This window comes from Streptomyces sp. NPDC001787 (assembly GCF_040297465.1).
Classification (GTDB): domain Bacteria; phylum Actinomycetota; class Actinomycetes; order Streptomycetales; family Streptomycetaceae; genus Streptomyces.
Genome location: NZ_JBEOZE010000009.1, coordinates 1 through 115343, shown reverse-complemented (window position 1 = coordinate 115343; position 115343 = coordinate 1). Strand labels below are relative to the sequence as shown.

The following is a 115343-nucleotide window of genomic DNA, read 5'->3' as shown; positions in this document are numbered from 1 at the left end:
ACCTCCGGGTCGTAGGAGCCGGTGGCGGTGGAGTACCAGCCGGTGCCCGAGGCGTCCCCGGGGTCGGTGGCGGCGGTGCCCGCGAGCCGTTCGGTGAGGAAGTCGTGGGGGAGCCGCACGGCCGCCGCGGCGGCGGCGGTCGCCGGGTCCCGCTCGCGCAGCCACTGCCACTTCGACGCGGTGAGGGCGGCCACCGGCGCCGAACCGGTCCGCGCGGCCCAGGCGGCGGGGCCGCCGAGCGCGGCGGTGAGGGCGGTGGCCTGCGGCGCGGAACGGGTGTCGTTCCACAGGAGCGCGGGGCGCAGCGGCCGGCCGGACCGGTCCAGCACGACGAGCCCGTGCTGCTGCCCGGCCACCGCGATGCCGGTGACGGCGGTGACGGGCACCCCGGACTCCTTCATTCCGGCGGCCACGGCCTCGCACAGTGCCCGCCACCAGACCTCGGGGTCGCTCTCCCGCGCCCCGCCGTCCCCGCTGACCAGGTGCGGGGAGCGGCCGACGGCGAGCGTCTCACCGGTCACGGCATCGATGACGGCCGCCTTGGTGGACTGCGTGGAGCTGTCCACGCCGATGACGACGGAACGCGACGGCATGGGCTACCTCATTCTCGCGGTACGGGTATTTGGTTGCGAGGGAAACAAATTACGTGAACGAGGCCCCGTCGAACAGGGGGCTCCCCGGTCTCGCGCGAAGTGAGGGGTTATGCCGGAAGGGGGATCCGTGCATGATTAGTCATGACAGTGAACAAATAAGGTCCGGCCGGTGCGGGCGTCGGCGGACCGACGGCATCCGAAGGCGGCCAGACCATGACGGAACGCTTCACCCCCACTCCGGCGGACAGGTTCAGCTTCGGTCTGTGGACGGTGGGATGGCAGGGCCGCGACCCCTTCGGCGACGCCACCCGGGCCCCGATCGACCCGGTCGACTCCGTGCGGCGGCTCGCCGAACTCGGCGCCCACGGGGTGACGTTCCATGACGACGACCTGATCCCGTTCGGCTCGACGGACACCGAGCGCGAAGGGATCGTCAAGCGGTTCCGGCAGGCGCTGGACGCGACCGGCCTCGTCGTACCCATGGCGACGACGAACCTCTTCACGCACCCCGTGTTCAAGGACGGCGCGTTCACCGCCAACGACCGCGACGTACGCCGGTACGCGCTGCGCAAGACGCTGCGCAACATCGACCTCGCAGTCGAACTCGGCGCCACCACCTATGTCGCGTGGGGCGGCCGGGAGGGCGCGGAGTCGGGCGCCGCCAAGGACGTCCCGGTCGCGCTGGACCGGATGAAGGAGGCGTTCGACCTGCTGGGCGACTACGTCACCGAGCAGGGATACGACCTGCGGTTCGCCATCGAACCCAAGCCGAACGAGCCGCGCGGCGACATCCTGCTGCCCACCATCGGCCACGCCCTCGCCTTCATCGAGCGCCTGGAGCGCCCCGAACTGGTCGGCGTCAACCCGGAGACCGGACATGAGCAGATGGCCGGGCTGAACTTCCCGCACGGCATCGCCCAGGCCATGTGGGCGGGCAAGCTCTTCCACATCGACCTCAACGGTCAGTCCGGCATCAAGTACGACCAGGACCTCCGCTTCGGCGCCGGCGATCTGCGCCAGGCGTTCTGGCTGGTCGACCTGCTGGAGCGGGGCGGCTACGAGGGCCCGCGCCACTTCGACTTCAAGCCGCCGAGGACCGAGGACCACGAAGGTGTCTGGGCCTCCGCCGCGGGCTGCATGCGCAACTACCTGATCCTCAAGGAGCGCGCGGCCGGCTTCCGGGCCGACCCCGCCGTACAGGAGGCGCTGCGCGCCGCCCGCCTCGACGAACTGGCCCTGCCCACCGCGGAGGACGGCGTCGCCGGACTGCTCGCCGACCGCTCCGCGTACGAGGACTTCGACGTCACCGCCGCCGCCGAACGCGGGATGGCCTTCGAGGCGCTGGACCAGCTGGCGATGGACCATCTGCTCGGCGTCTAGGGCCTCTTGCGGGGGTGCGCGTACGGGGCAGGGCTCCCGGTAGTCCGGCCGCGTACGCGCCGTCCCGTACGCGCCGCCCCGTACGCGCCGTCCCGTACGCGCCGTCCCGTACGCGCCGCCCCGCACACGCCGCCCCGTACGCCTGACCGGGCGCACCCGTACGCCGTACCGGGCGCACCCGGTACCCGCCCCGGCCCGCGCCCGTCGCCGGGCGGGTTCACCGGGCGTACGCCACCGGATCCGTCAGCACGTCCCGCACCACGAGCGCCGCCGCGCCCCGTGCCGCGTCACCGGCCACGGACGAGGCCCGCAGCCGTCCGCCGTCCCGGGACCAGAGCCCGGACACGACCCGACCGGTCAGCTCCTCGTCCGCGGGCGGCGACAGCCAGGGCATCAGGCCCCGGTATATCCCGCCGAGCACCACCGCGTCCGGGTCGAGCAGATTCACCGCACCGGACAGCACCCGGCCCAGCATCCGGCCCGCGCCGTCGACCGCCGCCACCGCACGCGCGTCACCGGCCCGCGCGCGTCGCTCCAGTTCCGCGACCCCGGCACCGCCGCCGGCCCCGTCGATCCCGGCCGCCCGCAACAGTGCCGACTGCCCCGCGTACTGCTCCAGGCAACCCCGCGCTCCGCATCTGCACTCCGGGCCCGAGGGGTCCACCACCACATGCCCGATCTCCCCGGCGAAGCCGTGCGCACCGCGCAGCAGCTCCCCGTCGATCACCAGCGCGCCGCCGACCCCGATCTCACCGGTCAGGTACAGAAAGCTGCGGACCTTGTCGAGCCCGCCGAACCACAGTTCGGCCAGCGCCGCCAGATTGGCCTCGTTCTCCGAACGCACCGCGAGCACCGCCCGGCCGGGCCGCAGCCCGGCGAGGGCGTCCGCGAACAGTTCCTCGGCCGGCACCCGGTTCCAGCCCAGATTGGGGGCCTGGCGCACCGAACCGCCGGAGACGAGCCCCGGCAGCCCGAGCGCCGCACCGACGGGGTGCAGATCCTGCTCGCGCGCCGACTCCAGGGTCCGGGCCGCGATCCGGGCGGCCCGCGCCAGGACCTCCCCGGGCGGGGCGCCCCGGTTGTCGAGGTGTTCGGTCTGCCGGACCCGGCCGGTGCCCGCCAGATCGACGACGCAGACCGAGACGTAGTCGATGTTGATCTCCACGCCGATCCCGGCGGGGCCGGTGCGCGCCACCTTCAGCGCCGTACCCGGGCGTCCGGCCTGGCCGCTGAAGGTCTTGCCCGACTCGGTGAGGAAGCCGATGTCGAGCAGCTGCTCGACCAGCGAGGACACCGCGGCGCGGGTCAGTCCGACCCGGGCGGCCACCCCTGCCCGGGTCGCCTCCCCGGCCTCGCCCACATTTCGGACGGCGCGCAGGACGAGGCTCAGATTGTTCCGTCGGACGGTGTCCTTGTCGGCCTTGGGGCCCAACGGTGCGGGGGTGCTCTTCATATCGTCGCCGAGCCTATGTGATGCCGGGCGGGGCGGGCAGCGCGCCGGGACGGGGATCGGCCCCCGCCCGGCGCGCCGCCCGCCCCGGCAGGACGGCGTACCGGCGCACCCGGCTCAGGGCTTCGCGCCCCGCGCCTCCAGCATGTCCGCCATGAGCCCGATCTCCGACTGCTGGCCGCGCACCATGCCGTCCGCCAGATTCCTGATCGCGTCCGTGCCCGCGGAACCGGCGGCGGCCCGCGCCATGTCGGCGCCCGCACGGTGGTGGACGGTCATCAGCCGGAGGAACAGCACCTCCGCGTCCCGGCCCCCGGCCGCCCGCAGCTCCTCCAGTTCCGCGTCGGTGGCCATGCCCGGCATCAGCGAGCCGTCGCCCTTGGGCGTGACCGTGTGCCCCATCCAGGCCATCGGCGGTCCGGCCGCGCTCTTGGGCAGGCCCCACAGCTCCAGCCAGCCCAGCATCATGCCGCGCTGGTTGGCCTGCGTATTGATGATGTCGTAGGCGAGACGCCGTACGTCCTCGTCATCCGTACGGTCCCGGACGATGAACGACATCTCGACGGCCTGCTGATGGTGGATCGACATGTCCCGGGCGAAGCCCGCGTCGACCGAACTCCCGGCGGGCGCCGACCCTGACGCCGGCCGCCGGTCCGACGGGGCGGCGGCGGACGGCCGTACGACCATCAGCGCCACCAGGCCCAGCGCCAGCAACAGCACCGCGGCTCCCGCCACGGCCATCCGGCGCGAGCCGCGCGGGTGCGGGGCACTCGTGTGCGGGGCGGCCGTCACTTGGCGAGCCCACCGGTGCACGCCGCGCCCGGCTCGGGAGTCTGCGGGCCCTGGACGTACTTGGTGAAGAACTGCGCGACGCGGGCGTCCGAGGCGCTCTTCACCGTGACCTGCTTGCCCCAGGCGCTGAGCATCAGCGGGGCGTCCTGGTCCTTGACGGGGCTCATCAGGGAGTACGGGGTGGAGGAGACCCGCTCGCCCAGCGCCTTGATGTCCGCGGGCTTCGCCTTCTCGTTGTACGTGACCCAGACGGCACCGTGCTCCAGGGAGTGGACGGCGTTCTCCTTCGGTATCGCCTCGGTGTAGACGTCGGCGTTGCAGTTCATCCACACCTGGTTGTGGTCGCCGCCGACGGGCGGGTTCATCGGGTAGCTGACCGGCTTGTCCACGTGGTTCTGGGTCAGCTTGTCCCAGCTGCGCTCACCCGTGACGGGGGAGGACTTGGCCTGCTCCTCGGCCTTGTCCTGCTCATCGGCCTGCGCCATGAGATAACCGCCCCCGGCGACGAGCGCGGCGACCACGGCCACGGAGGCGCTGATGGTGATGACGCGGTTGCGGCGCTCACGGGCCCGCTCCTTGCGGCGGGCCTCTTCGAGCTTGGCGCGGCGCGCGGCGGTGGCGCTGTTCTGGTTCTTGGGGGAAGACGTGTTCTTGGCGGAAGCCATGGAGGGTCCTCGGGTTCGAACGGGATGCATACGTGGCGATGCATGGAGGGAAGAGGGCGTACGGACGGCCGTCCCCGCCGGTTTCCGGCACCTCGTGCGCGGAATTCGGTACGGGAACGGACCCGGGCCCTCTAGATCCGTTGGACCTGGAGACGCAGGTGATCGACGGCGCGCACACCGTCGTTGGCGGGGCCGCGGATGGCCGCCGCGCCGGTGAGCGGGGCGACGGGGACCACGGTCACGGCGGAGGGGAGCGCGAGGGGGGCGGAGGGGCCCGGCAGGACCATGGCCTTCGAGTGGTCCGAGGTGCCGTGGCAGGACGTGCCCATGCCCCGGTCGCCCGGGGCGTCCGCGACCACGCGGGCCGCCGCCGCCTCGGGCGTCGGGGTCATCGCGTGGGCGGCGGCGTGGCCGTGCGCGCCGGCCGGCGGCACCGCGCCGGCCGAGGTGGTCAGCGAGCAGCAGAAGAACATCGCCAGGAGGACGAACACCCAGCCGAGCGAGGCGGGCGTACGCATGCTGCCCCGTCGCCGGTCGGTCCGCACGCTCAGCCTGTTCATCGCCGCCATCGTAATAGGTATATGAAGGTTCAAGGAGTGTGGGGGCACGGGCCCGCGGGATAGTGTGCCCCGGTGACCACGCAATCGAACATACCTGCGGGCTGGTTTTCGGACCCTCATGGCGCGCCTCAGCTGCTGCGTTACTGGGACGGCTCCCAGTGGACCGAACACACGCACCCGGCCGGCGGGCAGCAGACCGCAGCCCCCTCCCAGGAGCCGGTCCAGCAGTCCCAGCAGGGTCAGCCGGTCCAGCACGGTCAGCCGGTCCCGCAGGGTCAGGTGCCACAACAACAGCACCTGCCACAACAGGCTCACGCACCCCAGCCGGTTCAGCAGGCCCACACACCCCAGCCGGTCCAGCAGCCGCACACGCCCCAGCAGGCACATGTGCCGCCGCAGCAGGCCGCGCCCGGTGTCCCTTCGCTGTTCACGCAGCAGGTCCTGGTGGTCAACCAGAAGGCCAAGCTGATCGAGGTGACGAACGAGTACAGCGTCTTCGACCAGCACGGCAGCACGATCGGCTCGGTCGTGCAGGTCGGCCAGAGCACCCTGCGCAAGGTGCTCCGGTTCGTCTCCAGCATCGACCAGTACCTGACGCACCGGCTGGAGATCCGCGATGCCCACGGCACGCCGCAGCTGCTGCTGACCCGCCCCGCGAAGTTCATCAAGTCCCGGATCATCGTCCAGCGCCCCGATGGCGCAACGGTCGGCGAGATCGTCCAGCAGAACGCCATCGGCAAGATCAATTTCGCGATCATGGCCGACGGCCGGCAGGTCGGTGCCATCAAGGCCGAGAACTGGCGTGCCTGGAACTTCGCGATCGTCGACCACAACGACGCCGAGATCGCCCGGATCACCAAGACCTGGGAGGGGCTCGCGAAGACCATGTTCACCACGGCCGACAACTATGTGCTGCAGATCCACTACCAGCTGCCCGAGCCGCTGCTGAGCCTCGTCGTCGCGACGGCGCTGACCGTGGACACCGCCCTCAAGCAGGACGCCCGCGGATTCGGCTGACCGCCGGTGCCGCACGGGGATGTGCCCCCGGCGCCGGTGCGGGCGTCAGGGGCACATCGGGTCGCGTCACCGCGGGTCAGACCTCATCGTGCCGCTCCTGCGGCGGACCGAGGCGGCCGAACACCGCGGCCAGGACCACCGCTGCCAGCGCCCCGGCGGCGACCCCGCTGCCGAAGACCGTGCGGGCCCACACCGGCAGCCCCGCGTACATCTCGGGCGCGAAGACCGGCAGCAGGCCGACGCAGAGCGCCAGCGCCACCACGATCCCGTTGGTCCCGTGCGAGAGGTTCTCGCGGCTGAGCATGCCGAAGCCCATCGTCGCGATCACCGCGTAGATGATCAGGCCCGCCGCGCCGACCACCGGCTCGGGGATGGCGGCCAGCAGCCGGGTGAGCGGCGTGAGCAGGCCGCACACGATCAGCAGTACTCCGGCGCCCGCCGTGACGAACCGGCTGCGCACCCGGGTCAGCTGCACGATGCCGATGTTCTCGGCACTGGTCACCATCAGCGACGTACCGAAGACCCCGGCGCCCAGCGAGGTCACCGCGTCGGCGCGGGAGATGCGCGGCACATCGCGCGCCGCGTTCGGTGTGCGCCCCACGGCCTCGCTGTTCAGCACGGTCTGCCCCGTCGCCTCCGCCAGTGACGCGAGGGCGAAGACGAGCAGCGGGACCGCGGCCAGCAGGTCGAAGTGCGGAGTGCCGTACGGGAACGGGTCGGGGAGCGCGAACGTGCCGCCGTGCGCCACATGGAACGTCGTACCGCTCACCGCGGCGACGACCGTACCGCCGACCAGCCCGAACAGCACGGACATCTGGCGCCACACTCCCCGCATCAGCAGGAAGAACAGCGCGGTGATGCCCAGGGTGGCGAAGCCGAGGCCGGGCCCCGAGGCGATCATCGGCGAGGTGATCTTGATCATGTTGATCCCGATCAGGACCACGGTCGTCCCCATCACCAGGGGCGGGAAGTACCGCACGAGGCGCCCGTAGAACGGCAGCACGAGCAGCAGGAAGACCGAGGCGATCAGTACCGAGCCGGAGGCGGTGGCAGGCCCGTGCTCCTTGGCGACCTGGAGGAAGATCGCCACCGCCGCACCGCCCGGCAGCATCAGGAAGGGCAGCCGGGCGCCGATCCGCAGCGCCTTGACGCCCAGTGACTGGAGCAGCGCGCCCACGCCGCACAGCACCAGGGTCGCGCTGAGGAGTGACGCGGTCTGCGAGGCGGACAGCGACAGCGTGGTGGCGATCAGGATGACCGAGGAGACCGGGGCGGCGACCCCGGCGAGCAGATGCTGGAAGGCCAGCGGGGCCAGCTTCGGCAGGGGCAGCCGCTCGTCGACCGGGGCGACGGGGGAAGCGGCGGCGGGTGCCGGGGCGGCGGCGGTGCCGGTGTCGGGGACGGGAGAGGCCATGGTCCGGGCTCAGCCCTTCGGGACGTCGAGCCAGGGGAGCTCCCGGGCCGAGTAGCGGTAGGACCGGAACACGGCGTTGGGCTCGGAGGGGAACAGCTTGCGCACTTCTTCTTCCTGGTAGCCGCCGAAGAACGGCACGATGTACTCCCAGCACAGATAGCCGTCCGGGGTCACCTCGAAGAGGCGGCCCGCGGGGGAGTCCGTGACGAGCGTGTTGCCGTTCGGCAGGCGCTGGGCGCTGCCCATGAACGGGGCGAAGAACGACTCGCGCGCCGGGTCGTGGTACTCCCAGACAATGGTGCCACCGGCCCGCTCGATCTCGATGACCCGGCTGAACGGCACGTCCCACCGCGGCCGGAAGACGCCGTTGTCGAAGACCAGGAAGTTGCCGTTCTCCAGCTCCGTCGGGCAGTGCTGCTGCGATACGGTGCCGGGCTCGCTGCGCCAGATGATCTCACCGGTCTCCCGGCTGATGACCACGACGGCCGAGACCGAGCGGAAGCTGGCCAGGATGTTGCCGTCGCTGGTCGGCAGCACGCTGTTGATCAGCGGGTAGTGCTCGCGGGAGTAGTCCGGGTGCAGCGGGAACGCCTCGCGGTCCAGGTGCTCGGAGACCTTCCACTCCCACACCGTGCGGCCCTCGGCGTCCACCTCGACGATGGTGTCCGCCCACACCGTGCCCTCGGGCTCGGAGCCCGGCACCCCGCCCCGGACCGCGGCGGCGGCCTCACCGGTCAGCGGTTCCAGGGCGCTGTAGAGCAGCCGGCCGTCGCCGTAGTGGTACGCGTCATGGTGCTGGTAGCGGTCCCGGTGCTCGCGGACCACGGTGCCGTCCGGGGTGATCTCCTGCATGATCCCGCCGCGGTACTTGTGCCACATCGGGAAGAGCGCCGGCTCGTCGGGCAGGACCCCGTTGTAGGCGAGATTGCCGTTGGGCAGGATGCGGGCGTGCCGGCCGGGGCGGTGGGGGAGGTTCCACTGGTGGACCACCTCGCCGTGCAGGTCGATGAGGTAGACCTCGCCGCTGCCGGTCAGCGGGGCGAAGAGGGTGTAGCCACCGGCGCTCGCCTCCTCGTCCAGGGCTATGAGCCCGGTGCCTCGGCGCCGACGCTGGTTCTGGTCCACGAGGGGCATGGATCGATCCTCCCGGTTAACTTTTTTAGGTGGTGCTTAAAAGATTAACCGGCCCGGTAGGCTGCTCCTCGCCCCGCCGGCTGTGGTGTGCGGCACGCGGGACACGGAGCGAGGGACATGAGCGAGGCGGAGACCCCCCAGGTCGGCCCCGGAATCCGGCGGCGCCGCCGCGCCCTGGAGCTGACGCTCGCGGAGGTCGCCCGGCGGGCCGGGCTCTCGGTGCCCTTCCTCAGCCAGATCGAGAACGGCCGCTCCCGCCCGAGCATGGGGTCCCTGCAGCGGATCGCCGACGCGCTCGACACCACGGCGGTGCAGTTGCTGTCGACGGCCGAGGCGCCGCGCCCGGTCGACGTCGTGCGCGGCGCCTCCGCCTCGGTGCGGGAGGCGGGTGCCGAGGGCGAGGCGGAGGGCCGGATGCGGCCGCTCGTGCGGGGCCATCAGCGCCTGCACGCGCTTGAGTTCACCGGCGCCCACGACTGGGGCCGGGAGTTCCGGCACCGCAACGACGAGATCCTGTACGTCGCCGACGGCTCGGCGGAGGTCGAGGCCGACGGCAGCTTCTACCGGCTGGAGCGGGGCGACACGCTCTACTGCGCGGGTGGACTCGTCCACCGCTGGCGCCCCATCGCCCCGGGCACCCGGGTCCTGGTGGTCGGCATCGCCGACCATGTGCAGGCGACCGACGAACAGGGCGGCTGACGGGCGGGACCGCCGACGGGCCGGGCGGCCGAGGGGGTGGGCGACCGGTGGGCCGGGTGGATTGCCGGGCGCTAATCGTTTACAGGTGTAATACCTGTTAATCTATTTGAGTGAGCCATACAACTACACGAACCCGGCAACCCCTCGTCCGCGGACTCCCGCTGGCCGGCGCGCTCCGTCTCGCCCGCCCCTCGGACACCTGGTTCAAGCCCGCGCTGAGTGTGGTCGTCGCTTCCGCCGTACCGAATCTGCTGCTGTTCGCCCTCGGCCGGCTGGACCTCGTGATGTACACGATGGCCGGTTCACTGTGCGCGCTGTACGGCCACAGCCTGCCGTACGCCCGGCGGGCGCGGGCCGTCGCGGGGGTGGTGCTCGGCATGCTCGCAGGACTCGCCGTATCACTCCTGACCGCCTCGCTCACCGGCTCGACCGCCGTTCTCGTCGCGGTCGCCGCGCTGCTCGCCGCCGCCCAGAAGACCCTCTGCGACGCGACCAGGATCGGCCCGCCCGGCCATGTGATCTTCACGTTCGTCACCTCCGCCGCGCTGTTCGCCCCGCAGCACCTCGGGCAGATCCCCGGCCACCTCGCCCTGACGCTCGCCGCGGGGGCCGTGTCCTGGCTGGTCACCGTCGTCGGGCCCGCGCTGATCCGCCGGGAGGGCCCCGAGCGCCGGGCCACCGCCCGCGCGCTCGACGCCGCGGCCGCCTGCTCCGCCGACCCCGGGCCCCGTACCCGGCACGCCGCGGCCGCCGCCGTGCACACGGCCTGGCAGTGCCTGCTCGCCTCCGGCAGGCCGACCCCCGTACGCCGCGCCCTGGAACGTCTCGTGGTGCACGCCGAAGCCGCGCTCGCCGGATCCGCGCTCAGCGGCCACACCGCGGCCGCCGGCCCCGCGCAGCTGCGCGCCTGGGCCGCCGCCACCCGTGCCCGCGGCCCCGTTCCCACCCCGCCGCCCGCCCCCGGCACGGCGGACGAGCTCTTCGGCATCGACGCCGAACGCGCCGAGCGGCGCGCCGCGGGCGGCCGGCGGGACGCCCACCGCCCGCTGCTGCGCGGCCTCGCCCCCGGCTCCCCGCTGCTGCCCGTCGCGGCCCGCACCCTCATCGGCTGCGCGCTCGCCGGATATCTCTGCGCCGCACTCGGTGTCGGCCGCCCCTACTGGGCGATCGTCACCGCCGCCTCCCTCTACCAGGCCAATGTCACCCTGTCCTGGAACCGGACCCTCCAGCGCACCGTGGGCAACCTGCTCGGGGTCCTCGTCTTCGCCGCGGTCCTGCCCCTCACCCGGACCGGCCCCCTCGCCCTCATCGCCTGCGTCCTGTTCTTCAGCTTCGCCGCCGAGGCCCTGATCACCCGCAACTACTGGCTGGGCTCCGTCGCCGTGACCCCGATGGCGCTGCTGGTCCTGGAGTTCGGCGGCGCCGTGCATCCGGCCGGGGAACTCATCGGCGACCGGGTCCTGGACACCCTCGTCGGCGCGTTCGTGGGGTTCCTCGCCGCGGTGCTCGTCACCAACCGACGGGCCGCCGGACGCGTCGAGAAGGCACTGGCAGCCACGGGCAGTGCCCGCGCCCAGGCCCTGCGGATGCTCGCCGATCCCGCCGCGGCGCCCGCCTGCCTGGACCGCGCGCGCCGCCGGCTGACCGGTTCCCTCGTGGAACTCCGCGAGGCCGGGGACACCGCCGCCGGGGAATGGTGGCAGCGCGCCCTGCCCGAGCGGGAGCTCCTCGCGGCCGAGCAGGCCGGACACCGTACGCTCGCCGCGACAGCACAACGGCAGGGGCTGATCGCCCTCGCCCCGGAGAACGGAGCGGTGTGACCGACGACATCGTTGCCTCGGTGGTACGGCAGTGGCAGGCCGTCAACCCCGGGCTCGACACCGGACCGATGGAACTCATCGGCCGTATCAACCGCTGCGCCGCGCTCCTCCAGCAGGCGGAGGACGCCCCGTTGCGCACCGCCGGGCTGACGCGCGCCGAGTTCGACCTTCTCGGCGCGGTGCGCCGCACCGCCCGCGAGCTGACCCCCGGGGAGCTGGCCCGCGAGACCTTCTCCTCCGGTGCCGCGGTCACCAAACGCCTCCGGACCCTCCAGGAGCGCGGCCTGATCGACCGCCGCGGCGACGCACGCGACCGCAGGGTCGCCCATGTCCGGCTCACCGAGGAGGGCCTCGGCCTGGTGGACCGGCTGCTTCCCGAGCAGCTCGCGTACGAACGGGCCGTACTCTCCGGCCTCGACGACCGGGCACGCGAGCTGCTCAGTGCCCAGCTCAGTCAATTGCTGGTGCAGTTGGAGGGACGCATCGGCGGCGCCCGGCGCTGACGGGGCGGGGACCGGCCGTCACAGGACGCGACCGGAGGTCAGCAGCGCGGCCGACTGCCGCAGCTGCCCGGCCCGTTCGGCCAGGTCGGTGTCGCGGGAGCGGCCTGCGGGAGCCGACGCGGTCAGGGCGAGACGGTCGCGCCAGCCCGCGCCGGCGAGCGGCACCGCCACGGCGTTCAGGCCCGGGACCGACTCACCCAGGCTGAGCGCGTGCCCGGCGGCGCGGATCCGGTCCAACTCGGCCAGCAGCGCGGCGCGGGAGGTGATGGTGGAGGTGGTGACCCGCTCCAGTTCCTCGTACGGATACAGCGCGCACACCTGGTCCGGAGTCATCCGGGAGAGCAGCATCTTGCCCCCCGCGGTGGCGTGTGCCGGCCGGGTGCCCCCCTCCAGCATCACCCGTACCGGATGGGAGGACTCCCTGCCGTCCGTGACGACGATCCGGTCGCCGATCAGAGCGGTGCTCTGCACCGTCTCGCCGGTCCGCCGCGCCGCGTCCTCCAGCACGGCCCCGAGCCGCTCGCGGACAGCGGAACCGAAACCCGCCGGGCGGCCGAGCCGCACCAGTTCGGGGCCCGCCGAGTAGCCGCGGCCCGAGCTCTCCCGGATCACGAACCCCCGGCCCTCCAGGGTGCTCAGCACCCGGTGGGCGGTGGACCGGCCGATGCCCAGCAGCCCGGCGGCCTCGGTGACGGTGAGGGTGTCATGGGTGAGGAACAACTGCATCAGCCGGAGGCCGGTGTCCAGTGATTCGATGGTGTAGCCGCGTGCCGCCGTCATGCCGCGCCCGTCCTGGCCGGGTGCCGTCGCGGTGAGCGGGCGGGTCCGGACAACCGCGCGGCGTACGTGGGTTCACGGGTTCGTGCGGCGTACGTGGGTTCATGACTCCGCACGGCGTAGGTCGGTTCGTGACTGCGCACGGTGTGCGCGAGTCCGCGGCTCCGTGCGCCGGTGCCCTCGGGCGGCGGCGGGTTCACCCGTGCGCCCGCACGTACGCCCGTAGGGCCCGTCATCGGGGTGATTTTGCCGTCCACTCTTCCGGCGGGCATGAATCTGCTCCTTTCGATCCGGTTCGAGCACATGTGCCCCTGTCCCGTTCTGCGGTACGGGGTGGGCTGCTTGGGCCAGTGTCCTCACTACTGTGCCTCGGCCGTCCCGCTCTGCGGTACGCAAGGGCGCGAGGCCGGCCGTTTTCCCCGCATCGTCACTCACCGCGCACGCTCGGAGGCGCTGAGTGCAAAAACTGGTGAGTGTATTACTGCCGGAGTGCTCGCGCAGGGGGTTGGGTGAATATGCCGAAGCACTGTTCTGATCTGGCTAAGCTCACGCGCAGTGAAGTCGAGTTGATATGAATTCGAGCACTTGTTCATGAGTATCCGCACCCGTACGCATACATCCCGGAATCAACCGCCAGAGGGTTTAGATGGTCCGTGTTGAACCACCGCCGACCGACCGAGAAATTCCCGTTGTCCGCGTAGTCCTGCTGCCCGTGGTGCTGCTGGCCGGCGCCACCGCCGCCGGTTCGGCGCTGGTGACCGAGGTCGCTCGGATACCAGTCGCCGTGTGCGGCGCGATCACCACGCTCGTGGTCTGCGCGCTCGCCGTCGCGCTGAACCGCCGCCGGCGCGCGATGCGCGTCCAGCGCATCGAGTACGAAAAGCGCATCGCCTTCCTGGAACACCGCATCCTCTCGCACGACGCCGAGACGGTGCGGCTCACCAAGGAGGTCATGCCCGCCGCGATCCGACAGCTGCGCGTGGGCAATTCGCCCGAAGAGGTGATGCGCGACGTCTTCGACGCGGACCCCGCCAACCACCATCTGCCCAGGGCGCTGCGCGAGCAGGTCTTCCAGGTCCTCGACATCATCGACGCCGAAGAGGCGCGGCGTGACTCCGCGCAGCGCGCCTTCGTCGCCGTCGCCCGGCGCGTCCAGGCGATCGTGAACCGGCAGGCGAGCGAGCTGCGGGAGATGGAGGACCACTACGGGCGCAACCCCGAGGTCTTCGACGACCTGCTCCGCCTCGACCACGGCACCGCGCTGATCGGCCGTCTCGCCGACTCCATCTCGGTGCTCGGCGGGGCCCGGCCCAGCCGCCAGTGGCCCAAGCCCGTACCGCTGTTCAGCGTGCTGCGCGGCGCGATGTCCCGCATCCTGGAGTACCCGCGGATCGAGCTGCACTCGATCTCCAAGATCGCCATCGTCGGCACCGCGGTCGAGCCGCTCATCCATGCCTGTGCCGAGCTGCTCGACAACGCGACGCGCTACTCGCCGCCGCAGACCAAGGTGCACGTCACCGCGGTCGAGGTGCAGACCGGCATCGCCATCGAGATCGAGGACGGCGGCGTCAGCCTCAGCGAGGAGGCCCGCGCCAGGGCCGAGAACATGCTCGCCCAGGCCCAGGCCGGCATCAACATGAACGACCTCGGGGAGTCCCCGCGGCTCGGTATGGCGGTCGTCGGCCGGCTCTCCCGCATGTACCAACTCCAGGTATCACTACGTCAGTCGGCGTACGGCGGGGTCCGGGCCGTGCTCATCGTGCCGCGCGAAATGATCACCACCGGGCCCGCGCCCGGAATCGCGCACGGCATCGGCGCCACCTCACGGCCCAACAGTTCGCTGGACATGTCGCAGCTCCAGCACGTCGTGCCGCCCCCCGGCAAGCGCAAGCCCAAGCCGGCGTCCACCGGCCTGCCGCCCTCCGTGGTGGCCGGCCTCCCCGAAGGAGCCTCCGCCGGACCCTCACCGCACCCGGTCCTTCCGGCGTCAGCCATGGACGACGACGTTCCGATCGTGACCGAGTGGACCGAGGGCGGCCTTCCGCAGCGCCGCAGCCGGGGCCGCGCCCCCCTCGGATCGCACAACCTCCCCCAGCAGCCCCAGCCGCCCGCCGTCGACTCCGCCAACGGGGCGCACGACGGCCGACGGGGCAGGGCGGGCGGCGAGGAGGGCGGACCCGCCAAGGGCCAGGAGAAGCCCCCCGGCCTCTGGCTGGAGGCCTTCACCAAGGCGGTCAACGGCGTGCCGCAGGAACCGAAGAACGGCGAGGACTCTGACGATGCGTGGGACAAGGGAGACCTGAAGTGATCCAGCAGCGCGGGAACATGGACTGGATGCTCAAGGAACTGGCCGACGATGTGCCCAGCATCCATCAGATCGTGGTGCTGTCATCGGACGGGCTGCGCATCGCGATGCACGGCGGCGACCCCGATGTCGCCGACCGCCTCGCGGCGGCCTGCGCCGGACTGCAGAGCCTGGCCGCCGCCGTCGCCACCGAGATTCCCTACAGCGACGGTCTGATGAAGCTGGTCGTCATCGAAGTCACCGGCGGCTTCTTCTACTTGATGGCGGCCGGAACCGGTGCCTACCTCGCGGTGCTGGCGGGCGAGACCATCGACGCCGGGATGGTCGGCGCCCGCATGCGTGACCTGGTCGTCCGGATCGGTGCCCATCTGACCAGTCCGCCGCGCCACGACAGGCAGTCCGGATGAGTGCTCCCCGACGAGAACGCCGAAAGGCCGATCCGGCGCTCAGCGATCCGGAACGGCTCTATGTCATCACCGGCGAACTCGACGGCGGCGGGCGGGCTGCGCTCGACCTGGTCACCATGGTCGTCGCGCAGGCCGAGCCCACGCCGACGTGCCAGCCCGAGCAGGCCGCGATCCTGCGGCTCTGCCAGGCACCCTTGTCCGTCGCCGAGATCTCGGCCTACCTCGGCCTGCCGTTCAGCGTGGTCACGTCGCTCCTGACGGATCTGCTCGCGACCGAACTCATCGAATCGCGCGCACCCATCGTCCGCGCGACCCTCCCCGACAGGTCCCTCCTCGAAGCGGTGATGCATGGACTTCAGAAACTCTGACACGATCTCCGGGCCCCGCAGCGAGGACGTCCTGCCCACCACGGCCAACGCCGCGGTGAAGGTCGTGATCGTCGGCGGGTTCGGCGTCGGCAAGACGACCATGGTCGGCTCGGTGAGCGAGATCCGGCCGCTGACGACCGAAGAGACCATGACCGAGGCCGGCGTCGGTGTGGACAACAACACCGGTGTGGAGAGCAAGACCGCCACCACGGTCGCCATGGACTTCGGCCGGATCAGCCTCAGCGAGGAACTGATCCTCTATCTGTTCGGCACCCCCGGCCAGGAGCGCTTCTGGTTCCTGTGGAACGGACTCTTCGAAGGGGCCCTCGGCGCCGTCGTCCTCATCGACACCAGGCGGCTCCAGGTCAGTTTCGACGTGATCGGCCGTCTGGAGGAGCGGGGCGTCCCCTTCGTCGTCGCCGTGAACACCTTCCCCGACGCGCCGTACCACCCGGTCGAGGACCTGCGCAGAGCCCTCGACCTGCCGGACGAGATCCCGATGATCGACTGTGACGCCCGTACGCGGGTATCCAGCCGCGATGTGCTGATGACCCTGATGCGATATCTGCACAGCCTGTCCCTCCCCCTGGCCTGAGGACGGAGCCGGAGGGCCATCTCCCCCTGGCACCGGCGCGCGTACGTCCCCTGCGCGCGCCCCTGTCCGTACGGCACCACCTGGCGCGCCCCCCTCGGGCAGGTGCGTCACCGTTTCCGCGCGCCCTCGCCCGAGCCCTGGAATCCCGAGCCCTGGAGCAACTGTGACTACCCCCTTCCACCAAGAGCCCGGAGCTCCTTCCGGGCCGGTCCCGCCTCCCGAGTGCCCCGCTCGTGGGCTCGGGATCGGTCCCGGCGGGCTGCGCCGGCTCTACGGGCCCGAGGCGGAGAAGGACCCCGCGGGTCTGTACGACAGGCTGCGCGCCGAACACGGCGCGGTCGCCCCGGTCCTGCTGCACGGAGACGTACCCGCCTGGCTCGTCCTCGGGCACAGCGAGAACCTGCACATGACCCGGACGCCCTCCCAGTTCTCCCGGGACTCCCGGCGCTGGCGGGCCCTCCAGGACGGCAGTGTCGCCGCGGACCACCCGCTGGCCCCGATCTTCACCTGGCAGCCGGTCTGCGTGTTCGCCGACGGCGCCACCCATGAGCGTCAGCGCGGCGCGGTCACCGACAGCATGGAGCGCATCGACGCCCGCGGTGTGCGCCGCCACATCAACCGCTTCAGCAACCGCCTCGTCAACGACTTCTGCGAGAAGGGCACCGCGGACCTGGTCGGCCAGTTCGCCGAGCACCTGCCGATGATGGTGGTGTGCGCGATCTTCGGCATGCCCGAGGAGTACGACGACGCCCTGGTGCAGGCCGCCCGGGACATGATCCGCGGCACCGAGACCGCCGTCGCGAGCAACGCCCATGTCGTGATGGTGCTGACCCGGCTCGTCGAACAGCGCCGCGCGGAACCCGGCCCCGACCTGGCCAGCTGGCTGCTCGAACACCCCGCCTCGCTGACGGACATCGAGGTCATCGAGCATCTGCGGCTGATCCTCATCGCCGCCTACGAGTCCACCGCCAACCTGATGGCCAACGTGCTGCGCATGGTCCTGACCGATCCCCGTTTCCGCGCCCGGCTCAGCGGGGGTCACATGACGGTGCCGGAGGCCGTGGAACAGACCCTGTGGGACGAGCCGCCCTTCACCGCGGTCTTCGGGCGCTGGGCGGTCGGCGACACCGAACTCGGCGGTCAGCAGATCAAGGCGGGCGACGGCCTGCTCGTCGGTATCGCCGCGGCCAACACCGATCCGAAGGTACGCCCGGACCTCGCCGCCGGCATGGAGGGCAACCGCGCGCACCTCGCCTTCAGCGGCGGGCCCCACGAGTGCCCCGGCCAGGACATCGGCCGCGCCATCGCCGATGTCGGGGTGGACGCACTGCTGATGCGCCTGCCGGACCTGGAGCTCGGGGTCGACGAGAGCGAGCTGCGCTGGGTGGGCAACTTCATGTCGCGGCACCTGGTGGAGCTCCCGGCCACCTTCGCACCGAGCCCCCAGCAGGCGATCGACGCCGATCCGCTGTCGATGATGGCCCGGTCCAGGCCGGCCGTCGACTGGGAGGTCTCCTCCCCGTCCCGGCCCGTCCCCCTGCCCACGTCCACCGAGGTGGGGACGCAGCCCGCCCACGCGCCGGGCACGGTCCCGCACCAGGAACTGCCGGAAGAACTGCCGGAGGAACTGCCGGAGGCGTTGCCCGTGGAGCCGGCCGTGGTCCCGGAAGCCGGTCCGGCGGCCGGCCCGCCGCCGGCCGTTCCCCAGCCGGCCGTTCCCCAGCCCGCCGCCCCGGCCGAGGAGCCCGCCGCCGCCCCGGTGATTCCGCAGCAGCGCGGGCCGGCCGCCCCCGCCCGGCTGTGGCGGGCGGTGTCACGCTGGTGGAACGGCGGCTGACGCGCCGTTGACGAACGCCGCCGGCCGGCCCCGGACCCCGTGCGGTCCGGGGCCGCTCGACGGCACGGATGTGTGGGGGCGTGGGGGCGTACGCGCGGGCGTCGGCTCAGCGCCGGTCGCACCGCAGATCGTCGGGGTCGACGATACGGCTCATGGCGTCCATGCCCGCGTCGTTCGGGTGCAGATGGTCACCGCTGTCGAAGGCGGGCAGCATCCGGGAGGGCGCCGAGGGGTCCCGGGTCTCCGCGTCGAAGTCGGCGACCGCGTCGAAGGAGCCGCTGTCCCGGATGAACGTGTTCACCGCCTGCCGGACCCGCTCACCGTCCGCGTTCCAGTCGCGCCAGCCCTCGTACGGCATGACGGTCGCGCCGACGACGCACACCCCCGCCGCGTGCGAGCGTCCGATGATCTCCCGGTACCCGGCGATCAGCTGCTCGGCGGTGGGGGCGGGCACGGACTTGATGTCGTTGACCCCTTCCAGCAGGATCACCGTCTCCAGCCCGCGCTGTGACAGGACATCGCGGTCGAGTCTCTTCAGCGCACTCTGCCCGGCACCGTCGCTGAGCACCCTGTTGCCCGAGATGCCCTCGTTGGCGACGCCCTTGATCCGGGTGGTCCGGTCGGCGGCGAGCCGACCCGCCAGCAGGTCGGGCCAGCGCCGGTTGGTGTCCTGCGTCGAACTGGCCCCGTCCGTGATCGAGTCACCGAACGCGGCCACCGCCCCCGTGCCGCGGCGGGCTCCCACCACCACGGCGTCGAGATAGAACCACGACGTGATCCGCTGGGTGAACGGGGCGGCGGACTCCTGCGCGGCATGATCACCGGCGGGTGCCACGAAAGAGGTCTGGAGCGCCATCCGGTGACCGGAGGCGGTCGCTCCGGCGCTCTCCACGTAGACGCTGACCGCGAGATCCGACTGCGGCGGGACGGTACCGGGCAGCGCGTCGCTGTACACGGAACCTCCCGCCGGGACGGTGACGGACGGCGAACCCCCGAAGGAGAGCGCGCGGTTGGTGCCCGGCACCACCGCCCCTTCGGCCGCCCGCCGGCCGGCGTACGCGCTGCCGAAGGTCACCGGCTGATCGCCGAAGGCGTTGGAGAGACGGATCCGCAGGCCCTTGCCGCCGGTGCTCGTGCGGACGACGAGACGGTAGGTCCTCCCCTGGGTGGGAGTGACCTGACGGTCGGCGCTCGCGGCCCAGGTGACCACCTGCGAAGTGGCACCGGGGGCACCGGCGGCAACGCCGCTCCCGCCGTCCCCGGCGGTGCCGGCCGCTTCGGCGGTGCCGGCCGAGGACACCGCGGCCGCGGTCAGGACGGCGCCCAGGGCGACAGCCGCGCCGAGTGCGGTGAGCGGCACGCGCCGTCGCCATCGAGGTCCGCTCAGTGGTCCGGTGATGTTCATGGGTGCTGGTTCCTCCCCTTGCGATGCGGGGCCGTCCGCCCCGGGGGCCAATCTCTTCATGGGCATGTCAGGCGCGTACCGAAGGCATTGACCCTCCCGGTGGCAAGCGCTGTCTACGCGAGGGCGCCGAATGGCCCGCGCACGCCCATGATTCGGCCGAACACTGTCGCTGCGGCCCCACGACGCGCGGGAGTCACCACGGCAGCGGCCGGACACCGCGGTGCCGGGCCGCCACCCCCGTACCATCGAGCGGTGTGAAGCTGACAATTCTTGGCGGTGGCGGATTCCGGGTGCCCCTCGTGTACGGGGCCCTGCTCGGCGATCACGCCGAGGGCCGTGTGTCCCATGTGACCCTGTACGACACGGACGCCGACCGGCTCACGGCCGTCGCCCGCGTCCTGGAGGAACAGTCCGGCGGTGTCCCGGACGCCCCCGCCGTCCTCGCCACCACCGACCTCGACGAAGCGCTGCGCGCGGCCGACTTCATCTTCTCGGCGATCCGCGTCGGCGGACTCGAAGGGCGCGCGGCGGACGAACGGATCGCCCTGGACGAAGGCGTGCTCGGCCAGGAGACCGTAGGAGCGGGCGGCATCGCCTACGGGCTGCGCACCGTTCCCGTGGCGGACGGCCTCGCCCGGCGCATCGCCCGCCTCGCCCCGGACGCCTGGGTCATCAACTTCACCAACCCGGCGGGGCTGGTCACCGAGGCGATGTCCCGGCACCTGGGGGACCGGGTCATCGGAATCTGCGACTCCCCGGTCGGGCTGGGACGGCGGATCGCCCGGGTGCTCGGCGCCGATCCGGACCGGGCCTGGATCGACTACGCGGGACTCAACCACCTCGGCTGGGTCCGCGGACTGTACATCGACGGCCGCGACGAACTGCCCCGCCTGCTGGCCGATCCGGCCCTGCTCGGTTCCTTCGAGGAGGGCCGGCTCTTCGGGACCGAGCTGCTGCGGTCACTGGGTTCCGTCCCCAACGAGTATCTGCACTACTACTACTTCAACCGTGAGGCGGTGCACGCGTACCAGAAGGCCGAACAGACCCGGGGCGCCTTCCTGCGCGAGCAGCAGCTGGGCTTCTACGCCCGGATGAAGGAGCCGGGCGCCCCGGCCCTGGCCACCTGGGACCGCACGCGCGCGGAACGCGAAGCCACCTATATGTCGGAGAACCGGGAGGTGGCGGGGGCCGGCGAGCGCGAGGAGAGCGACCTGGAGTCCGGCGGGTACGAACAGGTCGCGCTCGCCCTGATGCGGGCCATCGCCCGCAACGAGCGGACCTCACTGATCCTCAACGTCCGCAACCGCACCACCTTGTCGGTCCTCGACGCGGACGCCGTCGTCGAGGTGCCCTGCCTCGTCGACGCGAACGGTGCCCATCCGGTCGCCGTCGCCCCTCTCCCGTACCACGCGACCGGCCTCGTCACCGCCGTCAAGGCCGTCGAACGGGCGGTGCTGGACGCCGCCGCGAGCGGTTCACGCGCCACGGCGGCGCAGGCCTTCGCCCTGCACCCGCTGGTCGACTCCGTCGCGGTGGCCCGCCGGCTGGTCGACGGATACACCCGCGCCCACCCGGGTCTCGCCTACCTCGACAAGCCATGACCGGTCTGCGCCGGGGCAGGGGCGTCAGGGGGTTTCGGCGGCCCGGAGTTCGCTGCTGACCAGGAGATGGAGCTGGGCCTCCAGCCAGGCGGCGGACCGGGCCGCCCCGTCCGAACGCGCGGTGTCGCCGGTGCCGGTGCCGGTGTTCAGGAAGGCACGGAGCAGCTCCGCGGACCGGGCCAGTCCGGTCCTGGCCAGCGCGCCTGCCGCCTCGTCGATCCGGGCGCGGGCCGGCCCGGACAGATGGCGCAGACCGCTGTGGGCCACCGCCGCCAGGGCGGCGAGTGCCTCCTCCAGCGCCGACGTCAGCGGATCGGACGCCTGCCGCTCCACGGCGGCCAGCGCCGTGGAGCCGTCGCCCGGAGCCAGGTCCGGCACGAGGACCCCGGCCGGGGTCTGTACCGCGATCGGGTCGATCCGGATGCCGCCGCCCGTACGGTGCACGGCGCCGCTGATCCTGGTGGCACCGCCCGACAGCGCGCCGGCCAGGGCGTCCAGCGCACCGGGACACTCCGGCCGGTAGCCGGAACACACCAGGGCCCGCGTGCCCGCGGCGTCCCGGACGACCGCTTCCAGCCGCTGCTCGGCCGGATCGTAGCCGGCGCTCTCCACGTCCGACAGTGCGATGACCCGCACGGTCTCCGCCTCGACGCGCGGCCGGAGCATCCGGGGCGGTCTGCCGTCCCAGGACGCGGTCAGGGCCGCCAGATCCCGTACGAGCAGGGGCTCCGCGAGATCCGCCCAGGAGGCACCGACCGGGGTGATGCTGGTCGCGCCCAGCCGGCCGCGGGAGACCGTCAGCGCGCGGCTCGCCGTGCGCCGCACGCTTTCGCTGATCAGGCTTCCGGTGGCCAGCGCGGCCAGCGTCGTCCCGAGGACCCGCCGGGTGGCGAGCCGGTGCCCGGTGGTCCGCTGCCCCTCGGCCGCGGCCCACTCCTTGCGGAGGACGAGCACGGTGGCGGCGCCCGGGTGCGCGAAGTACACCTCGGCGGCGGTGCCGTTCCCGGCGGTGCGTATCCGGCAGCCGAGAGAGGTGAGTCCGACCCGGCGCAGCGGGGTGTCACCCGCTTCCCGGGTGCCGAGAACGCCGGGGAGCGCCGCCGCCCGGCGTCGGGCGTGGATCTCGGTGAGCAGCTCGGCGACCCGTTCGGGGCGGTAGTGGGCGCCGCGGGCGGCGTACGTCGAGAGCTGCTCCGTCAGTTCGGCGACGGCACCGGCCGGCCAGTGCAGGGAGGCCGAGGACAGTGCCTCGCCCGCGCGGGCCAGCGCGCCCACGAGAACCGGGCTCGCGTGCGCGGTGCCCGACAGGAGCAGCTCGTCGGCGAGACCGGCCACCAGGTCCAGCTGCGGCCGGGCCGTGGTGCGGGCCGCGGCGCCGCCGCCCAGCCGGAGGTCGAGCTCCCCGGTCCGGTCCGCCTCGCGGAACGCCCAGACGGCGAGGGCCACCATCTCGCCCCTCAGCACGGTGGCCGCGTCCGTCAGCGCGTACGCGATCTCCCCGGGGACCGGGAAGCGCACGGTGCACGTGGGGAGTTCGACCCAGGGTTCGGGGCGGTCCGCCGTGGGACGGTGCACGCGGGCGGCGTAGCCGCGCTCGAAGGCGCGGCGGGCGGAACCGAGCGCACGCGCACCGAAGGCGGCCCTCAGAGTCCCGTCGTCCGCGGAACCGGGAGACCAGTGCGCCGTGGGGCCGGAGCCGGGTTCCGCGGACGGGCCCGTCCCCGCGCCACCTGTTCCCGAGTCAGTTCCCACGTCCGTTCCCGCGTCCGTTCCCGAGCGCGTCACCGAGTCCGGTTCCGTGGCGGTCGCTGTCCCCGGTGACGGGGCCGGAGGGCGGTCCTGCGGCGGAGTGGCCGCGCGCTGGTAGGCCAGCACCAGGATGATGAGGTGCCGGCACACACCCGGGGCCGCACAACTGCAGGCACCGTTGTCCAGGCCCGCGCCGGGCGGCAGCGCCGTTGCCGTCCCGTCCTCGAAGCGGGCGCGCACGGTGGCATCCGGATCGGTGGTGACGGCGGGGACCGCGCCCGCGTCCAGCTCCTTCGTGGCGCGCTTGACCAGACCTCGGTTGGCGAGGGCGGCGAGCGTGTCCGGGGTGAGGGCCAGCAGGTCCCGGCGGGCGGCGGAGTCCACCGTGGCCGCGCCTGGACCGGTGCCGGTGCCGGTGCCGGTGCCGGTGCTCGGGTTCGTGTCCGTGCTCGTGCCGGTCATCGGCCCAGCCTCTCGGCGACGAACTCGGCCAGCCGGGCCGGTGTCATGGCGCCGATGTGCGCCCCGGCCCCGGCCAGCCGCCCCGCCAGCTCACGGTCGTAGTCGGGGTTCGCTTCCTCGTCCAGCGCGGCGAGCCCCAGCACGGTGGTGCCCTGTTCGGTGAGGGCCCGCACCGAGCGAACCAGCCGGACGGGGTCGCCCCCCTCGTAGAAGTCGGTGATCAGGGCGACGATCGTCCGGCGCGGATTGTCCACCAGGCCGGCCCCGTACGCCACGGCACGCGCGATATCCGTACCCCCGCCGAGCTGTACCCGCATCAGCAGCTCCACCGGGTCGGTCACATCGGAGGTCAGGTCGACGACATTGCTGTCGAAGGCCACCAGATGGGTCTTGAGCCCGGGGAGCCCCCACAGACAGGCGGCCGTCACCGCGGAGTGGATCACCGAACCCGCCATCGAACCGGACTGGTCCACCAGCAGGATCAGCTGCCACTGGGTCAGATGCCGCTGGGTACGGGAGTGGAAGTGGGCACGGTCGATGAGGAGACGCCGTTCCTCGGGCCGGTAGTGGGCGAGGTTGGCCCGCACCGTCCGCCGGAAGTCGAAGTCCCTCGCCAGCGGCACCCGGCTGGGCCTGCGGGAGCGGGTGCCGTGGAAGGCGCGGCGGATCTCCGGTCGCAGCCGGGCGAGGAGCTGTGCGACGACCGCGGCCACGATGCGCCGGGCGAGCGTGAGGACCTGTGGGTTCATCAGGTGCTTCGTGCGCAGCACGGCGCGCAACAGGGTGGGGCTGGGCTCCACCCGCTCCAGCACGGCGGGATCCGTGACGATCTCCTGGATGCCGTAGCGCTCCACGGCATCGCGTTCCAGCCGCTCGATGGTGTCCTTCGGGAAGAGCCGGTGGATGTCCTCCAGCCAGTCGATCGCGGTCACGGCGGAGGGGCCGTCACCTCCGGTGCGCCGCGCGGAACCGGAACGCCGGACACCACGCCGTTCGAGATCGGGGTCCCGGCCGTAGAGCCAGTCGAGCGCGGCGTCCTGTGCGGCGGCGCCCCGGCCCAGCGGTCCGGTACGGGCCTCGGCCGGGGACCCCAGCACCAGCCGCCAGCGCTCAAGTCCCGCGTCGGGAACGGCATCCGAGGCCACGGGATCGGGTACGGCCAGGGGTTCGGGTGAGGTCATGGTGCGACTCCCAGTCCGTAACGGGTCAGCAGACGGGCCGCGTCCCTCTCCAGGGCGGCGGCCCGGACGAGCAACAACGGGTCGGCGGTGGTGCGCAGCAGTGAACGCGACGAGCCATGGAGTCCGCGCCGCTCCAGCAGCCGTGCCGCGATCCGCTCGCGCTCCAGGGGCGGGAAGTAGGCGAACGCCTGGCGCAGCGCGGGCAGCCCCGACAGGAAGTCCTGGTCGGGAAGAGCGCCGAGGAAGTCGTCCAGCACCGCGATCAGCGACGCGGGACCGTCGGCCGCCGAGCCCGTCACCTCCTCGCGGGCCACCGCGAACAGCCCGGCCAGCCAGTCACCTACCGCGTCCGCGCCGCCGGCCGTGACCGTGCGCACGGCTTCACCCGGATCCTCCGGGGTGCCGGAGCCCAGCGCGCGGTACAGGCCGAAGGCCGCGCCGCGCAGATCGAGCGGGGCGGCGCGGTCGCGGCCGACCCGCAGCGCCATCCCGGTGACGGTCTCCCGCTCCACCGACAGCGGTCCGGGCGCGTGCAGTACCGCGTCCCGCAGGGCGGCCACCGCGCGCAGCCGGGGACCGTCCACGCCCGCCGCTCCGCGGGCCCCTTCGAGCAGCCGGAGCAGCCGGACCGCGGCGCCGTCGATCACGGCCCCGAGCAGCGGACCGCGGGCGACGCCGTACACCCGGTCGTGACGCCACAGGCCCAGCGCCGTGGCGAGCACCTCGCCGAGCGGCCCCGGTGTCCTCAACCCGCCCACCCGGTCCGCCAGTTCGGACAGGAGCGGTTCGGACAGGGCGTCCGCGCCGCAGAGCACGGCGTCGAACAGGGCCCCGGCCAGGGCGTCGGCCTCCGCACCGATGCCGTGCGCGCGCTCGGTGAGGGCACGCACGGCGGCATCGGCGAGCGTCGCTCCGTACGCCCCGGCCTCCACCAGCGCGGCCTCCCGCCCGGCCGTCGGGGCCGGCTCCCAGCGCTCGGCGAAGACCGGGTCGACGCCGTGCTCGGGGCCCGCGGTCCGGGTGAGGCCGGGCACCGCGAGGAGCCGCAGCCGGTGCAGGACGCGGCTGCGCTCCAGGTCCTCGGGATCCATGAGGTCGAGGCTGTACACGGTCTCCGCAGGGCCGTCCAGGCGCAGCCGGGCGAGCTGCGCCGCCACATCGTGGACCAGGGGCGGCGCCGGGGTGGCCGGGTGCAGCCGCCCCGTGCGGTCGCCGCTGCACGCCGCGACCATCTCGACGACGGCGGGATGGGTGCCCGCCGCCAGTGCGGACCGCGACGTCCAGGGAAGCGGCCCGTCCAGATCGTCCGTGATCAGCGCGCCCGCCAGCCCGTCCAGGACGTCGATCCTCGCCGGACGGGGATGGCCGCGCAGTGCCGTGAGGCCCTGGGACAGGCTCCGGGCGGCGATCAGGTCCGCCGTGGACACCGCGTACCCGCGGGCCCGCAGCCGTTCGACGACGACGCGCAGGAGTCCGTCCGCCGCGGCCTCCGGTCCCGACTCCCACATCCGCTGGTAGTAACCGGGCGAGGGCATGCCCGACTGATAGCCGGAGAAGGAGTCCAACTGGCGGAAGGAGTACGGAACCAGGAAGCTCCCGGCAGACGCGCCGGCCGGTGGTACGGGGACCTCCGGCCACCCGTCGGCACCCGGGGCCCCTTCCCCGGCACCGGCCGCCGGCGCGTCCGCCCCATCGGCCGGTGCCCCGGGACCGCCCGCTCCCGGTCCGCCCGCTGGGGGACCGCCCGCTCCGGGAGCATCGCCCACGAGCGCGCGCAGCGCCGGCTGATGGAAGCCGCCGGTCACCACCAGCACCGGCCGGTCCCCGGACACGGCGAGAGCCGACCGCACCCACGCCGCCATGTACGCCTCGCGCACCCGGTCGCGGCCATCGGCCTCCGCATCGCCGCGCACCAGGGAGAAGTAGGCGTCGAGCCGCTCCGCGAGACCGTCCTCCGGCTCGACCTCGAACAGCCGGTCCCACAGGGCGTCCGTCGAGTCGACCGCGAAGTGCCGGCACAGCCGCTCCGTCGCCTCCGCGTACCGGGCCTCCGCGTCGGCGTACCGGTTGGTCCGGTCCGCGAACGCCGGGTGCCAGGCGGGCAGGTCGATGAAACGGACCTCCGCCCCGGCCGCCCGGCCGGCCCGCAGCGCGACCCACTCGGGGGAGTAGTCGCACAGCGGCGCCCACGAGGTGGCCGACCGGTCCGCGTCCCGGTAGTGGCTGAACACCGCGACCGGCAGCTCGTGCCCGAGCAGCAGTTCGTCCAGCCGGCCGTTCATCTCGGCCGGCCCCTCCACCAGCACATGGTTGGGCCGCAGTTGCGCGATGGTCCGCTCGACGAGCCGGGCGCAGGCGGGGGAGTGGTGGCGCACTCCCAGGAAGACGGCGGGCATCAGCCGGCCAGCAGATGACGTGCGTCGTACAGCGCCTGCCACTGCGGGCCGCGGTGACGGGGCACCTGCCCTTCGAGGTAGCGCCGCAGCCTGGCCAGGTCCTCCGGGCTGTCCTTCGCCGCCGTACCGGCCAGCGCGGCCACGACATCCGCGGCGCTGCCGGGCTCACCTCGCAGGAACCAGCCCCGCACTCCCACGGCGTGGGCGACGGACACCGCCTCGGCGGTGCTCATCACCGCCGAAGGCCGGTCCGGGCCCGCGCCGCTCTTCGTACCGGCACCCGCGCGCAGTTCGCGGAAGGTGCCGACCAGGACCTCCAGCACATCCCGGTCCGGCGGCGGCTCCACCCCCGAACGCCGAAGCAGCGTGGTCACCTCCGCCTCGACCAGCGCCAGTTCGGTGTCCAGGTCGGGGATCGGGAAGACCGTCTCGAAGTTGAACCGGCGCTTGAGGGCCGCGCTCATCTCGTTGACACCCCGGTCCCGGGTGTTGGCGGTGGCGATGACATTGAACCCCTGACGGGCGAAGACCATGCCGTCGTCGCCCGGGAGTTCGGGGATCGCCACGACCCGCTCGGACAGCAGCGAGAGCAGCGAGTCCTGGACCTCCAGCGGGCAGCGGGTGATCTCCTCGAACCGCACGATCCGGCCCTCCGCCATGCCGCGCAGCATCGGGGCGGGGACCAGGGACCGGGGCGAGGGGCCCTCGGCGACCAGCAGGGCGTAGTTCCAGCCGTACTTGATCTGGTCCTCGGTGGTGGCCGCGCCGCCCTGCACCGTCAGTGTCGAGACCCCGCTGACCGCCGCCGCGATGAGCTCGGACAGCAGGGACTTCGCCGTGCCCGGTTCGCCCACGAGCATCAGCCCGCGGCTGGTGGCGAGCGTCACCAGAGCCCGGTCGACGAGGGACGGATTGCCGACGAACTTACGGCTGACGCCCGTGCTCTCGTCGCCGATGACGAACCGCCGGGCCGCCCGCAGGCTCAGCTCCCAGCCGGGCGGGCGCGGATCGCTGTCCCCGGCCCGCAGCGCGGCCAGTTCGTCCGCGTACCGCACCTCGGCCGGTGGACGCTGCACCTGCTCCGGTCCGCTGCCCCCTGCGGCAGCGTCGCCCGGCATCGCGGACCGGCCGGTCATCGCCCGTGTCCCCGCGCTCATGCCACGACTCCCTCGGTGAGCTCCGCCAGATCGCCGAGCAGCTCGGAGACGACCACCGGATCGAGCGCGCCGAAACGCAGGTTGTAGGTGCGCCTGTTCCAGTGGTCCGAGGGTTCGGTGTCGAGCCAGACCGTTTCGAGCTTCTGGTCGGGGAACATGTCGACGACGCCGACGGCGATGCCCTCGTACAGGGCGATCACGAGGTAGCACTCGTCGCCGAGCCGCTTGGAGATCCAGCGCTCCACGCCCGCGTCCTGCGGGACTCCGCGCTGCCAGCCCCGCCGCTCCAGGCCGAGCACCTTGCCGATCGGCACCGTGAGGCCCTCGAACCGGGGCAGCCGGTAGCCTCCGGCCTCCTCCTCCGTCAGCGCGTACACCGCGCGGCCGAGCTGAGGGAACGGCTGAAGGATCTCGTAGTCCGTGAACACCTCGGACCAGACGGTCAGTTCGTCCCCGAGGTGAAGGGGGTGCGCCAGGCCCACCGTCGCCCCGTCGGGCAGGGCGAACCCGTCGTCCCCGGCATCGGCGAACGTACGGTCCTCCGCCACCCGGAAGGAAACCCGCGCTCCGTCGTGGTCGCTCAGCCACACCAGCCGGCGCACCAGGTGCCACAGCAGGGGATGGCCGACGAACAGCTCGCGGAACTCCTGTGCCGTCCAGGTGCGGCCCGCCACCATGGCCGCCTCCAGCCGCCGGACCTGATCGGCCGCGATGGTCCGCACATCCTTCTTCAGGGCCATGAACCGCTTGCGCTCCGCCGGGGCCGCTTCGGCGTCGTCCCGTGCGCCGGGGGCCGGCAGGTCCTTGCGCCGCTTGCCGTCGGCGTCCAGGACGTAGGGCCTCAGCTGCTCGTCGAAGCCGACCGTGAAGGTCCGCGAGCCGTAGTCGATGACGGTCGAACCGTCCGCGTCCAGCCCGAAGTCGGGCACCAGCCGGTCCGCGAGCTGTTCCCCGGTCAGTCCCAGGCCCGATGCCACCTCGGCGATCTTCTCCTGGGCGCGGAGCTTCAGTCCCTTGAACTTCACCCGCTGCGAGATCGCGTTCAGATGCAGCAGCGCGACATCGCTGCCGATGGAGGCGAGCACATCGAGGCCCTCGACGGCCCGGTGGTGCGCGCCCTCCCCGGGCCAGGCCCGGATGACCGGAGTCAGCCTGCGGACGGTCCCGTCGTCGCCCAGCAGCCCCAGCGCGTGCAGGGCCCAGGACTCCGAGGCCGGCAGATTGGCCTGCTGCCACTGCTGGAACAGGGCCCAGGCGAACTCCGCGAGCGAGTCGGGCTCCGCGGTCTCCCGGAGCGCGGCGACGCCCGCGTACACGTCCCCGGGCCTGGACAGGGCCAGCATCATCACGGCGTCGCGCACCGAACGCTCGGGCAGCGCGCCGCCGGAGCGGACCCGTATCTGCGGGAGCAGCACGGGCTCCGCCCACCCCGGTACCTCCGGCATCCTCGCGGGCAGGACCCGCTCCAGGGGATCGGCGGCGAGCAGCTCCTCGACCGCCTCCGCGGCCCGCTCGCCGTACGCGGCGGCGGCCTCACGGACCACCCCGTCGCCGTGGACCGAGGCGATCTGGAGCAGTGCGTGCTCGGCGGAGCGCCGGGCGGCACCGGCCTTGCCCACCGCGTCCGGGACGAGCAGCCCGGCGGCCCCGGCCCCGTGCCGCGCGAACCAGGTGCGGGCTGTCGCGGCCGTGGACTTGAGCCGCACGGCCCAGTCGGCCATGTGCCGTGCTACCCGCACATCGACGAACGGGAGCAGCAGCGGCGCCAGCTGTCCGGGCTGCCGGGGCACGGCCCGCAGCAGCAGCGGCAGGGCGGCGAGGCCGAAACGGGCGGCGATGGGTTTGAGCGTGTCCTCACCGTCCCACAGATCGGTCGGGTCCCAGGTGGCGAGGTGCGGCGCGACCAGGTCCTCCGGCCCGTGGACGTAGACCCAGGCGGGGTGAAGGCCGTCGGAGTCCAGGGAGTGACGCAGGTGCGTGATCTCCTTGTCCCAGTCGCGGATGTCCTCCTTGCGGGTGTACCAGCTGGAGCAGGCCGCCCATGCCTCCCGCTCGTCGCGCTCCCAGCGGGCCGAGGGCTCGCCGACCGCCTCCAGACCGGGCACGACGAGGGTCTTGACCTGCCTGCGGGGCCTGGACCAGGGCGGGGACGTCAGCACGTCGGGCAGCGCGTGCGCGGGCGCGTCGGCGATCCGGTCCACGGGGTTGAGCAGCGGTTCGACGATCTCCGCGAGCTCGGGGGACAGGGCCGGGAGCAGGGACGCCACCAGCTCGCGGTGGGCCCCGATGTGGCCGAGGAGCAGCTTCCCCGATGTCTTGGACGCCGCTCCGGCGGAGTCCCGCACATCGGCGCCGAGCAGCCTCAGCGCGCGCACCGGATAGCGTCGCATCGCGTCCAGGAGGGCCGCGCGGGAGTGCTTCTTGTCCGAGTTGCGCAGCAGGGGGAGGAAGGCCTCGTCCGTCGGGATCTCGGTCAGCGCCTGGGTGACGAGCTTCTCCCCGTCCGCGGAGCAGTACCCGGTCAGGGCCTCCGCGAGCAGGGGGGCGACGGCCGTGCCGATGCCTTCCGCGACGGTCGCGATCAGGGCGACGCTGTGGCCGAAGCCGGGCTTCTCGCTGAACACCTCGACCTGCTCGGCGGAGTCGAGCGAGGAGAACACCATGGCCAGGAAGGTCTGATCGCGCTCGCCGGTCACCTCGGCGTCCGTGCACAGCTCGGCGACCCAGTCGCACTCGCTCGGCGCCAGATACGCCGCGATGATCCTCCGCTGCGCGGTGGTGCGGCAGTCGGCGAGCGCCGTGACCGTCGCACGGTAGGTCTCCTCGTCGGCGGCGGCGATCAGGGCCCGGACGCGGTCGAGCGCGGGGCGGCGTTCGCTGGACCAGTAGGCGTGCCGGGCGCTGCCGAGCATCTGGAGGACGGGCCGGGTCCGCCGGCTCCCGTTCCGGTTCCAGCGGGCGTTGATCTCAAGGAGCTCCACCGCCGCGCACGCGGCGAACGGCAGTCCGTGGCGTCCGGCCCAGGTGTCCGCCCAGGCGGAGTGCGGCGCCGGGATCGTGACCATCGCGGCCAGCGCGGCCGCGCCGACGGGGGACGGATCACCGGCGAGGTGCGAACGCACCTTGGCGGCGAGGGCCGAATCGGTGCGTGGCGCGGTGAGGAACTCCTCGATCCACGCGGCATCCTCCGCCACCCGCGCCTCGACCGCCTCCAGCACCTGGCGGCGGGCCTTGCCGGGCGCCCGCGGCACACCGCCCCTGCGGGGGTGGAGCACCCGCCGCCAGTTGGCCGGGAGTCCGAAGGTGTCCTCGTCGGGGAGGGTGTCCGCGGAGGTGTCCCCGGAGCCGTCCCCGGTCTCCGGCACGTCGCCGGACACGGCCGCTTCGGAGGAACCGGTGGAGTGCGCGGAGCCGGCAGAACCGGAAGCCCCCGCGGCGCCGGAGGAACGGGAAGCGGCCCGGGAACCGGAGGAACCGGTGGAAACGGAAGCGGCCGGACCCGACGCGGAACCCGCGTCCGCCGCACCCACCTCGCGGTACCCCTTGCGTTCCTTCTCCGCGATCGTCTTCAGGATCTGCGCCCGGGCCGCTTCCGCCGACGCGTACTCCTTCGTCTGTGTCCGCCCGTCGCTCCCGCACCGTCCGTACCGCACGGTGACCGTGAGACCGTCCGACCCGGTCTCCCAGAACTTCGAAGCAGTGCCCTCGACATACTCCCAGCGCCGCACAGGAACGCCCCCTCCACACCCCGGCAGCCCGCTCCGCCGCGGGCTTCTCGATCAGTGCTGCCACAGTAGGGCCGACCACTGACAACGCAGCGTGACGGGTGGCCCGACCGCCTCCGGCGGGCCCCGCGGGGGTGCTGTGCCCGGGGCTCCGTCAGGGCGCGGAGACCACGCTCGGGCGTCCGGCGGCGGCCCAGGACGGGGTCACCCCGGTCACCTGGCACACCATCAGGAAAAGCGGAATGGGAGGGGTGTACGGCGTGAGGCTGTCGGGGGCATGGATCAGCCGGGTCCGCGCCGCCGGTACATATGCCCCGGTTTCGTAGGAGATCTGTTCCGGCCAGTCCAGATCGAGGTCCGAACCCGCCGGAACGATCCACCACCATCGCTCGGCGTCCGCGAACACACATCCCGTGCGCGGCAGATGCGACATCAGCCGGAATCCGTACCGCGCGGGCACCCCCACCGCGTCGCAGCCGAGGCTGGCCGACAGCGAGGGCGGCAGCGGCAGTCGCACCCGGCCCCCGTGGGCCTCGCGCTGGTCGTGGGAGCGCTGCGCCGCGCGCAGACGGGACATGGCGTTTCTCAGCATGGCTGCTCCGTGCCGTGCGGCAGTTCGGCCCACACGATGCGGCCGGAGGCGTCCCCCGCGTCGTGGGACCCCCAGGCGCTGCTCATCGCGTCGACGAGCAGCAGGCCGCGTCCGTGCTCGTCGTCGGCCGCCCGGCGCAGTCGCGGGCCGCCCGGCTGGTGACCCTGGTCCTGTACGGCTATGCGCAGCCGCCTGCCGAGGCATCTCAGCTCGCACACCACACGTGCGCTCGCGGTGTGCACGACCGCGTTGGTGACCAGCTCCGAGACGATGAGGATCGCGGCGTCGTAGGTGTCGCCGTCCAGCTTCCAGGCGTCGAGCCGGGCCCGGGTCAGCTTCCGCGCACCGGCCACCGACTCCGGTTGCGCAGGCAGCGCGAAGCAGTAACGGAGCGCTTCCGTCCCGGGGCTGAGGTCCATGAGCCGGGGGATGAGCGCACTGCCAGGTGCCACGACCGATTCCTCACAGTGGGGGCTGCGTCACGCTTTGTTCCCTTGTGAAAAAGGGCGGGCATGACTACGCGAACTGGTTCACTCACCAACTCTCCCCCTGACATGAACACTTGGCAAGGGGCACTCTGAAAATTTCAGAGTGGCTGTGTCCTTGGTGGCGCGCACATGGCACACTGCTGCCAAACAGCGCATGGGGAGGTCTGAAGTGAGCGAACCGCGGTCCGCCCCGACCGTGGGACAGGTCGTTCTGGGCAAGCGCCTGCAGGATCTGCGGGAGCGTGTCGGCCTGAACCGTGACCAGGCCGCGAAGGTGCTCCGGGTCGCCCCCGCGACGATACGCAGGATGGAGACCGCCGAGGTCGGGCTGAAGATCCCTTATGTCCAGATGCTGCTGAAGGCGTACGGGATCTCCGACGACGAGGCCGAGGCCTTCGTCGAGCTGGCCGAGGAGGCCAACAAGCCGGGCTGGTGGCAGCGCTTCCACGACGTGCTGCCCGACTGGTTCAGCATGTACGTCAGCCTGGAGGGCGCGGCGAGCCTGCTGCGCATGTACGAGCCGCACTTCGTCCCCGGGCTGCTCCAGACCGAGGACTACGCGCGCTCCGTGATGCGTACCGGCGCCGTCGGCCAGACCAGACCCGAGGACATCGAGCGCCATGTGGCGCTGCGGATGGAACGGCAGGCACTGCTGGCCAAGGGTGACGCGCCGAAGATCTGGGTGGTCATGGACGAGACCGTCCTGCGCCGCCCGGTCGGCAGCGTCGACGCGATGCGCGGGCAGATCGACAAACTGCTCGAAGCGACCGAGATGCCCCATGTCACACTTCAGATCGCGGAGTTCGCGACCGGTCACCACCCGGGCACGTACGGACCCTTCGTACTCTTCCGGTTCGCCGTTCCCGAACTGCCCGACATGGTCTACAGCGAGTACCTGACCGGCGCCGTCTACTTCGACGCGCGCCCCGAGGTGGCCTCCTACCTCGAAGTCATGGACCGCATGGCGGCCCAGGCCGCCACTGCACAACGCACGAAGGAAATCCTCCGGGACTTCCGCAAGGAGCTGTGATGAACCACATCTACAACGGCATGCCGGCCGCCGAACTCGGCTCCGAGGGCTGGTACAAGCCGTGGAGCGGAGGCAACGGAGGCAATTGCATCGAGGCCATGAAGCTGGCCGACGGCAGGGTCGCGGTACGCCAGTCCGCGGATCCCGACGGTCCTGCGCTGATCTACTCCAACGGAGAGATCGCCGCGTTCATCCAGGGGGCCAAGGCGGGCCAGGCGGATTTCCTTCTCACCTGACGCGGCGGCACATATCCTCGCCCCCACACCGCTTTGCTCTCTGTGATCGTCGGCGTACGGACTACTACTTACGGAGCGTGCCATGACCGGGAAGGACACCCAGTCCATCGAGATCGACACCAGCAAGCCGCATCCCGCGCGGATGTACGACTGGTTCCTCGGCGGCAAGGACAACTACCCGGTCGACGAACAGATGGCCCGGCAACTGCTCTCCGTGGACGCCCGGGGCCGTGACATGGCGCGCGTCAACCGGGCGTTCATGCACCGGGCCACCCGCTGGCTCGCCGAGAACGGGGTGCGCCAGTTCCTGGACATCGGCACCGGCATACCGACCGAACCCAACCTCCACCAGATCGCCCAGCGGTCGGCCCCCGAAGCGCGCATCGTCTACTGCGACAACGACCCGATCGTGCTCGCCCACGCCGCGGCCCTGCTCCGCTCCACCCCGCAGGGCGCGACCGAGTACATCCAGGCCGACGCACGCGAGCCCGGGACGATCCTGGCCGAGGCGGGCAAGGTCCTCGACTTCGGCAAGCCGATCGCGCTGTCCATGCTCGCGCTGCTGCACTTCCTGGACGACGAGGACGGTGCGCGCGAACTCGTCGACCGCCTCGTGGAGCAGCTTCCCTCCGGCAGCTACCTCGTCCTCTCGCACACCACCGGTGACTTCAACCCGGAGGGCGCGGCGCAGGCGCGTGCCATGTACAAGGCGCGCGGGATGACGCTGCGCCCGCGTACGCGCGCCGAACTCACCGCCTTCTTCGACGGGCTCGACCTCGTGGAGCCGGGTGTCTCGCTCTCCGCCGACTGGCACCCGGAACTCGGCGAGGTCATCGACGTCCCCGGCGACGAGCCGATCCCCGGCTACGCGGGAGTCGCCCGCAAGTCCTGACCCATCCCCGCGAGCCCTGATCCCTGCCCGACCCGGCAGCCGGTCGTGCCGCCCGGCCCCGGGCCGCACGGGTGCGCCGCGACCGGTCACAATGGACCCATGTCACGACGCACCTCCCGACCCCGGCGGCCCGCCGCCGAGGCGCGGACCCCGAAGGTCACGGCCGACTCGCCGTGCCCCTGCGGCCTGCCCGACACCTACGGGGACTGCTGCGGCCGTCTGCACAGCGGCAGCGCCGCCGCGCGGACCTGCGAGGCCCTGATGCGTTCCCGGTACACGGCCTTCGTCGTCCAGGACGCCGCGTACCTGCTGCGCACCTGGCACCCCGACACCCGCCCGCCCGCCGTCGAGTTCGACCCCGGGATGCGCTGGGTACGTCTGGAGATCCTGGACACCACGGAGGGCAGCGCGTTCCACACCACCGGGACCGTCACCTTCCGGGCCCACTACATGGACCACGGACGGGCCGACTCCCTCCACGAGCACAGCCGGTTCGTCCGCCACCAGGGTGCCTGGGTCTACGCGACGGCCGTCTTCGTCGACTGAAAACCGGTTCCCGGCGCGACCGGCCCGGCCGTACGATCCGCACATGAGCGAGGATGCCGCGCAGCCGGAGACCGTACGCACACGCCCCTGGCGAGGCCGCACCGTCTCCCTCACCCCGATCGAGCCCGATGACGCGGAGCTGATCCAGCACTGGCGCGCCGACCCGGTCGCCGCCCATGAGATCGGCATCTGGCCCGGTTCGCTGCACGAGCTCCGCGAACGCATCGAACGCTGGACCGACGACCGGAGCCGCGACGACTTCCTCGTCCTCCTCCCGGACGGCACCCCGGCGGGCCATGTCGCGCTCTTCGACGAGGACATCGCGGACGGCACCGCGGCCGCGTACTTGCTGCTGGCCCCCGAACACCGGGGCCGGGGGCATGCCGTCGACGCCCTGGCCGCCCTGACCGACCTGGCCTTCGGCGAACTGCCGATGCAGCGCGTCGAGGCGGTCACCCACACCGACAACAACGCCGCGCTCGCCGTCCTCGCCGCCACGGGCTTCGTCCAGGAGGGCGTCCGGCGCTCCGCCTGCCTGCACCGGGGCCGGCGCTACGACTCCGCGCTCCTGTCGCTGCTCCGCGAGGAGTGGGAGGCCCAGACCCGGCCGCGGTCCTGGGAACACGTCTGATCTCAGGCCGGAGCGCCTGCCCGCGTCGAGCCGCTCGGCCGGGCTGCCGGGGACAGCTCCTGTGCCAGGTCCTCCGCCAGCAGCCGCTTGGCGATCACATCGACGGCGGCCCGCAGCTGACGGTCGTCGGGCCGGGCACCGTCCTCGGCCAGCCTGGCGTTCAGCCACCGGGCCCAGGCGCCGGAGATCGTCGCGGCCTCGCGCCGGCCCGCCGCCGTGTGGGTGAACAGCCGGCCGTCCCCGGTCAGATAGCCCTCCTCGATCATCCGGTCGAAGACCGGCACCAGCACCTCGGGCGGAATCCGGTGCCGGGCCGCGATCAGGCCGAGGCCCGCGTGGCCGACCATCCGGGTGAACAGGTCGACCTGCATCACCGCCCAGGCCCCCGCCATGTCGAGCCGGGTGTCGGACTCCGCGACGATCCGCCGTGCCGTGTCCGGGCCCGCGCCGTGCAGGATCCCGGCCACGGCGAATTCGAGCAGCCTCGCGGAGTCCCCGGCACCGGGCTGGGCGAACCCCTCGCCCATGTCCGTCGACCCGGCCCGCGCCGAGTCCCGCAGCTTCACCTGCTTCAGGAACAGGGCCACGACAAACCCGATCAGGGCCACCGGAACCGTCCACAGGAAGACCGTGTGCAGCGTGTCCGCGTACGCCTGCGCCAGCGGCGCCGACTGCGCGCCGGGCAGGCCGTGCAGGGCCTGCGGGTTCTGCGAGGCCTTGACCAGCGCGGCGGGATCGCCGCCCGCCCGCGCCGCCCCGGCCACCCCCTCGGCCAGATTGGGCTTGAGCGCGTTGGCGTAGATCGTGCCGAACACCGCCGTGCCGAAGGAACTGCCGAGGGTCCGGAAGAAGGTCACGCCCGAGGTGGCCGTGCCCAGGTCCGCGTAGTCGACGGTGTTCTGCACGGCGATCGTCAGCACCTGCATGGACAGCCCGATGCCCAGCCCCAGCACCAGCATGTAGAACGACTCCCGCCACACACCGCTCTCCGGCCCCATCCGGGAGAGAAGGTACAGCCCGACCGCCATGACCGCTGAGCCGACGATGGGGAACACCCGGTACTGACCGGTCTTGCTCACCACGTTGCCGCTGAAGATCGACGCGATGAGCAGACCGATGACCATCGGCAGCGTACGCACCCCCGACACCGTGGCCGAGTCCCCGTCCACGTACTGGAGGTAGGTCGGCAGGAAGATCATCGCGCCGAGCATCGCGAAACCCACGATGAAGCTGAGGATCGAGCAGACCGTGAAGACCGGATTGCGGAACAGCCGCATCGGCAGCATCGGCTCCTCGGCGCGGGTCTCCACCACGCAGAACAGCGCCAGCGCGACGAGCCCGCCGATGAAGAGAGAGATGATGACCGGCGAGCCCCAGGCGTACTCGTTGCCGCCCCAGCTCGTCGCCAGGATCAGGGCGCTCGCACCCAGGGCGACCAGCGCGATGCCCAGGTAGTCGATCACCGGCCGCCCGGCCGCCTTCACGGAGGGAATGTTGCGGGCGGCGGCGATGACCACCACGATCGCGATCGGCACATTGACGTAGAACGCCCAGCGCCAGGTCAGATGGTCGGTGAACAGGCCGCCCAGCAGCGGCCCGATGACGGTGGAGATGCCGAAGACGGCCCCTATCGCGCCCTGGTACTTGCCGCGGTCCCGCAGCGGGATCACATCGGCGATCAGCGCCATCGACGTGACCATGAGCCCGCCCGCGCCGATGCCCTGCATGCCCCGCCAGATGATCAGCAGCAGCATGTTCGACGCGAGACCGCACAGGAACGAACCGGTGATGAAGATGACCGCCGAGATCTGGAAGACCAGCTTCCGCCCGAACAGGTCGCCGAACTTCCCGACCAGCACCGTCGCCACCGTCTCGGCGAGCAGGTACGCCGTGACCACCCAGGACATATGGGCGGCACCCCCGAGGTCCGAGACGATCGTGGGCAGGGCCGTTCCCACGATCGTCTGGTCCAGCGCCGCCAGCAGCATCCCGAGCACGATCGTCGCGAAGACGATGTTGCGGCGGCGCGGGTCGAGCACGGGCGGCGCGGCGGCACTCTGCTCGGCGGGGGCGGTCTCGCTGGCAGTGGTCACGCTTGCACCCTCACACCGGCCCGCACCCGCCGCATGCGGGCCGCCGCCGGACGGGTCAGCCGGGAAGCTCCCGGAGTGACCTCTTCAGCCGGGTCACGAACGCCTCGCGGACCGGCTCCGCCACCCGGTCGAGCGAGAGATAGGGATTGAGGTCCTCCAGCTCGACGAGCAGCAGTTCACCCTCCTCCGTACGGCAGGCGTCGACCCGCTGGATGCCGTACGCGAGGCTGTTCCACGCGATGAACCGCCGGGCGAACTCCAGATCCGCCGCGCTCGGCGCATACGGCTCCAGCACCCATCGGCGCTCCGGGTCCGGGGCGTACAGCGCGTACTGGAAGTCGTCGTCGACGAAGCAGAAGGACACCTCGTGGCGGAAGCCGATCCTCGGCTGGACCAGCAGCGTCCCGTCGGCGCCCTCCGGCAGCTCCGGCTCCCGCACGAACCGCAGCCCCACCGAGTCCGCCCCCAGCTTCGGCTTCACCACGTATTCGGCGGACTCCGGCAGCAGCCCCAGGTCCGCCGCCCGGTCCACCGTCGGGATCACCGGATACCCCGCGCGGCTCAGCTCCACGAGATACTGCTTGCCCGCCATGTCCCCACGTCCCCCGAGCGGGTTGTAGACCCGGCTCCCCCACTCCCGCGCCCGCGCGCGGAACGCTTCGTACGCCTCCTGGTAGTGCAGCACCGGACCGCTGTTGCGTACGAGGACCGTGTCGAAACCCGTCAACAGTGCCGCGGCGTCCAGCGGGTGACACAGCGCGACATCGAACTCCTCGCGCAGCCGGGCGCCCAGGAAGATGTCCTCGTCGCAGTAGCGACGGCCGCGCGCCTCGTAGGCGAGATCGGTGACCAGCAGGACGGAAGTCCGCGGAGCGGCGGGCATGGCGTTCCCCCAAGGGGTGTGTGGACCGATGGATGCCTCATGACCTCGGCGGCGCGGCCCGTGCACGCCCCGGAGCGTCCCGGCCTCCGCGCCGCGGGAGCCGACCGCATCGTATGCGCCGCTCCCGCCCGGCATTCTCCCGGCCGCCCCTCGCCGGTGGACACCGGCCCCGCGCCGCTACGCGAAGCCGGAACCGGGGCGCACCGCCAGGCGGGGGTGGTGGGCGGCGAGCACCTTGTTGGCGCGGGCCAGTTCGGCGAGGGCCTGTTCGCGGTCGGCCTGGTCCTCGATGCCGAGGCGCGGCCCGCGGAAGCGGCGGACCTCCCGGGCCGCGCAGTCGGCGTCGAACTCCGCCTGGAGGATGTGCGGCGGGATGCAGGACCCGATCAGCGCGGCGACCCGGTCCGGGATCGGCACGGGAACGAGCAGGTGCGAGGCGGTCATGGGTGGTTCCCTCTCGGATGGTTGGCCAGGAGGCGGTACGTGGACGCGGCCGCCTGGTGGGCGGCCGGCTCCTCCATGTGTACGGGACGCGGTTCCGGGTTTCTCGTTGGATACGTCTCCGTGTCGCAACCGTTTGGGACTGACCGTCTATTTCCCCTTACGCGTGGGTAAGTTGACTTGCCGCCCTCGCGCGTGCATGTGCTCAGGAGCGTTTGGTGTCGCTGCGGGCCCGGAGCGACAGGGCGCGCAGCACCGCCTCGGTGGAGAACCGGGCCTCCGGATCGACCAGCTGTTCGCCGAAGATGGTCTCCAGATTGCGCATGCGGTAGCGGACCGTCTGCGGATGCACATCGAGCAGCTCGCCCATCTGGGCCGCGGTGCCGCGGGTGTCCAGCCAGATCCTCAGGGTCTCGATCAGCCGCTCGCGGCGGTTGGCGCTGATTCCGGCGACCGGGGCCAACTCCCGCTGGGCGAGCTGGTCGAGGAGGGACGGGTCGGACAGCAGCCACAGGGTGATCAGATGGTCCTCGCACCGGACGAACGGCGTGTCGTCGATCACGCCCGCGTCGACGAGTTCGAGCACTCTGCGGGCCCAGCGGATCGAGTCCGAGGCCAGGGCGGTGGGGACGGTCAGCCCGATCGCGGCGTGCGCGTTGGGCAGGGCCTGCGCCAGCATCGATCTTCGCGCCTCGTCCACCGGTCCCGGGATCAGTAAGTGCGGCTGCGGATCGCTGAGATCGGCCAGGATGTCGCGGTCCGCGCAGAGCCGCTCCAGGCCCGCGGGGGCGCGCACGGCGACCAGGGTCACCTGCTCGGGCAGCGCCCAGCCGGTCTGCTCGCACAGATCGGCGATGGCGCTGCGGGGTACGGGGCGTCCGGCGAGGATCAGATGCAGGAGGCGGCGGCGCATGGCCTCGCCCTGCTCGCCGGACTGCGACTGCACCTCCAGGAACCCCTCGCGGGAAAGAGCTTCCAGTTCGTCGACATAGGTGAAGAGGGCATCGGCGAAACTCAGCATGAGGGTGGGGGAGAGGTGATAACTCCGGCCGACTTTCTTCGCCCGTCGCAGCGCGACCCGGGCACCGAGCCGATAGGCCCCCTGCAGGGAGTCCATGCTCCTTCCCTCGTAGGCCTCGAACCTTCCGAAACGACGGCACATGTCGTCGCGGAGCGTGGTGGAGGTGGCGGGCTCCGCCACCAGATCGACGAAGGACGAAAGGCTCTGTTCCACACCCACCCGGATGGCCAGCCCGTTCGGACCGTCGAGCAGGCGGGCGTATTCCGGATACGCCCGGGTGACTTCTATGCCGATTTCCTTGATGAGGCTGGGCAGTTCGGGCCGCATCATCGCGGCGAATTCCTGGGGGAGGGGCCCCAGCGGGTCTTCGGTGTCCAACGGCTGTATGAGATGTGGCATGACGTATTCCCCTTGCTCTCGGCGCCCGGTGGTGGGGTGAGGCGGTGGGGGGAAGCGCTCCCACGAACCGACAGGTGCGTACCAAGTCCGCGATGAAGATAGACCAAGTCAGAGACGGTGCCCACCACTTGGACAAGATCGGAGTGCAGGGGGCACACATCGTCGGCGCGTTGTGGGTCTTCCGTGCAGGTGGGGAGGTAATACTCGCTTTCGGACAATGAATTTCGGCCGCGTGCTCGGATGGTGACAACAAACCCATCTCGCTCTCCGCGAAGGGCTGCCGGCACGGACGCGCGGGGGGCCGGCGGGGGTGTGGCCGCCGCACCCGGTGTCCGGCGGGGAGGGGGCTCACCACGGAGTACGTGTGCGGGCCGGTTCTCGCCGGTGTCCCGCCCCGGTCCTCCGGGGGCGACGGCCGGTGCGCAGGCCAGGCGGTACGCGTCCGGGCTCCGGGGCCCGGACGCCCGGGTCCGTCCCGTGTGTGCGAGGGGCGGGTTCCGTCGACCGGAGCGCCCCGTTCCGCCTCCATGGGCACACTCGGTTGCGCACCCCTTGATAAAAGGCGCCCGTGACCGTACTCATTTCCGGATCAAAATCCGGGCGGCGAAAAAGATCTTAGGCGGACGGATTGTGTCGCCCTGTTTCCCGCGAGTAACATCACGCCTCGGTCAATTCGGACGTGAAATCTGCCCGAAATTTGACGCTCGGAGCTCCCGCCTTCGGTCAACCCGGGGCACCACTGACAGGTCACCGTCGGCGATCGCCGTCCTCGGCGCGGCAGACGTTGCCACCGAACAACTTCGTGCACGAGGCCGCTGTTGTGGCGGCCGACAAGAGGGGACGACATGAGACCCGTTTCCACCAGAACCCGTGTGGGGATGCTTGCCGCATTCACGGCGTTCACCGCTCTGCTTTCCACCGGCTCGGCCACCGCTGCCACGCAGCTCAACGGCGACTGGGCACCCTTCGACCGCTGCCCGGTGGATGCGCCCGCCATGCTGGCCGCGGACGGCATCACCGATGTCGCGACCTGCATCTCGTCGAGTTCCGCCACCGGATCGATCACGCTCGGCAAGTCCGTGGTGCCGACCGGCAAGAGCGATCTGCAGCTCGGTGTGATCCAGCACAGCGACGGCACCACCTCGCTGGTCGCACCGCCCGAAGGGGCGCTCATCGCCGATTCCGCAGAAATTCCGGGAGGCCTGCTCGGGCTGATGTGCCCGAACGGAATTCCCGTGATCTCGGGAATCTGCCGGCAGCTGACGGACAATAACCTCAACCGGGTGACGGCGACCATCGAACCGGCCGGCGCGCCCCGGGACTTCCAGATGACCGCGGCGTTCTCCACCGGTCAGCCCATTCTCACCATCCCGGTCCGCATTCACCTGAAGAACCCGTTCCTCGGTGACAAGTGCTACATCGGAACCACGGCCGACCCGGTGCTGCTCAAGCCGCAGAACCTGACCCAGCCCGCGCTCTCGCTCCAGCGGTTCGCCGCGAGCGGGGCCCGCGACGACGCCGGCGAGATGGGCCGGTACACCTTCGACGGCGCCGACCAGGGGGATTCCACGTTCGCCGTCCCGGGTGCCAGCGGCTGCGGGGCGGGGCTCCTGGACTGGGCGGTGAACCTCAAGACCGGGCTCCCCTCGGCGTCGGGGAAGAACAGCGTGACCCTCAACAGCACTTCGACGTACTTCGCCAGCCCCTACACCCCGGCGAGCCTCGCGCCGAACGAGGGCAAGGAGCTCTCGCGCTTCTGGCATTCGGCACAGAAGTAACCGGTGCTGCGCCGGTGTGCGCCCGGAAATGTGAGGAAGCTGAACAGGAATTCCGTTCAAACTCTTCTCAACTCCGAATTGGCGCAGTAAAGTACCGGTCAGTAGTCATTTGAGTCGCAACATGGACCGGCTTCATTGCGGGAACCCTATCGGAACGCCTGGCGCGAATACCGCCCGGGAGAGCCGCCTCACAAGGCGATCGATGGGCTCACGCTCAGCTGCAGCCCGTTCTTCCGTGAACGGGAGTACTTCCCCCAGAAAACCGTGCCGGACAGAGCTGTGCCATTTCGGCGCAACCCTGACGGACCAATTCCCCAACGGGACAGGAGAAGTTCCATGCTCAAGAAGACGCGAATCATCACCGCCGTCGGTGCCGCCGCCGCCGCGGTCGCCCTGGCCACCCCGTCCGCGATCGCCGGCCCCAGCGCCGCCTGGAACATCACGCCGACCGGGAACTTCACCGGCACGGCCGGTGTGACGACCCTGACGGACAACGTCGGCAACGTGATCCAGTGCGCGACCGCCTCCGCCAACGGCAACGTGCCCTCCTCGCCCGTCGCCGGGCCGGTCCTGGCCAACATCACCTCCGCCTCGTTCAACGCGCCGTGCACCGGCCCGTTCGGCAGCACGTGGACCGTCACGGCCGCCACGCCGTGGACCATCAACGGCAACACCCCGGGCGGGTACACCGCGGGCTCCGGCACCAACGGCACCGGAAAGACCACCGGCTGGGTCGGTGGCATCAGTGCCACGGTCACCGGCTCCAGCGTCCTCGGCCCGTGCACCTTCAAGGTGACCGGCACGGTGGACGGGGTCTACAACAACCCGAGCGCCGGAGGCTCCAACGGCACGCTGGCCGTGGCTCCGGCGGCCACCAGCCCCCGTCTGCTGACCATCAGCAGCAAGGTCGGCGGCGGCTGCGGCATCGTGGGCGCGACGGCGACCTTCAAGGGCAACTACAACGTGGTGTCCGCCGCCGGTGGCTCGCCCGTCATCACCTACAGCTGATCCGCACAGGGTGACCGCTCGGGTCCTGCCGTATCACCCGAGTGCTCCGGCCCGGCCGCAGGACTGCGGCCGGGCCGGCCCCGTCGGCGAGGACGCCGGAATTACTCACGAACTGACAAGGCGCTCCGCGATTCTTGTCACTCGCCTCCTGTTCCCGCCCCACCCGCGAAGAGCAGGACGTGAAGCGCTTCCCAAGCGTCTCGGGCGCCGCGTACCGTACCCACCGGTAGAGGCTGCCGGCTGTGTACGCCTGGTCAATTCCCTTACGGAGCAGCGTCTTTACCCGCCCCGGACGGCCGCGCACGTCCAAGCGCCCCGGTGCGGCACGTACGGACGCCTGCTCCCGGGGCAGTCACCACCATCGAGTCCGGAAGGCAGAGTCGCATGGCAGCCAATGCACGCTGGGCCCCCCGCCGCACGGCGCGGATGACCGCGGGCGGTCTCCTGGTCGTCGCAGCCACCTTTCTGCCGGGTGCCCAGTCCGCGGCCGACGGGCAGCGGTCGCAGACCGCCGTCGACTACGACTGCCAGTTCCCCTCGGGCAGCCGCGCGGTCACCGCGGTCGTCGCGGCCGGGTACCCGGCGAGCGGCAAGGTGGGCGATCCCGTGGCTGCCCGTGATGTGACGGTCGCTCTGGACCTGCCGAGGGGAGTCCTCGGCGACCTGGAGCAACTGGAGGCGACCGCGGTCTCCGCCCTCGCCCAGCTCGCGGTCCAGTACACCGCCGGGACGGACTCGGCCAAGGCCGACTGGTCCGGTCTGGCGGCTCCCGCACAGGACATCGCCGGGCGCGAGAGCGTCAGGCTGGAGGCGGCCGGGCCGGTCCCGACCGCCACGTTCGGCTCTCCGGGCGAGGCCACGCTGTCGGCCTCGGACCTGACGCTCACGCTCAGCCCGCTCAAGGCGGACGGCTCACCCGCCGCACCGAGCGGCCTCGATGTGACCTGCCGCCCGGTGGCGGGAGCGGACACCGTCCTGGCCACGCTGCCCATCAGCGGCACGCCGACGGAGGAACCCGTCGAGCAGCCGCCGGCGGACCCCGACCGCGACGACGCGCTCCCGCCCGGTCAGCGCGAGAAGCTGGACGACGCGCGGCGGGAGGCCGACAGGAAACAGGAGGAGGGCGAGGGCGATGTCGAGCCGTGTCCCTTCTCGATGGAACTCCCCACCCCTTCCGAGGCGTTCGTGACGGGGTTCACCAACGTGAAGAAGCTGAACGGCGCGGCGCTGCTGGGGCCCGCCCGCACGAACGTGACCATGATGATGAAGTACACCAACGACCCGTGCCTGAAGACCGTACGGGTGCTGAGCGGCGCGGAGTTCGAGCACGAGGGCAAGCGGCAGCTGCCGCCGTCGCGGGGCACGTTCCTCTCGTTCGGCTTCATGCCGACCACGGCGACGATGATCCTGAGCCAGGTCGGCCCGACGGCCAGCATCGACTCCCTCACCATCAACGACCTGATCGTCGATCCGCGATACCCCGAGTACACGACCATCACCGCCAAGTTCGAGCTGCGCGTCAAGGACGTCAAGGTCAACGGTGTGTCCCTCGACGTGGGGCCGAACTGCCGGGCCTCCAAACCGATCGAGCAGACGCTCAGGGCATTCGGGACGACCTATCCGCGTGCCGGGTACACCGTTCAGTACGGCGGCACCATGGACGGGAACACATATATTCCGGCCTTCGAGGGATGCGGTGTCGGGGAAGATCTGGATCCGCTGCTCACGGCCTCCATTTCAGGAGGCGGGAACTACATCAAGATGACCCAGGCACCCCTGTGCGTCTCTACGAACCCGGATGGTCCCGACTGCCCCCCGAAGGTGCCGAAGCCGGAACGCTGAACTGCCCCGCGACCTTTGCGTGACCCATTGATGAGCCCTTCCGGCGAAGTCCCCCCGGAAGGGCTCATCGGCGTGGCGAAGTCCGGGCGGAACCACCGTGGCGTCGGGCGGATGCCGGGCGGGGATTGTTTCGGGCTCCGCGATGATTCCTCACTTTCTCACAGGTTTCGCGTGCCGATTGCTCATATGCCGACAAGTAATCGTGCCCGCCCAATCGCCTCGCAGAAATTTTCGTATCCGGTATTGCGTAGCCAGGTTACTCGGCCGTAGCGTCCCCAATGAGTGACCCGGACCCCTCGGCACCTGCTCGTTCGGTGTACGCGGGAGGCCGGTTCGGGCGCCCCGCGCGCCGACTCCGCAGGCCAGGGCCCGGCTCGGCCGCCGGAGCACTTGCGCACATCGCGACAAAAGCAGGGGGCGGATTTGTCATCGAATGACAAGTGATCCACTTCCGGCACCTCGTTCGTCGATTTCCGCTGTTCAACGGCTTGTCCTGGCGGTTTCGACGGACATAGCGTGCGCCTCCTGGTGCACGAGTGACGAGCCGCCATTGGATTTCTCAGAGCCGGAGCGCAGACAGATGACTACGTTCACGACCACTTCGAAGGAGGACCGATGGGAATCGAAGTAGTCGTCGAGGGCCTGACGAAGTCCTTCGGCAGACAGAACATCTGGCAGGACGTCAGTCTCACGCTGCCGGCCGGTGAGGTGAGCGTGATGCTCGGCCCCTCCGGCACCGGAAAGACCGTCTTCCTGAAATCCATCATCGGACTGCTCAAGCCCGAGCAGGGAAGCGTCCTCATCAACGGCGTCGACATGGTGAACAGCCCCGAGCGCGAAATCATGGAGACCCGGAAGCTGTTCGGTCTCATGTTCCAGGACGGCGCCCTCTTCGGCTCGATGTCGCTCTTCGACAACATCGCCTTCCCGCTGCGTGAACACACCCGCAAGAAGGAATCCGAGATCCGCCGCATCGTCATGGAGCGGATCGACATCGTCGGACTTCTCGGCGCCGAGGGGAAGCTCCCGGGCGAGATATCCGGCGGCATGCGCAAGCGCGCCGGCCTCGCCCGCGCCCTGGTGCTGGACCCGCAGATCATCCTCTGCGACGAGCCGGACTCCGGACTCGACCCGGTCCGTACCGCCTTCCTCTCCCAGCTCCTCATCGATCTCAACGCGCAGATCGACGCGACGATGCTCATCGTCACCCACAACCTCGACATCGCGGCGACCGTCCCCGACAACATGGGCATGCTGTTCTGCCGCAATCTCGTCACCTTCGGACCGCGCGAGGTGCTGCTCACCAGCGACACCCCGGTCGTCTCCCAGTTCCTCGCCGGACGCAGGGAAGGCCCCATCGGGATGTCCGAGGAGAAGGACGCCGCCACCCTCGCGGCCGAGCAGCGGGACGGCGGCGCCGGCTACGACACCGGGCCGCGCACCGTCGTACCGCAGCTGGAACCCTCTCCCGGCATGCCCGTACGCCAGGGTGCCCTGCGCCGCCGCGAGCGCGTCATGTCGATGATGGGCCAGCTGCCGGAGGCCGCCCGTACGGCCATCATGCAGAGCTACACGCCTGCCGCGGGGGGTGCGCGCCCGTGACGGCCCCCCTGCCGGTGCGGCCCCCCGAGCCGCCCACGACCGGGGCTTCCGCGCCCCCGGCGCCCCGGAGCGGGACATCCGGGAACAAGGCTCCCACCCGGCTGCTCGCCCCGCTGCGGGAGACCGGGAAGCTCTTCGCCCTCGGCCTCGCGGTGGGCCGGGCCATCTTCCGCAGGCCCTTCCAGCTGCGGGAGTTCATCGAGCAGTTCTGGTTCGTCGCCAGCGTCACGATCCTGCCGGCCGCACTCGTCTCCATCCCGTTCGGCGCGGTCATCGCCCTCCAGGTCGGCTCGCTCACCCAGCAGTTGGGGGCGCAGTCGTTCACCGGCGGCGCCAGCGTGCTGGCCGTCATCCAGCAGGCCAGCCCGATCATCGTGGCGCTGCTGATCTCCGGAGCGGCCGGATCGGCCATCTGCGCGGACCTGGGCTCCCGGAAGATCCGCGAGGAGCTCGACGCGATGGAGGTCATGGGCGTCTCGCCCATCCAGCGCCTGGTCGTCCCGAGGGTCCTGGCGACCATGCTCGTCGCCGTCCTGCTCAACGGGCTGATCTCCGTCGTCGGCACGCTCGGCGGCTACTTCTTCAACGTGATCATGCAGGGCGGCACACCGGGTGCCTATCTGGCCAGCTTCTCCGCCCTGGCCCAGCTGCCCGACCTGTACATCAGCGAGTTCAAGGCGCTGATCTTCGGCTTCATCGCGGGGATCGTGGCCGCCTACCGCGGGCTGAACCCCCGGGGCGGCCCCAAGGGGGTCGGTGACGCGGTCAACCAGTCCGTCGTCATCACCTTCATGCTCCTGTTCTTCGTGAACATGGTCCTCACGGCGATCTACCTCCAGATCGTCCCCGCGAAGGGGAGCTGACCGATGCCGATGCTCAGCTGGCTCGACAGATCGGGCGACCAGCTCACCTTCTACGTACGGGCGCTGGTCTGGATCCCGCGCACCCTGCGCCGCTACCTGAGGGAAGTACAGCGTCTCCTGGCCGAAGTGGCCTTCGGCAGCGGGGGACTCGGGGTCATCGGCGGCACCATCGGCGTGATGATCGCGATGACCCTCTTCACGGGTACGGTCGTCGGCCTCCAGGGGTACGCGGCGCTCAACCAGATCGGCACCTCCGCCTTCACCGGCTTCATCTCCGCCTACTTCAACACCCGTGAGATCGCCCCGCTCGTCGCCGGGCTCGCCCTCTCCGCCACCGTCGGCGCGGGCTTCACCGCCCAGCTCGGGGCGATGCGGATCAACGAGGAGGTCGACGCGCTGGAAGCGATGGGCGTGCGGTCGATGCCGTACCTCGTCACGACGAGGATCATCGCCGGAGTAGTCGCGATCATCCCGCTGTACGCGATCGGGCTGCTCTCCTCGTACGTCGCCTCCCGCTACATCACGATCCTCTTCAACGGGCAGTCCGCGGGAACGTACGACCACTACTTCGATCTCTTCCTCTCCCCGGACGACGTGCTCCTGTCGGTGCTCAAGGTGCTGATCTTCAGCGTCCTGGTGATCCTCGCCCACTGCTACTACGGCTTCCACGCCACCGGCGGCCCCGCCGGGGTGGGGGTGGCCGTCGGGCGGTCGGTGCGGAACGCGATCGTGCTGATCAGCGTCACCGACTTCTTCCTCTCCCTCGCCATCTGGGGCGCCACGACGACCGTGAAGGTGGCCGGCTGATGATTGCCCGGAGCACACGGACGGTCCGCCGCAGACTCGCCGGAGTCGCGTTCCTGCTCACGCCCGTCGTCCTGGTGTGGGTGTCGGTCTCGGTGTACGAGAAGGACTTCACCGACAACGCCACCGTGACCGTACGCACCGGATCCGTCGGCAACGAGATGCACGACAACGCCGACGTGAAGCTGCGCGGAGTCGTCATCGGCCAGGTGCGCGACATCGCCTCCGAGGACGACGGAGCCCGTCTCACGCTGGACATCGACCCCGGCAAGCTCGGGCAGATCCCCGCCGATGTCACGGCCCAGATGCTGCCCACCACCCTCTTCGGGGAACGGTTCGTGGCACTCGTGCCCCCGCCGGTCCCCTCCACCAGGACGCTGCGCGCCGGAGCGGTGATCCCGCAGGACCGATCCAGCAACGCCATCGAGCTGGAACAGGTCCTCGACAACGTGCTGCCGCTGCTGACCGCGGTGAAGCCGGAGAAGCTCTCCGCCACCCTCAACGCCGTCTCCCAGGCGCTGGAGGGGCGCGGCGACAAGCTCGGCGACACCCTGGTCACGCTCGACGCCCACCTGAAGAAGTTCAACCCCCAACTCCCCACGCTCAACGCCGACATCAAGGAACTCGTCAAGGTGAGCACGGTGTACGGAGACGCCGCGCCCGATGTCCTGGACGCGCTGACCGACTTCACCACCACCAGCGGCACCATCGCCGAGCAGCAGGCCCAGCTCGCCGACCTGTACGGGGCCACCACCGCCTCCGCGCAGGACATCACCACCTTCCTCCGGGCGAACAAGGACAACCTCATCAGGCTCTCCGCCTCCAGCAGGCCGACGCTCGAAATCCTCGCCGAGTACGCGGACTCCTTCCCCTGCACCCTGCGCACCGTGGCCGGATTCGTGCCCGCCATGGACAAGGCCCTGGGCAAGGGGACCAACCAGCCGGGACTGCATGTGACCGTCAAATCGGTCCCCTCCAAGGGGAAGTACGTGGCGGGCCGGGACACCCCCGTCTACAACGCCACCGGCGGCCCGCACTGCTACTCGGTGCCCTATGTCGGCCGGCACGTGCCCACCGCCGACGCCCGGACGGCGCGGGCGGACCGCCCCGCCTCGGACGCCTCCGCCGGCGCCGCCCCGACCGGCTCCCCGGACACCGCCCTCGGTCTGCCCAACTCACCGCAGGAGTCCCGGCTCGTCAACGAACTGGTGGCTCCCTCACTGAAAGTCCAGCCGCAGACCCTGCCCGACTGGAGCAGCGTGCTCATCGGTCCGGCCTTCCGCGGTGCGGAGGTGAAGCTCAAGTGAATCGCCGCTCCCTCGCGGGACCGCTCACGAAATCGATCGTCTTCGTCCTGGTGACGGTCCTCGCCACCACCGTGCTGGCGCTCTCCATCGCCAACACCGGGGTCGGGGACACCACCACGTACAAGGCGAGGTTCACCGACGCCACCGGGCTCATCGAAGGGGACAGCGTCCGTATCGCCGGGGTCAAGGTCGGCCAGGTGGAGTCCATCGAGGTCGCCGACAAACGGCTCGCCGAGGTCACCTTCGCCGTACGCAAGGGCCGCAAGCTGCCCGCGTCGGTGACCGCCTCCATCAAGTACCTCAACATGGTCGGCCAGCGCTATGTCGACCTCGACCAGGGCGCCGGTCCGGTCGGGGCCAGCTTCGCCGCCGGGGACACGATCCCGCTCGCCCGCACCACCCCGGCCCTCGACCTGACCCAGCTGTTCAACGGCTTCCAGCCGCTGTTCGAAGGACTGTCCCCGCCGGACGTCAACCAGCTCGCCGGGTCGATCGTCCAGGTGCTCCAGGGCGAGGGCGGCACCGTCGACAGCATCCTCCAGCACGTCGGATCACTGACGAGCACCGTCGCCGCGAAGGACAAGGTGATCGGTGAGGTGATCGAGAACCTCAACACCGTGCTGAAGACGGTCAACGACCGGGAAGCGGGCTTCAACGACCTCGTCGTCACCCTCCAGAAGCTCGTCACGGGCTTCTCCGGCGACCGCAAACCGCTCGGTGAGGCGGTGACGGCGATGGGCGCCCTCACCACGGTCACCGCCGGACTCTTCGAGGACGGCCGCAAGCCGCTCAAGGAAGACATCAGGCAACTGGGTCGGCTCACCGACCAGTTGGGCAAGAACACGCCGAAGATCGAGAACTTCCTGGAGAAGACACCGGCCAAGATGGCGGCGATCAGCCGCCTCACGTCCTACGGCTCCTGGCTCAACCTCTATCTCTGCGAGGCCAAGGTCAGCGGGGTCACGACCGACGACGGCAGCGCGCCGCCCACCGGCATCGCGATCACCCAACCGAGGTGCCTGGCATGAGAATCACACCCATCCGGGAACGCAACCCGGTCGCCGTCAGCATCGTCGGACTCCTCGTCCTGGCCCTCATCGGGCTCGCCGCCTACCGCGCGGACTCGCTGCCCTTCATCGGCGGCGGCACCACCTACAGCGCCGACTTCACCGAGTCGGCCGGACTCGCCGACGGCGACGAGGTGCGGATCGCCGGAGTGAAGGTCGGCGAGGTCACCGGGGTCTCCCTCGACGGGGCCAAGGTGAAGGTCGACTTCAGGGTGAAGGACGCCTGGATCGGCAACTCCTCCACCGTCGGCATCGCCATCAAGACGCTCCTGGGCGACAAGTACCTCGCCGTCGACCCGCTGGGCAACGCCCCGCAGGACCCGGGCTCCCGCATCAGGGCGAGCCGCACCACCTCACCGTACGACGTCACCCAGGCGTTCAACGGACTCGGCGAGACCATCGGGGAGATCGACACCGCCCAGCTCGCCAAGAGCTTCGAGACGATCTCCGCCACGTTCAAGGACTCCCCGCCCGATGTGCGCAGCGCGGCGAACGGCCTGTCCGCACTGTCGAGGACGGTCTCCGAACGGGACGCCCAGCTGGCCACCCTCCTCAAGGGAAGCAAGCAGCTCACCAGGACCCTCGCCAACAAGAAGAGCAGCTTCGAGACCCTCCTGGAGGACGGCAACCTGCTGCTCGGCGAGATCCAGGCGCGCCGCGACTCCATCCACCTCCTGCTCACCGGCACCAGGAATCTCGGCACCCAGCTCACCGGGCTCGTCGCGGACAACGACAAGCAGCTCAAGCCGACCCTGGACTCGCTCGGCCGGGTCACCGCCGTACTGATCAAGAACCGCAAGAGCCTCGACAAGGTGCTGGCCATGACCGGTTCGTACAGCCGCCTCGTCGGCAACACCCTCGGCAGCGGACGCTGGTTCGACAACTACGTCTGCGGGGTCGTACCGAAGAACTACCTGCCCGCCGGCACACCCCCGGCGACCGGATGCATGCCACCCGAGCAGCAAGGCGGCCGCTGACATGAGACTCACGCGCATCGTCGGCATCGGCGCCGGACTCGCGGTCGTCGCGGTCGCGGCCACCACGGGGGTGATGGCCCTGGACGAAGAGGGGAAGACCACCGTCACCGCCTACTTCGACCAGGCCACCGGCGTCTACGCCGGATCGGACCTGCGGATCCTCGGCGTACGGGTCGGCACGGTCGAATCCGTGAAGCCCCGGGGCGAGGAGGTCAAGGTGGTGCTGCGGCTCGACCGGGGCATCGCGGTCCCGAAGGACGCCCACGCGGTCGTCGTCGCCCCCAGCCTCGTCGCCGACCGCTACATCCAGCTCGCGCCCGCCTACGACGGAGGGCCCCGGCTCGCCGACAACGCCGTACTGCCCGCCGCGGGCAACGCCACGCCCGTCGAGGTCGACCAGCTCTACGAGTCGATCACCGAGCTCTCCACGGCGCTGGGCCCCGACGGGGCGAACGCCGACGGAGCCCTGGCCGGTCTGCTGGACACCGGAGCGAAGAACCTCGACGGCAACGGCAAGGCCATCGGCGACTCCATCGAACAGTTCGGCAAGGCCACCAAGACCCTGGACAGGAGCAGCGGCGACCTCTTCGACACGCTCTCCTACCTCCAGACCTTCACCACCATGCTCAAGGACAACGACAGCAACGTCCGCACCGCCGAACAGCAGCTCAACTCGGTCACCGGCTTCCTCGCCGACGACAAGAAGAACCTCAGCGCGGCGCTGAAGGAACTCGGCACCGCGCTCGGCCAGGTCAAGAGCTTCATCGAGAAGCACCGCGGATCCCTCAAGGAGAACGTGGACGCCCTGGTGCCGCTCACCCGGACCCTGGTCGACCAGCGTGCCTCGCTCGCCGAGGCCATGGACACCCTGCCCCTCGCCGCGGGCAACGTCCTGAACGCCTACGACCCGGCGAACCGGACGCTCAACGGGCGCACGAACCTCAACGAGCTGTCCATGGGAGGGCCGCTCGTCGAACCCGAGAGCCGCCCGCGCACCCCCTCCCTGACCGGGCTGGCCCCGGTGGACGCCACCCGCAGAAAGGCCCTCCCCGCCCTGCCGCTGCCGGAGATCGGCACCGTCTACGGCACACCGGGGAAGAAACCCGCCAAGGACGAGGAACCGGACAGCAAGGGGGCGAACCGATGAGCCGTGCCCTGCGCGCACCCGGACCCCGGACGGTCGGTGCGGCCGCCGCACTGGTCGCCGTCGGAGTCGGTGTCGCCCTCGTGGTGACCAGCGTCGACGCGCCGGTGTTCACCGGCATCGAACAGGTGCCGCTGCCCGGCGGCGCCGACCTCGGCGACCACCCCTACGAGATCACCGCGGAGTTCGGGGACGTGCTCAGCCTCGCCCCGCAGTCCTCGGTCAAGGTCAACGACGTCTCGGTCGGCCGAGTCACCAGGATCTCCCTCAGCCCCGACGGCTGGACCGCGAAGGTCACCATGCGCGTCAACGGGAAGATCGAACTCCCCGAGAACTCCTACGCGCACCTGGAACAGTCCAGCCTCCTGGGCGAGAAGTTCATCCAGCTCTCCCCTCCACCGGGCGGGAAGGGCCGGGGCTCCCTCGCCGACGGCGACCGCATCCCGCTCGTCCGCACCAACCGCAACCCGGAGGTCGAGGAGGTGTTCGGCGCGCTGTCCATGCTCCTCAACGGCGGCGGCGTCAACCAGCTGAAGACCATCACGACCGAGCTGAACAAGGCGCTCGCCGGACAGGAACCCCAGGTCCGCTCGATGCTGAACCGGGTCGACACCCTCGTCACCAACCTGGACGGCCACAAGGAGGACATCACCCAGGCCCTCGACGGCGTCAACCGGCTGGCCACCACCCTCGCCACCCGCAAACAGGACGTCGGCACCGTTCTCACCGACCTCAGCCCCGGCATGAAGGTCCTGGAGAAACAGCGCGGCTCGCTCCTGACGATGCTGCGCTCGCTCGACACGCTCTCCACCGTGGCCGTCGACACGATCAACAAGAGCAAGGCCGACATGATCGCCGACCTCAAGGCCCTCGCCCCGACGCTGAAGGCCCTCGCCGACTCCGGCAACGATCTGCCCGACTCCCTCCAGGTGCTGCTCACCTACCCGTTCACCGACGAGGTGCTGCGCGGTGTGAAGGGCGACTACCTCAACGTCTACCTCGATGTGACGGCACTGCCCGGCACCCAGATCATCCCGGCGCTCACCCCCGGCGACCCGGTGCCCCCGCAGCCCACCGCCGGCGGGGGCGGGACACCGATCACGGACACCCTCCCGCTCCCGCTGCCGTCAGTCCCCGAGACCTCGCAGGGGAGCGCCCGATGATCACCCTCGCCATCCGGCTCAAGAACATCGCCTTCCTCGTCATCGCGGTCCTCGTGCTCGGCTATCTGGGGGTCCGCTACGCCGACCTCGGCCACTACGTCGGACTGCGCGGCTACTACACCGTCACCGTGCAACTCCCGCAGACCGGCGGCCTGTACACCCACTCCAACGTCACCTACCGGGGTGTCTCCGTGGGCCGGGTCGGACCCATCGAGCTGACCGACGACGGCGTCGAGGCCGAACTGCGCATCGAGAACGACGCACCGCGCATTCCCGACAGCCTCAAGGCCGTCGTGGCGAACCTCTCCGCGGTCGGCGAGCAGTACGTCGACCTGCGGCCCACCCGCAGCGAAGGCCCCTTCCTGGGCAACGGCTCGGTGATCGACCAGGCCGACACCACCATCCCCGCACCGCCCACCGACGTCCTCACCGGCGTCAACGACCTCGCGGCCTCCGTCGACCTGGAGAACCTGCGTACGGTCGTCGACGAGTTCGGCACCGCGTTCAGCGGACGCGGCGACGACCTCCAGGTACTGCTGGACACCAGCGGCGAGTTCATCGAGGCGGCGGACAGGTCGCTGCCCGTCACCACCCGGCTGATGGCCGACGGCGAGACCGTGCTGCGCACCCAGGCGGAACAGGGCGAGGCGCTGAAGGGCTTCGCCTCCGGCGCCGGGGAACTGGCTGCCGAACTCAAGGGGTCCGACACCGACCTGCGCCGGCTCATCGCGGCAGCCCCGGACGCGGCCGGACAGATCAGCGGACTGCTGCGCGACCTCGACCCGGGCTTCGGCATGGTCGTCGCCAACCTCCTCACCACCTCCGAGGTCGCCGTCACACGCCAGCGCGGCCTGGAGGAACTCCTGGTGAAGCTGCCCGCGGTCGCCGCGGCGGGAGCGACGGCGGTGGACAAGGACGGCGCCCGGTTCGGGATGTCCGTCACCTTCTTCGAACCACTGCCCTGCACCGCCGGATACGGCGCGACGGTCTACCGCAACGGACTCGACACCTCGGCCGCGCCGCCGCTCAACACCAAGGCCCGCTGCACCTCGTCGCCCGGCACCGGCATCAACGTACGGGGCAGCGCGAACGCGCCCGAGGGCGGCCCCGTGCCGGAGCCGGCCACCGCGGGCCAGGTGTTCCGGGGCACGGACGCGGCCCACCGGCTGCCCGGGGCGCCGGGCGTCACGGCACGGAGCACGCCCCAGGCCGACGGCATGGCCGGACTGCTGGGACTGGGAGGAGACGAATGAAACGCGGCGCCACCGGCTGGGCCGTCCTGCTCGTGGCCGCACTCGTCTGCGGACTCGGCGGCTGGTCGTACGCGCGGGCGCGCGGCGACGACACCCTCGCGTACGCCAAGAGCCGCGACACCGCGCTCCTTGAGGGGCGCCGGCACCTCGCCACGCTGAACAGCCTGGACGGCACGAGCGCCGGGAGCGTGAGCACCGGGCTGCGCGCCTGGCTGGACTCCTCGGCAGGCCCGCTGCACGAGGAGCTGAAGCGGACCCGGAAGACGGACGCGAGCGAGCTGACCGCGTCCGGGACCACGGCACGCGCGAAGGTCACCGACGCCGCGCTCACCGCACTCGACGACCGGACCGGCACGGCGCGGCTGATCGCGACCGTCGACATCGAGGTCACCCCGCGCACCGGCAAGGCGGGAACCCAGCGCAAACGCTTCGAGGCCACCCTCGACAGAACGGCGGACGGCTGGAAGGTCGGGGTGCTCACGGCGATCGGGGTCGGGGGCGTCGGATGAGGCAGCGGGGAGGAACGGCGACGGTGAACAGCACGGGCACCAGGGACGGGCATCGCGACGGCATCGAGGACAGTGCCGGTCAGGACGCCGAGGAGGGCGGCGCGGAGCGGGACGGGGCGGCGGCGCGCGAGCCGGGGGAACCGCCGCGGGCCCAGGACCCGGCGCCCCGGGGCGGTCGCCGATGGCCGCGGATCCTCGGCGCGGTCCTGGTGTGCGCGCTGCTCGCGGCGGGCGGCCTGCTCTTCGCCGAGGGACAGCGGCTGCGGGACACCCCCGCCACCTCCAACCGCGCGCTGAGCGACTCCGCCGCCACCGGCCGGGTGGTGGGCGATGTCAGCAACGCGCTCGGCAAGGTCTTCTCGTACAGCCCGCGGGCCACCGCCGTCACCAAGGAGTCGGCGAAGGAGGTCCTGGCGGGAAAGGCTCTCCAGCAGTACGCGGCGCTGTTCGGCCAGGTCGAGAAGCAGGCCACCGACCAGAAACTGACGCTCACCACGCATGTCGTACGCGCCGGAGTGACCCGGCTGACCGACAGCAGCGCCCATCTGCTCGTTCTCCTGGACCAGGTCTACGAGCGCGAGGGGAAGGCCGCCACCACCGCGGCCGCACAGCTCTCGGTGACCGCCGAACTCCGCGACGGACACTGGCGAATCGTCGAGATCACCTCCAGATAGCGCACGCAGGCAACGCACACAGGCTCGGATCGGCACAGCCGGCAGGGGAGAGGCACGCAATGGCACGGGTACGGACGACGGGGAATGCTCTGGTGACGGTGGCGATCGCGCTCACGGCCGTGGCGGCCGTGGCGGCGGGCTGGGGCGGCTGGTCCCGGTACGACGCCTCCCACGACGACTCGGCGGCGTACGCGCAGGCCCGCGACGACGCCCTGGCCGCGGGCGAACAGGCGGTGCAGAACATGAACACCCTGGACCACCGGAAGCTGGAACAGGGGCTGGACAGCTGGGAGAGCTCCACCACCGGCGATCTGCACAAGCAACTGATCGACGGACGGGACGAGTTCGTGAAGCAGATCGAGGCGGCGAAGACGGTCAGTACCGCCAAGGTCCTCTCCGGCGCGGTCACCGAGCTCGACGACCGGGCCGGCCGGGCCGGAGTCATGGTGGCCGTCCGGGTCACCGTCACCGCGCCGAAGGGCGAGCCCGCGGTGAAGGAGAGCCGGATGCTCGGCCAGCTCACCCGGACCTCGCAGGGATGGAAGCTCAGCGCCCTCGGCCAGGCGCCCGTCGGCAACACCGCCGGCTGACGCCCCCGCCCCCGACCGCCCCCGAGAGGATCCCGGACATGTCGACGACCCGTCACCTCGTCAACCGTCAGCGCCGGCTGGCCACCGCCGCCGCGGAACGCACCACCACCACCACCACCACCGCCACCGCCACCGAGTCCGTCACCCCCACGCCGCCGGAAGCGGACGCGGCGGCCGGAGCGCCGCCGGAGGAGGCCGGGACGGAGCCCGCGGCCGAGCCGGAGAGCCGGCCGAAGCGCCGGCCACCGCGCCTGCGGATCCGGCTGCCCGCCATCCTGTGCGCGGCGACCGTGCTCCTCGGCGCCTTCGCCGCCTGGGCGTTCACCTCCGCCGGGAGCCTGCGCGGGGAGCCGTCCCGGCAGAACACCGCGCTCACCGACATCGGCCGCACCAGCGAGGTGAAGGGCCAGATCACCGAGGCGGTCGGCGCCGTGTTCTCGTACGACTACGCCTCGCCCGCCAAGGCCGACCGCGCCGCGCGGACCTACCTCGTCGGCAAGGCGGTGGGGCAGCACGAGAACATGCTCGCCGAGGTACGGGCGCAGGCGCCCAAGCAGAAGCTCGTCCTCACCACGACGGTCACCGAGAGCGGGGTGGAGGTCCTCGACGGCGACCGGGCCCGGCTGCTGATCTTCGCCGACCAGAGCAACACCCGTACCGGCAAGGCCGAGGAGACCACGTACGCGGCGGCCATGTTCGCCGTGGACGCCGTCCGGCGGGGCGACACCTGGCGGATCGCCGCCATCGACACCTTCACGCAGTGACCCGGGGGAGGGGAGCACATATGAGGTTCCACGGCACCGTACGCCGCGGACTCACCACGACGGCCACGGCCGTCGCCGCGATGGCCGCGCTCACCGCGTCCCAGGCGCCGGGATTCGCCGGCCCGGCGCAGCCCGCCGAGAAGACCGCCGCCGCGGACGACGTGGTGTGGACCCAGGTGCCCAACGACGACTCGTACCACACCGAACTGCCGCCGCTGAAGACCCCGAAGCCGCCGGAGCCGGGGGCGCGGCGGAGTCTGGCGGTCACCACCTCATGGGCCGAGGCCGGTATCCCGGCCACCGTGCTGGCGGCCTACCGCAGGGCCGAGAGCGCCCTCGGCCGGAGCGACGCGGGCTGCGGACTGCCGTGGCAGCTGCTCGCGGCGATCGGCAAGGTCGAGTCGGGCCAGGCCCGCGGTGGCCGCGTCGACGCCCACGGCACCACGCTCACCCCGATCCTGGGCCCCGTGCTCGACGGGGCGGGCTTCGCCATGATCCGGGACACCGACGACGGGGCGTACGACGGCGACACCACCTACGACCGGGCGGTCGGCCCGATGCAGTTCATCCCCTCCACCTGGGCGCACTGGGGCAAGGACGGCAACGGCGACGGCCGGAAGGACCCCAACAACATCTTCGACGCGGCTCTCGCGGCCGGGCACTACCTCTGCGCCGGGACCCGTGATCTGTCCGTCCGTGCCGATCTGGACCGGGCGATCCTCAGCTACAACCACTCGGACACCTATCTGCGCACCGTGCTGTCGTGGCTGGAGTTCTACCGCGAGGGAACGCACCCGGTGGCCGACGGCAGGGGCGTGATCCCCAAGAGCCCCGGGGCGGGCGGACCGGCCGGGCCCAAGGCCCCCGTCGGCGGCCCCGGCAGTCCGGGCAACGGCGGCGGCATCGTCATCGGACCCCAGCCCACCCGCACCCCCGGCCCCTCCGCCTCGCCCCGCCCCACGGACACCGCCTCACCGGGCCCGAGCCCCGATCCGACCGGGACGGGCCCCACGGACCCCGGGCCCAGCCCCCACCCGAGCGGGACCGGTCCCACGGACCCCGGGCCCAGCCCCGATCCGACCGGCACGCCCACCGACCCCGGACCCACGGACCCCGGCTGCCCCACCGGCTCCCCGTCACCCGACCCGTCCGACCCCACGCCGGCTCCGGACCCCAGCGACACCGACGACCCCTGCGCCACGCCGACGGGCGAGCCGGAGTCAGCCGCCTGACAGCACCTCGGCCAGGTCGTACCGCACCACTTCCTCCAGCTGCCCGTAGGTGCAGCCGGAGGGGGTGCGGTCCGGACGCCAGCGCCGGAACTGCGTGGTGTGCCGGAACCGGTCGCCCTCCATGTGGTCGTACGCCACCTCGCAGACCCGTTCCGGGCGCAGCGGCACCCAGGACTGGTCCTTCTTGCCCGACCACCGGTTCTGCGTCCCGGGCAGCCGTGCGCCCTCGTGTGCCGCCGGGTCCGCCCAGGCGGCCCAGGGATGGTCGGCGAAGACGGTGCGCAGCGGTTCCAGTTCCTCGGCCAGCTCCGCGCGCCGTTTCATCGGGAACGCCGCGCAGACCCCGACGTGCTGGAGGAAGCCCTCGGAGTCGTACAGGCCGAGCAGCAGCGAGCCGACGACCGGGCCGCTCCTGTGCGTCCGGTACCCCGCGACCACACAGTCCGCCGTCCGCTCATGCTTGATCTTGAACATCACCCGGGTGTCCGGCCGGTAGGGCAGATCGAGCGGCTTGGCCACGACACCGTCGAGCCCGGCGCCCTCGTACCGCTCGAACCACTGCCGGGCGACATCGGGGTCGGTGGTCGCCGGGGCGAGGTGCACGGGCGGCGCGGCATCGGCCAGCGCCGCCTCCAGCACGGACCGGCGATCCGCCTGGGAGGTGCTGAGCAGCGAGTCGTCGTTCACCGCGAGGATGTCGAAGGCGATCAGGCTGGCCGGGGTCTGCTCGGCCAGCAGCCGTACCCGTGAATCCGCCGGATGGATGCGCTCGCTCAGCCGGTCGAAGTCCAGGCGCCCCTCATGGGCGACGACGATCTCCCCGTCGATGACACAACGGGGCGGCAGACTGTCGCGGAACGCCGTGACCAGCTCGGGGAAGTAGCGGGTGAGCGGTTTGCCGGTGCGGCTGCCGATCACCACCTCCTCGCCGTCCCGGTGCACGATCGCGCGGTAGCCGTCCCACTTCGCCTCGTACTGCATGCCCGGCGGGATCGTGGACACGGACTTGGCGAGCATCGGCTTCACGGGCGGCATCACCGGCAGGTCCATGGCCCGATTGTTGCCCACGCACCGTCCCCCGTCTCCCGATATGCGGCATATGTGCGACCGGCCTACGGTGGCCGTCATGGGAGCAGCGGTGGAACTGGACGCAGACGGACGAGCCGTACGGCTGTCCAACCCGGACAAGGTGTACTTCCCCGCGAAGGGCTACACCAAGAGGGACGTGGCCGAGTACTTCCTCTCCGTGGGGTCCGGCATCACCCGCGCCCTGCGCGACCGGCCGACCACGCTCCAGCGCTTCGTGGACGGTGTCGAGGGGGACTTCTTCTACCAGAAGCGCGCGCCGAAGAACCTCCCCGACTGGATTCCGACGGCCAGGATCGCCTTCCCCAGCGGGCGCCCCGCCGACGAGATCAGCCCGGCCGGACTCGCCGCCGTGATCTGGGCGGCCAACCTCGGCACCCTCACCTTCCACCCCTGGCCGGTACGGAGCGCCGACACCGACCATCCCGACGAACTGCGCATCGACCTCGACCCGCAGCCCGGCACCGACTACGCCGACGCCGTCACCGCCGCCCATGAACTGCGCTCCGTCCTCGACGACCACGGGCTGCGCGGCTGGCCCAAGACCTCCGGAGGCCGCGGCATCCATGTGTTCGTGCCCATCGCGCCCGAGTGGAGCTTCACCGAGGTGCGGCGCGCGACCATCGCCGCCGGACGCGAACTGGAACGGCGTATGCCGGAGCGGGTGACCACCGCCTGGTGGAAGGAGGAGCGCGGCGAGCGGATCTTCGTCGACTTCAACCAGACGGCCCGCGACCGCACCATCGCCTCCGCCTACTCCGTACGGCCCTTCCCGCACGCCCCGGTCTCCGCCCCGTTGCGCTGGGAGGAGATCGACGCGGCCGAGCCCCGGGACTTCGACATCAGGACGCTGCCGGTGCGGTACGCCGAACTCGGCGACGTACACGCCGACATGGACGAGCACGCGTTCCGGCTGGAGGCGCTGCTGGAGCTCGCGGAGCGGGACGAGAAGGAGCGCGGGCTGGGCGATATGCCCTATCCGCCGGAGTACCCGAAGATGCCCGGCGAACCGAAGCGCGTGCAGCCCAGCCGCGCCCGGCACGGGGACGGCGAGGGCGGCGCCCACGGGGACGGCGGCGAGGGCGACGGCGACGGGGCATGAGCGGTACGGGAACGGCGCACGGCGCCCACGGACGCCCGCCGACCCGCCGGGACATGGGGGAGTGGTTCAGGAAGTCGCCGTATCTGCCCGCGACCGTGCTGCTGTTCATCATCGCGGCCGCGGCCGGCCTCTTCGCGGGCTCGTACACCTACGCCATGGCCAACCCCACTCCGCACCGGATCCCGGGGGCTCTGGTCGGTGAGGCCCGGGAGCCGGGGACCGGGGTGTTCGTCGCCGGGATGGAGAAGGCCCTCGACGGCTCGCTCGATCTGCGCTCCTACCCCACCCCGGCGCTGGCCAGGGAGGCGCTGGAGGATCAGAAGGTGTTCACGATCGTGCGGCCCCAGGGGCGTGGGGTGGCGCTCGACGTGGCCGCGGCGTCCGGCGCCTCGGTGGCCCAGCTGCTCACCGAGTCAGGGCTGAAGGTCGGCGACGCCGTCGGGGTGCCGGTCACGGTCAGGGATGTCAAACCGCTCCAGAAGGGCGACCCGCGCGGACTCGCCCTGTTCTACATCACGCTCGCCGCCGTCATCATCGGCTTCGTCGGATCGATCCAGATGAGCGTGAACGCGCAGGGCCTGCGTCCGCCGGAGCGGATCGCGTTCACCGTCGCCTACGCCGTGCTCGGCGGCTTCGCCATCGCCGCCGTCGTGGACTGGCTGCTCGGCGCGGTGGATCTGCCCTTCGTCCACTCGTGGCTGATCCTGTCGTTCACGATGTTCACCTCGGGCATGGTCTTCGCGATGTTCAGAGCCCTCATGGGGCGCTGGGCGATGATTCCGACCTGGGGCCTCATGGTGCTGCTGGGCAACCCGTCCTCCGGCGGCGCGGTGTCCTGGCCGCTGCTGCCGTCGCCGCTGGGCCACATCGGCCGCTGGCTGCCGCCGGGTGCCTCGGTCAACGCCCAGCACACCGCGGTCTATTACCAGGGGCACGAGTTCCTCTTCCCGTATCTGGTGCTCGGGGCCTGGGCACTGGTGTCCTGCGCGGTGTTCTGGGTGTGGCGGGACCGGCACCCCCAGGGCCGCGGCCACACGCCGGAGCATGCGGCCGCGACCGGCTGAGGCGCCGCGGGTCTACAGCTCCTTGACCCGGATGTCGCGGTAGGAGATGACGTCCGAGGTGCCATGGACCTGGAGTCCGATGTAGCCGGCGGCGAACCGCCGTCCGTCCGTGCCCGGGTCGTCGCCCCGCGGCGGCTCGAAGAGCTGTCCGCCGTTGTTGTCGAACTCGTTCAGCAGGACACCGTTGCGGTGGATGGAGTAGTGCTGGCCGACCACCCGGATCTCGTAGTCGTTCCAGGTGCCCTTGGGCGTGACGCCGGCGCCGCCGAGCCCCACCCGGTCGAAGCCGTAGACCGAGCCCGTCTTGTACATGTCGCCGTCCGGCCGGTCGTTGATCTGGATCTCATGGCCGTACTTGATGGCCACCCACTCCGGACGTGACTCCTCCGGGTTGTCGTGGACGTTCGGGAAGCGGACGAACACCCCGCCGTTGGCGTTGCCCGCGGCGGGCGCGTCGTCGCGCCACTGGAGCTTCAGCGAGAAGTCCCCGTAGCTCCGCGCCGGGAACCACAGCATGCCCATGCCGTCCACGGTCGTGGAGCTGGTGATCGAGCCCTCCTCCTCGTTCAGCCCGAACTTCCCGCCGCCCACGTGCTGCCACTTGGCGAGGGACGCGGCGGTGCCGTCGAAGAGCTTGGTGTAGCCCTCGACCTGCCCCGGCTTCCCGATGCCGGACTCCTTGGCCGCCCGGTAGATCTTCCTGTGCTCGCGGGTGTCGATCACCCCGTCGGTCAGGAGTCTGTCGAGGACCTTGTCCACGTGCTTGAGGAACAGGGCGTGCGAGGACCAGTCCTTCTCGTCCTCGATCAGCTCGTTGACCGTGCAGCGGTTGCGGGTGATCCGGTTGGGGACGCCGGTGTCGACGGTGCCGACGATGACGGTGAGCCGCTCGTCGAACTCCGGGCAGTTCGGCGAGGGGACCCCGCCGCTCTGTGCCACGGTGAACGACATCCGCTCCGCCTCGGACGTGTTGCCCGCCTTGTCCGTGGCCCGGTGGGCGAACGTGTGGTACCCGACCCGGTCGACGATCACGGCGGCGGTGTAGGCGAGATACGGTCCGCCGTCCAGGGAGTACTCGACCTTGTCCACGCCCGAGTCGTCGTCGGTCGCGGTGACGGTGGCCCTGGCGCTGGTGATGAACGCGCCGTCCGAGTTCTTGTCGCCCTCCACCGTCAGCGAGGTCTTCGGCGCGGTCGTGTCCTGGGAGGGGGGCTCGACGACCGTGAAGTCGACGGCCTTCTCCGCCGCCGTGTTGCCCGACCTGTCGGTGGCCCGGTAGCGGACCGTGTGCGTGCCCACCTCGTGCACCATCACGGGGGCGGTGTACGCCTGCCAGGAACCGTCCGCGCCCAGGGCGTACTCGATGGTGTTGACGCCGGAACCGGTGTCGGACGCGGTCACGGTGACCGTGGCCATGCCCAGGTACGCGCCCTGGCCGTCCTTCTCGCCCGACACGGTCGCCGAGGTCTCCGGCGGTGTCGTGTCGTCGGTCGGCGGCGCGGCCACGGCGAAGTCGACGGCCTTCTCCGCCGCCGTGTTGCCCGACTTGTCGGTGGCCCGGTAGCGGACCGTGTGCGACCCGACCCCGTCGACCACGACGGGCGCGGTGTACGGCTGCCAGGCGCCGTCCGCCTCCAGGGCGTACTCGACCTTGTCGACGCCGGAGCCCTCGTCGGCCGCCGCCACGGTGACGGTGGCCTGGCCGATGTACGCGCCGTCGGCGTTCTTGTCGCCGTCCACCTTCGCGGAGGTCTCCGGGGCGGTGGTGTCCTCACCGCCACCGCCGTCCGTCACCGTGAGGATGCCCTGCATCGACCCGTGGCCCGGAATGGTGCAGTGGTAGAAGTACCGGCCGGGGGTGAGGGTGACCTCGACGCTGTGCCTGCCGCCCTCGCTGTCGCTCGGGTTGGCCAGGATGTTCAGCTGGACGTCGTTGTTGAACTCCGGGTCCGAGACGCTGAACGTCAGCGTGTGCGGCATCCCGGTCGTGTTCCCGGTCGCCGTGCTGTTCTCGAAGACGATGGTCGCCCTGCCGGCCACCGCGGTCTTCGGGGCCGACAGATAGTGGTCGATGGGGTCGCCGGCGGTCCAGGTGAGGACCTGGTCGGCCGCCGCCGGGGCCCGGTCGTCGCCCCGGCCGTACGCGGCCGTCGAACTCAGCCCGAGGACCATCAGGAACGATCCCAGCAGGGCGAGCCACAGCCGGGCGGGCCGGTATCGCCGTCGTGCGAGGAGCGAGGGGTGTCTCACTGCGCTGCCGCCTTCCTGGCCAGGTCGGCGGCGGCCGGGGTCGGACCGCCGCCCTTGTACGTCACACGCCACAGCGCGGACTTGGAGTCGGAGGTGAAGAAGCCGCGCCCGTAGTCCAGGACGTACAGCGAACCGTCCGGAGCGAACTTCCAGTCCATCAGGTTCCGGATGCCCTCCGCCCCGACCGGGATGATCTTCTTCAGGGACTCGGCGTGCGTGGGCAGACCGCCCTTGCCGGCCGTCCTCGGGTCGGTGAGCACGGCGTGCCGCGGCTGGTCGGCGTCGTAGAAGTCACCGACGAACCACTTGCCGTCCCAGTAGGCGGGCCACTTGTCGGCGCTCGTGCTCGCCGCGTCGTACCGGTAGACCGGGCCGTTCATCGTGGCCTGGCCGCCGCCCTTGAGCCAGGGCAGGAGCAGCTTCTGCTCCTCGGCCCGGTAGCTCGGGACGCCGTCGGCGTCGCGCGGGTAGTCCACGCCGCCTCCCTGGGGCGAGTACCAGATGGTGTTGGAGGTGACCGGCGGCAGATTGACCAGACCGTCGTTGTTCGGCGACTCGTTCTTCGGGGCGTCGCAGTCGTACCAGCCCAGCGGCTTGCCCGGGTCGGGCAGATTACGGTCCCGGTAGGGCTGCTTGTTGCCCATGCAGTACGGCCAGCCGTGGTTGCCCGGCTTGGTGATCGCGGCGAACGTGTCGTACTTGGCGGGTCCCCAGGTGGTGCTCGGTTCCCCCGCGTCCGGGCCGACCCAGCCCGCGTACAGCGTGTCGGTCGACTTGTCGATGGAGATCCTGGCCGGGTTGCGCACGCCCATCACATAGATCTCGCCGCGCGTCTTGCCGCCGCCCTCGTCCGGCTCCTTGCCGGTGAAGAGATTGCCCTCGGGCAGGGTGTACGTGCCGTCGTCCTCGGGGTGGATCCGCAGGATCTTCCCGTTGAGGTTGTTGGTGTTGCCCGCGGTGCGGCGGGCATCGGCGAAGGACACGCCCTTGTAGTTCGGCTGGGGGTTGTTGCCCGAGTAACCGTCGCTGAAGCCGGAGGAGTTGTTGTCGCCGGTCGCGATGTAGAGGTTGTCCCGGGAGTCCCAGGCCATACCGCCGCCCGCGTGGCAGCAGCTGTGGATCTGGACCGGCCAGCTCAGCAGCACCTTCTCGGAGGCGAGGTCCAGCTTGTCCGTGGCCGGGTCGAAGGTGAAGCGGGAGACCTGGCGCACCGCCATCTGCTTGTCGCGGTCGATCTTCGCGTGCGGCGTGTAGTGCAGATACACCCAGCCGTTGGACGCGAAGTCCGGGTCCAGCTCGATGCCGAGCAGCCCCTCCTCGACCTTGACCAGCTCGTCGCCGCCGCCCTTGTTCCCGAACACGGTCAGCGCGCCGGCGAGCGTGACCTTCCCGGTCTTCGGGTCGTAGACATGGATCTCGCCCAGACCCTTGCCGACGTCCGGGTCCTTCCAGTCGATGACGACCGGCCGGCTGCTGTCGGCGCCGCCGCGTCCGATGTAGAAGACCCGCCCGTCGGCGGCGGTGACCAGTCCGTGCGGCTCACCGATCTGGTCGTTCCGGCCCGGCTGGTTGGGCTGGGTGAGGCGCTCCGCCCTGTAGTTGCTGTTGATCGTGGCGGTGCAGTCGGCCCGGGAGAGCCGGGACGTCCAGGCCAGCGCGCCCCGCAGATGGTCGCGGAAGTCCGTCTCGGCGAAGCTGTCGGCGGTGCCGCCCATCGCGGTGTAGAAGGACCGGCCGCCGTCGTAGTCGCGGCACCAGGAGACCGGGTGGTCCCAGCCGTTGGCGCTCGCGCCGGGCTTGTAGGTGAGCTCGCGGACCCGGGCCACGGTGTGCACATCGCCGGACGGGTTCTTCGTCCAGTTCAGCCACTTGTCGGGACGCTTCCACTCCAGCGGCAGACCCTTGGTCGCCGGATGGATCCGGTCCCCGATCTCCACCGTCGCCCGCTGCACGTCGGTGGGGCTGTTCGCGGCCGGCCGGGCCCCGACCAGACCGGTGAACCAGTCCGAGTACGGTTCGGTACGGGCCGCGTCATGGATGCCGAGGAACCCCCCGCCCGCCTCCATGTACGCCTCTAGACCGGCCTCCTGTTCCGGGTCGAGGACATCGCCCCCGCCGGTGAGGAAGACGACCGCGTTGAAGGTGCCGAGCCGCTTGGCGTTGGTGAACACCCCGGCGTCGTCCGTGGCGACGGTCCTGAAGCGTCCGGCCTCCGGACCGCTCAGCCCGATCTTCTCGATCGCCGCGATGCCGGCGTCCACGGTCGGCGACTCGTCGCCCGCCGACGCGTGGAACACCAGCACCTTGACGTTGGCCCCGCCAGGTGGTGACGGGAGGGACAACGTTGTCGGCAGCCTGTCCGCCGGCTCCGGATTCGGACTGGCGCCGGCGGCGTTGCCGCCCAGCAGGGACGCGGTCAGTGCGCCGGTCGCCAGGACCGCCGCGAAACCGCGTCGCGATCTGGACCGGTGGTGCGGTGTGCGCTGCATGTGGTCACCCACCCTCTTGGTCACTGCAACTTTTCGGTCACTGCAACAGCGCATGAAGCTAGACCTCTTTTCGTGGTACGCCAATAGCTATGGCGGCATTCGCACTAACTTTGTCCTGGGTGTGGATAAACGATGATCCCCCGGCTACGGTATGGGCCGTCCCGGGGGTCTCCCGTGCCCCACAGGGCTCTGGGCCTCAGCAATTTCCTTCACGCATTGGGGAGTTCGGCATGGATCGAAGGACCTTCAGCCGGCGGATGCTGGTGGGTGGCGCGGCGGCGGCGACCGGGGTGACATCGTTGTCGCTGGGCGCCGTCGAGGCGTCCTCGGCCGAGAACCCGCCGAGGACGGCCCCGGCCGGGGGTGTGGTGCGCCGGCTGAAGATGTACGCCGAGAAGCTGGCGGACGGCTCCCTCGGCTACGGCCTTGAGAAGGGGAAGGCGACGGTCCCCGGGCCGCTCATCGAGATCAACGAGGGCGACACCCTGCACATCGAGTTCGAGAACACCACGGACGTCGACGCCAGTCTCCATGTCCACGGCGTCGACTACGACATCGCGAGCGACGGCACCCGGATGAACAAGAGCCATGTCGAGCCGGGCGGAACCCGCACCTACACCTGGCGCACCCACGCCCCGGGCCGCCGCAAGGACGGCACCTGGCGGCCGGGCAGCGCCGGCTACTGGCACTACCACGACCATGTCGTGGGCACGGACCACGGCACGGGCGGCATCCGCAAGGGGCTGTACGGGCCGCTGGTCGTGCGGCGGCAGGGCGACATCCTGCCGGACAGGACGATCACGATCGTCTTCAACGACATGACGATCAACAACAAGGCCGCCCACGAGAGCCCGAACTTCGAGGCCACGGTGGGGGACCGGGTCGAGATCGTGATGATCACGCACGGCGAGTACTACCACACCTTCCACATCCACGGTCATCGCTGGGCGGACAACCGGACCGGGCTGCTCACCGGACCGGACGACCCCAGCCGGGTGGTGGACACGAAGATCTGCGGCCCCGCCGACTCCTTCGGATTCCAGATCCTCGCGGGCGAACACGTGGGCGCGGGCGCCTGGATGTACCACTGCCATGTCCAGAGCCACTCCGACATGGGCATGGCCGGACTGCTGCTGGTCGCCAAGCCGGACGGCACGATCCCGGGGTACGAACCGCATCACCGGTCGAGCGCGAGGACCCCCGCCGGCAGGGCCGACGGGACCGGCGGGGCGGACGCGGAGCCGCACCGGCACTGAGCCGGGCGAGGGGTCACTCCCCGGCCGGCCGCCGCTCGGCCGGGGACAGCAGCAGCACCTCCAGGGCGCGCGCACACGACCGGGCCTGGGCCAGCAGCCAGTCGGTCCGCTCCGGGGTGATCACCGCGGGTGTGGCCCGTACGGCCAGGGCGAAGCGCGCGTGCCCCGCACCGTCCAGCACCGGAACCGCCAGCGTCCGTACCCCGTACGCCGACTCGCCGTCGTTGAGCGCGTACTCATCGGCCCGGACGCGAGCCAACTCATCTCGCAGCGCGGCGGGTTCGACGATCGTACGCTCGGTGAAGGCGGGCAGCGGCGGCAGCGAGCCGGGGCCGCCCTCGCCGGGCCGCGCCCACGCCAGCAGCACCTTGCCCAGCGCCGTGGAGTGCAGCGGTCTGCGCAGCCCCACCTTCGGAGCGACCGAACCGCCCGCCACGATCACCGCGTGCGGGCCGCTGCGCAGCGCGAGATCGGCCGTGGCGCCCGTGCGTTCGGCCAGATCGGCCAGTTCGGGGGCGGCCAGATGCAGCCCGCGCTGGTGGTACGAGAGCCGGCCCAGCTCGGTCACCGAGGGGCCGAGCCGGTACCGGGACGTGCGGGGGTCCTGCTCCAGGAATCCCGCGCCCAGCAGCGTACGGGCCAGCCGGTGGGCGGTGGACACCGAGAGCTCCAGGCGGCGGGCCAGATCGGAGGCGCTGAGGTCGGGACCGTTGTCGTGGAAACAGTGCAGGACGTCCAGCGCGCGCCGGACCGCCTGGGCTCCGCCCGGAGCACGTACTGCCGCGGCCTCGGTCATCTCGGTTTCGCCCTCCGCTCGATCCTCGGGTGTTGCTTGCCACATTACGGGAGCTGAGCGGCGGACTGACAGTGGGGCGAAACACTCCGTTCATATGTAATCCCATATCATGGGAAGCGAGTTGTCGGGGCGCTGGCATCCGTGGCAGGCTTCGGCCACCACCACCGACGAGCCGGAAGGAGCAGCGCCATGGCCGGCCGACGCAGAGCGATACCCGCCCCCGCCGCTCCGGTGCCGCTCGCTCTCACACTGCGCCGTCATATCGACCTGGCGCGGGTCTCCAGCGCGGCCTGTCGCTGACCTTCGGGACCCTCCCGGACTCCTCCCGGCCCCGCCCGGGAACCCCCGGCCCCGCCCGGACCCTCCCCGGGAGAGCCGGAGACTCCCGTCCCCGCCCGGATTCCCCCGGACGCGCCGGAACTCCGGGGCTCTCCCGGGACCCCCGGCCGTTCCCGGACGTCCGCCGCGCCCCCGCGACGGCCGTGCTCCCGTCCCGCGGGTGATCCGGCGCCCCGGGTCCCGGTGACCGGCCGCGGAGCCGCGGGTGGTCCGGGCCCGTGCCCGCCGCTCCCGCCGCCTCTTCCTCCCGCGCACCGTTCCTTCCCGCGTCCGCCGCGCGGCGCCCGACCGGTCCGGTCCGGCGCACCCGGCCCCGCCCCGACCTTTTCCGCCGACCCTCAGGGATGACCCCATGACGCATGCCGCCGTCCGGCCCCAGACCCTCTGGTTCACCCGCTGTCCCGTGCCCACCGCCACCGGAATCGCCGCCGATCTGCGCTGGCTCGGCGATGAGTTCGCCCCCGACGGCATCGAGGTGCGCTCCCTCCAGGACGCCTCTCCCGGGGCGGACCGCGCCGCCCACTTCACCCACGAGCACTCCGCGCTGTTCCGCGAGGGCGGCAACGTGCCCGCCCTGTGGGCACGTTCACGGGGCGAGCGGACCCGGCTGATCGGGCTCACCTGGATCGAGGAGCGCCAGAGCGTGCTCGTCGCGCCGGGTTCCGGTATCCGGGGTGCCGAGGCGCTGCGCGGACTGCGGATCGCCGTGCCGAGGCACCGCATCGCCATCGACTTCTGGCGGGCCATGGCGCTTCGGGGCTTCGAGGGCGCGCTCGCCTCCGCCGGACTGGGCCTCGCGGACGCCGTACCCGTGGACATCCCGGCCGACGGGCACGAAGGGCAGTGGGCCGCCGAACTCGCCGCACTGCGGCGCGGGGACGTCGACGCGGTGTACGTGAAAGGCGCACTCGCGGTCGAGGCGGCCCGGCGCTCCGGTGCGGAGGTCGCCGTCGAACTCGACGAACTGCCCGACCGCCGCTTCCGGGTCAACAACGGAACCCCCCGTCCGATCACCGTCCACCAGGACCTCCTGGACGAGCACCCCGGCCTCGTCGACCGCTTCCTCGCCGTCCTGCTCAGGGCGGCCGACTGGGCCACCGGCCGGCCGGACGAGGTCGCCCGGATCCTCGGTGCCGAGACCGGGGCCGGCGCCGACGGTGTCGCGGGCGCCTACCGCCCCGGTACCCACCTCACCCTCCACCCCGATCTCTCACCGCGGCGCCTCGCCCTGCTCTCCCAGCAGGAGACCGCGCTGCACGGCCACGGCTTCCTGCACGGGCGCGTCGACATCGCCGCCTGGGCCGACCCCGGACCGCTCCGCCGCGCCGCCGCCCTCAACAGCGGGCGGCCCGCCCCCACCGGTCCGGACACCGCCCCGGCCAGCACCTCCGGCCCCCGCACCTCCGACCCCCGCACGCCATCCGCATCCCCAGCCCCGAGGACTCCCGCCACATGAACGCGACCCGACCACTGCGCAAGCCCGCACTCCCCGCCCTCCTCACGGCCACCGCTCTTCTCGCGCTGACCGGATGCGGCACGTCCGGCGACGACGGCGCCACCGGCTCCGGTGCGGGCGGCACGGTCACCGTACGCATCCCCGACCCCGGGAACTCCGGAGTCCTCGCCCTCGGCAAGAAGGACGGCAGCCTCGACAAGGCGCTGGGCAAGGTGGGCGCCAAGGTGCGGTGGACCGGCAGCGCCGGTCCCTTCGCCCCGGCCGCCCAGGCGATGAACGCCGACCAGCTCGACATCGCCACCGGCTCCATCACCTCCGGCATCACCTCGCTCGCCCAGCGCCCCGGCTTCAAGTTCTTCACCGCCGTCGCCCCGGACGCGGCGGGCGAGGGCATCCTCGTCCGCGACGGCTCCGGCATCGAGTCCGTCGCCGACCTCGTCGGCCGGAAGGTCGCCGTCAACCAGGGCGGCACCGGCGAGTACCTGCTGCTCAAGGCCCTCGCCGAGGCGGGCATCCCGGCCGACCGGGTGGAGCGCGTCTATCTGCGCCCCGACCAGACCGCCGCCGTCTTCAACGCGGGCAAGGTCGACGCCTGGGCCGTCTGGGCCACCTACGCCGTCGCCGAGATCGGCAGCGGCAAGGCCCACTTCGTCGCCGACGGCACCGCCATCGGCTCCGACAACTACAGCCTGAACGCCGTCCGTACCGACTTCGCCGAACAGCACCCCGAAGTCGTCAAGGCCCTCTACCGGTACCTCCACGAGGCCAGCGCCGAGGAGAAGCGGGACCCGGCCGCCTATCTGAACGTCTTCACCGACGTCGGCCCCACCGCCGTCACCGGCAGGGCCAAGGAGGTCCAGACCGGCTTCACCGCCCAGGGCGGCACCGTCGACCCGATCGGCCCCGAGGACATCACCCGCTTCAAGGACGTCGCCGCCTTCTACGCCGAGCAGAAGGTCACCAGGACCGAGGTCGACGTCGCGGCCCATCTCCTCGACATCGAGAAGCTGACATGAGCGACACCACGACCGCCCCGCTCGTCACCCCGCGCCCACAGGTGCGCCGGCCCCGTGGCCGCGCCCACTCCCTGACCGTCCGCGCGCTGGGCCCCGTGGCCCTGCTCGCCCTGTGGTGGACGGCATCGGCGACCGGAGTCCTGACCGCGGACGTGCTGGCATCGCCCGCCGAGGTCATCCGCGCGGTGGGGGAGCTGTGGGGCAACGGGCAGCTGCCCGACGCGCTCACCACCTCCCTGACCCGCTCGGGTCTGGGCCTGCTCATCGGACTGGCCGCCGGGCTGACCCTCGGCATCACCACCGGATTCACCCGGCTCGGCGACGAACTCCTCGACTCCTCGCTCCAGACCCTGCGCACCATCCCCTTCCTCTCCCTGGTGCCGCTGTTCATGGTCTGGTTCGGCATCAACGAGACCGCCAAGATCCTGCTCATCGCCGTCGCCACCACCTTCCCGATGTACGTCTCGACATCGAGCGGCGTGCGCGACACCGACCCCAAACTCATCGAGGCGATGCGCAGCTTCGGCATGAGCCGCCTCGGCATCGTCCGCGAGGTCGTCCTGCCCGGCGCCCTGCCGTCCCTGCTCGCCGGACTGCGCCTGTCGATGACCCTCAGCGTCATCGCGCTCATCGCCGCCGAGGAGATCAACGCCACCGAGGGAATCGGCTATCTGATGTCCCAGGCCCAGAGTTACGCACGCACCGACATCCTCGCCGTCTGCATCCTCGTCTACGGCCTGCTGGGCCTGAGCGCCGACATCGCCGTACGGCTGCTGGAACGTGTCCTGATGCCGTGGCGCACCCCCCGGGGAGTCTCCCGATGACCGGCCGCGGGACGGCCGCGCCCGCCGTACGCGTACGGGGGCTGCGCCGGGTCTTCGGCGCCCGCGCCGTGCTCGACAGCCTGGAACTGGACATCGCCCGGGGTGAGTTCGTCGCGCTGCTCGGGGCGAGCGGCAGCGGGAAGACCACGCTGCTGCGCATCCTGGGGGCCCTGGACCGCGCGGACGGGGGAGAGGTGCTGGTCCCCGAGGCCCGCACCGTCGTCTTCCAGGAACCCCGCCTCGTACCGTCCAAGAAGGTCCTCGCCAATGTGACCGTAGCCCTGCCGCGCGCTCGCCGTGCCGACGGCCTGCGGGCGCTGGCCGAAGTCGGCCTCGAACGGCACGCCGAGGCCTGGCCCGCCACCCTCTCCGGAGGTGAGGCCCAGCGCGTCGCGCTCGCCCGCGCCCTGGTCCGGGAGCCCGAACTTCTGCTGCTGGACGAGCCGTTCGCCGCCCTGGACGCGCTGACCCGGCTGAAGATGCAGGACCTGGTCGGCGAGCTGTGCCGCAGGCACCGCCCCGCCGTGCTCCTCGTCACCCATGACGTCGACGAGGCGGTGCGGCTGGCCGACCGGGTCGCCGTCCTGCGCGACGGCCGGCTCGTCACGGACGAACCGGTCGCCGTCGACCGGCCCCGCGAACCGGGTGACCCCGCGTTCGTCGCGCTGCGCAGACGCCTGCTCCACGACCTCGGGGTCGAAACGCCCCCGGCCAAGCCCCCCACCCCGCCCTCCGCGCCCGCCGCCGGATCCGCGCCGGCCGTCGAACGTACCGAAATCGGAGTGATCTGAATGACCGTCACCATCGGTGTCCACAGCAGCAACCCGTCCCTCTTCCACCTGTACCACCTCTCCCGGCTGGGCTTCGCCCAGGAGGAGCTGGCCCCGCTCGGTGAGAGCGTCGTCTTCCACCCGTACACCAACGGCGTCCGCACCGGCGAACTCCTCACCCGGGGCGTCATCGACTTCGGCGGCACCGGCTCCACCCCGCCCGTCACCGCCCAGGCGGCGGGCCACGACCTCGTCTACACCGCCGTCTCCGCCCCGCGCCCCGAGCACGGCGCGCTGCTCGTCCCCGAGGACAGCCCGGTCCGTACCGTCGCCGGCCTCAAGGGCGCGGTCGTCCACCTGGCGATCGGCTCCTGGCAGACCCACCTCATCGCCAAGGCGCTGGACGACGCCGGCCTCTCGTACGCCGACGACATCAGCGCCGAACGGAGCTCGGCGGACAGCGAACAGCTCCTTCGCACCGGGGACATCGCCGCCTGGGTCGCCCAGGGCGCCGAGCTCGCCGCCGCGCGCCGCACCGGCGGGCTGCGCACCCTCGTGCGCACCGGCGACGTCATCACCGACCGGTCCGTCTTCTTCACCCGCCGCGACTTCGCGGAGAGCAGGCCCGAGGTCGTCGAGGCGCTCCACCGGGCCCTGCGGCGCGCGGACGACTGGGCCGCCGCCCACCCGCGCCGGGCCGCCGAGATCGCCGCCGCCGACCTGGGCGGCGAGGCCGACGACTGGGAGAGCGCGCTGCGTGCGCTGCCCTGGCGGATCGAGGCGGTGACGGAGGAGTTCCTCGCCGAGCAGCAGGAGGCCGCCGACATCTTCCACCGCACCGGCTTCATCGAGCGGCCCGTGACCGTCGCCACGGCGGTCGCCCGCCCGTCCGGCGCCGCGACGAAGGCGGCCTGAGCACCATGCCGACCGAAGTCCTCTGGTACATCATCCCGCGCGAGGGCGCCTACCCCTGGGAGCCCGCAGGGCGCCGTCCCGTCGACCTCGGCTATCTGAGCCGTCTCGCCGGTACGGTCGAACAGCTCGGCTACAGCGGTGCGCTGCTCGCCACCGACCTGTACGACGTCTGGCCCCTCGGCAGCGCGCTCGCCGCCTCCACCAGCACCCGGTTCAAGCCGCTGCTGGCCGTCCACCCGGGCCTGATCTCACCGACCCTGCTGGCCAAGATGGCGCTGAGCTTCGACACGCTGTTCGGCGGCAGGCTGCGCTTCAACGTGGTCAACGGCTCCACCACGTCCCTCCAGGAGTACGGACTCCATGTGGAGCACGACGAGCGGTACGCACTGAGTGCCGAGTACTGGTCGATCGTGAAGCGGCTGACCGCGGGCGAGGTCTTCGACCACCAGGGGCGCTTCTACGACCTGAAGAACGCGGGCGCCTCCTTCCGCGAGCTGAGGCCCGTCCAGGACCCGCACATCCCGCTCTGGTTCGGCGGCTCCTCCGCGCCCGGCATCGAGATGGCGGCCGAACACGTCGATGTGTTCCTCACCTGGGGCGAACCTCCGCATCTGCTCAAGGAGAAGCTGGACCGGGTACGCGCACGGGCCGCCGCCCACGGCCGCACGCTCCGCATCGGCCTGCGGCTCCACCTCATCGTCCGCGACACCGAGGACGAGGCCTGGGCGGCGGCCGACCGGCTCCTGGACGTCACCAGCGGGGCGACGTACGCACGGCAGCTCGGCGACCGGGCGGAGGAGGACGGCGTCGGCTGGCAGCGCCAGTTCCGCCAGCACGGCGGCAAGGTGCCCGCCAGGGCGCGGGAGCTGGAGGTCCACCCCAACATGTGGCCGGGCATGAGCCTGTTCCGTCCGGGCCCCGGCACCGCGGTGGTCGGGTCGACGGCCCAGGTCGTCGAACGGCTGCGGGAGTTCCAGGACCTGGGCGTCGACACCTTCATCCTCTCGGGAAACCCGCTGCTGGAGGAGGCCTACCGGGTCGCGGAGACGGTGCTCCCGGCCCTCGGCGTGCGCCGCTGAGCCGAAGAGGAAGGCGACGCGCCGCCGCAATGCCTCGGCCGCCCCGGACGGCCGCCCCTACGCTGGCCGGCATGGCGTACACGCGGTCATCACCGGATCGGGGCAGGACGGGCGGGCCGGTCCTGCCCGCCCGGCCCGTCCTGTCCCCCCGGACGGCCTGGGCGGTCGGGGCGCGGTCGTGACACCGGCCCGCGCGGGGGTGCGGGGGCAGCGCTTCACCCCTCCGGCCGAGCGCATCCACGGTCGGCCGGAGGGCGCGGAGCAGTCCTCCGCCCGGGGGCCGGCCCGCCCCGCGCGGCCCGCCCGCCGCCGGGGCCGCGCCGTGCCCCAGGCCCCGCGCGGACTGCGGCTGTCCGTACCCGGTGCCAGACTCGGAGAGTCAGGAGAAGGACCGCGCATCAGGACAAGCGAGACAACGGGACTCGCTGAAGGAGCACACATGCTCAGCCCCAGCTTCGTCGACGGCGCTCCCAACTGGATCGACCTCGGCACGCCCGATCTCGACGGCGCCACCGCCTTCTACCGCGGCCTGTTCGGCTGGGACCTGCTCCCCGGGGGCCCCGAGACGGGCGGTTACGGGATGTACACGCTGGGCGGTCGCACGGCCGCCGGTGTGATGACGGTCCCCGACAGCGAGTCGAAGAGCGCGTGGTCGGTCTACTTCCAGACCTCCGACGCCTCCGCCACGGCCAGGAAGGTCGAGCAGGCGGGCGGTACCGTGCCGTTCGAGCCCATGGACGTCATGGAGTTCGGCCGCATGGCCGGCTTCAACGACAACGCCGGGGCGTACTTCGGTGTCTGGCAGCCGAAGGAGAACCCCGGACTCGGTGTCATCCAGGACCCGGGCTCCTTCCTCTGGGCCGAGCTCTACACCCCGGACGTGCCCGCGGCCGCCGCGTTCTTCCGGAAGGTCTTCGGCTGGCGGACCGAGGAGATGCCGTTCGAGGGCAGCGACTACACGTACACGGTCCTGCGCACCGCCGGCACCGGACCCGACCTGGGCTTCGGCGGTCTCGTCCCCTTCTCGGACGCACCGGCCCAGGCGGCGCTGGGCCCGCACTGGCTGCCGTACTTCACGGTCGACGACGTCGATGCCGCGGTGGCCGAGGCCGCTCGGCTCGGCGGCAGGGAGACCCTGGCGGCCATGGACGTGCCGGAGGTGGGCAGGATGGCGAATCTCGCCGACCCCTACGGTGCGGTCTTCGCGGTGATGAAGCCCGAGCCGGGACAGGCGGGCTGACCAGCCGCGGCACCGGACGCGGGACGGGCGCGCACCGGACGTCCGTCCCGGGCCCGGTCCGCCCACGCCGTCCCCCGGATTGATGAATCGTTGATCGCTCGTTTATCGCGACCGGGCACCGTGAGGCCCATGCTGATCAACACCGTGACCGACGACGCGCTCGCCTGGCAGGAGACCGCGCTGTGCGCGCAGGCCGGGCCCGAGTTCTTCTTCCCGGCCCCGGGCAGCTCGACGCGCGAGGCCAAGCAACTGTGCAACGCCTGCGAGGGGCGGGTGGCGTGCCTGGAGTACGCACTCGCCAACGACGAGCGGTTCGGCGTCTGGGGCGGCCTCTCCGAGAAGGAGCGCGAGCACCTGCGCAGAGTCGAGCGCGACAGGGCCTGACCCGGGCGCCGTACGTACCCCCGCACGTATCCCTGTATGTATCCCTGTACATATTCATGAGGACGCGGCGGTGACTGTTCGTTAGTATCTGCCCTACGCCCGGATGTAGCGCAGAGGCAGGCGCACCGGTCTCCAGAACCGGACACATCGGTTCGAATCCGGTTGTCCGGGCGGACCGGCTCCCCTCGGGGCCCCGTAGCGCAGAGGCAGACGCGTCCGTATGGCATACGGAAGGACGCCGGTTCGAATCCGGCGGGGGTCACGGGGGGAGCAGGACGATGGATCCGCACGCGGCGGCAAGGGACCGTGACCGCACGGACGAGGGCGGCGCTCGCGCGACCGGGCACCGGGACGCGGACGAGGCAGGACACCGTCGTCCGGACACCGGCACGCGGGTCACCGATCAGGAGCTGGCGGACTTCGGCCGGCTCGTCGGCCGGCTCCGCGCGCTTCCCGCCGATGACCCGGTCCGGCTCCGTGCCGAGCAGGTCGCCGCCTCGTTCACCCGCGACGGCCGGGTCAGACGCCGCAAGGCGCTCGGCGACCGGAGCGCCGACGCGGACGCCGCCGTCGTCTCCTCCACCGCCACGGGCGCCCTCGGACGGCGTGAGGACGCGCCCCTGGCCACGCCGCCCGACGACTCCGCTCCGGCAGGAGTGCTGAACCGCTCGCACCGCTGCTACGTCTGCAAGTCGCCCTACCGCCAGGTCGATTCCTTCTACCACCGCCTCTGCCCGGACTGCTCGGCGCGGAACCGGGCCCGCCGGCGGCTCTCCACCGACCTGTCCGGACGCCGGGCCCTGCTCACCGGAGGCCGCGTCAAGATCGGCTTCCAGCTGGCGCTGATGATACTCAGGGACGGTGCCGAACTCCTCGTCACCACCCGCTTCCCGCACGACCTGCTGCGCCGGTTCCGGGCCGTGGACGACAGCCCGGAGTGGTTGGGCCGGCTGACCGTGCTCGCCGTGGACCTCCGCGACCCGCGCCAGGTCCTCGGCCTCTGCGAGCGTCTCAGGGAAGCCGGTGAACCCCTCGACATCCTGGTCAACAACGCGGCGCAGACCGTACGGCGGCCACCCGGGGCCTACGCCCTGCTCACCGCGGGGGAGCGGGGGGAGCTGCCGCCCGGGGTGCTCGGCGCGCCCGGCTACGCGCCGATGTCCGCCGTCGAGGGCCCGTCCGCCCGCGGCGCCCTAGCCCTCCTGCTGCCCGACGCCGACGAGGCGGGGCTGCTGCCGGACACCGCACCCGTCAACTCCTGGTCCGCGCGCCTCGGTTCGCTCGACCCCGCCGAACTCCTGGAGACGCAGCTGGTCAACGCGCTGGCACCCGCGCTGCTCTGCGACCGGCTGCTGCCGCTTCTGCTGGCCGCGCCGGCGCCGCGCCGCTACATCATCAATGTGACGGCGGTGGAAGGGCGGTTCGCGGTCCGCAACAAGACGGGCGGGCATCCGCACACCAACATGGCCAAGGCCGCGCTGAACATGCTCACCCGCACCAGCGCGGCCGAACTCGCCGCGCAGGGCGTGCACATGTGCGCCGTGGACACCGGGTGGATCACGGACGAGAACCCGGCGCCGAAGAAGCGCAGGCTCGCCGCCGGAGGCTTCCGTACCCCGTTGGACATCGTCGACGGAGCGGCCCGCGTCTACGACCCGATCGTGCGGGGCGAGGCCGGATCGCCCCTGTCCGGCGTCTTCCTCAAGGACTACGAGGAGGCGGCGTGGTGACCCCCGGGACCCCGCCCCCAGGGACGGGGCAGCTTCTGGACGCGGAGCGTAAACCTCTGGGGTGATCCTGTCCGGCACGGCAGAATCACCCCATGACCGACGCTCAGCCCCTCGTCCTGGCCTGCACTCTCCTCGACGCCCTGGAGCCCCTGCCCTATCCGCGGCGCATGCGGGAACTCGCCGTGCGCGCACGGCGCCTGGCCGCCGACGGGGTGCTGCGGCCGGTCCTGGAGGAGCTGGAGGGCGGCGATCCCTACGAGCGTCATCTCGCCGTCGTCGCGGCGGCCGTGGGCGGCGACGCCGGGTGGATCGAGGCGAGGATCGCCGACGGTGACTCGCGGGTCCGGGGCGTGGCGCTGCGGGTGGCGCGCAGTCTCGCCGTACCGGACACCGCCTACGAGGCGGCGCTCGACGACGCGCCGGCCGCCGTACGCCGTCATCTGATCCGGGCGATCGTCGCCGACCGCCGCACCGGACTCGCCGACCGGCTGATAGACCCGCTGCGGGAGACCTGGGGCGACACCGAGGCCTCCCGGCTGCTGCCCGGCTGTTCGGCCGGAGTGGTGGACCGCCTGCTGCCCGGACTGTTCCGCTCCGTGAGCGGCTGGAGCTCGCTCGGCGCCCGCCACCCCCGCCCGTTCCTCGACGCCGCGGAACGCGACCTGGCGGCGCGGCCGGGGACACGGCGCGACGACTGGTGGCAGTGGTACGGCCACGACCGCGGGGTCACCGCCGCCGCGGCGCACCTCCCGCACCGGGTCCTCGACCTCCTGGAGCGCCACGGGCCCTCCGCGCTCCCGGTGCGCCGCGGGCTCGGCGAACTCCTCGCCGCCGACCCGGTCCGCTTCGTACGGCTGTTCCTCGGACCCGACGGATTCGCGCTGCCACCGGCCGGGGTGTTCAGCGGGGTCCTGCTGCGCCGCCTCGCCCGGACGGTCCCCGACGCGCTCCTCGTCGAACTCGGCCGGACCGCGGCGGACTCCGGGGATCTGCTCGCCCGGCTGGTCCTGGCCCTGCCGCCGGGCCGCCGCGGCGCCTTCTGCGAAGCGGTCCTCGACAACCGGAGCGAGGGCACGGCCCGCACCGTCGACACCACCCTGCTGGACGTGCTGCCCCGGACCCATGTGGCGGCAGTGGCCCGCCGGATGGCCGCGCGGGCCCGGGACCGGGGCGCCGACCGGAACACGGTGCTGCTCGCCGAGTCGTATCTGCCCGTCGCGGAGGTACGCGAACGGCTGCTGGAGGCGACCCGCGCGCCCGCCGCCGACGACCGCGCCGAGGGCTGGTCGCTGCTCATCCGCAACGCGGGCCGCTCCGCCGACCCGGCCGCCGTCGCCACCGTCCTGGACGACATGCTCCGGCTGCGCAACGAACAGGACCCGGTCCGCTCCGCCGCGCTGCGCGCCCTGCTCGCCACCTCTCCCGCGCTCTGCACGGACGCCGTGGAGCCCCTGCTGGACCGGATCGCCGCCGACGCGGTGGAGGCCCGTGACTCCTCGGCGACGACCCGGTCGGCGCTCAGCGCCCTCGCCGTGGCCGTCCTGCGCGAACACGCGGTCACCGGGCAGCGCGCCCTGCTCAACTGGGCCCTGCGCACCCTGGTCCGGATCACCGGGAACAGCGGCAGCGCGGATCTCGGCCGGCTCGACAGGACCCTGCGCCGAGGCCAGGAGCACACCGTGTTCGAGGCCCTGCGGCCCTGGCTGGAAGCGGGGGCCGAACGGTCGGACTACGGGCTCGTCCTCGCCCTCACCCGGGCCGTCGGACGCCGCGCCGCCGCCATGCCCGGCCTCCAGGAACTGCTCCGGCAGGCCGTCCTCTACGGCGACGACTCCGGCGCCCGCGCCGCCATCGGGCTGTGGCTGGAGCCGTCAGCGCACCAGGACGAGCGTGTCGAACGCATCCTGGACCGCGACCCCTCGGCGGCGGCCCTGCCCGCCGTGCGGAGGGTGCTCACCGGACGCCGTACCGATCTGCTCGACCGCTTCCTCGGGGAATCACCGCCCTGGGGACGGTTCCTCGGCCGCGCCACCCCCTGGAGCGTTCCCGTGGGGGCCGACGCGGTGCGCTGGGTGCCGCGTCAGCACCGGGCGGCCGCGCGGGACCTGGAACGGACCGCCCGGGACGAGGGACTGCCGCTGTGGTCCCGGGCGGCGGCCATCGGGCAGCTGGCCGGTCTGCCGGGGATCGGCGCCGATGCCCTGCGTCCCTGGACCGGTTCGCCCACCGTGGTGCTCGCCGAGGCGGCGCTCGCCGCCCTCGCCCGTACCGACAGCCCGGCCGAGGTGCTGCCCGACCTGCTGGCGCACACCGGGGACGACCGCGCCCGCGTCGCGGTCCACGCGGCGGGCCGGGCCTCCCTCCTCGTACGGCCCTCCGTGCTGGAGGAGTTGCTGGCCGCGCGCACCGCGCCCGGCACCGGCAAGGTGACCAGCCGCAAGGAAGTGGTGCGGCTGGCGGCGGTGCGGATGCCCACCGCTCGCGCGGCGGCGCTGCTCGCCCACGCGTACGGGCTTCCCGGCCAGCACCCCGATGTACGGGCCGCCTGTGTGGCGTTCGGTACGGCACTCCTCGACGACGAGCGCGTGTGGGAGGTGATGACCGACGCAGCGGGCGGCGACCGCGCGCTGCGCTCCGCCGTCCTGCGCGCGCACCCGGCGGAGCTGGCCGCCGGGCACCGGCAGCGGTACGCCCGGCTGGTCCAGCGGGTCTGCGACACCGACGACGAGGAACTCGCCGCCCGGGGCCACCACGCGCTCGCCCGCTGGCTGCCGTGGGCGCCCGAGGCGTGCGACGTCCTGGTGGACGCGATCACCTTCCTGGACCGGCGCGGGACCTGGCGCTCCGCGGCGGACGCGCTGATCGGGGCCGCCGGAGCGGCCCCGGAGGCGGCGGACGCGCTGAACCGGGTTCTGACGGCACTGGCCACCGACGACACGGCCGACGAGGCGGGCGCGGAGCGGGACAGGCCCGCCCGGCAGCGGGTGGTGTATCTGGCCGAGGCGCTCGGCCGGCGGACCGCGGCCCGGCGCGGGCGGACGCGGCCGGTGCTCAGCGCCGCCGGGGAGGTCCTCGCCGGATACCGGGACCTCGTGCCGCAGGCCGCCGATCTGCTCGCGCACGCGGTGGACCTGGACGCGGACGCGGAGGCGGTGCACTCCGCGCTGGTCCGGCTCGCCGCGCTGCACCGCGGGCGTCCGGTGCTCGCCGCGCGTACCGCGCGCACGCTCGGCCGGCGGACGGCCGCTCCGGACACGGCGCCGGCCGGCGACCTCGACACCCTGCTCGTCGTCGCCGCGCGCCTCACGGAGGGCGGTGACCCCGCCGAGGGGCTGTTCGCGGCGGAACTGACGGTGGCCGGCGGCCGGCGCACCGGCTGGACGGGCCCCTGGCGCACCCGGCTGCGCATGCTGCGCCAGCACCCGTCCGCCGATGTACGGGACGTGGCGTACGCGGAGGTGACCGCACCCGAGTGACGGGCCGGGGCAGAGGGAACGGCGCGAGCGCCGGACGGCCCGTGGTGGGGCCGTCCGGCGCTCGGTGGAGCGGGGGCCGGGCCTGGAGCGGTCAGGACCGGCCGGGGGTGGTCAGGACCGGCCGCGCGCGGCCATCCGCGCCTTGCGGGCGGCGAGCTTCTCGTCGAACTTCGACGCCTCTCCGTCCAGCCCGCCCATGTACAGGCCCAGTTCCTCCTGCGCCTTCAGCCCCTCCGGGCCGAGCCCGTCGATGTTGAGGACCTTCAGGAAGCGCAGGACCGGCTGGATCACGTCGTCGTGGTGGATGCGCATGTTGTAGATCTCGCCGATCGCCATCTGCGCGGCGGCCCGCTCGAAGCCGGGCATGCCGTGTCCGGGCATCCGGAAGTTCACGACGACATCGCGCACGGCCTGCATGGTCAGGTCCGGGGCCAGCTCGAAGGCGGCGCCCAGGAGGTTGCGGTAGAAGACCATGTGAAGGTTCTCGTCGGTCGCGATCCGGGCCAGCATCCGGTCACAGACCGGGTCGCCCGACTGGTGTCCGGTGTTGCGGTGCGAGACCCGGGTCGCCAGCTCCTGGAAGGCCACGTACGCGACGGAGTGCAGCATCGAGTGACGGTTGTCCGACTCGAAGCCCTCCGCCATGTGCGCCATGCGGAACTGCTCCAGCTTGTCCGGGTCGACGGCGCGCGAGGTGAGCAGGTAGTCACGCATCACGATGCCGTGCCGGCCCTCCTCCGCCGTCCAGCGGTGCACCCAGGTGCCCCAGGCGCCGTCGCGGCCGAAGAGGGAGGCGATCTCGTGGTGGTAGCTGGGGAGGTTGTCCTCGGTGAGGAGGTTCACCACCAACGCGATCTTGCCGATGTCGGTCACCTTGGACTGGTCCGGCGCCCACGGGTCGCCGTCCTCGAAGACGCCGGGGAAGTTCCGGCCGTCGGAGAACGGGACGTACTCGTGGGGCATCCAGTCCTTGGCCACCTTGAGATGGCGGTTGAGTTCCTTCTCCACCACCTCTTCCAGCGCGTACAGCAGCTGGGCGTCGGTCCACGCCTTCGAACTGCCGAGGTGGGGAGAGGTGATCGTCACGGGGAGCTCCTGGGGACGGGAGAATTACCTACGGCTTCGTAGGTTACGTGACCGTAGGTTAAAGCGACGGTAAGGCCGAAGCCAAGCCCGTCCCCGGGGGCGTCCGCTTACGTGCTGTTATGTGTGCAGGTCACGGCTGTGTGAGGTGCCGGTTCCGCTGTCCCCTGCCTACTGTTCGCAGCCCGCTTCTCTGTCCGTGTCCGGGCGCAGCCAGGCCGCTGTGAACGAGGTGGGGTGTGCCGCGAGCGCCGCCGGGGTGCCTTCGAAGACCAGCTCTCCGCCGTTCCTTCCGCCGTCGGGGCCGAGGTCGATCACCCAGTCCGCCCGCTTGACCACATCCATGTTGTGCTCGACGCAGATCACGGTGTTGCCCGCGTCGACCAGCCGGTCCAGCAGGTCCACGAGGGTGCCGGTGTCCGCCATGTGCAGACCGGTGGTCGGCTCGTCCAGGACGTACACGCTGCCGGTGCGGTGCAGCCGGGTCGCCAGCTTGATGCGCTGGCGCTCGCCGCCCGAGAGCGAACCGAGGGGCCGGCCCAGGGTGAGGTAGGTGAGTCCGACCTCGTCGAGCGCCCGCAGTTTCCGCAGCAGTGCCGGATCCTCGAACAGCTCCACCGCCTGGGACGCCGTCATGTCCAGTACGTCGACGATGGACCTGCCGCCGACCCGGTGCCCGAGCACGTCGTCGTGGAAACGGCGTCCCTCGCAGGCTCCGCAGACCGTGGTGACCGGGTCCATGAACGCGAGGTCGGTGAAGATCAGGCCGCGGCCGGCGCATTCGGCGCAGGCCCCGGAGGAGTTGAAGCTGAACAGTCCCGGATCGACGCCGTTCTCCCTGGCGAAGACCTTGCGGATGGCGTCCAGCGCGCCGATGTACGAGGCCGGGGTGGAGCGGGACGAGGCGGTGATGGCGGTCTGGTCGATGACCACCGCTTCCGGGTACGCCGCCGTGAACACCTCCGAGACCAACGTGGACTTGCCGGAACCGGCCACCCCGGTCACCGCCGTCAGCACGCCCGCGGGGAAGGACACGTCCAGGCCCTTGAGGTTGTGCAGGGCGGCGCCGGACACCGGAAGCCACCCGACGGGGGAGCGGACGGTCTCCTTGAACGGCGTGCGGCGGCGCAGGCACCGGCCGGTGAGGGTGTCGGCCGCGCGCAGCCGCTCGAAGGGCCCCTCGAAGACGACGTGCCCGCCCTCCGCCCCGGCCGCCGGGCCCATGTCCACGACATGGTCGGCGACGGCCATCACATCCGGGTCGTGCTCGACGACCAGCACGGTGTTGCCCTTGTCGCGGAGCCGTACCAGCAGATCGTTGAGCCGCCCGACATCGCGCGGGTGCAGACCGATGCTCGGTTCGTCGAAGATGAACGTCAGACCGGTGAGTGAACTCCCCAGATGGCGCACCATCTTGAGGCGCTGCCCCTCACCGCCCGACAACGTGGTGGTCTCCCGGTCCAGGCTGAGGTAGCCGAGCCCGATTCCGGCCAGCCGTTCCAGGCGCTCGCGGGCGGCGCGGGCGATCGGTGCCGCCACCGGGTCGTCGATCCTGGCCAGTACGCCGATGAGGTCGGCCACCTCCATCCGCCCGTAGTCGGCCGGGGAGAGCCCGTCGATACGGGTGGCGAGCGCCGCCGCGTTGAGCCGGGCGCCGTCGCAGGAGGCGCACACCGCCTCGACGGTGAAGCGGCGCGCGGCCTCGCGCCGCTTCTCGGAGAGCGACCCGGTGTCCCGGTTGAGGTGGAGCCGGTTGAAGCGGTCCACGACGCCCTCGAACCGCATGTCCGCCGAGGTCGTCCGCAGATCCAGGCGCACCTTGAACCCCGCTCCGTGGAAGAGGAGCCGGCGTTCCTCCTCCGTGTACTCCCCGAGCGGCCGGTCGTTGTCGAAGCGCCCCGATCCGGCGTACAGATTCCATTCCCAGCTGCCGACCGACAGTCCGGGCAGCAGCAGGGCCCCCTCGTTCAGCGACTTCGAGGGGTCCACGGCGCGGTCGAGGTCCAGGCGGACCGTGCGTCCCACCCCGTCGCACTCCGGGCACATCCCGCTGGGATCGTTGAAGGAGTACGCGGTCGCCTCGCCCGCGCTCGGAGTGCCGTGCCGGGAGAACAGCACCCGGATGACCGACCAGATGTCGGTCATCGTGCCGACGGTGGAGCGCACATTGCCGCCCAGCGGCTTCTGGTCGACGACGATGGCCGCCGACAGGTTCTCGACGGACTCCACGTGCGGCCGTTCGTACTTCGGCAGCCGGTTCCTGATGAACCAGGTGAAGGTCTCGTTCAGCTGACGCTGCGATTCGACGGCGACCGTGTCGAAGACGACGGAGGACTTGCCCGAGCCGGAGACCCCGGTGAAGACGGTGATGCGGCCCTTGGGGAGGGCGAGGGAGACATCGCGGAGATTGTTCTCGCGCGCGCCGGTGATGATGATGTGCCGGTCCGCTCTGTGTTCCATGCCCGCGAAGCTAACCGGGATACCGGACAACTTCTGTCGTGATTCATCAGGGCGCCGGCCGGCACCCGCGGGCCCCCGGCAGTGGGCCGCTCAGAGCTGTCGGCGTACTCGGAGCGGCGCCGCACGGGGGCACGGGGCGTTCGCGGTGGTGAGTGGTGAGTGGTGGGGGGTGGGGGGTGAGGCGGGGCGAGGTCAGAGCAGATGGTCCGCGGCGCCGGATTTCACCGCGGCGATCAGGGCGTGCATCGCCTCCATGGAGTCGCTGATGTACGTACCGGTGTCGGTGGTGGACCCGATGTAGGCCCTTCCCTGGTCGTCCCGGCCGAAGCGGAAGCAGTTCGCGCCCTCGCTGCAGAAGGCGTCGTCCCAGCTGATTTCGGTCATGATCTCTCTCCTCAGAGGTCCTGGGCTATGCGTCTGATGAAGTCACGTGACTCCTGGACGGGCAGAGCGAGCGAGCGCAGCCGGTCCAACAGTCCGCGGTAGCGGCGTAGTTGCATATCGGAGTCCAGCAGCATCGAACCGTGCGAGGAATCGAGCTGCACGGTGTCGAGGTGCGCGACCGCGGCGCCGACGTAGGTGAAGGACTGCCCGGCCCCGGGGAAACCGCCGGCCGTGAAGGGGATGACCCGGACCGTGATCCGGTCCCGCTCGGACTGGTCCAGGATGTGCGCCAGTTGGGCGCCGCTCACCTTGGGACCCCCGAACTGCATGCGCAGCGCCGCTTCGTGGATCACCGCCTCGTACAGCGGGGGACGGTCCCGCACCAGCACCTCCTGTCGGCGCAGCCGGAGCGACAGCCGGGCGAGCAGGTCCGGTCCCGGCAGCTGGGGATCGGCGGTGTCGAACACCGCCCGCGCGTGTTCCTCGGTCTGCAGGAGGCCGGGGATGTGGGTTGTGGTCGACGTGTTCAACTCCACCGCATGGTATTCGAGTTCGGCGATATCCAGGAGGCCCGGAAGGAGCAGCCCGCGGTGCTCCTCCCACCATCCCCTGGCCCGCTCCTGTGCCATCTCGGCGAGCAGGTCGACCAGTCCGGAGTCCGGGCAGCCGTAATTGAAGGCCAGGGTCCGTACCCGTTCGGCGCTTATGCCGAAGCGCCCCGACTCGATGTTCGGGATGCGGGTGCGGTCGACCCCCAGCAGGGCGGCGGCCTGCTGGACCGACATGCCGGACTGTTCCCTCAGCTTGCGCAGCTCGTAGCCGAGGCGTTGCTGTCGGGCCGTCGGGGTGCTCCTGGGCGGCACGGTTGAGGTCCTTCCGGGTGAGGGGTCGGCGAAATGACCGGAACCACACAAGTAGTAGCACTGTGCTCCGGTGTGCGCTACGGTCGGTAGCGCAAGTCTCACACGGGGCGACCGTGCCTGTGTGTGATCGCCCCCACATGTACGAGAAATGTGAGTATCTGGATGAAGGGCGCACTCCGTGGCCTCCCGGCCTCCCTTCCCGAGGGACCCCGCCCACCGGTGCCGGACAATCTCAGCTATTCCTTCGCCCTGCCGGGCGGCGCGTACTGCGCGGGGCTGGCCCGCGGCGCGGTGCGTGAGCTGCTGGAGAGACATGGGCTCGCCGACCTGTGCGAGACGGCGGTCCTGGCGGCGTCCGAACTGGTCGCGGCTGCCTACCGGTTCACGCCCGACCGCGAGATGCTGCTGAAGGTCCACTGGCAGTTCGACGCGTTGCGCATCACCCTCTACGACCAGCATCCGGCACACGACGCGGCCGAGCGCCACGAGGCATGCCGACAGCGCCGCAGCGAGAGCATGTGGCTGCTGGCGGCGGCGGTGGACGAGCGCGGCGGGGACTGGGGGCTGGCGCCCGCGATGACTCCCTCGGGCGGCTCCAAGACCTGGGCGTTACTCCACCGTTAGCGCCCCGCGGAGGAGAACGGTCACCCGCTGTGACGGGCGTGCGGGCGCCCCTCGGGTGTCAGCAGGCGCCGCCCAGCAGATCGGTGAGGCTGCGGTCGAGGTCCAGGAACCGGTGCTCGTCGCCGACCGGCACCATGTCCTGGGCCCGCTTCAGGAAGCGCCGGAGCTCGGCCGTACGCACATGCACCATGGCGATGCCCTCGACGGCATGGAACTCCAGCACCGTCCGCTCGTAGCCGAACGGCCGTACCCGTACGTCACCGACACCGGCCGGCGCGTCCACGCCCGTGGCGAGCAGTTCGCGGGAGAACTCCCACGACACCTCCGTACCCCCCAGGGTCGCCGGGGCCGGGAAGGCCATGCGAACGGCGAACGGGTCCTTGCGGTCGTACTGCAAGGTGGCGGGCAGGGTCTCCATCTGCGGAGCGGATGCGACCATGCGGGCCTGCACGGACTGCTCGATAACGCTGGACAAGACCTGCTCCCTCTCGCTGCTGGGTGAACGGCTCCCGGCATTGGAGTAGACGACGGAACGCCGGGATCCGTGCACTGGCGGGTGGCGTGAGCTGCGTCACCGAACACGACGCCGCCGCTCGGGCGCCCGGTCATGGGTGCCACACCCTGGACTGACCGCCGCCCGTGGGTTAACTTCCAGCGCCATGAGGGCCATGGGGAAGACGAGACGGCTGATGTCGCTGGCGATGTGCGGGGCGGCCGTGACCGCCGCACTGGCCGCGCCGACAGCGCAGGCGGCACCGACAGCACAGGCGGTGCCCGCGGCACCAACAGCCCACGCGGCACAGGCATCACCACAGACACAGGCGGCGCGAGCGGCACGGGGCTGGCGGCTCACGAGCACCGGAACCGACGCACGCTTCCGCGGGCTGGCCGCCGTCAGCCGCGACACCGCCTGGGTCGCGGGAACGAGGGGTACGGTCCTGCGGACGGCCGACGGTGGCCGGAACTGGCGCACGGTGTCGCCGCCCGGAGCGGCGGACCTCGAATTCCGCGACATCGAGGCCTTCGACAGCCGCCGCGCGGTGGTGCTGGCCATCGGCGAGGGCGAGGCGTCCCGGGTCCTGCGCACCGATGACGGCGGAGCCACCTGGACGGAGTCGTTCCGTAACGCCGACCCCCGCGCCTTCTACGACTGCATGACGTTCTTCGACAGCCGGCACGGACTGGCGATGAGCGACCCGGTGGACGGGAAGTTCCGCATCCTGTCCACGGCGGACGGAGGCCGCAACTGGAAGGTCCTCCCCTCCGCAGGGATGCCCGCCGCCCTGCCCGGCGAGGCGGGTTTCGCCGCGAGCGGCCAGTGCCTGGTCGGCTCGGGTCCGAAGGACGTCTGGCTGACCACCGGCGGCGCGGCCACCGCTCGGGTGCTGCACTCCGGGGACCGCGGCCGGACCTGGACGGCGACCGAGTCCACCCTCCCGGCGGGGGACCCGGCGCGAGGCGTCTTCGGCGTCGCCTTCCGCGACCGGAAGCACGGCATCGCGGTCGGCGGCGACTACCGTCCTGACCAGGCGTCACCGAACGCCGCGGCGGTGACCTCCGACGGCGGTCGCGGCTGGCGCCGCTCGGCGGCCCCGCCCACCGCCTACCGCTCCGGTGTCGCCTGGCTCGCGCACAGCGGGTCCGCCGCGCTGGCCGTCGGCCCCACCGGCACCGACCTCACACGCGACGGCGGCCGTACCTGGCGCACGGTCGACACGGGTTCGTACGACACCGTCGACTGCACCCCCGACTTCGGCTGCTGGGCCGCCGGGGAGCGCGGCAGGGTGGCCCGGCTCGGTTCCTGAGCCTGCCCGGCCGTACGGCTATCGGACGGGTGACTGCTGCTGGTACGGGGTCAGTTCGGGCGAGGTCTTCGTCGCGATGAACTCGGTGATCCGGTACGCGCACACCTGGTGTGCCGCGAAGGGGTCGGCCGCCGCGATCTTCTCGATCTGCGCGCGGTCGTCCCCGACCGCCATGATCACCCCGCCGTCCCGGGGATTCTTGCGGCCCGAGGCGATGAACACGCCCGCCGCGTACTGCTCGTCCAGCCAGCTGACGTGGTCCTGCATCAGTGCGTCGACGCGCTCGACCGGGGCGGTGTAGGTCAATTCGAGTACGAACATGATCGTCAGGCTACGGGATCCCGGCCGTCCGCCGGGTCCGTCCGGCGGCCGTGCGCGGGAGCCCCGGCCCGCCCGCCGGATCCGCACGCGCGCCCGCGGGGGACTGCGGGGCAGCGCTTAAGCTGGGCCGCACTATGACGAATCTCCCCATGCCGGCCGACGGACTGCCCGCCGTCGAGACGCCCGCCGACGAGGCCGAGGCACGAGCGATCCAGGACGCCCTGCGTTCGCGGGTGGTGCTCGACGAGGCCGGACCGGAACCCGGAGCCGGCCAGGTGACCGGGGTGGATGTCGCCTACGACGAAGAGCGGGACATCGTCGTCGCGGCGGCCGTCGTCCTGGACGCCGCGACCCTGGACGTGGTCGACGAGGCCACCGCCGTCGGCCGCGTCACCTTCCCGTACATCCCCGGTCTCCTCGCCTTCCGGGAGATGCCCACCGTGCTGGCGGCCCTGGAGTCGCTGACCGTCGACCCCGGCGTCGTCATCTGCGACGGCTACGGGCTGGCCCACCCGCGCCGCTTCGGGCTGGCCAGCCACCTGGGCGTCCTCACCGGCCTGCCGGTCATCGGCGTCGGCAAGAACCCGTTCACCTTTTCGTACGAAGCCCCCGGACCCCTGCGCGGCGACACCTCACCGCTGCTCGACGGCGACGAGGTGGTGGGCCGGGCCCTGCGTACCCAGAACGGCACGAAACCGGTCTTCGTCTCCGTCGGCCACCGGATCGGCCTGGACAACGCCTGCGCCCACACCCTGCGGCTGGCCCGCCGCTTCCGGCAGCCGGAGACGACCCGCATGGCCGACGCGCTGTGCCGGCAGGTGCTGCGCGAGGAGAGCGCCCGGGTGTCCGCCCTGGACGACGGCGCCGGCGGCGCGGGCGGCGACAGCGGCGACAGCGGCGACGGTCCTGAGCGGGCTTCCTGAGTACGCGTACGGATAGCGCCCGCCGATCTTGATCGGCAGGCTGGTACGTATGAACACTTCTCGTACAGCCATCCGCACGGCACCGCTGCACCCCGCCCAGCGCCGGATCGCGGTGGGCATGCTGCTCGGCGGTGCCGTGGGGCTCGTGTGGCTGGGGGCGATCCTCTACACCCTGGTGGCCTGGCTCCTGTGACGGCGGCAAGCGCCGAACGGCCGTTTCAGCGAACCGCGGCGACCCGGAAGCGCAGACCGGCCGACTTGAGCCGTTCCAGCAGCGCGTCCCCCATCGCCACCGCCGTCGTGACCTGTCCGGAGCTCGCCGGCAGCTCGTCCAGGGCCAGGCAGAGAGCCGACTCGGCGAGCATCTTGGCCGTCTCGTCGTAGCCCGGGTCGCCGCCCGACACCTCCGTGTACACCCGGCGGCCACCGCCCTCGCCGACGAAGCGGACCGTGAACCAGCTGCGCTTCCTGCGCTGTGCGTCGGGCCCGTCCCCCGGTTCGTAACGGCTCATCAGCCACGCGCGTACGGACGCGATCTGGGCCGCCCCCAGCAGGGTGCCGAGCGCCGCCGTCCCGCCCACGGCCACCGGCAGGTGCTTCACCGAGGCGAAGTGGCGATAGCGGAAATCGGGGCCGTAGCGCTCCAGTGCGCGGGCCGAGCGTTTGATGATCTGCGGGTCCACCGTCGGCAGCGGCAGCGCCCAGGTGCCGGTCCGCGGACTGAAGTGCGGGGTGCCCAGGGGGGTCCGGACCCGCCGGCCGACGAGCCGGGGCTCGTGCAGACGCCGCTCCCCGGCCGCCCGGAGCATCTGCGGGCCGCGGCCCATCGCGGTCAGCGCGGAGGCGAACGTACCGCCGGAGAAGACCGCGTTGCTGCGGACGAAGCCGTCGACGGTGACCGGTACGTCGCGGGGCAGCTGCTGGACCGTGAAGTACACGCCCAGGTCGTGCGGCACCGAGTCGAAGCCGCAGGCGTGCACGAGGCGCGCACCCGTCTCGCGGGCCCGCGCGTCGTGCGCCAGATACATCCGGTCGATGAACTCCGCCTCGCCGGTGAGGTCCACGTAGTCCGTCCCGGCCTCGGCGCAGGCGGCGAGGAGCTTCTCGCCGTACCAGACGTAGGGGCCCACCGTGGTGGCCACCACCCGTGCGGACTCGGCGAGTTCGCCCAGCGCGGCGGCGTCGTCCGCGTCCGCCTCCAGCAGCGGCAGTCCGGCGCAGCCCGGCTCGATCGCGCTGAGGCGCTCGCGCAGCCGCTCCAGCCTGGTCCGGTCGCGGCCCGCCAGCGCCCAGCGGAGACCGGCCGGGGCGTGTGCGGCCAGATATTCGGCGGTGAGCACGCCCACGAACCCGGTGGCACCGAAAAGGACGACGTCATAAGGGCGTTTCGCCCCGTTCTGCCTGTTCACGCATACCTCCGCAGGGGCCGGTGCCGATGTGGCAGGCAGAGGGTAGCGGAGCCGGACGCGGTGGCGCGCGGCCGGGCGGAGGAGTGATGGGGCAGGATCGAGGGGAGCAAACCAAGCGCTTGCTCTGCTCCCGGGGCATCCGCGCGGACGGGCCGGGCCGTGGTTCTGGCCGTGGTCCGCGTCGTGTTCCGGGCCGGATGCCGGTGTGCGGGCCGGCCGTGACCCCGAACGGACGGCCGCAGGGGTTGTGCGGAGCGGGGCACGTTCTTAGCATCATCGATGTTACATCGGTTGTGTCACACCAGAGAGGCCCTGGATGGCAAGGACAGAGCACAGTCCGCGAGGCCCGCTCACCGGGGTACGTGTCGTCGAGCTGGCGGGGATCGGGCCCGGCCCGTTCGCCGCGATGCTGCTGGCCGACCTCGGGGCCGATGTGGTGCGGGTCGACCGCCCCGGCGGCTCGGGCCTCGGCATCGATCCCGCGTACGACCTCACCAACCGCAACAAGCGCTCGGTCCTCGTCGACCTCAAGGACGGAGACGGATCCGCCGCGGTCCTCGACCTCGTGGCGCGCGCCGACATCCTGATCGAGGGATTCAGGCCGGGCGTCGCCGAACGGCTCGGGGTCGGGCCCGAAGCCTGTCTGGCCCGCAACCCCCGGCTCGTCTACGGCCGGATGACCGGCTGGGGCCAGGACGGGCCGCTCGCGGAGCGGGCCGGTCACGACATCGCGTACATCGCCCTCACCGGCACCCTGTCCATGATCGGCAAGCCCGGTGAGCCGCCCACCGTGCCCGCCAACCTGGTCGGCGACTACGCGGGCGGCTCGCTCTACCTCGTCGTCGGGGTCCTCGCCGCACTCCAGCACGCCCGCACGCCCGGCGGGGCGGGCCAGGTCGTGGACGCGGCCATCGTCGACGGAGCCGCCCACCTCGCGACGATGATCCACGGAATGCTGGCGGCCGGCGGCTGGCAGGACCGGCGCGGCTCGAACCTCCTCGACGGCGGCTGCCCCTTCTACGGTTCCTACGAGACGTCCGACGGGCAGTACATGGCGGTGGGACCGCTGGAGCAGCGCTTCTACGACGAGTTCGTCACCCTGCTCGGTATCGCGGACCGGGCCCCGGACCGCAAGGACCTCACCCGCTGGGGCGACCTGCGCGCCGCTGTCGCCGAGCGGTTCCTGACCCGGACGCGGGAGGAGTGGACCGCGGTGTTCGAGGGGACGGACGCCTGTGTGGCCCCCGTCCTCTCGCTCCGCGAGGCTCCGCACCACCCGCACCTCGCGGCCCGCTCCACCTTCGTCGAGCACGGCGGCCTCACCCAGCCCGCGCCCGCTCCCCGGTTCTCCGCGACGCCCGTATCCGTACGTCGCGGGCCCGCGAGGCCCGGCGCGGACACCGAGGCCGTCGCCGCCGACTGGGACGTACCGGGCATCCGGACCACGGCCGCGGACGCCGCCGGGAAGGACGGCGACGCCTGATGGAGCACGCACCACCCCGCGGGGCGGGCCACGCCCCGCTCGACGTCACCCCACGCGACACCGAGCCGCACGGCCCGACGCCGCGCGGCTGGACTCCAACCTCGACAACCGGCTCCAGGGGGCCCCGTGCAGCGGCAGATCTTCACTGAGGAGCACGACGCGTTCCGCGAGACGGTCCGCACCTTCCTCACCAAGGAAGTCCTCCCCTACTACGAACAGTGGGAGAAGGACGGCATCGTCTCGCGCGAGGCCTGGCTCGCGGCCGGGCGGCAGGGCCTCCTCGGCCTCGCCGTCCCCGAGGAGTACGGGGGCGGCGGCAACGCCGACTTCCGCTACAGCGCGGTGCTCGCCGAGGAGTTCACCCGGGCCGGCGCGGCCGGACTGGCCGTCGGCCTGCACAACGACATCATCGGCCCCTACCTCACCGGCCTGGCCACCGAGGAGCAGAAGCGCCGCTGGCTGCCCGGTTTCTGCTCCGGCGAGACCATCACCGCCATCGCCATGACCGAACCGGGCGCGGGCTCGGACCTCCAGGGCATACGCACCACGGCCGAGGACAGGGGTGATCACTGGCTGCTCAACGGCTCGAAGACCTTCATCTCCAACGGCATCCTCGCCGACCTGGTGATCGTCGTCGCGAAGACCACTCCGGAAGGCGGCGCGAAGGGGCTTTCCCTGATCGTCGTGGAGCGCGGGGCGGAGGGCTTCGAGCGGGGCCGCAACCTCGACAAGATCGGCCAGAAGTCCCAGGACACCGCGGAGCTGTTCTTCCACGACGTCCGGGTCCCCAAGGAGAACCTCCTGGGTGAGCGGGACGGCGCCTTCCTCCATCTGATGACCAACCTCGCCCAGGAGCGGATGGGCATCGCGGTCGCCGCGATCGCCGGTGCCGAGCACCTCCTGGAGATCACCACCCGGTACGTCAAGGAGCGCGAGGCCTTCGGGCGCCCGCTCTCCAAGCTCCAGCACATCCGGTTCGAGATCGCCGAGATGGCCACCGAGTGCGCGGTCACCCGCACGTTCCTCGACCGGTGCGTCGTCGACCACTCGCAGGGCGTACTCGACGCCGTACACGCCTCGATGGCCAAGTGGTGGGCCACCGAGCTGCACAAGCGCGTCGCCGACCGCTGCCTCCAACTGCACGGCGGCTACGGCTATATGGCGGAGTACCCGGTCGCCAGGGCGTTCACCGACGGCCGTATCCAGACCATCTACGGCGGTACGACCGAGATCATGAAGGAGATCATCGGCCGCTCGCTGCTGGCCTGATCCTCTTCCCGGACCCCGACCCCGACCGCCACCGCGACCGCCGACCCCGACCGCGACCGCCACCCGTGCCGCCCGACCACCGCCCCACCGCCCGACCCCTGTCGCCGAACCACCCCGAAAGGCAGCTGTCTTGAGTACCGAAGCATTCGTCTACGACGCGATCCGCACCCCGCGCGGCCGCGGCAAGGCCAATGGCGCCCTGCACGGCACCAAGCCGATCGACCTGGTCGTCGGCCTCATCCATGAGATCCGGGACCGCTTCCCGGACCTCGACCCGGCCGCCATCGACGACATCGTCCTCGGCGTGGTCAGCCCGCTCGGGGACCAGGGCTCCGACATCGCGAGGATCGCCGCCATCGCGGCCGGGCTGCCCGACTCCGTCGCCGGGGTCCAGGAGAACCGCTTCTGTGCCTCCGGCCTCGAAGCGGTCAACCTGGCCGCCGCCAAGGTCCGTTCGGGCTGGGAGGACCTCGTCCTGGCCGGTGGGGTCGAGTCGATGTCCCGGGTCCCGATGGGCTCGGACGGCGGCGCCTGGGCGATGGACCCGATGACCAGCTTCCAGACCGGCTTCGCCCCGCAGGGCATCGGCGCCGACCTCATCGCCACCATCGAGGGCTTCTCCCGCCGCGATGTCGACGAATACGCCGCCCTGTCCCAGGAGCGCGCGGCCGAGGCCTGGAAGGACGGGCGGTTCGCCCGTTCCGTCGTCCCCGTCCGGGACCGCAACGGCCTGGTCGTCCTCGACCGCGACGAGCACCTGCGGCCCGGCACCACCGCCGACTCGCTCGCCGCGCTGAAGCCGTCCTTCGCGGGGATCGGCGAGATGGGCGGCTTCGACGCGGTCGCGCTGCAGAAGTACCACTGGGTCGAGAAGATCGACCACGTCCACCACGCGGGCAACTCCTCCGGCATCGTGGACGGTGCCGCGCTCGTCGCCATCGGCTCCCAGCAGGCCGGTGAGCGCTACGGCCTCACCCCGCGGGCCCGGATCGTCTCGGCCGCGGTCTCCGGCTCCGAGCCGACCATCATGCTGACCGGCCCCGCCCCCGCGACCCGCAAGGCGCTGGCCAAGGCCGGGCTGACCATCGACGACATCGACCTCGTCGAGATCAACGAGGCCTTCGCCGGGGTCGTGCTGCGCTTCGTCAGGGACATGGGCCTCTCCCTGGACAAGGTCAACGTCAACGGCGGAGCCATCGCGCTCGGCCACCCGCTCGGCGCGACCGGCGCGATGATCCTCGGCACGCTCATCGACGAACTGGAGCGGCGCGACCAGCGGTACGGCCTGGTCACCCTCTGCGTCGGCGGCGGCATGGGCGTCGCCACCGTCATCGAACGACTCTGACCGTCCCGGCCACCCCTGCTTACGGAGAAGAAGAGCAATGACCGAGAGCACGACCATCCGCTGGGAACAGGACGAGACCGGCGTCGTCACCCTCGTACTGGACGACCCGGGGCAGTCCGCCAACACGATGAACCAGGCGTTCAAGGACTCCCTCGCCGCGGTCGCGGACCGCGCCGAGGCCGAGCAGGACTCCATCCGCGGCATCATCTACACCTCCGCGAAGAAGACCTTCTTCGCGGGCGGCGACCTCAAGGACATGATCAAGGTCGGCCCCGAGGACGCCCAGGCCGTCTTCGACACCGGTATGGACATCAAGAGGTCGCTGCGCCGTATCGAGACGCTCGGCAAGCCCGTCGTCGCCGCCATCAACGGCGCGGCCCTCGGCGGCGGTTACGAGATCGCGCTCGCCGCCCACCACCGCGTCGCCCTCGACGCGCCCGGCTCACGCATCGGCCTGCCCGAGGTCACCCTCGGCCTGCTGCCCGCGGGCGGCGGGGTCACCCGCACCGTACGCCTCATGGGTATCGCCGACGCGCTGCTGAAGGTGCTGCTCCAGGGAACCCAGTACACACCGCGGCGCGCCCTGGAGAACGGTCTGGTCCATGAGGTCGCCGCCACCCGGGAGGAGATGCTCACCAAGGCCCGCGCCTTCATCGACGCCAACCCCGAGTCGAGCCAGCCCTGGGACGTCAAGGGCTACAGGATCCCCGGCGGCACTCCGTCCAACCCGCGGTTCGCCGCCAATCTGCCGGCCTTCCCGGCCAACCTCAAGAAGCAGATCGCGGGCGCCCCCATGCCCGCGCCCCGCAACATCCTGGCCGCCGCGGTCGAGGGTTCGCAGGTCGACTTCGAGACCGCGCTCACCATCGAGGCCCGCTACTTCACCGAGCTGGTCACCGGCCAGGTCGCCAAGAACATGATCCAGGCGTTCTTCTTCGACCTCCAGGCGGTCAACTCGGGAGCCAACCGCCCCCAGGGCGTCCCGGAGCGGCCGGTCCGCAAGGTGGCCGTTCTCGGCGCCGGAATGATGGGCGCCGGAATCGCGTACTCCTGCGCGCGGGCGGGCATCGACGTCGTCCTCAAGGACGTCTCCGCGGAGGCGGCGGCCAAGGGCAAGGCGTACAGCGAGAAGCTTCTCGCCAAGGCGCTCTCCCGGGGGCGTACGACCGAGGCGAAGCGCGACGAGCTGCTGGCCCGCATCACCCCGACCGGCGACCCGGCCGATCTGGCGGGCTGCGACGCGGTGATCGAGGCGGTCTTCGAGGACACCTCGCTCAAGCACAAGGTGTTCCAGGAGATCCAGGACGTCATCGAGCCCGACGCGCTGCTCTGCTCCAACACCTCCACGCTGCCGATCACGGTCCTGGCCGAAGGGGTGTCGCGGCCGGCCGACTTCATCGGCCTCCACTTCTTCTCGCCCGTCGACAAGATGCCGCTCGTCGAGATCATCAAGGGCGAACGGACCGGTGACGAGGCACTGGCCCGCGCCTTCGACCTGGTCCGCCGGATCAGGAAGACGCCGATCGTCGTCAACGACTCACGCGGCTTCTTCACCTCGCGCGTCATCGGCCAGTTCATCAACGAGGGCGTCGCCATGGTCGGCGAGGGCGTCGAGCCCGCGTCGGTCGAGCAGGCGGCGGCCCAGTCCGGCTACCCGGCCAAGGTGCTCTCCCTGATGGACGAGCTGACCCTCACCCTGCCGCGCAGGATCCGCGACGAGACCCGGCGGGCCGTCGAGGAAGCGGGCGGCACCTGGGCCGGGCACCCCTCCGACGAGGTCATCGACCGGATGGTCGACGAGTTCGGGCGCCCCGGACGCAGCGGTGGCGCGGGCTTCTACGACTACGACGAGGCCGGCCGGCGGGCGGGTCTGTGGCCGGGGCTGCGGGAGCACTTCGCCAAGCCGGACGCCGAGGTGCCCTTCATCGACATGAAGGAGCGGATGCTGTTCTCCGAGGCGCTGGACAGCGTCCGCTGCCTGGAGGAGAACGTCCTCGTCTCCGTCGCCGACGCCAACATCGGCTCCATCATGGGCATCGGCTTCCCGCCGTGGACCGGTGGTGTGTTCCAGTACATCAATGGCTACGAGGGCGGCCTGCCCGGCTTCGTGGCACGCGCCCGCGAACTCGCCGAGCGGTACGGCGACCGGTTCCTGCCTCCCGCGCTGCTGGTGGAGAAGGCGGGGAAGGGCGAGACCTTCCACGACTGACCCCCGGGCTGCACGGGCCGCGTCCACGGCGTACTCACCGCGCCGTGAACGCGGCCCGCAGCTCCTGCTTCAGCGACCGCTGGAACGCGGTCACCAGCGCCTGCACCACCAACGGCTGCATATGGGCCGACAGCGACTTCATCGCGGCGACATGATCCGGGCCGGACTCGCGCTCCCGGTGGGCATTCCACACCTCGTCCCGGAACAGCCGGGTCAGCTCCTGCGAGGCCGCCCGGGTGTGCTCCACCAGGACCGTGCGCGCCGCCAGGATCGTCTCGTGCGCGATCGGCACGTCCAGCAGCTCCACCCCGAGCCGCAGCAGCCCCGGATCCACCCGGTAGCTCCCTCCGGCCTCCTCGGGCCGCTCCAGCACCTCCATCGCCGCCAGCCGGTCCACGTCCGCCCCGGTGAGCGCCCGCCCGGCCCGCCGCTCCAGCTCCGCCCCGGTCATGTGCTCGGCCTTGTCCGGCGCCCAGGACGCCACGAGCGCCCGGTGGATCGCCAGATCGTGCGCGCTCAGATCCGGCGGCAGCTGCTCCAGATACCGCTCGATGGCGGCCAGCGTCATGCCCTGGTGCTGGAGCTCCTCGATCAGGGCGAGACGCGACAGGTGCTCGTGTCCGTAGTGCCCGACCCGGCGCGGACCGATGACCGGGGGCGGCAGCAGACCGCGGGTGCTGTAGAAACGCACCGTACGCACGGTGACACCGGCGCGAGCCGCCAGCTCGTCGACGGTGAGCGTCGGCTCGTCGGTCCCGGTCACCATGTCTGCTCCTCGCTTCCCGCGGCCGTGCCCGTGCACCCGTCCGGTTCATCAGTATTGCTGTCTCACCACTGTTGTGAAAGTGGTGGGCGGCGACGGGGCGTGATTGTCAGTGGTGGTTCGTAGGGTGGGGGAATGCCGGAGATCACTTATGTACGGGGAGACGCCACGGCCCCGCAGGGCAAGGGCATCAAGCTCATCGCGCATGTCTGCAACGACCTGGGCGGCTGGGGCAAGGGCTTCGTGCTCGCCGTCTCGCGCCGCTGGCCCGAGCCGGAGAAGGAGTACCGCCGCTGGTACCGCGAGCGGGCGGGCAACGACTTCGCCCTGGGGGCCGTGCAGTTCGTCCAGGTCGCTCCGTACACCTGGGTGGCGAACATGATCGGCCAGCGGGGGACACGGACGGGCAGCAAGGGGGTGCCCGTGCGGTACGAGGCGGTGGACGCGGCTCTGGGCGCGGTGGCCGTACGGGCCGCGGAGCTGGGGGCCTCGGTCCATATGCCGCGGATCGGCTGCGGGCTGGCGGGCGGCAAGTGGTCCAGGATCGAGCCGCTGATCGGACAGCGCCTCGTCGCCGAGGGCATACCCGTGACGGTGTACGACTACGGTTCCGACTGACCCCGCGGTGAAAGCCGCCCGGAACACGGCCTGCGGCAACGCTGCCCGAACGGATGAGAGTTACGGGGTGAGGGGGCGCGTCGCCCCGTGCCGGCATGGCTATGGTGGAGTCGGACCGCAGGGACGGGGGAGGGCTCATGCCGGCGCTGAGTACCAACGAGGCACTGCTCGCGAGGGCGCTCACGGAGATTCCGCCGTCCGACGCGCTCAGCGAACAGATCCTCGACGCGGCGCGCGAGCAGTTCATCACCTTCGGGCTGCGCCGGTCGACCGTGGACGACGTCGCCAAGCGGGCACGGGTCTCGCGCGTGACCGTCTACCGGCGGATCGGGAACAAGGACAGCCTCGTCTCGGCCTGTCTGCTGCGTGAGTACCGCCGGTTCGTGGTGGAGGTCGACGACGCGGTCGCCGCGCTGCCCACCATCGAGGACCGGCTCGTCGAGGGCTTCACCGCCGTCCTCAAGCACATACGGGAACACCCGCTCGTCGGCGGTCTGCTGCGGCTCGAACCGGAGATCATGCTGCCCTTCCTCACCCTGGAGAGCGGTCCCGCCTTCCTCGCCATGCGCGGATATGTGGCCGGCCGGCTGCGCCAGGTGCGGCGGGCCGAGGGGCGGCCGGAGAGCGACCCGACACCCGTCGCCGAACTGATGGTGCGGATCACCGTCTCGTTCCTGCTCAACCCGGTCAGCTGTTTCGAGCTGGACGACGACGAGCAGGTCCGCTCCTTCGCGCGCCGCTACCTCGTCCCGCTGCTCGCCGCCGGCTGAGGCCTCACGGCCGGCCGCGGCGGGGCTCCGCCCGGGGCGGGTGCTCAGGAGGGCTCCCGCGCCGGGGGTGGCGCCGCAGCGGCCCGGACCTCGTCTGGCAGGGGCTCCAGCGGGCGGTTCCGGGCCCAGTGCGGGCCGAGGTCGTCCAGCCGCCAGCCGAACGGGTACGAGCGTGGCTGCGGGCGCGACGGCAGCCACCCGGGCCGGGCCGGCAGCAACCGCACCAGCCGCGACCGCGCCCGCAGGGCACCCGACGCGGCCGCCCTGACCGGGCGCGGCTGCACCCGGAAGCCCAGCGCCCGCAGCAGTGGCTCGTCCAGCAGCGCGAGCGAGAAGCGCGCGGCCAGCGGACGCACCGGGCGCGGATACCGGCTCGCCATCGTCCGGAACGTGGCGTTCGCGACCCGCCGGTTGGCCGGGTCGTACGCGAACATCCGCTCCTCGTAGGAGTCGAGGAGCCGCTCGAAGCCCTCGTACGTCACGGGAGCCCCCTCGATGCCCATCACGGCCGCCGTCTTCCGCCCGACCTGGGTGAGTGCCTCGATCTCCTGGGCGCACAGCGGACGCCAGCCGAACCGGTCGATCCAGCGCTTCGGCCCCACGACGGTCGTGGCCAGCACATAGAGGAAGTCCTCGTTGGGAATGCGGTACCTGCCGTGGATCCGGTTGAGGTGACGGGCCGCCGCCCGGCCGCGCGCCGAGTCGAAGCCGTCCCTGGCCATCTCGTACCCGATCAGGACGGTGTCGTCGTACCGCTTCTGTCCGGCCCGCTCGAACTCCTGGGTGCGGTCGAGGAGTACGGAGATCCGTGGGACCCCGAAGTCGCGGAGGAACGCGATGCTCACGCCCTGGCGGTAGTCCCAGGGGAACTCGTACTGCGTGATCAGCCGGAGGATCTCGGCGTAGTCGCGGGTGGGATCCATTCGGCGGATCTCGCGGAGACGGCTGTAGCGGCCCATGGTGCACCCTCCTGGAACGCGTGGTGAAGGTAGCGGTGTGCTTCAACTCCTTTGTGTTCAGAGCTATCTGATGATCCATAGGATTCAGGGAGTCAAAGTTACAAATACTATCGACTTGTTTCACGGGTGGCGTCAACACTGCTGACACGGATTCCAGGAAGGGGGGAGCGAGGGCGGCGGTACCCGCCTGCGCGCGACGGCGCGGCAGAGGGCGCGCGAGGGCGTGCGAGGGTGAGGTGAGGGTCCGGGAAGGGCCCGGGAGGGCGTGGTCGGGGGAGGCGGCGGTCAGCCGCGAGCCGCGGTCAGGCGGAGGCGCGGAGGACCAGTTCGGTCGGGGTGATGACGGACGCGGTCGCCTCGTCCCCGGTTCCGTTCAGCCGCTGCATCAGCAGCCGAACCATCAGCCGGCCCATGCCCTCGACATCCTGGCGGACCGTCGTCAGCGGCGGCTCGGTGACCTCCGCGACGGACGCCATGTCGTCGAAGCCGACCACGGCCACGTCCTCGGGAACCCGGCGGCCCCGCTCCCGCAGCACCCGCAGGGCACCCGAGGCCATCAGATCGTTGGAGACGAAGACGGCGTCCACGCCGGGGTGGCTGTCCAGCAGACGGGCCATGGCCCGCGCGCCGCCCTCGGCGGTGAAGTCACTGTCCACCACGAGGCCGGGATCGCCCGCGGGCAGGGCGTCGTGGTAGCCGTCGACGCGGTCCAGGGCCGAGGTCTGGTCGCGCGGTCCGGCGATGTGCGCTATCCGCCGCCGCCCCAGCGCGACCAGATGGCGCACGGCCTCGCGGGCACCACCGCGGTTGTCGCAGTCGACGTAGGGAACCGCCGGCCCGGAGCCGGACCCGGGACGGCCCCCGTACACCGTCGGCACACGGAACCTGCTGATGATCGCGGGCAGTTCGTCGTCCGTGTGCAGGGAGAACGCCAGCACGCCGTCGACATGGCCGCCCGCGAGATAGCGCGTGACCCGGTCGAAGTCGCCGCTCCCCTCCACCAGGAGGAGAACCAACTGGGCGTCGTGCAGAATCAGTTCACGGCTGATGCCGCGGATCTGCCGGGAGAAGAACGGGTCGGAGAAGATCCGGAACTCGGGCTCGTCGATGATCACGGCGACCGCGCCGTTGCGCCGGGTGACCAGCGTGCGCGCGGCGTGGTTCGGTATGTAGCCGAGCTCCTCGACGGCCTTGCGCACCTGATCCACCAGCGGCTGCCGCACCCCGGCGCCCCCGTTCACCACCCGGGAGGCCGTCGCCCGGGAGACGCCCGCGCGGGCCGCCACCGCCTCCAGGGTGGGCCGGGCGTCGCGGAGGGAGTCGGGGCTAGGACCGGACAAGGGACGCTCCTCGTACGCACGGGAATCCGGCCGTCGCGGGCCGGGACTGGCGGGAACTGCTCGAACACCGCCAGCCTATCCGCCGCCCCCGCGGGCGGACGGGGCGCCGCCGCTCCGCGGGGGAGCGACGGCGCCCGGGGCGTACCGCCGGGGGTCAGCGGTGGTCGTGCACCGTGTTCGTCGCGGCGATCTTCTTCCAGGACGCGGGCCGCTCGGGCCCGGCCGCCTCATGCGCCGCGCGGCGCGCGCCCTCCCGCGCGGCCGGTGCCTCGGTCCGCCCGCCCGCGGCCGTGGCGCCCGCCGCCGCCGGGAGCTCCGGGCGCGAGGGCCGGTACAGCCAGGTGTCGAAGAGCCCGGCGAGCGGCATGCCCGAGACCCGCTCCGCGTACCGTACGAAGTCGCCCACGTTCGCGTTGCCGTACGCGTGCTCGGCCGGCCAGCCCTTCAGCAGCGCGAAGAACGTGTCGTCGCCGACCTCGTTGCGCAGCACCTGGAGTGCCAGCGCGCCCCGGTCGTAGACGGCCCCGGCGAACTGGTTGTCCGGGCCCGGGTCGCCCGGCTTCACCGTCCAGAAGGCGTCGTCGGCGGGGTGCTGGGCGTAGGTGTAGTCGGCCAGTTCCTGCGCCGTGCCCTCGCCCTCCTTCTCCGACCACAGCCACTGGCTGTACCGGGCGAAGCCCTCGTTGATCCAGATGTCCTTCCAGCCCTCGACCGACACGCTGTCGCCGTACCACTGGTGCGCCAGCTCGTGCACGACGACCGAGACGTTGGCGCCGTTGGCGAACTGCCTCGGGCTGTAGAACGGCCTGGTCTGGGTCTCCAGGGCGAAGCCGCTGGTCACATTGGGTACGTAGCCCCCCAGGGCGTTGAACGGGTACGGGCCGAACACCTCGGTCAGCCACTCGGCGACCTCGCCCGTGCGCTCGATGCTGGCGCGCGCGGCCCCGTCGTTGCCGCCGAGGTCCTTGCTGTACGCGTTCAGGACCGGCAGGCCGTCCGCCGTCTTGTCGGTCGTGATGTCGAACTTGCCGATCGCCAGCGTCGTCAGATACGTCGCCTGCGGCTTGTCCGAACGCCAGTTGAACCTGGTCCACCCCAGCTTCGAGCTCTGCGACTGGAGGACGCCGTTGCTGATCGCCTGGGTGCCGTCCGGCACGGAGACCGACACGTCGTACGTCGCCTTGTCCAGCGGGTGGTCATTGCTCGGGAACCACCACACGGCCGAGTCCGGCTCCTGCGCGGCGACGCCGCCGTCGGGGGTGCGGGCCCACGCGGTCCAGCCGTTGACCTTCAGCTCGGAGGGCTTTCCGGCGTAGCGGACGACCACCGAGACCGGCTTGCCCTTCGTGAGGGCGGCGGCCGGGGTGATCTCCAGCTCCTGCTCCCCGGACTTCGTGAAGCCGGCCTTCCTGCCGTTCACCCGTACCTCGGAGACCGCGAGGCCGAAGTCGAGATTGAAGCGGGTCAGCTGCTGGGTGGGGGTGGCCAGCAGCGTCGCCGTGCCCTCCAGCAGATCGGTCGCGGGCTGGTACTTCAGCCGCAGGTCGTAGTGGGACACGTCGTAGCCACCGTTGCCGCTGGCCGGGTAGTAGGGGTCGCCGATACCCGGGGCGCCCACGGTGCCTCCGGCGGCCGATGCCGGGATCGCCAGCACGAGGGTGGCCGCGAGTGCGCTGGGGACGATGAGTCTGCGGTGCACGAATGCTCCAAGTCGTCGGGGCGGATGATCTTCCGACCGGTCGTGGCGACACTAGCCAGACGAGAGCGTTTTTGACCGGCTCATGGCTATTTCTGTCACACGATCGCCATCCGGCCGTCATGGCGCGAGTGATCGCCCCCTGTCGCACCGGAGTTGACCGGGGTACCTTCCGCACACGCCGACAGGCCGGCGGGTACCCCCGTGCCCGTCCCCCGCACCCGGGAGGCAGCCGCTGATGACCCCTCGCATCGCCCGTGCACTCCGATTCCCCGCCCCTCGCCCGTCCCTCCGGCCGGACGCCGCGCGAACGCCGCGTCGGACGGGCGCCCCGCTCCGCCGTCGAACGGCCGTGCGCACGATGGTGCTGGCGGCGTCGGCCGCCGCGCTCGCCCTGCCGTTCGCCACGGTTCCCGCCGAGGCCGCGCACCGCCCGCCGCGCACCGGCTTCGAGCTCAGCGACGGGGCCCGCTGGACGGGGCAGCCGGAGGAACAGTCCTTCCTCGCCGCCGTGGACCGGGGGAGCGACCGGGTCTCCGTCGACCGGATCGGCACGACCGAGGAGGGACGGCCGCTCCAGCTCGTCCGCATCGGCGGGCACCGGACCACGTCGAACACGATGCTGCTGATCTGCAGTCAGCACGGCAACGAGCCCTCCGGCCGCGAGGCGTGCCTGTCGACCGTCCGCGATCTCGCCTTCGCCGAGGACCGGGCGACCCGCGACTTCCTGTCCCGTACCCGGGTGCTGGTCCTGCCGACGGCCAACCCCGACGGGCGCGCCGCCAACACCCGGGGCAACGCGGACGGTGTCGACATCAACCGCGACCACATCGCCCTGGAGACCGCCGAGGGCCGGGCCATGGCGGCGGTGATCCGCGACCGACGTCCCGATGTCATCTACGACTTGCACGAGTACGGGGCGACACCCCCGTACTACGACAAGGACCTCTTCGTCCTGTGGCCGCGCAATCCCAATGTCTCCGACCGGGTGCACGAGGCCTCGAAGACCCTGTCCGACCGCTATGTGAGGACCGCCGCGACGGCGGCCGGCTTCAGCAGCGGCCTGTACGGCATCTGGACCGATCCGGTGACCGGCGACCCCATCAAGCAGACGGCGGGCGACGGCCAGGAACGGATCCTGCGCAACACCTCGGGCATCAAGCACGCGGTCGGTCTGCTCATCGAATCCCGGGTCGACGCGCTCAGCGACGAGGAGAAGGCGGACCACGCGCTGAACCAGCGGCGCAGGGTCCGGTCCCAGCAGGCGGCGCTCGACGGTCTGTTCGCCTTCACCGGGCAGCAGCGCGGCCGGATCGAGGCCGCCACCACCGCCTCGCGGCTCGCGGGGTTCGCGGACCGGGGGCCCGTCCATCTGGGCGGGGCGGACAACGACCCGGCCGAGCCGGACGAGATCCTGCAGGACCCGCCGTGCGGTTACCGGCTGGACGCCGCCCAGTACGCCGAGGTGCGGGACGAACTGGCCCTGCACGGCGTCACCTCCCGGCGGGAGGGCGACGGAGCGTACGTACCGCTGCGGCAGTCGGCCCGCGACCTGATTCCCCTCCTGCTCGACGAACGCGCGACATATCACCTCACAAACGGTCAAGCCGATACCGCTTGTTGATCCCCTGAGATGCGCGTCCTGTGTGGTACTGCCTACGGAGAGCGATTTTCGGACTCCGTGAAAGGTGCCATTCGTGTCGCAGGACGATCAGAGAACGGGCGGACGGGGAGATCTGCCGGTCACGGCCGATCTCCCCGCCGAGGCGCCCCACGGCAGGCGCCCCACGACCGACCGGGTGGTGTTCGGAGTCACGGCGGTCCTCACCCTCGCCTTCGTGCTCTGGGGCTCGGTCGCCACCGACTCGCTGGAAAGGGTCTCCAGCAGGCTGCTCAACGGGCTCATCCACAACGGTGGCTGGGCCTTCATGCTCGCGGCGTCCGGCTTCGTGGTCTTCGCGCTGTGGCTCGCGATCAGCCGCTACGGGAAGATCTCGCTCGGCCAGGAGGGCGAGGAGCCGGAGTTCCGGACCGTCTCCTGGGTCGCGATGATGTTCAGCGCCGGAATGGGCATCGGCCTGATGTTCTACGGGGTGAGTGAGCCGCTCGCCCACTTCGTCGATCCGCCTCCGGGCACCCATCCCGCCGACGCGGCCGAGGCCATGCAGACGGCCATGGCCACCACCCTCTTCCACTGGACGCTGCACCCCTGGGCGATCTACGCGGTGGTCGGGCTGGCCATCGCCTACAGCACCTACCGGAGACGGCGGCGGCAGACGATCAGCGCGGTCTTCGAGCCGCTGATCGGTGAACGGCACGCGCGCGGAGGCGTCGGCCGGTTCATCGACATCCTCGCCATCTTCGCGACCCTCTTCGGCTCGGCCGCATCCCTGGGCCTGGGCGCCCTCCAGATCGGCAGCGGATTCCACGAGCTGGACTGGAAGGAGAAGACGGGCACCGGACTGCTGGTCGCCATCATCGCGGCCCTGACCGTCGCCTTCGTCGCCTCCGCCGTCTCCGGCGTGGAGAAGGGCATCCAGTGGCTGTCCAACACCAACATGGTGCTCGCCCTGATCCTGGTCGTGTTCGTCTTCATCGCCGGTCCCACCATCATCGTGCTGGACCTGCTGCCCACGTCGATCGCCGCGTACTTCGGCGACCTCGCCCAGCTCGCCGGTCGGACCGAGGCGACCGGCAAGGACGAGGTGGCCGAGTGGCTCGGCAACTGGACGGTCTTCTACTGGGCCTGGTGGATCTCCTGGACGCCCTTCGTCGGCATGTTCATCGCGCGGATCAGCCGGGGCCGGACGATCCGCCAGTTCGTCGGCGGCGTCATCCTGGTCCCCAGCACCGTCAGCCTGGTCTGGTTCGCCGTGTTCGGCGGCTCGGCGATCAAGCTCCAGGAATCCGGGAGGCTCGGCGACGCCGACACCCCGGAGGCCCAGCTCTTCGGTGTCCTCCAGGAGTTCCCGGTCCCCACCGTGATGAGCGTCCTGGTGATGGTGCTCGTCGGCATCTTCTTCGTCTCCGGCGCGGACGCCGCCTCCATCGTCATGGGCACGCTCTCCCAGAAGGGCGTCCTCGAACCGGCCAAGTGGGTCGTGATCTTCTGGGGAGTCGTCACCGGCGCCGTCGCCGCCGTCATGCTGCTCATCGGCGACGGCAAGGGAGACGCGCTGGCCGGGCTCCAGAACCTCACCATCCTGGTGGCCGCGCCCTTCACCATCGTGATGATCGGGATGTGCGTGGCCCTGATGCGGGACCTGCGCCAGGACCCGCAGATCGTCCGGCAGGAGTTCGGGGTGGAGGCCGTCGAATCCGCCGTGATCGAGGGCCACGCCAGGTACGACGGCGACTTCGAGATCCGGATCGGCCCGGGGACCGCGCAGATCACCACGGACCGGCGCCACACGTCCGACCCCTCCGACTGAGGGCGCTCCCCGGGAGCCCCGCGCGGCGGGGCCGCCCCCGGGCGCGCCCCGGCCGCCGGCTCGGCCGCCGGCTCGGCCGCCCCGGTGTCCCCCGCGGCGGATTAGTATCGACACCCTGATGACTGCCACCCTCGTCGCCAAGGACCTCGCCGCCGGACACGGCGACCGCACACTCTTCGCCGGACTCGACCTCGTCGTCGCGCCCGGTGATGTGATCGGTCTCGTCGGAGTCAACGGCGCCGGAAAATCGTCCCTGCTCCGTCTCTTCGCCGGGCTGGACCAGCCGGAGGAGGGGGAGCTGCGGCTCTCCCCGCCCACCGCCACCGTCGGACACCTCCCGCAGGAGCCCGAGCGGCGCCCGGCGGAGACCGTGCGGGAGTTCCTGGCCCGCCGCACCGGGGTCGCCGACGCCCAGCGCGCGATGGACGCCGCGACCCAGGACCTGGTCGACGGGGCGCCGGGCGCGGACGACGCGTACTCCGAGAGCCTGGAGCGCTGGCTCGCGCTCGGCGGCGCCGACCTGGACGAGCGGGCCGAGGAGGTCGCCGCCGATCTGGGGCTGACCATCGGCCTCGACCTCCCCATGACGGCGCTCTCCGGCGGCCAGGCGGCCCGCGCCGGTCTCGCCTCGCTCCTGCTGTCCCGCTACGACATCTTCCTGCTCGACGAGCCGACCAACGACCTCGACCTGGACGGCCTGGAGCGCCTCGAACGCTTCGTGTCGGGACTGCGCGCGGGCACCGTCGTCATCAGCCACGACCGCGAGTTCCTGCTGCGCACGGTCACCAAGGTCCTCGAACTGGACCTCGCCCAGCAGCAGATCAATCTCTACGGCGGTGGGTACGCGGCCTACCTGGAGGAGCGCGAGACCGCCCGCCGGCACGCCCGTGAGGGGTACGAGGAGTACGCCGGCAAGCGGGCGGCCCTCGAAGCCCGCGGCCATATGCAGCGCTCCTGGATGGACAAGGGCGTCAGGAACGCCCGGCGCAAGGCCACCGACGGCGACAAGCTCGGCCGTAACGCGCGCAGCGAGGCGAGCGAGAAGCAGGCCGCGAAGGCCCGGCAGACACAGCGCATGATCGAGCGGCTCGACGTGGTCGACGAGCCGCGCAAGGAGTGGGAGCTGCGGATGGAGATCGCCGCAGCCCCCCGCTCCGGATCGGTCGTCGCCACCCTGCGCGAGGCACAGGTCGTGCGCGGCGACTTCACCTTCGGACCGGTGTCGCTCCAGATCGACTGGGCGGACCGGGTCGCCATCACCGGCGCCAACGGGGCGGGCAAGTCCACCCTGCTCGCCGCCCTGCTGGGCAGGCTCCCGCTGGACTCGGGGCACGCCACGCTCGGCTCGGGCGTGGTGGTCGGCGAGGTCGACCAGGCGCGGAAGCTGTTCCTGGGCGCGGAGTCGCTGCTGGAGGCGTTCTGCGCGGCGGTCCCCGACACCGAGCCCGCCGAGGTCCGCACCCTGCTGGCCAAGTTCGGTCTGCGCGCCGACCATGTGATGCGCCCCGCGACGACCCTCTCCCCGGGCGAGCGCACCCGGTCCGCCCTCGCGCTCCTCCAGGGCCGGGGCGTCAACCTCCTCGTCCTCGACGAGCCGACCAACCACCTGGACCTGCCCGCGATCGAGCAGCTGGAGTCCGCGCTGGAGTCGTACACGGGGACGCTGCTGCTGGTCACCCACGACCGGCGGATGCTGGAGGCTGTGACGACGACGAGGCGGGTCGAGGTCGAGGCCGGCGGAATCAAGGAACTCTGACGGCACCGGGTGCGGGGGCGCTGCCCCCGCACCCGCCCGGACTCAGCGCTTCCGGCCGCCGCCCTGCTGCGGATCCGTCAGTCCGGCCCGGCGCAACGCGTCCGCCATCGCGCTGTTGGCCGGAGCCGGGGCTCCCGCCCCGCCGCGGGAGGCGCCGCCGCCACGGGCCGCACCGCCCCCGCCGCCGCGCCGGTCCCGGCCGCCCTGGCCCCGCTGACCGCGGTCCGCCCGGCCCTCGCCCTGCTCCTGTCGCTGCTTGGGCGGACGGCCGCCCCGGCCACCGCCCTGCCCGCCACCGGCCGGCGCGCCCGGCTCGTCGTCCAGCCGCAGCGTCAACGAGATCCGCTTGCGCGGAATGTCGACGTCCATGACCTTGACCTTCACGATGTCCCCGGGCTTCACGACATCCCGCGGATCCTTCACGAATGTCCTCGACAGCGCCGAGACGTGCACCAGACCGTCCTGGTGGACGCCGATGTCGACGAACGCGCCGAACGCGGCGACGTTCGTGACGACTCCCTCCAGCACCATTCCCCGGGCCAGGTCGCCGAGCTTCTCGACGCCCTCCTTGAACGTGGCCGTCCGGAAGGCCGGACGCGGGTCGCGGCCCGGCTTCTCCAGTTCCCTCAGAATGTCCGTCACGGTCGGCAGCCCGAACGTGTCGTCCACGAAGTCGGCCGCCCGCAGCGACCTCAGCGCGCCCGCGTTCCCGATCAGGGAGGCGACCTCGCTGCCCGTCGTCCTCACCATCCGCCGCACCACGGGGTACGCCTCGGGGTGCACGCTCGACCCGTCCAGCGGGTCGTCGCCGTCACGGATGCGCAGGAAGCCCGCGCACTGCTCGTACGCCTTCGGGCCGAGCCGCGCCACGTCCTTGAGCGCCTTGCGGGACCGGAAGGGGCCGTTGCTGTCCCGGTGGGCGACGATGTTCTCGGCGAGCCCGGAGCTGATCCCGGAGACCCGTGAAAGAAGGGGTGCCGAGGCGGTGTTGACGTCGACACCGACACCGTTCACACAGTCCTCGACCACCGCGTCCAGCGAGCGCGACAGCTTCACCTCGGACAGGTCGTGCTGGTACTGGCCGACCCCGATCGACTTGGGGTCGATCTTCACCAGTTCGGCCAGCGGATCCTGGAGCCGCCGTGCGATCGACACGGCACCGCGCAACGACACATCCATGTCCGGCAGTTCCTGCGAGGCGAACGCCGACGCCGAGTACACGGAGGCGCCCGCCTCCGACACCATCACCTTGGTGAGCTTCAACTCGGGGTGTTTGTCGATGAGTTCACCGGCGAGCTTGTCCGTCTCGCGGGACGCCGTGCCATTGCCGATCGCGATCAGATCGACGTGGTGCGCCTTCGCCAGCTGCTCCAGCCTCGCCAGCGACTGGTCCCACCTGTTCGCCGGGACATGCGGGTGGATGACATCGGTGGCCACCACCTTGCCGGTCGCGTCGACGACGGCGACCTTGACGCCCGTACGGAATCCGGGGTCGAGGCCGAGCGTGGCGCGCGTCCCGGCCGGGGCGGCGAGCAGCAGATCACGCAGGTTCGACGCGAAGACGCGTACCGCCTCGTCCTCCGCGGCCGTACGCAGCCGCAGCCGCACATCGATGCCGAGGTGCACCAGGATCCGGGTCCGCCACGCCCAGCGCACCGTGTCGCCGAGCCACTTGTCGCCGGGACGGCCGCGGTCGGCGACGCCGAAGCGTCGGGCGACCATGTTCTCGTAGACGGAGGGGCCCGGCCGGTCCGCCTCCTCGGGCGCCTCGGGCTCCAGGACCAGGTCGAGCATCTCCTCCTTCTCGCCCCGCAGCATCGCGAGCACCCGGTGCGAGGGCAGCGCGGTGAACGGCTCCGCGAAGTCGAAGTAGTCCGCGAACTTCGCGCCCGCCTCCTCCTTGCCCTCCCGGACCTTCGCCGCGAGCCGCCCGCGCGACCACATGCGCTCACGCAGCTCACCGGTCAGATCGGCGTCCTCGGAGAAGCGCTCGGTGAGGATGGCACGGGCGCCCTCCAGCGCCGCCGCCCCGTCCGCGACGCCCTTGTCCGCGTCGACGAACGCGGCAGCCGCCGCGAGCGGATCAACCGACGGGTCGCCGAGCAGCCCGTCCGCCAGCGGTTCGAGGCCCGCCTCCCGCGCGATCTGCGCCTTCGTGCGCCGCTTCGGCTTGAACGGCAGGTAGATGTCCTCAAGACGCGCCTTGGTGTCGGCGGCCCGGATCCGCGCCTCCAGCGCCTCGTCGAGCTTGCCCTGTTCACGTACGGAGTCGAGGATCGACGTACGCCGCTCCTCCAGCTCCCGCAGATACCGCAGCCGCTCCTCCAACGTGCGCAGCTGCGCATCGTCGAGCATCTCGGTCGCTTCCTTGCGGTAGCGCGCGATGAACGGCACGGTCGACCCGCCGTCGAGCAGCTCGACGGCCGCCTTCACCTGACGCTCACGTACGCCGAGCTCCTCGGCGATCCTGCCTTCGATGGACGTCGTCACGGTTTTCCCGACTCGCCTTCTCGTACTGGCTGTGCTGGCCGTGCAAAGAGCTTGCCGCTCCTACCGCTGCACGCTCTTGCGGGGGTGGTCCCCTTCGCCTGCATTGTGCCGGGTGGCCGGGGGCCGTGTCGCGCGCCCTCCACGAACACGGCCGGACACCACCGGGACGCGGTCAGCCCTTGCCGGCCAGATCGCCGGGGAACGCGCCCGCCGAGGCCGCCGCGAACAGGAAGCCGCGCCCCAACTCCGTGAGCCGCTCCACACCGGCCGCGCCCAGGTGCTCGTACGGTGCGGAGTCCATCGCGTCCGTGGCCTCCTCCACCTCCGCCCGCAGTGCCGTGCCGGACTCCGTCAGCTCGCCCTCGGCGTTCAGCAGGCCGCGGGCGCGCAGCCGCCCGGCCGCGTCCTCCCAGTCCCCACGGCTCCAGCCCCGGGTGGCGAGGATCCAGCCCGGAGCCATGCCCTTGCCCGTGGCGGTGTGGCTGACCAGGGCTTCGACCGGGTCGAGACCGGCGGCGAGCAGCGCGGCGAGATGGGCGTCGCCGCGGTGCTCGCGCAGCAGCGTCGCGGCATGCCAGTACGCCAGGTGCGGCTGCTCGGGCACCGGGAGATCCGCGTGGGCGGCGTACAGCGTCCGGGCGTGCCGGGTGCAGGCCTCGGTGGCGCGCAGCGCGAGTCCGGCCGCCTCGGCCAGCTCGGCGGAGGCGAGGGTCTCCTCCCCGAGCAGCCGGCGCAGGGTCGAGTCGACCGCGCGCAGCCGCGCGCCGAGGACCGCCTCCGGAGCGGCGACGGACCAGACGGCGGGCACATGGCGGGCCACCAGCTCATGGTTGAAGTTGTAGAAGGCCGCGGTGACCGTGCCCGCTCCCGCCGCGCCCAGCGCGGCGCTCCGGGCGGCGAGGTAGACGGCGTGCGCGTCGTCGATGCCGAGCTCCCCGAGCTCCTTGCCGAGGTCGGGGGAGAAGTAGACGGTGGAGTGGAAGGGGTTGAGGGCGTTGTGGCAGCGGCGTCCGGCGCGGGGCGGCAGAGTAGTCATGCCCGCACGTTACCGACTGGTCGGTACGTTCCGTAACCCTTGGTGCCGCCCGAAATACGGGGCCGCGACCGTGGCAGGAAAGGTGGGGAACTCGTCATTGCGGCCATCGGGACCCGCCGCCCAGGATGGCATCCATGAAGCAGCGATCCGTTCTCGTCGTCCTCTTCGACGGCGTCCAGAGCCTCGATGTGAGCGGGCCGACGGAGGTCTTCGCCGGAGCCTCCCGCTTCCCCGGGGTCTCCTACGAACTGCGCACCGCCTCACTGGACGGCGGCCCGGTCCGCTGCGGCAGCGGGCTCACGCTGCTCCCCGACAGCAGCCTCGCCGACGCCGCCGCGCCGCACACGCTGCTGGTGCCCGGCGGGCACGGCACCCGCACGGCCGACCCGGCCCTCACCGCCTGGCTGCGCGCGGCGGCCCCGCACGCGCAGCGGCTGGTCTCCGTGTGCACGGGCGCCCTGCTGCTGGCGAAGGCGGGGCTGCTGGGCGGGCACCGGGTGACGACGCACTGGAACTACTGCGAACAGCTCGCCCGCGATTTCCCGGCCGTCGAGGTGGACCCCGACCCGATCTTCGTACGCGACGGGAGACTGGCCACCTCGGCGGGGGTCACCGCGGGCATCGATCTCGCACTGGCCCTGGTCGAGGAGGACCACGGGCGGGCGGTCGCGCTCACCGTCGCCCGGCATCTCGTGGTGTTCCTGCGACGGCCGGGCAACCAGGCCCAGTTCAGTGCCCAGCTCACCGCCCAGACGGCCCGGCGCGAGCCGCTGCGGGACATCCAGCACTGGATCAGCGAGCACCCCGGCGGGGACCTCTGCGTGGAGGCCCTGGCGCGGCGGGCCAGGCTCTCGCCCCGTCACTTCGCCCGCGCCTTCCGGGCGGAGACGGGTCTGACGCCGGGCCGGTACGTCGACCGGGTGCGCCTGGAACATGCGCGCAGGCTTCTGGAGGACACCTCCGACGGCGTCGTCGGGGTCGCGCGCGCCAGCGGCTACGGCACCCCGGAAGCCATGCGCCGCGCCTTCGTCAAAGCCCTCGGAACGGCGCCGTCCGAATACCGCCGCCGCTTCCGGACCGCGGAACCGGCCGACCGGCCCGGGTGATGACCGGCGGCCAAGGGCTGTCCCGCAATTCCTGGCGGGCGCACGACGACAGCTACGGCACCTCGCCGCGTTGTCGAAACGCCCGAATACATCCAGTATGCGGGCGC

At 71.7% G+C, this 115343-nt stretch carries 98 protein-coding genes and 2 tRNA genes (1 of these 100 running past the window's edge); 63 read left to right on the top strand and 37 right to left on the bottom strand.

Annotated features, from left to right (window positions below; genetic code table 11):
* Positions 1 to 593: the start of a xylulokinase gene (xylB, locus tag ABT170_RS15425; protein WP_351867619.1), read on the bottom strand. Its footprint begins 898 nt before the window's first position; only the first 593 of its 1491 coding nucleotides appear in the window; its start codon is at positions 591 to 593; the stop codon falls past the left edge of the window.
* Positions 594 to 806: 213 nt separating this feature from the next.
* On the opposite strand from xylB, the gene xylA reads away from it, so the two are divergent.
* On the top strand, positions 807 to 1973 hold the full coding sequence (gene xylA, locus ABT170_RS15420) for a xylose isomerase (protein WP_329946692.1): 1167 nt from the start codon (positions 807 to 809) through the stop codon (positions 1971 to 1973).
* Between the two features lie 217 nt (positions 1974 to 2190).
* Here the strand turns inward: xylA and ABT170_RS15415 are convergent, their stop codons facing one another.
* The 4 genes from ABT170_RS15415 to ABT170_RS15400 all read right to left on the bottom strand — a co-directional run bounded on the left by ABT170_RS15415 (position 2191) and on the right by ABT170_RS15400 (position 5440).
* Positions 2191 to 3426: an ROK family protein gene (locus ABT170_RS15415; protein ID WP_351867615.1), complete on the bottom strand. Its 1236-nt coding sequence runs from the start codon at positions 3424 to 3426 to the stop codon at positions 2191 to 2193.
* A gap of 114 nt (positions 3427 to 3540) precedes the next feature.
* Complete coding sequence (locus tag ABT170_RS15410; protein WP_329946795.1) at positions 3541 to 4164, bottom strand: DUF305 domain-containing protein; 624 nt, start codon at positions 4162 to 4164, stop codon at positions 3541 to 3543.
* 47 nt (positions 4165 to 4211) lie between these two features.
* Positions 4212 to 4880 (bottom strand): thioredoxin-like domain-containing protein, encoded by a 669-nt coding sequence (locus ABT170_RS15405; protein WP_329946694.1) that lies wholly within the window; start codon positions 4878 to 4880, stop codon positions 4212 to 4214.
* A gap of 131 nt (positions 4881 to 5011) precedes the next feature.
* Entirely contained in the window at positions 5012 to 5440 is a 429-nt protein-coding gene (locus ABT170_RS15400) for a hypothetical protein (protein ID WP_351867612.1), read from the bottom strand.
* Positions 5441 to 5512: 72 nt separating this feature from the next.
* On the opposite strand from ABT170_RS15400, the gene ABT170_RS15395 reads away from it, so the two are divergent.
* Positions 5513 to 6457 (top strand): LURP-one-related family protein, encoded by a 945-nt coding sequence (locus tag ABT170_RS15395; RefSeq protein ID WP_329946696.1) that lies wholly within the window; start codon positions 5513 to 5515, stop codon positions 6455 to 6457.
* A gap of 76 nt (positions 6458 to 6533) precedes the next feature.
* Here the strand turns inward: ABT170_RS15395 and ABT170_RS15390 are convergent, their stop codons facing one another.
* A complete protein-coding gene (locus ABT170_RS15390) occupies positions 6534 to 7871 on the bottom strand; it encodes a uracil-xanthine permease family protein (RefSeq protein WP_329946697.1) in 1338 nt (445 codons plus the stop codon).
* A gap of 9 nt (positions 7872 to 7880) precedes the next feature.
* Complete coding sequence (locus tag ABT170_RS15385; RefSeq protein WP_329946698.1) at positions 7881 to 9005, bottom strand: aryl-sulfate sulfotransferase; 1125 nt, start codon at positions 9003 to 9005, stop codon at positions 7881 to 7883.
* A gap of 117 nt (positions 9006 to 9122) precedes the next feature.
* Between ABT170_RS15385 and ABT170_RS15380 the strand changes: the two genes are divergently transcribed.
* The 3 genes from ABT170_RS15380 to ABT170_RS15370 all read left to right on the top strand — a co-directional run bounded on the left by ABT170_RS15380 (position 9123) and on the right by ABT170_RS15370 (position 12027).
* A complete protein-coding gene (locus tag ABT170_RS15380; RefSeq protein ID WP_329946699.1) occupies positions 9123 to 9704 on the top strand; it encodes a helix-turn-helix domain-containing protein in 582 nt (193 codons plus the stop codon).
* A gap of 110 nt (positions 9705 to 9814) precedes the next feature.
* Positions 9815 to 11524 carry an FUSC family protein gene (locus ABT170_RS15375; protein ID WP_329946700.1) on the top strand — a complete coding sequence of 570 codons (1710 nt, stop codon included), beginning with the start codon at positions 9815 to 9817 and terminating at the stop codon, positions 11522 to 11524.
* The gene (locus ABT170_RS15370) at positions 11521 to 12027 is read left to right on the top strand and encodes a MarR family winged helix-turn-helix transcriptional regulator (protein ID WP_329946701.1); all 507 of its coding nucleotides are present in this window, start codon (positions 11521 to 11523) and stop codon (positions 12025 to 12027) included. Before ABT170_RS15375 ends, ABT170_RS15370 begins: the two co-directional genes overlap by 4 nt.
* Positions 12028 to 12045: 18 nt before the next feature.
* Here ABT170_RS15370 and ABT170_RS15365 read toward each other — a convergent pair whose 3' ends face one another.
* On the bottom strand, positions 12046 to 12807 hold the full coding sequence (locus ABT170_RS15365) for an IclR family transcriptional regulator (RefSeq protein ID WP_329946702.1): 762 nt from the start codon (positions 12805 to 12807) through the stop codon (positions 12046 to 12048).
* A 643-nt stretch (positions 12808 to 13450) separates the two neighbouring features.
* On the opposite strand from ABT170_RS15365, the gene ABT170_RS15360 reads away from it, so the two are divergent.
* The 5 genes from ABT170_RS15360 to ABT170_RS15340 all read left to right on the top strand — a co-directional run bounded on the left by ABT170_RS15360 (position 13451) and on the right by ABT170_RS15340 (position 18316).
* The gene (locus ABT170_RS15360) at positions 13451 to 15112 is read left to right on the top strand and encodes a sensor histidine kinase (protein WP_329946703.1); all 1662 of its coding nucleotides are present in this window, start codon (positions 13451 to 13453) and stop codon (positions 15110 to 15112) included.
* Entirely contained in the window at positions 15109 to 15516 is a 408-nt protein-coding gene (locus tag ABT170_RS15355; protein WP_329946704.1) for a roadblock/LC7 domain-containing protein, read from the top strand. The genes ABT170_RS15360 and ABT170_RS15355 overlap by 4 nt, the downstream gene beginning before the upstream one ends.
* Entirely contained in the window at positions 15513 to 15884 is a 372-nt protein-coding gene (locus ABT170_RS15350; protein ID WP_266925690.1) for a DUF742 domain-containing protein, read from the top strand. Before ABT170_RS15355 ends, ABT170_RS15350 begins: the two co-directional genes overlap by 4 nt.
* Complete coding sequence (locus tag ABT170_RS15345) at positions 15865 to 16479, top strand: GTP-binding protein (protein ID WP_329946705.1); 615 nt, start codon at positions 15865 to 15867, stop codon at positions 16477 to 16479. The genes ABT170_RS15350 and ABT170_RS15345 overlap by 20 nt, the downstream gene beginning before the upstream one ends.
* A gap of 163 nt (positions 16480 to 16642) precedes the next feature.
* Positions 16643 to 18316, top strand: a complete 1674-nt coding sequence (locus ABT170_RS15340; RefSeq protein ID WP_329946706.1) for a cytochrome P450 — start codon at positions 16643 to 16645, stop codon at positions 18314 to 18316.
* Positions 18317 to 18422: 106 nt separating this feature from the next.
* Here ABT170_RS15340 and ABT170_RS15335 read toward each other — a convergent pair whose 3' ends face one another.
* The gene (locus ABT170_RS15335; protein ID WP_351867602.1) at positions 18423 to 19721 is read right to left on the bottom strand and encodes an SGNH/GDSL hydrolase family protein; all 1299 of its coding nucleotides are present in this window, start codon (positions 19719 to 19721) and stop codon (positions 18423 to 18425) included.
* Between the two features lie 254 nt (positions 19722 to 19975).
* Between ABT170_RS15335 and ABT170_RS15330 the strand changes: the two genes are divergently transcribed.
* Entirely contained in the window at positions 19976 to 21322 is a 1347-nt protein-coding gene (locus ABT170_RS15330; protein ID WP_351867599.1) for a 6-phospho-beta-glucosidase, read from the top strand.
* A gap of 24 nt (positions 21323 to 21346) precedes the next feature.
* On the opposite strand, the gene ABT170_RS15325 is transcribed toward ABT170_RS15330, so the two are convergent.
* From ABT170_RS15325 to ABT170_RS15295, 7 genes are all read right to left on the bottom strand, one after another.
* The gene (locus ABT170_RS15325; protein WP_351867596.1) at positions 21347 to 23533 is read right to left on the bottom strand and encodes a YehQ family protein; all 2187 of its coding nucleotides are present in this window, start codon (positions 23531 to 23533) and stop codon (positions 21347 to 21349) included.
* On the bottom strand, positions 23530 to 24714 hold the full coding sequence (locus tag ABT170_RS15320) for a VWA domain-containing protein (protein WP_329946710.1): 1185 nt from the start codon (positions 24712 to 24714) through the stop codon (positions 23530 to 23532). Before ABT170_RS15320 ends, ABT170_RS15325 begins: the two co-directional genes overlap by 4 nt.
* Entirely contained in the window at positions 24711 to 27110 is a 2400-nt protein-coding gene (locus tag ABT170_RS15315) for a DUF5682 family protein (protein ID WP_351867593.1), read from the bottom strand. Before ABT170_RS15315 ends, ABT170_RS15320 begins: the two co-directional genes overlap by 4 nt.
* Positions 27110 to 28228, bottom strand: coding sequence for an ATP-binding protein (locus ABT170_RS15310; RefSeq protein WP_443034400.1), 1119 nt, complete (start codon positions 28226 to 28228; stop codon positions 27110 to 27112). The genes ABT170_RS15315 and ABT170_RS15310 overlap by 1 nt, the downstream gene beginning before the upstream one ends.
* Before the next feature lie 35 nt (positions 28229 to 28263).
* Positions 28264 to 31995: a DUF4132 domain-containing protein gene (locus ABT170_RS15305; RefSeq protein ID WP_351867590.1), complete on the bottom strand. Its 3732-nt coding sequence runs from the start codon at positions 31993 to 31995 to the stop codon at positions 28264 to 28266.
* 151 nt (positions 31996 to 32146) lie between these two features.
* Positions 32147 to 32584: a hypothetical protein gene (locus ABT170_RS15300; RefSeq protein ID WP_266925708.1), complete on the bottom strand. Its 438-nt coding sequence runs from the start codon at positions 32582 to 32584 to the stop codon at positions 32147 to 32149.
* Positions 32578 to 33036 (bottom strand): ATP-binding protein, encoded by a 459-nt coding sequence (locus ABT170_RS15295; RefSeq protein ID WP_266925709.1) that lies wholly within the window; start codon positions 33034 to 33036, stop codon positions 32578 to 32580. The genes ABT170_RS15300 and ABT170_RS15295 overlap by 7 nt, the downstream gene beginning before the upstream one ends.
* A 205-nt stretch (positions 33037 to 33241) precedes the next feature.
* On the opposite strand from ABT170_RS15295, the gene ABT170_RS15290 reads away from it, so the two are divergent.
* From ABT170_RS15290 to ABT170_RS15270, 5 genes are all read left to right on the top strand, one after another.
* The gene (locus ABT170_RS15290; RefSeq protein WP_329946714.1) at positions 33242 to 34102 is read left to right on the top strand and encodes a Sco1979 family transcriptional regulator; all 861 of its coding nucleotides are present in this window, start codon (positions 33242 to 33244) and stop codon (positions 34100 to 34102) included.
* A complete protein-coding gene (locus ABT170_RS15285; protein ID WP_266925713.1) occupies positions 34102 to 34338 on the top strand; it encodes a DUF397 domain-containing protein in 237 nt (78 codons plus the stop codon). Before ABT170_RS15290 ends, ABT170_RS15285 begins: the two co-directional genes overlap by 1 nt.
* 82 nt (positions 34339 to 34420) lie before the next feature.
* Positions 34421 to 35230, top strand: coding sequence for an SAM-dependent methyltransferase (locus tag ABT170_RS15280; protein WP_329946715.1), 810 nt, complete (start codon positions 34421 to 34423; stop codon positions 35228 to 35230).
* Positions 35231 to 35329: 99 nt separating this feature from the next.
* The gene (locus tag ABT170_RS15275) at positions 35330 to 35776 is read left to right on the top strand and encodes a YchJ family protein (RefSeq protein ID WP_329946716.1); all 447 of its coding nucleotides are present in this window, start codon (positions 35330 to 35332) and stop codon (positions 35774 to 35776) included.
* 43 nt (positions 35777 to 35819) lie between these two features.
* On the top strand, positions 35820 to 36407 hold the full coding sequence (locus ABT170_RS15270) for a GNAT family N-acetyltransferase (RefSeq protein WP_329946717.1): 588 nt from the start codon (positions 35820 to 35822) through the stop codon (positions 36405 to 36407).
* Between the two features lie 2 nt (positions 36408 to 36409).
* Here the strand turns inward: ABT170_RS15270 and ABT170_RS15265 are convergent, their stop codons facing one another.
* From ABT170_RS15265 to ABT170_RS15250, 4 genes are all read right to left on the bottom strand, one after another.
* Positions 36410 to 38500, bottom strand: a complete 2091-nt coding sequence (locus ABT170_RS15265; protein WP_329946718.1) for an MDR family MFS transporter — start codon at positions 38498 to 38500, stop codon at positions 36410 to 36412.
* Positions 38501 to 38555: 55 nt separating this feature from the next.
* Positions 38556 to 39383: an ATP-grasp domain-containing protein gene (locus ABT170_RS15260; protein ID WP_329946719.1), complete on the bottom strand. Its 828-nt coding sequence runs from the start codon at positions 39381 to 39383 to the stop codon at positions 38556 to 38558.
* Between the two features lie 177 nt (positions 39384 to 39560).
* Positions 39561 to 39827: a hypothetical protein gene (locus ABT170_RS15255; protein WP_266925722.1), complete on the bottom strand. Its 267-nt coding sequence runs from the start codon at positions 39825 to 39827 to the stop codon at positions 39561 to 39563.
* A 202-nt stretch (positions 39828 to 40029) separates the two neighbouring features.
* Entirely contained in the window at positions 40030 to 41244 is a 1215-nt protein-coding gene (locus tag ABT170_RS15250) for a PucR family transcriptional regulator (protein WP_329946720.1), read from the bottom strand.
* A gap of 845 nt (positions 41245 to 42089) precedes the next feature.
* Between ABT170_RS15250 and ABT170_RS15245 the strand changes: the two genes are divergently transcribed.
* From ABT170_RS15245 to ABT170_RS15165, 17 genes are all read left to right on the top strand, one after another.
* Positions 42090 to 43022, top strand: coding sequence for a hypothetical protein (locus ABT170_RS15245; protein WP_329946721.1), 933 nt, complete (start codon positions 42090 to 42092; stop codon positions 43020 to 43022).
* A gap of 336 nt (positions 43023 to 43358) precedes the next feature.
* Positions 43359 to 44030: a hypothetical protein gene (locus ABT170_RS15240; RefSeq protein ID WP_329946722.1), complete on the top strand. Its 672-nt coding sequence runs from the start codon at positions 43359 to 43361 to the stop codon at positions 44028 to 44030.
* A gap of 384 nt (positions 44031 to 44414) precedes the next feature.
* The gene (locus tag ABT170_RS15235; RefSeq protein ID WP_351867579.1) at positions 44415 to 45872 is read left to right on the top strand and encodes a DUF6801 domain-containing protein; all 1458 of its coding nucleotides are present in this window, start codon (positions 44415 to 44417) and stop codon (positions 45870 to 45872) included.
* Between the two features lie 615 nt (positions 45873 to 46487).
* Positions 46488 to 47474 carry an ABC transporter ATP-binding protein gene (locus ABT170_RS15230; RefSeq protein WP_329946724.1) on the top strand — a complete coding sequence of 329 codons (987 nt, stop codon included), beginning with the start codon at positions 46488 to 46490 and terminating at the stop codon, positions 47472 to 47474.
* A complete protein-coding gene (locus ABT170_RS15225) occupies positions 47471 to 48337 on the top strand; it encodes an MlaE family ABC transporter permease (protein ID WP_351867576.1) in 867 nt (288 codons plus the stop codon). Before ABT170_RS15230 ends, ABT170_RS15225 begins: the two co-directional genes overlap by 4 nt.
* A 3-nt stretch (positions 48338 to 48340) precedes the next feature.
* Positions 48341 to 49144, top strand: a complete 804-nt coding sequence (locus tag ABT170_RS15220) for an MlaE family ABC transporter permease (RefSeq protein ID WP_266925736.1) — start codon at positions 48341 to 48343, stop codon at positions 49142 to 49144.
* The gene (locus ABT170_RS15215) at positions 49144 to 50448 is read left to right on the top strand and encodes an MCE family protein (protein WP_329946726.1); all 1305 of its coding nucleotides are present in this window, start codon (positions 49144 to 49146) and stop codon (positions 50446 to 50448) included. The genes ABT170_RS15220 and ABT170_RS15215 overlap by 1 nt, the downstream gene beginning before the upstream one ends.
* Positions 50445 to 51476 (top strand): MCE family protein, encoded by a 1032-nt coding sequence (locus ABT170_RS15210; protein WP_351867573.1) that lies wholly within the window; start codon positions 50445 to 50447, stop codon positions 51474 to 51476. The genes ABT170_RS15215 and ABT170_RS15210 overlap by 4 nt, the downstream gene beginning before the upstream one ends.
* On the top strand, positions 51473 to 52492 hold the full coding sequence (locus ABT170_RS15205; protein ID WP_329946728.1) for an MCE family protein: 1020 nt from the start codon (positions 51473 to 51475) through the stop codon (positions 52490 to 52492). Before ABT170_RS15210 ends, ABT170_RS15205 begins: the two co-directional genes overlap by 4 nt.
* 1 nt (position 52493) lies before the next feature.
* Positions 52494 to 53639, top strand: coding sequence for an MCE family protein (locus ABT170_RS15200; RefSeq protein ID WP_329946729.1), 1146 nt, complete (start codon positions 52494 to 52496; stop codon positions 53637 to 53639).
* Entirely contained in the window at positions 53636 to 54799 is a 1164-nt protein-coding gene (locus ABT170_RS15195; RefSeq protein WP_351867569.1) for an MCE family protein, read from the top strand. Before ABT170_RS15200 ends, ABT170_RS15195 begins: the two co-directional genes overlap by 4 nt.
* Positions 54796 to 56052: an MCE family protein gene (locus tag ABT170_RS15190; RefSeq protein ID WP_329946731.1), complete on the top strand. Its 1257-nt coding sequence runs from the start codon at positions 54796 to 54798 to the stop codon at positions 56050 to 56052. Before ABT170_RS15195 ends, ABT170_RS15190 begins: the two co-directional genes overlap by 4 nt.
* Positions 56049 to 56561: a hypothetical protein gene (locus tag ABT170_RS15185; RefSeq protein WP_329946732.1), complete on the top strand. Its 513-nt coding sequence runs from the start codon at positions 56049 to 56051 to the stop codon at positions 56559 to 56561. Before ABT170_RS15190 ends, ABT170_RS15185 begins: the two co-directional genes overlap by 4 nt.
* Positions 56558 to 57235, top strand: coding sequence for a hypothetical protein (locus ABT170_RS15180; protein WP_502970521.1), 678 nt, complete (start codon positions 56558 to 56560; stop codon positions 57233 to 57235). Before ABT170_RS15185 ends, ABT170_RS15180 begins: the two co-directional genes overlap by 4 nt.
* 59 nt (positions 57236 to 57294) lie before the next feature.
* Positions 57295 to 57825 (top strand): Rv1363c family protein, encoded by a 531-nt coding sequence (locus ABT170_RS15175; protein WP_351867564.1) that lies wholly within the window; start codon positions 57295 to 57297, stop codon positions 57823 to 57825.
* Between the two features lie 38 nt (positions 57826 to 57863).
* A complete protein-coding gene (locus ABT170_RS15170) occupies positions 57864 to 58589 on the top strand; it encodes a hypothetical protein (RefSeq protein WP_351867561.1) in 726 nt (241 codons plus the stop codon).
* 20 nt (positions 58590 to 58609) lie between these two features.
* Positions 58610 to 59821, top strand: coding sequence for a lytic transglycosylase domain-containing protein (locus ABT170_RS15165; RefSeq protein WP_351867558.1), 1212 nt, complete (start codon positions 58610 to 58612; stop codon positions 59819 to 59821).
* Here the strand turns inward: ABT170_RS15165 and ABT170_RS15160 are convergent.
* A complete protein-coding gene (locus ABT170_RS15160) occupies positions 59810 to 60871 on the bottom strand; it encodes an ATP-dependent DNA ligase (protein ID WP_351867555.1) in 1062 nt (353 codons plus the stop codon). The two genes, ABT170_RS15165 and ABT170_RS15160, sit on opposite strands and share 12 nt — an antisense overlap.
* Positions 60872 to 60947: 76 nt before the next feature.
* Between ABT170_RS15160 and ligD the strand changes: the two genes are divergently transcribed.
* On the top strand, positions 60948 to 62009 hold the full coding sequence (ligD, locus tag ABT170_RS15155) for a non-homologous end-joining DNA ligase (RefSeq protein ID WP_329946738.1): 1062 nt from the start codon (positions 60948 to 60950) through the stop codon (positions 62007 to 62009).
* Positions 62006 to 63073 carry an ABC-2 transporter permease gene (locus ABT170_RS15150; protein WP_351867552.1) on the top strand — a complete coding sequence of 356 codons (1068 nt, stop codon included), beginning with the start codon at positions 62006 to 62008 and terminating at the stop codon, positions 63071 to 63073. The genes ligD and ABT170_RS15150 overlap by 4 nt, the downstream gene beginning before the upstream one ends.
* Positions 63074 to 63085: 12 nt before the next feature.
* On the opposite strand, the gene ABT170_RS15145 is transcribed toward ABT170_RS15150, so the two are convergent.
* A complete protein-coding gene (locus tag ABT170_RS15145) occupies positions 63086 to 65323 on the bottom strand; it encodes an OmpL47-type beta-barrel domain-containing protein (RefSeq protein ID WP_329946740.1) in 2238 nt (745 codons plus the stop codon).
* Positions 65320 to 67812, bottom strand: a complete 2493-nt coding sequence (locus tag ABT170_RS15140) for a ThuA domain-containing protein (protein ID WP_351867549.1) — start codon at positions 67810 to 67812, stop codon at positions 65320 to 65322. The genes ABT170_RS15145 and ABT170_RS15140 overlap by 4 nt, the downstream gene beginning before the upstream one ends.
* Before the next feature lie 230 nt (positions 67813 to 68042).
* On the opposite strand from ABT170_RS15140, the gene ABT170_RS15135 reads away from it, so the two are divergent.
* Positions 68043 to 69068, top strand: a complete 1026-nt coding sequence (locus ABT170_RS15135) for a multicopper oxidase domain-containing protein (RefSeq protein WP_351867546.1) — start codon at positions 68043 to 68045, stop codon at positions 69066 to 69068.
* A gap of 13 nt (positions 69069 to 69081) precedes the next feature.
* Here ABT170_RS15135 and ABT170_RS15130 read toward each other — a convergent pair whose 3' ends face one another.
* Positions 69082 to 69864, bottom strand: coding sequence for an IclR family transcriptional regulator (locus ABT170_RS15130; protein WP_329946743.1), 783 nt, complete (start codon positions 69862 to 69864; stop codon positions 69082 to 69084).
* A 189-nt stretch (positions 69865 to 70053) separates the two neighbouring features.
* Here ABT170_RS15130 and ABT170_RS15125 point away from each other — a divergent pair, with 189 nt between their 5' ends.
* From ABT170_RS15125 to ABT170_RS15065, 13 genes are all read left to right on the top strand, one after another.
* Complete coding sequence (locus ABT170_RS15125) at positions 70054 to 70164, top strand: putative leader peptide (RefSeq protein ID WP_329946744.1); 111 nt, start codon at positions 70054 to 70056, stop codon at positions 70162 to 70164.
* A gap of 391 nt (positions 70165 to 70555) precedes the next feature.
* Entirely contained in the window at positions 70556 to 71659 is a 1104-nt protein-coding gene (locus ABT170_RS15120) for an ABC transporter substrate-binding protein (RefSeq protein ID WP_351867541.1), read from the top strand.
* Positions 71656 to 72675, top strand: a complete 1020-nt coding sequence (locus tag ABT170_RS15115; protein ID WP_329946746.1) for an NrtA/SsuA/CpmA family ABC transporter substrate-binding protein — start codon at positions 71656 to 71658, stop codon at positions 72673 to 72675. Before ABT170_RS15120 ends, ABT170_RS15115 begins: the two co-directional genes overlap by 4 nt.
* Complete coding sequence (locus tag ABT170_RS15110) at positions 72672 to 73499, top strand: ABC transporter permease (protein ID WP_329946747.1); 828 nt, start codon at positions 72672 to 72674, stop codon at positions 73497 to 73499. The genes ABT170_RS15115 and ABT170_RS15110 overlap by 4 nt, the downstream gene beginning before the upstream one ends.
* Positions 73496 to 74290, top strand: a complete 795-nt coding sequence (locus ABT170_RS15105) for an ABC transporter ATP-binding protein (RefSeq protein WP_351867537.1) — start codon at positions 73496 to 73498, stop codon at positions 74288 to 74290. Before ABT170_RS15110 ends, ABT170_RS15105 begins: the two co-directional genes overlap by 4 nt.
* Complete coding sequence (locus ABT170_RS15100) at positions 74291 to 75184, top strand: ABC transporter substrate-binding protein (protein ID WP_351867535.1); 894 nt, start codon at positions 74291 to 74293, stop codon at positions 75182 to 75184.
* A 5-nt stretch (positions 75185 to 75189) separates the two neighbouring features.
* Positions 75190 to 76263, top strand: coding sequence for an LLM class flavin-dependent oxidoreductase (locus ABT170_RS15095; protein ID WP_351867532.1), 1074 nt, complete (start codon positions 75190 to 75192; stop codon positions 76261 to 76263).
* Positions 76264 to 76702: 439 nt separating this feature from the next.
* Entirely contained in the window at positions 76703 to 77503 is an 801-nt protein-coding gene (locus ABT170_RS15090) for a VOC family protein (RefSeq protein ID WP_351867530.1), read from the top strand.
* Positions 77504 to 77632: 129 nt separating this feature from the next.
* A complete protein-coding gene (locus ABT170_RS15085) occupies positions 77633 to 77887 on the top strand; it encodes a WhiB family transcriptional regulator (RefSeq protein ID WP_329946752.1) in 255 nt (84 codons plus the stop codon).
* A gap of 99 nt (positions 77888 to 77986) precedes the next feature.
* A tRNA-Trp gene (locus tag ABT170_RS15080) sits at positions 77987 to 78058 on the top strand.
* Between the two features lie 18 nt (positions 78059 to 78076).
* A tRNA-Ala gene (locus ABT170_RS15075) sits at positions 78077 to 78149 on the top strand.
* 16 nt (positions 78150 to 78165) lie between these two features.
* Entirely contained in the window at positions 78166 to 79617 is a 1452-nt protein-coding gene (locus ABT170_RS15070; RefSeq protein ID WP_351867527.1) for an SDR family oxidoreductase, read from the top strand.
* 92 nt (positions 79618 to 79709) lie between these two features.
* Positions 79710 to 83093: a hypothetical protein gene (locus ABT170_RS15065; RefSeq protein WP_351867525.1), complete on the top strand. Its 3384-nt coding sequence runs from the start codon at positions 79710 to 79712 to the stop codon at positions 83091 to 83093.
* A gap of 111 nt (positions 83094 to 83204) precedes the next feature.
* Here the strand turns inward: ABT170_RS15065 and ABT170_RS15060 are convergent, their stop codons facing one another.
* The 4 genes from ABT170_RS15060 to ABT170_RS15045 form a co-directional block, all read right to left on the bottom strand.
* Entirely contained in the window at positions 83205 to 84179 is a 975-nt protein-coding gene (locus ABT170_RS15060) for an acyl-ACP desaturase (RefSeq protein WP_266925789.1), read from the bottom strand.
* A gap of 168 nt (positions 84180 to 84347) precedes the next feature.
* Positions 84348 to 86636 carry an ATP-binding cassette domain-containing protein gene (locus tag ABT170_RS15055; protein ID WP_351867522.1) on the bottom strand — a complete coding sequence of 763 codons (2289 nt, stop codon included), beginning with the start codon at positions 86634 to 86636 and terminating at the stop codon, positions 84348 to 84350.
* A 192-nt stretch (positions 86637 to 86828) separates the two neighbouring features.
* On the bottom strand, positions 86829 to 87020 hold the full coding sequence (locus ABT170_RS15050) for a hypothetical protein (protein WP_329946757.1): 192 nt from the start codon (positions 87018 to 87020) through the stop codon (positions 86829 to 86831).
* An 11-nt stretch (positions 87021 to 87031) separates the two neighbouring features.
* Positions 87032 to 87883 carry a Scr1 family TA system antitoxin-like transcriptional regulator gene (locus ABT170_RS15045; protein WP_329946758.1) on the bottom strand — a complete coding sequence of 284 codons (852 nt, stop codon included), beginning with the start codon at positions 87881 to 87883 and terminating at the stop codon, positions 87032 to 87034.
* Between the two features lie 219 nt (positions 87884 to 88102).
* Between ABT170_RS15045 and ABT170_RS15040 the strand changes: the two genes are divergently transcribed.
* Positions 88103 to 88507, top strand: a complete 405-nt coding sequence (locus ABT170_RS15040) for an ATP-binding protein (RefSeq protein ID WP_329946759.1) — start codon at positions 88103 to 88105, stop codon at positions 88505 to 88507.
* A 58-nt stretch (positions 88508 to 88565) separates the two neighbouring features.
* On the opposite strand, the gene ssgD is transcribed toward ABT170_RS15040, so the two are convergent.
* The gene (ssgD, locus tag ABT170_RS15035) at positions 88566 to 88982 is read right to left on the bottom strand and encodes a spore wall synthesis regulator SsgD (protein WP_329946760.1); all 417 of its coding nucleotides are present in this window, start codon (positions 88980 to 88982) and stop codon (positions 88566 to 88568) included.
* 184 nt (positions 88983 to 89166) lie between these two features.
* Here ssgD and ABT170_RS15030 point away from each other — a divergent pair, with 184 nt between their 5' ends.
* Positions 89167 to 90312, top strand: a complete 1146-nt coding sequence (locus tag ABT170_RS15030) for a WD40/YVTN/BNR-like repeat-containing protein (RefSeq protein WP_351867517.1) — start codon at positions 89167 to 89169, stop codon at positions 90310 to 90312.
* An 18-nt stretch (positions 90313 to 90330) separates the two neighbouring features.
* Here the strand turns inward: ABT170_RS15030 and ABT170_RS15025 are convergent, their stop codons facing one another.
* A complete protein-coding gene (locus tag ABT170_RS15025; RefSeq protein ID WP_329946762.1) occupies positions 90331 to 90633 on the bottom strand; it encodes a YciI family protein in 303 nt (100 codons plus the stop codon).
* Positions 90634 to 90767: 134 nt separating this feature from the next.
* Between ABT170_RS15025 and ABT170_RS15020 the strand changes: the two genes are divergently transcribed.
* Positions 90768 to 91556 carry an endonuclease V gene (locus ABT170_RS15020; RefSeq protein ID WP_351867514.1) on the top strand — a complete coding sequence of 263 codons (789 nt, stop codon included), beginning with the start codon at positions 90768 to 90770 and terminating at the stop codon, positions 91554 to 91556.
* A 49-nt stretch (positions 91557 to 91605) separates the two neighbouring features.
* Positions 91606 to 91749: a morphogenic membrane protein MmpA gene (gene mmpA, locus ABT170_RS15015; RefSeq protein ID WP_266925802.1), complete on the top strand. Its 144-nt coding sequence runs from the start codon at positions 91606 to 91608 to the stop codon at positions 91747 to 91749.
* Positions 91750 to 91774: 25 nt separating this feature from the next.
* On the opposite strand, the gene ABT170_RS15010 is transcribed toward mmpA, so the two are convergent.
* Positions 91775 to 92965, bottom strand: coding sequence for a saccharopine dehydrogenase family protein (locus tag ABT170_RS15010; RefSeq protein ID WP_329946763.1), 1191 nt, complete (start codon positions 92963 to 92965; stop codon positions 91775 to 91777).
* A gap of 316 nt (positions 92966 to 93281) precedes the next feature.
* On the opposite strand from ABT170_RS15010, the gene ABT170_RS15005 reads away from it, so the two are divergent.
* The 4 genes from ABT170_RS15005 to ABT170_RS14990 all read left to right on the top strand — a co-directional run bounded on the left by ABT170_RS15005 (position 93282) and on the right by ABT170_RS14990 (position 99271).
* Positions 93282 to 94448 (top strand): CaiB/BaiF CoA transferase family protein, encoded by a 1167-nt coding sequence (locus ABT170_RS15005; protein WP_351867510.1) that lies wholly within the window; start codon positions 93282 to 93284, stop codon positions 94446 to 94448.
* Positions 94449 to 94574: 126 nt separating this feature from the next.
* Positions 94575 to 95717, top strand: coding sequence for an acyl-CoA dehydrogenase family protein (locus tag ABT170_RS15000; protein WP_329946765.1), 1143 nt, complete (start codon positions 94575 to 94577; stop codon positions 95715 to 95717).
* Between the two features lie 130 nt (positions 95718 to 95847).
* The gene (locus ABT170_RS14995; RefSeq protein WP_266925810.1) at positions 95848 to 97062 is read left to right on the top strand and encodes an acetyl-CoA C-acetyltransferase; all 1215 of its coding nucleotides are present in this window, start codon (positions 95848 to 95850) and stop codon (positions 97060 to 97062) included.
* A 37-nt stretch (positions 97063 to 97099) separates the two neighbouring features.
* Positions 97100 to 99271 (top strand): 3-hydroxyacyl-CoA dehydrogenase NAD-binding domain-containing protein, encoded by a 2172-nt coding sequence (locus tag ABT170_RS14990; protein WP_351867505.1) that lies wholly within the window; start codon positions 97100 to 97102, stop codon positions 99269 to 99271.
* 34 nt (positions 99272 to 99305) lie between these two features.
* Here ABT170_RS14990 and ABT170_RS14985 read toward each other — a convergent pair whose 3' ends face one another.
* Positions 99306 to 100037, bottom strand: a complete 732-nt coding sequence (locus ABT170_RS14985) for a MerR family transcriptional regulator (RefSeq protein WP_351867502.1) — start codon at positions 100035 to 100037, stop codon at positions 99306 to 99308.
* A 132-nt stretch (positions 100038 to 100169) separates the two neighbouring features.
* Between ABT170_RS14985 and ABT170_RS14980 the strand changes: the two genes are divergently transcribed.
* Together ABT170_RS14980 and ABT170_RS14975 are read left to right on the top strand one after the other, a co-directional pair.
* Positions 100170 to 100652 carry a macro domain-containing protein gene (locus ABT170_RS14980; protein WP_329946769.1) on the top strand — a complete coding sequence of 161 codons (483 nt, stop codon included), beginning with the start codon at positions 100170 to 100172 and terminating at the stop codon, positions 100650 to 100652.
* A gap of 137 nt (positions 100653 to 100789) precedes the next feature.
* Positions 100790 to 101422 (top strand): TetR/AcrR family transcriptional regulator, encoded by a 633-nt coding sequence (locus tag ABT170_RS14975; RefSeq protein ID WP_329946770.1) that lies wholly within the window; start codon positions 100790 to 100792, stop codon positions 101420 to 101422.
* Between the two features lie 44 nt (positions 101423 to 101466).
* On the opposite strand, the gene ABT170_RS14970 is transcribed toward ABT170_RS14975, so the two are convergent.
* From ABT170_RS14970 to ABT170_RS14960, 3 genes are all read right to left on the bottom strand, one after another.
* Positions 101467 to 102381 carry an oxygenase MpaB family protein gene (locus ABT170_RS14970; protein WP_329946771.1) on the bottom strand — a complete coding sequence of 305 codons (915 nt, stop codon included), beginning with the start codon at positions 102379 to 102381 and terminating at the stop codon, positions 101467 to 101469.
* A gap of 302 nt (positions 102382 to 102683) precedes the next feature.
* Positions 102684 to 103721, bottom strand: coding sequence for a LacI family DNA-binding transcriptional regulator (locus ABT170_RS14965; protein ID WP_329946772.1), 1038 nt, complete (start codon positions 103719 to 103721; stop codon positions 102684 to 102686).
* Between the two features lie 154 nt (positions 103722 to 103875).
* Positions 103876 to 105420 carry a M1 family metallopeptidase gene (locus ABT170_RS14960; protein ID WP_351867497.1) on the bottom strand — a complete coding sequence of 515 codons (1545 nt, stop codon included), beginning with the start codon at positions 105418 to 105420 and terminating at the stop codon, positions 103876 to 103878.
* Between the two features lie 235 nt (positions 105421 to 105655).
* On the opposite strand from ABT170_RS14960, the gene ABT170_RS14955 reads away from it, so the two are divergent.
* The 3 genes from ABT170_RS14955 to ABT170_RS14945 all read left to right on the top strand — a co-directional run bounded on the left by ABT170_RS14955 (position 105656) and on the right by ABT170_RS14945 (position 110604).
* On the top strand, positions 105656 to 107041 hold the full coding sequence (locus ABT170_RS14955; protein WP_351867494.1) for a M14 family metallopeptidase: 1386 nt from the start codon (positions 105656 to 105658) through the stop codon (positions 107039 to 107041).
* Positions 107042 to 107114: 73 nt separating this feature from the next.
* Positions 107115 to 108848 carry a BCCT family transporter gene (locus ABT170_RS14950; RefSeq protein WP_329946775.1) on the top strand — a complete coding sequence of 578 codons (1734 nt, stop codon included), beginning with the start codon at positions 107115 to 107117 and terminating at the stop codon, positions 108846 to 108848.
* A 118-nt stretch (positions 108849 to 108966) separates the two neighbouring features.
* Entirely contained in the window at positions 108967 to 110604 is a 1638-nt protein-coding gene (locus ABT170_RS14945) for an ABC-F family ATP-binding cassette domain-containing protein (protein ID WP_329946776.1), read from the top strand.
* A 42-nt stretch (positions 110605 to 110646) separates the two neighbouring features.
* Here ABT170_RS14945 and ABT170_RS14940 read toward each other — a convergent pair whose 3' ends face one another.
* Positions 110647 to 113094, bottom strand: coding sequence for a Tex family protein (locus tag ABT170_RS14940; RefSeq protein ID WP_329946777.1), 2448 nt, complete (start codon positions 113092 to 113094; stop codon positions 110647 to 110649).
* Positions 113095 to 113266: 172 nt separating this feature from the next.
* Positions 113267 to 114130, bottom strand: a complete 864-nt coding sequence (locus ABT170_RS14935) for an SCO6745 family protein (protein ID WP_329946778.1) — start codon at positions 114128 to 114130, stop codon at positions 113267 to 113269.
* A gap of 134 nt (positions 114131 to 114264) precedes the next feature.
* On the opposite strand from ABT170_RS14935, the gene ABT170_RS14930 reads away from it, so the two are divergent.
* The gene (locus ABT170_RS14930) at positions 114265 to 115236 is read left to right on the top strand and encodes a GlxA family transcriptional regulator (RefSeq protein ID WP_351867488.1); all 972 of its coding nucleotides are present in this window, start codon (positions 114265 to 114267) and stop codon (positions 115234 to 115236) included.
* The last annotated feature ends 107 nt before the right edge of the window (positions 115237 to 115343 follow it).

What these genes read in the sequence shown, in the direction of transcription:
- xylA (WP_329946692.1), top strand. Translation starts at nt 807, where the DNA reads ATGACGGAACGCTTCACCCCCACTCCGGCGGACAGGTTCAGCTTCGGT.
- ABT170_RS15415 (WP_351867615.1), bottom strand. Translation starts at nt 3,426, where the DNA reads ATGAAGAGCACCCCCGCACCGTTGGGCCCCAAGGCCGACAAGGACACC.
- ABT170_RS15410 (WP_329946795.1), bottom strand. Translation starts at nt 4,164, where the DNA reads ATGGCCGTGGCGGGAGCCGCGGTGCTGTTGCTGGCGCTGGGCCTGGTG.
- ABT170_RS15405 (WP_329946694.1), bottom strand. Translation starts at nt 4,880, where the DNA reads ATGGCTTCCGCCAAGAACACGTCTTCCCCCAAGAACCAGAACAGCGCC.
- ABT170_RS15400 (WP_351867612.1), bottom strand. Translation starts at nt 5,440, where the DNA reads ATGAACAGGCTGAGCGTGCGGACCGACCGGCGACGGGGCAGCATGCGT.
- ABT170_RS15390 (WP_329946697.1), bottom strand. Translation starts at nt 7,871, where the DNA reads ATGGCCTCTCCCGTCCCCGACACCGGCACCGCCGCCGCCCCGGCACCC.
- ABT170_RS15385 (WP_329946698.1), bottom strand. Translation starts at nt 9,005, where the DNA reads ATGCCCCTCGTGGACCAGAACCAGCGTCGGCGCCGAGGCACCGGGCTC.
- ABT170_RS15380 (WP_329946699.1), top strand. Translation starts at nt 9,123, where the DNA reads ATGAGCGAGGCGGAGACCCCCCAGGTCGGCCCCGGAATCCGGCGGCGC.
- ABT170_RS15365 (WP_329946702.1), bottom strand. Translation starts at nt 12,807, where the DNA reads ATGACGGCGGCACGCGGCTACACCATCGAATCACTGGACACCGGCCTC.
- ABT170_RS15360 (WP_329946703.1), top strand. Translation starts at nt 13,451, where the DNA reads ATGGTCCGTGTTGAACCACCGCCGACCGACCGAGAAATTCCCGTTGTC.
- ABT170_RS15350 (WP_266925690.1), top strand. Translation starts at nt 15,513, where the DNA reads ATGAGTGCTCCCCGACGAGAACGCCGAAAGGCCGATCCGGCGCTCAGC.
- ABT170_RS15345 (WP_329946705.1), top strand. Translation starts at nt 15,865, where the DNA reads ATGGACTTCAGAAACTCTGACACGATCTCCGGGCCCCGCAGCGAGGAC.
- ABT170_RS15335 (WP_351867602.1), bottom strand. Translation starts at nt 19,721, where the DNA reads ATGAACATCACCGGACCACTGAGCGGACCTCGATGGCGACGGCGCGTG.
- ABT170_RS15325 (WP_351867596.1), bottom strand. Translation starts at nt 23,533, where the DNA reads ATGACCGGCACGAGCACGGACACGAACCCGAGCACCGGCACCGGCACC.
- ABT170_RS15320 (WP_329946710.1), bottom strand. Translation starts at nt 24,714, where the DNA reads ATGACCTCACCCGAACCCCTGGCCGTACCCGATCCCGTGGCCTCGGAT.
- ABT170_RS15315 (WP_351867593.1), bottom strand. Translation starts at nt 27,110, where the DNA reads ATGCCCGCCGTCTTCCTGGGAGTGCGCCACCACTCCCCCGCCTGCGCC.
- ABT170_RS15310 (WP_443034400.1), bottom strand. Translation starts at nt 28,228, where the DNA reads ATGCCGGGCGACGCTGCCGCAGGGGGCAGCGGACCGGAGCAGGTGCAG.
- ABT170_RS15300 (WP_266925708.1), bottom strand. Translation starts at nt 32,584, where the DNA reads ATGCTGAGAAACGCCATGTCCCGTCTGCGCGCGGCGCAGCGCTCCCAC.
- ABT170_RS15285 (WP_266925713.1), top strand. Translation starts at nt 34,102, where the DNA reads ATGAACCACATCTACAACGGCATGCCGGCCGCCGAACTCGGCTCCGAG.
- ABT170_RS15280 (WP_329946715.1), top strand. Translation starts at nt 34,421, where the DNA reads ATGACCGGGAAGGACACCCAGTCCATCGAGATCGACACCAGCAAGCCG.
- ABT170_RS15275 (WP_329946716.1), top strand. Translation starts at nt 35,330, where the DNA reads ATGTCACGACGCACCTCCCGACCCCGGCGGCCCGCCGCCGAGGCGCGG.
- ABT170_RS15270 (WP_329946717.1), top strand. Translation starts at nt 35,820, where the DNA reads ATGAGCGAGGATGCCGCGCAGCCGGAGACCGTACGCACACGCCCCTGG.
- ABT170_RS15260 (WP_329946719.1), bottom strand. Translation starts at nt 39,383, where the DNA reads ATGCCCGCCGCTCCGCGGACTTCCGTCCTGCTGGTCACCGATCTCGCC.
- ABT170_RS15255 (WP_266925722.1), bottom strand. Translation starts at nt 39,827, where the DNA reads ATGACCGCCTCGCACCTGCTCGTTCCCGTGCCGATCCCGGACCGGGTC.
- ABT170_RS15250 (WP_329946720.1), bottom strand. Translation starts at nt 41,244, where the DNA reads ATGCCACATCTCATACAGCCGTTGGACACCGAAGACCCGCTGGGGCCC.
- ABT170_RS15245 (WP_329946721.1), top strand. Translation starts at nt 42,090, where the DNA reads ATGAGACCCGTTTCCACCAGAACCCGTGTGGGGATGCTTGCCGCATTC.
- ABT170_RS15240 (WP_329946722.1), top strand. Translation starts at nt 43,359, where the DNA reads ATGCTCAAGAAGACGCGAATCATCACCGCCGTCGGTGCCGCCGCCGCC.
- ABT170_RS15235 (WP_351867579.1), top strand. Translation starts at nt 44,415, where the DNA reads ATGGCAGCCAATGCACGCTGGGCCCCCCGCCGCACGGCGCGGATGACC.
- ABT170_RS15230 (WP_329946724.1), top strand. Translation starts at nt 46,488, where the DNA reads ATGGGAATCGAAGTAGTCGTCGAGGGCCTGACGAAGTCCTTCGGCAGA.
- ABT170_RS15220 (WP_266925736.1), top strand. Translation starts at nt 48,341, where the DNA reads ATGCCGATGCTCAGCTGGCTCGACAGATCGGGCGACCAGCTCACCTTC.
- ABT170_RS15215 (WP_329946726.1), top strand. Translation starts at nt 49,144, where the DNA reads ATGATTGCCCGGAGCACACGGACGGTCCGCCGCAGACTCGCCGGAGTC.
- ABT170_RS15205 (WP_329946728.1), top strand. Translation starts at nt 51,473, where the DNA reads ATGAGAATCACACCCATCCGGGAACGCAACCCGGTCGCCGTCAGCATC.
- ABT170_RS15200 (WP_329946729.1), top strand. Translation starts at nt 52,494, where the DNA reads ATGAGACTCACGCGCATCGTCGGCATCGGCGCCGGACTCGCGGTCGTC.
- ABT170_RS15195 (WP_351867569.1), top strand. Translation starts at nt 53,636, where the DNA reads ATGAGCCGTGCCCTGCGCGCACCCGGACCCCGGACGGTCGGTGCGGCC.
- ABT170_RS15190 (WP_329946731.1), top strand. Translation starts at nt 54,796, where the DNA reads ATGATCACCCTCGCCATCCGGCTCAAGAACATCGCCTTCCTCGTCATC.
- ABT170_RS15185 (WP_329946732.1), top strand. Translation starts at nt 56,049, where the DNA reads ATGAAACGCGGCGCCACCGGCTGGGCCGTCCTGCTCGTGGCCGCACTC.
- ABT170_RS15180 (WP_502970521.1), top strand. Translation starts at nt 56,558, where the DNA reads ATGAGGCAGCGGGGAGGAACGGCGACGGTGAACAGCACGGGCACCAGG.
- ABT170_RS15175 (WP_351867564.1), top strand. Translation starts at nt 57,295, where the DNA reads ATGGCACGGGTACGGACGACGGGGAATGCTCTGGTGACGGTGGCGATC.
- ABT170_RS15170 (WP_351867561.1), top strand. Translation starts at nt 57,864, where the DNA reads ATGTCGACGACCCGTCACCTCGTCAACCGTCAGCGCCGGCTGGCCACC.
- ABT170_RS15165 (WP_351867558.1), top strand. Translation starts at nt 58,610, where the DNA reads ATGAGGTTCCACGGCACCGTACGCCGCGGACTCACCACGACGGCCACG.
- ABT170_RS15160 (WP_351867555.1), bottom strand. Translation starts at nt 60,871, where the DNA reads ATGGACCTGCCGGTGATGCCGCCCGTGAAGCCGATGCTCGCCAAGTCC.
- ligD (WP_329946738.1), top strand. Translation starts at nt 60,948, where the DNA reads ATGGGAGCAGCGGTGGAACTGGACGCAGACGGACGAGCCGTACGGCTG.
- ABT170_RS15150 (WP_351867552.1), top strand. Translation starts at nt 62,006, where the DNA reads ATGAGCGGTACGGGAACGGCGCACGGCGCCCACGGACGCCCGCCGACC.
- ABT170_RS15140 (WP_351867549.1), bottom strand. Translation starts at nt 67,812, where the DNA reads ATGCAGCGCACACCGCACCACCGGTCCAGATCGCGACGCGGTTTCGCG.
- ABT170_RS15135 (WP_351867546.1), top strand. Translation starts at nt 68,043, where the DNA reads ATGGATCGAAGGACCTTCAGCCGGCGGATGCTGGTGGGTGGCGCGGCG.
- ABT170_RS15130 (WP_329946743.1), bottom strand. Translation starts at nt 69,864, where the DNA reads ATGACCGAGGCCGCGGCAGTACGTGCTCCGGGCGGAGCCCAGGCGGTC.
- ABT170_RS15125 (WP_329946744.1), top strand. Translation starts at nt 70,054, where the DNA reads ATGGCCGGCCGACGCAGAGCGATACCCGCCCCCGCCGCTCCGGTGCCG.
- ABT170_RS15120 (WP_351867541.1), top strand. Translation starts at nt 70,556, where the DNA reads ATGACGCATGCCGCCGTCCGGCCCCAGACCCTCTGGTTCACCCGCTGT.
- ABT170_RS15115 (WP_329946746.1), top strand. Translation starts at nt 71,656, where the DNA reads ATGAACGCGACCCGACCACTGCGCAAGCCCGCACTCCCCGCCCTCCTC.
- ABT170_RS15110 (WP_329946747.1), top strand. Translation starts at nt 72,672, where the DNA reads ATGAGCGACACCACGACCGCCCCGCTCGTCACCCCGCGCCCACAGGTG.
- ABT170_RS15105 (WP_351867537.1), top strand. Translation starts at nt 73,496, where the DNA reads ATGACCGGCCGCGGGACGGCCGCGCCCGCCGTACGCGTACGGGGGCTG.
- ABT170_RS15100 (WP_351867535.1), top strand. Translation starts at nt 74,291, where the DNA reads ATGACCGTCACCATCGGTGTCCACAGCAGCAACCCGTCCCTCTTCCAC.
- ABT170_RS15095 (WP_351867532.1), top strand. Translation starts at nt 75,190, where the DNA reads ATGCCGACCGAAGTCCTCTGGTACATCATCCCGCGCGAGGGCGCCTAC.
- ABT170_RS15090 (WP_351867530.1), top strand. Translation starts at nt 76,703, where the DNA reads ATGCTCAGCCCCAGCTTCGTCGACGGCGCTCCCAACTGGATCGACCTC.
- ABT170_RS15085 (WP_329946752.1), top strand. Translation starts at nt 77,633, where the DNA reads ATGCTGATCAACACCGTGACCGACGACGCGCTCGCCTGGCAGGAGACC.
- ABT170_RS15070 (WP_351867527.1), top strand. Translation starts at nt 78,166, where the DNA reads ATGGATCCGCACGCGGCGGCAAGGGACCGTGACCGCACGGACGAGGGC.
- ABT170_RS15065 (WP_351867525.1), top strand. Translation starts at nt 79,710, where the DNA reads ATGACCGACGCTCAGCCCCTCGTCCTGGCCTGCACTCTCCTCGACGCC.
- ABT170_RS15055 (WP_351867522.1), bottom strand. Translation starts at nt 86,636, where the DNA reads ATGGAACACAGAGCGGACCGGCACATCATCATCACCGGCGCGCGCGAG.
- ABT170_RS15050 (WP_329946757.1), bottom strand. Translation starts at nt 87,020, where the DNA reads ATGACCGAAATCAGCTGGGACGACGCCTTCTGCAGCGAGGGCGCGAAC.
- ABT170_RS15030 (WP_351867517.1), top strand. Translation starts at nt 89,167, where the DNA reads ATGAGGGCCATGGGGAAGACGAGACGGCTGATGTCGCTGGCGATGTGC.
- ABT170_RS15025 (WP_329946762.1), bottom strand. Translation starts at nt 90,633, where the DNA reads ATGTTCGTACTCGAATTGACCTACACCGCCCCGGTCGAGCGCGTCGAC.
- ABT170_RS15020 (WP_351867514.1), top strand. Translation starts at nt 90,768, where the DNA reads ATGACGAATCTCCCCATGCCGGCCGACGGACTGCCCGCCGTCGAGACG.
- mmpA (WP_266925802.1), top strand. Translation starts at nt 91,606, where the DNA reads ATGAACACTTCTCGTACAGCCATCCGCACGGCACCGCTGCACCCCGCC.
- ABT170_RS15005 (WP_351867510.1), top strand. Translation starts at nt 93,282, where the DNA reads ATGGCAAGGACAGAGCACAGTCCGCGAGGCCCGCTCACCGGGGTACGT.
- ABT170_RS14990 (WP_351867505.1), top strand. Translation starts at nt 97,100, where the DNA reads ATGACCGAGAGCACGACCATCCGCTGGGAACAGGACGAGACCGGCGTC.
- ABT170_RS14985 (WP_351867502.1), bottom strand. Translation starts at nt 100,037, where the DNA reads ATGGTGACCGGGACCGACGAGCCGACGCTCACCGTCGACGAGCTGGCG.
- ABT170_RS14980 (WP_329946769.1), top strand. Translation starts at nt 100,170, where the DNA reads ATGCCGGAGATCACTTATGTACGGGGAGACGCCACGGCCCCGCAGGGC.
- ABT170_RS14975 (WP_329946770.1), top strand. Translation starts at nt 100,790, where the DNA reads ATGCCGGCGCTGAGTACCAACGAGGCACTGCTCGCGAGGGCGCTCACG.
- ABT170_RS14970 (WP_329946771.1), bottom strand. Translation starts at nt 102,381, where the DNA reads ATGGGCCGCTACAGCCGTCTCCGCGAGATCCGCCGAATGGATCCCACC.
- ABT170_RS14955 (WP_351867494.1), top strand. Translation starts at nt 105,656, where the DNA reads ATGACCCCTCGCATCGCCCGTGCACTCCGATTCCCCGCCCCTCGCCCG.
- ABT170_RS14945 (WP_329946776.1), top strand. Translation starts at nt 108,967, where the DNA reads ATGACTGCCACCCTCGTCGCCAAGGACCTCGCCGCCGGACACGGCGAC.
- ABT170_RS14935 (WP_329946778.1), bottom strand. Translation starts at nt 114,130, where the DNA reads ATGACTACTCTGCCGCCCCGCGCCGGACGCCGCTGCCACAACGCCCTC.
- ABT170_RS14930 (WP_351867488.1), top strand. Translation starts at nt 114,265, where the DNA reads ATGAAGCAGCGATCCGTTCTCGTCGTCCTCTTCGACGGCGTCCAGAGC.